Annotated in this window: 107 protein-coding genes, 1 tRNA gene and 1 other RNA gene (2 of these 109 running past the window's edge); 57 read left to right on the top strand and 52 right to left on the bottom strand. The window is 67.1% G+C overall.

Features of this window, described 5'->3' with window-relative positions:
• From choX to hisS, 4 genes are all read right to left on the bottom strand, one after another.
• Positions 1-699, bottom strand: the 5' portion of a protein-coding gene (gene choX, locus ACFQ4E_RS00785; RefSeq protein ID WP_386801010.1) for a choline ABC transporter substrate-binding protein. Its footprint begins 228 nt before the window's first position; 699 of the gene's 927 nt are visible here — the first part of the coding sequence; its start codon is at positions 697-699; the stop codon falls past the left edge of the window.
• 314 nt (positions 700-1,013) lie between these two features.
• The gene (hisG, locus tag ACFQ4E_RS00780) at positions 1,014-1,706 is read right to left on the bottom strand and encodes an ATP phosphoribosyltransferase (RefSeq protein ID WP_386801009.1); all 693 of its coding nucleotides are present in this window, start codon (positions 1,704-1,706) and stop codon (positions 1,014-1,016) included.
• A complete protein-coding gene (locus ACFQ4E_RS00775; RefSeq protein ID WP_386801008.1) occupies positions 1,703-2,779 on the bottom strand; it encodes an ATP phosphoribosyltransferase regulatory subunit in 1,077 nt (358 codons plus the stop codon). The genes hisG and ACFQ4E_RS00775 overlap by 4 nt, the downstream gene beginning before the upstream one ends.
• Positions 2,776-4,260, bottom strand: a complete 1,485-nt coding sequence (gene hisS / locus ACFQ4E_RS00770; protein WP_386801007.1) for a histidine--tRNA ligase — start codon at positions 4,258-4,260, stop codon at positions 2,776-2,778. The genes ACFQ4E_RS00775 and hisS overlap by 4 nt, the downstream gene beginning before the upstream one ends.
• 74 nt (positions 4,261-4,334) lie before the next feature.
• Between hisS and ACFQ4E_RS00765 the strand changes: the two genes are divergently transcribed.
• Complete coding sequence (locus tag ACFQ4E_RS00765; RefSeq protein ID WP_386801006.1) at positions 4,335-4,541, top strand: SlyX family protein; 207 nt, start codon at positions 4,335-4,337, stop codon at positions 4,539-4,541.
• A gap of 172 nt (positions 4,542-4,713) precedes the next feature.
• On the opposite strand, the gene dnaE is transcribed toward ACFQ4E_RS00765, so the two are convergent.
• Positions 4,714-8,211 (bottom strand): DNA polymerase III subunit alpha, encoded by a 3,498-nt coding sequence (gene dnaE / locus ACFQ4E_RS00760; RefSeq protein ID WP_386801005.1) that lies wholly within the window; start codon positions 8,209-8,211, stop codon positions 4,714-4,716.
• 129 nt (positions 8,212-8,340) lie between these two features.
• On the opposite strand from dnaE, the gene ACFQ4E_RS00755 reads away from it, so the two are divergent.
• From ACFQ4E_RS00755 to ACFQ4E_RS00710, 10 genes are all read left to right on the top strand, one after another.
• Positions 8,341-8,652, top strand: a complete 312-nt coding sequence (locus ACFQ4E_RS00755) for a hypothetical protein (RefSeq protein ID WP_386801004.1) — start codon at positions 8,341-8,343, stop codon at positions 8,650-8,652.
• A gap of 173 nt (positions 8,653-8,825) precedes the next feature.
• A complete protein-coding gene (locus tag ACFQ4E_RS00750) occupies positions 8,826-9,155 on the top strand; it encodes an ArsR/SmtB family transcription factor (RefSeq protein ID WP_386801003.1) in 330 nt (109 codons plus the stop codon).
• A complete protein-coding gene (locus ACFQ4E_RS00745; RefSeq protein WP_386801002.1) occupies positions 9,152-9,625 on the top strand; it encodes an SRPBCC family protein in 474 nt (157 codons plus the stop codon). The genes ACFQ4E_RS00750 and ACFQ4E_RS00745 overlap by 4 nt, the downstream gene beginning before the upstream one ends.
• Positions 9,626-9,883: 258 nt before the next feature.
• Positions 9,884-11,242 carry a xanthine dehydrogenase small subunit gene (locus ACFQ4E_RS00740; RefSeq protein ID WP_386801001.1) on the top strand — a complete coding sequence of 453 codons (1,359 nt, stop codon included), beginning with the start codon at positions 9,884-9,886 and terminating at the stop codon, positions 11,240-11,242.
• The gene (gene xdhB / locus ACFQ4E_RS00735) at positions 11,239-13,653 is read left to right on the top strand and encodes a xanthine dehydrogenase molybdopterin binding subunit (RefSeq protein ID WP_386801000.1); all 2,415 of its coding nucleotides are present in this window, start codon (positions 11,239-11,241) and stop codon (positions 13,651-13,653) included. Before ACFQ4E_RS00740 ends, xdhB begins: the two co-directional genes overlap by 4 nt.
• Positions 13,654-13,749: 96 nt before the next feature.
• Positions 13,750-14,691, top strand: coding sequence for a xanthine dehydrogenase accessory protein XdhC (gene xdhC / locus ACFQ4E_RS00730; RefSeq protein WP_386800999.1), 942 nt, complete (start codon positions 13,750-13,752; stop codon positions 14,689-14,691).
• Entirely contained in the window at positions 14,658-16,175 is a 1,518-nt protein-coding gene (locus ACFQ4E_RS00725; protein ID WP_386800998.1) for an ABC transporter ATP-binding protein, read from the top strand. The genes xdhC and ACFQ4E_RS00725 overlap by 34 nt, the downstream gene beginning before the upstream one ends.
• A gap of 90 nt (positions 16,176-16,265) precedes the next feature.
• On the top strand, positions 16,266-17,351 hold the full coding sequence (locus ACFQ4E_RS00720) for an ABC transporter permease (RefSeq protein WP_386800997.1): 1,086 nt from the start codon (positions 16,266-16,268) through the stop codon (positions 17,349-17,351).
• Entirely contained in the window at positions 17,351-18,274 is a 924-nt protein-coding gene (locus ACFQ4E_RS00715) for an ABC transporter permease (protein WP_386800996.1), read from the top strand. The genes ACFQ4E_RS00720 and ACFQ4E_RS00715 overlap by 1 nt, the downstream gene beginning before the upstream one ends.
• 67 nt (positions 18,275-18,341) lie before the next feature.
• Positions 18,342-19,418: a BMP family ABC transporter substrate-binding protein gene (locus ACFQ4E_RS00710; protein ID WP_386800995.1), complete on the top strand. Its 1,077-nt coding sequence runs from the start codon at positions 18,342-18,344 to the stop codon at positions 19,416-19,418.
• A 137-nt stretch (positions 19,419-19,555) separates the two neighbouring features.
• Here the strand turns inward: ACFQ4E_RS00710 and ACFQ4E_RS00705 are convergent, their stop codons facing one another.
• Entirely contained in the window at positions 19,556-20,227 is a 672-nt protein-coding gene (locus ACFQ4E_RS00705; RefSeq protein ID WP_386800994.1) for a vWA domain-containing protein, read from the bottom strand.
• A gap of 125 nt (positions 20,228-20,352) precedes the next feature.
• Complete coding sequence (locus ACFQ4E_RS00700; protein ID WP_386800993.1) at positions 20,353-21,075, bottom strand: vWA domain-containing protein; 723 nt, start codon at positions 21,073-21,075, stop codon at positions 20,353-20,355.
• Positions 21,076-21,176: 101 nt separating this feature from the next.
• On the opposite strand from ACFQ4E_RS00700, the gene ACFQ4E_RS00695 reads away from it, so the two are divergent.
• Positions 21,177-21,758: a VOC family protein gene (locus ACFQ4E_RS00695; protein ID WP_386800992.1), complete on the top strand. Its 582-nt coding sequence runs from the start codon at positions 21,177-21,179 to the stop codon at positions 21,756-21,758.
• A gap of 63 nt (positions 21,759-21,821) precedes the next feature.
• Positions 21,822-22,757 (top strand): aldo/keto reductase, encoded by a 936-nt coding sequence (locus ACFQ4E_RS00690; protein ID WP_386800991.1) that lies wholly within the window; start codon positions 21,822-21,824, stop codon positions 22,755-22,757.
• Here ACFQ4E_RS00690 and ACFQ4E_RS00685 read toward each other — a convergent pair.
• Genes ACFQ4E_RS00685 through ACFQ4E_RS00670 form a run of 4 tightly spaced genes read right to left on the bottom strand, consistent with a single transcriptional unit; the run spans position 22,750 to position 27,046 of the window.
• Positions 22,750-23,151 (bottom strand): PaaI family thioesterase, encoded by a 402-nt coding sequence (locus tag ACFQ4E_RS00685; protein ID WP_386800990.1) that lies wholly within the window; start codon positions 23,149-23,151, stop codon positions 22,750-22,752. The two genes, ACFQ4E_RS00690 and ACFQ4E_RS00685, sit on opposite strands and share 8 nt — an antisense overlap.
• A complete protein-coding gene (locus ACFQ4E_RS00680; RefSeq protein WP_386800989.1) occupies positions 23,151-24,170 on the bottom strand; it encodes a phosphotransferase family protein in 1,020 nt (339 codons plus the stop codon). Before ACFQ4E_RS00680 ends, ACFQ4E_RS00685 begins: the two co-directional genes overlap by 1 nt.
• Positions 24,167-25,399 carry an acyl-CoA dehydrogenase family protein gene (locus ACFQ4E_RS00675; RefSeq protein ID WP_386800988.1) on the bottom strand — a complete coding sequence of 411 codons (1,233 nt, stop codon included), beginning with the start codon at positions 25,397-25,399 and terminating at the stop codon, positions 24,167-24,169. Before ACFQ4E_RS00675 ends, ACFQ4E_RS00680 begins: the two co-directional genes overlap by 4 nt.
• A gap of 15 nt (positions 25,400-25,414) precedes the next feature.
• A complete protein-coding gene (locus tag ACFQ4E_RS00670) occupies positions 25,415-27,046 on the bottom strand; it encodes a long-chain fatty acid--CoA ligase (protein ID WP_386800987.1) in 1,632 nt (543 codons plus the stop codon).
• 101 nt (positions 27,047-27,147) lie between these two features.
• Here ACFQ4E_RS00670 and ACFQ4E_RS00665 point away from each other — a divergent pair, with 101 nt between their 5' ends.
• Positions 27,148-28,164, top strand: coding sequence for an NADP-dependent oxidoreductase (locus ACFQ4E_RS00665; RefSeq protein ID WP_386800986.1), 1,017 nt, complete (start codon positions 27,148-27,150; stop codon positions 28,162-28,164).
• A 117-nt stretch (positions 28,165-28,281) separates the two neighbouring features.
• Here the strand turns inward: ACFQ4E_RS00665 and ACFQ4E_RS00660 are convergent, their stop codons facing one another.
• A complete protein-coding gene (locus ACFQ4E_RS00660) occupies positions 28,282-29,010 on the bottom strand; it encodes an SDR family oxidoreductase (protein WP_386800985.1) in 729 nt (242 codons plus the stop codon).
• Positions 29,007-30,542, bottom strand: coding sequence for an ATP-dependent DNA helicase (locus ACFQ4E_RS00655; protein WP_386800984.1), 1,536 nt, complete (start codon positions 30,540-30,542; stop codon positions 29,007-29,009). Before ACFQ4E_RS00655 ends, ACFQ4E_RS00660 begins: the two co-directional genes overlap by 4 nt.
• Positions 30,543-30,728: 186 nt before the next feature.
• On the opposite strand from ACFQ4E_RS00655, the gene ACFQ4E_RS00650 reads away from it, so the two are divergent.
• Positions 30,729-31,070, top strand: a complete 342-nt coding sequence (locus tag ACFQ4E_RS00650; protein WP_386800983.1) for a hypothetical protein — start codon at positions 30,729-30,731, stop codon at positions 31,068-31,070.
• A gap of 74 nt (positions 31,071-31,144) precedes the next feature.
• On the opposite strand, the gene ACFQ4E_RS00645 is transcribed toward ACFQ4E_RS00650, so the two are convergent.
• Together ACFQ4E_RS00645 and ACFQ4E_RS00640 are read right to left on the bottom strand one after the other, a co-directional pair.
• Positions 31,145-31,221 (bottom strand) — tRNA-His (locus ACFQ4E_RS00645).
• A 54-nt stretch (positions 31,222-31,275) separates the two neighbouring features.
• The gene (locus tag ACFQ4E_RS00640; protein ID WP_386800982.1) at positions 31,276-31,755 is read right to left on the bottom strand and encodes a GNAT family N-acetyltransferase; all 480 of its coding nucleotides are present in this window, start codon (positions 31,753-31,755) and stop codon (positions 31,276-31,278) included.
• Positions 31,756-31,812: 57 nt separating this feature from the next.
• Here ACFQ4E_RS00640 and ACFQ4E_RS00635 point away from each other — a divergent pair, with 57 nt between their 5' ends.
• The gene (locus ACFQ4E_RS00635; protein ID WP_386800981.1) at positions 31,813-32,013 is read left to right on the top strand and encodes a DUF6324 family protein; all 201 of its coding nucleotides are present in this window, start codon (positions 31,813-31,815) and stop codon (positions 32,011-32,013) included.
• A 120-nt stretch (positions 32,014-32,133) separates the two neighbouring features.
• On the opposite strand, the gene ACFQ4E_RS00630 is transcribed toward ACFQ4E_RS00635, so the two are convergent.
• Positions 32,134-32,592 (bottom strand): MmcB family DNA repair protein, encoded by a 459-nt coding sequence (locus ACFQ4E_RS00630; RefSeq protein WP_386800980.1) that lies wholly within the window; start codon positions 32,590-32,592, stop codon positions 32,134-32,136.
• 117 nt (positions 32,593-32,709) lie between these two features.
• Between ACFQ4E_RS00630 and ACFQ4E_RS00625 the strand changes: the two genes are divergently transcribed.
• The 3 genes from ACFQ4E_RS00625 (at position 32,710) to ssrS (ending at position 34,958) form a co-directional block, all read left to right on the top strand.
• Positions 32,710-34,014, top strand: a complete 1,305-nt coding sequence (locus ACFQ4E_RS00625; RefSeq protein WP_386800979.1) for a hypothetical protein — start codon at positions 32,710-32,712, stop codon at positions 34,012-34,014.
• On the top strand, positions 34,011-34,748 hold the full coding sequence (locus ACFQ4E_RS00620) for a COG3904 family protein (protein WP_386800978.1): 738 nt from the start codon (positions 34,011-34,013) through the stop codon (positions 34,746-34,748). Before ACFQ4E_RS00625 ends, ACFQ4E_RS00620 begins: the two co-directional genes overlap by 4 nt.
• A gap of 53 nt (positions 34,749-34,801) precedes the next feature.
• Positions 34,802-34,958: non-coding RNA, 6S RNA (gene ssrS / locus ACFQ4E_RS20620), on the top strand.
• A gap of 43 nt (positions 34,959-35,001) precedes the next feature.
• Here ssrS and ACFQ4E_RS00615 read toward each other — a convergent pair.
• From ACFQ4E_RS00615 to ACFQ4E_RS00605, 3 genes are read right to left on the bottom strand one after another with little or no spacing between them, the layout of a single operon-like run.
• Positions 35,002-35,736, bottom strand: a complete 735-nt coding sequence (locus ACFQ4E_RS00615; RefSeq protein WP_386800977.1) for a lysophospholipid acyltransferase family protein — start codon at positions 35,734-35,736, stop codon at positions 35,002-35,004.
• Positions 35,736-36,638, bottom strand: coding sequence for a cell division protein FtsX (locus ACFQ4E_RS00610; protein WP_386800976.1), 903 nt, complete (start codon positions 36,636-36,638; stop codon positions 35,736-35,738). The genes ACFQ4E_RS00615 and ACFQ4E_RS00610 overlap by 1 nt, the downstream gene beginning before the upstream one ends.
• A complete protein-coding gene (locus ACFQ4E_RS00605) occupies positions 36,635-37,312 on the bottom strand; it encodes a cell division ATP-binding protein FtsE (protein ID WP_386800975.1) in 678 nt (225 codons plus the stop codon). The genes ACFQ4E_RS00610 and ACFQ4E_RS00605 overlap by 4 nt, the downstream gene beginning before the upstream one ends.
• Before the next feature lie 244 nt (positions 37,313-37,556).
• On the opposite strand from ACFQ4E_RS00605, the gene ACFQ4E_RS00600 reads away from it, so the two are divergent.
• The 5 genes from ACFQ4E_RS00600 to ACFQ4E_RS00580 all read left to right on the top strand — a co-directional run bounded on the left by ACFQ4E_RS00600 (position 37,557) and on the right by ACFQ4E_RS00580 (position 42,053).
• Positions 37,557-38,408, top strand: coding sequence for a zinc-ribbon domain-containing protein (locus ACFQ4E_RS00600; RefSeq protein ID WP_386800974.1), 852 nt, complete (start codon positions 37,557-37,559; stop codon positions 38,406-38,408).
• A gap of 71 nt (positions 38,409-38,479) precedes the next feature.
• Positions 38,480-38,818: an STAS domain-containing protein gene (locus ACFQ4E_RS00595; protein ID WP_386800973.1), complete on the top strand. Its 339-nt coding sequence runs from the start codon at positions 38,480-38,482 to the stop codon at positions 38,816-38,818.
• A gap of 10 nt (positions 38,819-38,828) precedes the next feature.
• On the top strand, positions 38,829-39,317 hold the full coding sequence (locus ACFQ4E_RS00590) for an ATP-binding protein (protein WP_386800972.1): 489 nt from the start codon (positions 38,829-38,831) through the stop codon (positions 39,315-39,317).
• 455 nt (positions 39,318-39,772) lie between these two features.
• A complete protein-coding gene (locus tag ACFQ4E_RS00585; protein ID WP_386800971.1) occupies positions 39,773-41,347 on the top strand; it encodes a gamma-glutamyltransferase family protein in 1,575 nt (524 codons plus the stop codon).
• Between the two features lie 37 nt (positions 41,348-41,384).
• On the top strand, positions 41,385-42,053 hold the full coding sequence (locus tag ACFQ4E_RS00580; RefSeq protein WP_386800970.1) for a DUF805 domain-containing protein: 669 nt from the start codon (positions 41,385-41,387) through the stop codon (positions 42,051-42,053).
• Here the strand turns inward: ACFQ4E_RS00580 and ACFQ4E_RS00575 are convergent.
• The 3 genes from ACFQ4E_RS00575 to ACFQ4E_RS00565 all read right to left on the bottom strand — a co-directional run bounded on the left by ACFQ4E_RS00575 (position 42,043) and on the right by ACFQ4E_RS00565 (position 44,740).
• Positions 42,043-43,413 carry a glutamate--cysteine ligase gene (locus tag ACFQ4E_RS00575; RefSeq protein WP_386800969.1) on the bottom strand — a complete coding sequence of 457 codons (1,371 nt, stop codon included), beginning with the start codon at positions 43,411-43,413 and terminating at the stop codon, positions 42,043-42,045. The genes ACFQ4E_RS00580 and ACFQ4E_RS00575 overlap by 11 nt on opposite strands.
• 62 nt (positions 43,414-43,475) lie before the next feature.
• Positions 43,476-44,006, bottom strand: a complete 531-nt coding sequence (locus ACFQ4E_RS00570; protein WP_386800968.1) for a hypothetical protein — start codon at positions 44,004-44,006, stop codon at positions 43,476-43,478.
• Positions 44,003-44,740, bottom strand: a complete 738-nt coding sequence (locus tag ACFQ4E_RS00565) for a 16S rRNA (uracil(1498)-N(3))-methyltransferase (RefSeq protein WP_386800967.1) — start codon at positions 44,738-44,740, stop codon at positions 44,003-44,005. Before ACFQ4E_RS00565 ends, ACFQ4E_RS00570 begins: the two co-directional genes overlap by 4 nt.
• 13 nt (positions 44,741-44,753) lie before the next feature.
• On the opposite strand from ACFQ4E_RS00565, the gene ubiA reads away from it, so the two are divergent.
• The 3 genes from ubiA to ACFQ4E_RS00550 are packed head-to-tail and all read left to right on the top strand — an operon-like array spanning position 44,754 to position 47,947.
• Positions 44,754-45,713, top strand: coding sequence for a 4-hydroxybenzoate octaprenyltransferase (gene ubiA / locus ACFQ4E_RS00560; RefSeq protein ID WP_386800966.1), 960 nt, complete (start codon positions 44,754-44,756; stop codon positions 45,711-45,713).
• 55 nt (positions 45,714-45,768) lie between these two features.
• A complete protein-coding gene (locus ACFQ4E_RS00555; protein ID WP_386800965.1) occupies positions 45,769-47,637 on the top strand; it encodes an OmpA family protein in 1,869 nt (622 codons plus the stop codon).
• Positions 47,630-47,947: a hypothetical protein gene (locus ACFQ4E_RS00550; RefSeq protein ID WP_386800964.1), complete on the top strand. Its 318-nt coding sequence runs from the start codon at positions 47,630-47,632 to the stop codon at positions 47,945-47,947. Before ACFQ4E_RS00555 ends, ACFQ4E_RS00550 begins: the two co-directional genes overlap by 8 nt.
• Positions 47,948-47,956: 9 nt before the next feature.
• Here ACFQ4E_RS00550 and ACFQ4E_RS00545 read toward each other — a convergent pair whose 3' ends face one another.
• Positions 47,957-48,253, bottom strand: coding sequence for an HNH endonuclease (locus ACFQ4E_RS00545; protein WP_386800963.1), 297 nt, complete (start codon positions 48,251-48,253; stop codon positions 47,957-47,959).
• A 77-nt stretch (positions 48,254-48,330) separates the two neighbouring features.
• Here ACFQ4E_RS00545 and ACFQ4E_RS00540 point away from each other — a divergent pair, with 77 nt between their 5' ends.
• On the top strand, positions 48,331-49,527 hold the full coding sequence (locus tag ACFQ4E_RS00540) for a TIGR03862 family flavoprotein (protein WP_386800962.1): 1,197 nt from the start codon (positions 48,331-48,333) through the stop codon (positions 49,525-49,527).
• Positions 49,528-49,531: 4 nt separating this feature from the next.
• Here the strand turns inward: ACFQ4E_RS00540 and ACFQ4E_RS00535 are convergent, their stop codons facing one another.
• From ACFQ4E_RS00535 to ACFQ4E_RS00510, 6 genes are all read right to left on the bottom strand, one after another.
• Positions 49,532-50,122, bottom strand: a complete 591-nt coding sequence (locus ACFQ4E_RS00535; protein WP_386800961.1) for a glutathione S-transferase family protein — start codon at positions 50,120-50,122, stop codon at positions 49,532-49,534.
• A gap of 16 nt (positions 50,123-50,138) precedes the next feature.
• The gene (holA, locus tag ACFQ4E_RS00530; RefSeq protein ID WP_386800960.1) at positions 50,139-51,164 is read right to left on the bottom strand and encodes a DNA polymerase III subunit delta; all 1,026 of its coding nucleotides are present in this window, start codon (positions 51,162-51,164) and stop codon (positions 50,139-50,141) included.
• Entirely contained in the window at positions 51,161-51,640 is a 480-nt protein-coding gene (gene lptE, locus ACFQ4E_RS00525; protein WP_386800959.1) for an LPS assembly lipoprotein LptE, read from the bottom strand. Before lptE ends, holA begins: the two co-directional genes overlap by 4 nt.
• Complete coding sequence (gene leuS / locus ACFQ4E_RS00520; RefSeq protein WP_386800958.1) at positions 51,627-54,206, bottom strand: leucine--tRNA ligase; 2,580 nt, start codon at positions 54,204-54,206, stop codon at positions 51,627-51,629. The genes lptE and leuS overlap by 14 nt, the downstream gene beginning before the upstream one ends.
• A 156-nt stretch (positions 54,207-54,362) precedes the next feature.
• Positions 54,363-54,806, bottom strand: a complete 444-nt coding sequence (locus ACFQ4E_RS00515; protein ID WP_386800957.1) for a MaoC family dehydratase — start codon at positions 54,804-54,806, stop codon at positions 54,363-54,365.
• Positions 54,807-54,925: 119 nt separating this feature from the next.
• Complete coding sequence (locus tag ACFQ4E_RS00510) at positions 54,926-55,795, bottom strand: TIGR01459 family HAD-type hydrolase (protein ID WP_386800956.1); 870 nt, start codon at positions 55,793-55,795, stop codon at positions 54,926-54,928.
• Positions 55,796-55,871: 76 nt separating this feature from the next.
• Here ACFQ4E_RS00510 and ACFQ4E_RS00505 point away from each other — a divergent pair, with 76 nt between their 5' ends.
• Entirely contained in the window at positions 55,872-56,558 is a 687-nt protein-coding gene (locus ACFQ4E_RS00505; RefSeq protein ID WP_386800955.1) for a hypothetical protein, read from the top strand.
• Here ACFQ4E_RS00505 and gph read toward each other — a convergent pair.
• The 6 genes from gph to ACFQ4E_RS00475 all read right to left on the bottom strand — a co-directional run bounded on the left by gph (position 56,539) and on the right by ACFQ4E_RS00475 (position 61,916).
• Entirely contained in the window at positions 56,539-57,192 is a 654-nt protein-coding gene (gph, locus tag ACFQ4E_RS00500; protein WP_386800954.1) for a phosphoglycolate phosphatase, read from the bottom strand. The two genes, ACFQ4E_RS00505 and gph, sit on opposite strands and share 20 nt — an antisense overlap.
• An 81-nt stretch (positions 57,193-57,273) precedes the next feature.
• On the bottom strand, positions 57,274-57,537 hold the full coding sequence (locus ACFQ4E_RS00495; protein WP_386800953.1) for a DUF1294 domain-containing protein: 264 nt from the start codon (positions 57,535-57,537) through the stop codon (positions 57,274-57,276).
• A 71-nt stretch (positions 57,538-57,608) separates the two neighbouring features.
• On the bottom strand, positions 57,609-58,529 hold the full coding sequence (locus ACFQ4E_RS00490) for a manganese-dependent inorganic pyrophosphatase (protein WP_386800952.1): 921 nt from the start codon (positions 58,527-58,529) through the stop codon (positions 57,609-57,611).
• 148 nt (positions 58,530-58,677) lie between these two features.
• A complete protein-coding gene (locus ACFQ4E_RS00485; RefSeq protein WP_386800951.1) occupies positions 58,678-59,331 on the bottom strand; it encodes a YggS family pyridoxal phosphate-dependent enzyme in 654 nt (217 codons plus the stop codon).
• Positions 59,322-60,797: a tetratricopeptide repeat-containing sulfotransferase family protein gene (locus ACFQ4E_RS00480; RefSeq protein ID WP_386800950.1), complete on the bottom strand. Its 1,476-nt coding sequence runs from the start codon at positions 60,795-60,797 to the stop codon at positions 59,322-59,324. Before ACFQ4E_RS00480 ends, ACFQ4E_RS00485 begins: the two co-directional genes overlap by 10 nt.
• A gap of 102 nt (positions 60,798-60,899) precedes the next feature.
• The gene (locus ACFQ4E_RS00475; RefSeq protein WP_386800949.1) at positions 60,900-61,916 is read right to left on the bottom strand and encodes a porin; all 1,017 of its coding nucleotides are present in this window, start codon (positions 61,914-61,916) and stop codon (positions 60,900-60,902) included.
• 312 nt (positions 61,917-62,228) lie between these two features.
• On the opposite strand from ACFQ4E_RS00475, the gene ACFQ4E_RS00470 reads away from it, so the two are divergent.
• Positions 62,229-62,732, top strand: coding sequence for a DUF3576 domain-containing protein (locus ACFQ4E_RS00470; protein ID WP_386801158.1), 504 nt, complete (start codon positions 62,229-62,231; stop codon positions 62,730-62,732).
• Positions 62,733-62,753: 21 nt separating this feature from the next.
• On the opposite strand, the gene ACFQ4E_RS00465 is transcribed toward ACFQ4E_RS00470, so the two are convergent.
• Positions 62,754-64,013, bottom strand: coding sequence for a glycosyltransferase (locus ACFQ4E_RS00465; protein WP_386800948.1), 1,260 nt, complete (start codon positions 64,011-64,013; stop codon positions 62,754-62,756).
• Positions 64,014-64,186: 173 nt separating this feature from the next.
• Here ACFQ4E_RS00465 and ACFQ4E_RS00460 point away from each other — a divergent pair, with 173 nt between their 5' ends.
• Genes ACFQ4E_RS00460 through ACFQ4E_RS00450 form a run of 3 tightly spaced genes read left to right on the top strand, consistent with a single transcriptional unit; the run spans position 64,187 to position 66,623 of the window.
• Positions 64,187-65,119: a bifunctional riboflavin kinase/FAD synthetase gene (locus ACFQ4E_RS00460; RefSeq protein WP_386800947.1), complete on the top strand. Its 933-nt coding sequence runs from the start codon at positions 64,187-64,189 to the stop codon at positions 65,117-65,119.
• Complete coding sequence (locus ACFQ4E_RS00455) at positions 65,116-65,586, top strand: YcgN family cysteine cluster protein (protein ID WP_386800946.1); 471 nt, start codon at positions 65,116-65,118, stop codon at positions 65,584-65,586. The genes ACFQ4E_RS00460 and ACFQ4E_RS00455 overlap by 4 nt, the downstream gene beginning before the upstream one ends.
• Positions 65,586-66,623, top strand: a complete 1,038-nt coding sequence (locus tag ACFQ4E_RS00450) for a threonine aldolase family protein (RefSeq protein ID WP_386800945.1) — start codon at positions 65,586-65,588, stop codon at positions 66,621-66,623. The genes ACFQ4E_RS00455 and ACFQ4E_RS00450 overlap by 1 nt, the downstream gene beginning before the upstream one ends.
• A gap of 52 nt (positions 66,624-66,675) precedes the next feature.
• Here the strand turns inward: ACFQ4E_RS00450 and hspQ are convergent, their stop codons facing one another.
• Positions 66,676-67,002, bottom strand: a complete 327-nt coding sequence (gene hspQ, locus ACFQ4E_RS00445) for a heat shock protein HspQ (RefSeq protein ID WP_386800944.1) — start codon at positions 67,000-67,002, stop codon at positions 66,676-66,678.
• Between the two features lie 234 nt (positions 67,003-67,236).
• Here hspQ and ACFQ4E_RS00440 point away from each other — a divergent pair, with 234 nt between their 5' ends.
• Positions 67,237-67,827 carry a transglycosylase SLT domain-containing protein gene (locus ACFQ4E_RS00440; RefSeq protein WP_386800943.1) on the top strand — a complete coding sequence of 197 codons (591 nt, stop codon included), beginning with the start codon at positions 67,237-67,239 and terminating at the stop codon, positions 67,825-67,827.
• A 21-nt stretch (positions 67,828-67,848) separates the two neighbouring features.
• Here the strand turns inward: ACFQ4E_RS00440 and ACFQ4E_RS00435 are convergent, their stop codons facing one another.
• The 5 genes from ACFQ4E_RS00435 to ACFQ4E_RS00415 form a co-directional block, all read right to left on the bottom strand.
• The gene (locus ACFQ4E_RS00435) at positions 67,849-68,451 is read right to left on the bottom strand and encodes a LolA family protein (protein WP_386800942.1); all 603 of its coding nucleotides are present in this window, start codon (positions 68,449-68,451) and stop codon (positions 67,849-67,851) included.
• A 104-nt stretch (positions 68,452-68,555) separates the two neighbouring features.
• Complete coding sequence (locus ACFQ4E_RS00430; protein WP_386800941.1) at positions 68,556-69,191, bottom strand: exopolysaccharide biosynthesis protein; 636 nt, start codon at positions 69,189-69,191, stop codon at positions 68,556-68,558.
• A gap of 123 nt (positions 69,192-69,314) precedes the next feature.
• Positions 69,315-72,239 (bottom strand): DNA translocase FtsK, encoded by a 2,925-nt coding sequence (locus ACFQ4E_RS00425; RefSeq protein WP_386800940.1) that lies wholly within the window; start codon positions 72,237-72,239, stop codon positions 69,315-69,317.
• 33 nt (positions 72,240-72,272) lie between these two features.
• Positions 72,273-73,451, bottom strand: coding sequence for an aminotransferase class I/II-fold pyridoxal phosphate-dependent enzyme (locus tag ACFQ4E_RS00420; protein ID WP_386801157.1), 1,179 nt, complete (start codon positions 73,449-73,451; stop codon positions 72,273-72,275).
• A gap of 162 nt (positions 73,452-73,613) precedes the next feature.
• Positions 73,614-74,948 (bottom strand): amidase, encoded by a 1,335-nt coding sequence (locus tag ACFQ4E_RS00415; RefSeq protein ID WP_386800939.1) that lies wholly within the window; start codon positions 74,946-74,948, stop codon positions 73,614-73,616.
• Between the two features lie 90 nt (positions 74,949-75,038).
• On the opposite strand from ACFQ4E_RS00415, the gene ACFQ4E_RS00410 reads away from it, so the two are divergent.
• Positions 75,039-76,253: a UbiH/UbiF/VisC/COQ6 family ubiquinone biosynthesis hydroxylase gene (locus ACFQ4E_RS00410; protein ID WP_386800938.1), complete on the top strand. Its 1,215-nt coding sequence runs from the start codon at positions 75,039-75,041 to the stop codon at positions 76,251-76,253.
• A 35-nt stretch (positions 76,254-76,288) separates the two neighbouring features.
• On the opposite strand, the gene ACFQ4E_RS00405 is transcribed toward ACFQ4E_RS00410, so the two are convergent.
• Positions 76,289-77,824: a DUF2125 domain-containing protein gene (locus ACFQ4E_RS00405; protein WP_386800937.1), complete on the bottom strand. Its 1,536-nt coding sequence runs from the start codon at positions 77,822-77,824 to the stop codon at positions 76,289-76,291.
• Positions 77,825-77,962: 138 nt separating this feature from the next.
• Here ACFQ4E_RS00405 and ACFQ4E_RS00400 point away from each other — a divergent pair, with 138 nt between their 5' ends.
• Both ACFQ4E_RS00400 and ACFQ4E_RS00395 read left to right on the top strand, forming a co-directional pair.
• Positions 77,963-78,715: an SDR family oxidoreductase gene (locus ACFQ4E_RS00400; RefSeq protein ID WP_386800936.1), complete on the top strand. Its 753-nt coding sequence runs from the start codon at positions 77,963-77,965 to the stop codon at positions 78,713-78,715.
• Positions 78,712-79,323: an enoyl-CoA hydratase/isomerase family protein gene (locus ACFQ4E_RS00395; RefSeq protein ID WP_386800935.1), complete on the top strand. Its 612-nt coding sequence runs from the start codon at positions 78,712-78,714 to the stop codon at positions 79,321-79,323. The genes ACFQ4E_RS00400 and ACFQ4E_RS00395 overlap by 4 nt, the downstream gene beginning before the upstream one ends.
• A 12-nt stretch (positions 79,324-79,335) precedes the next feature.
• Here the strand turns inward: ACFQ4E_RS00395 and ACFQ4E_RS00390 are convergent, their stop codons facing one another.
• Positions 79,336-80,205: a MurR/RpiR family transcriptional regulator gene (locus ACFQ4E_RS00390; RefSeq protein ID WP_386800934.1), complete on the bottom strand. Its 870-nt coding sequence runs from the start codon at positions 80,203-80,205 to the stop codon at positions 79,336-79,338.
• Positions 80,206-80,327: 122 nt separating this feature from the next.
• Between ACFQ4E_RS00390 and ACFQ4E_RS00385 the strand changes: the two genes are divergently transcribed.
• From ACFQ4E_RS00385 to ACFQ4E_RS00315, 15 genes are all read left to right on the top strand, one after another.
• Entirely contained in the window at positions 80,328-81,113 is a 786-nt protein-coding gene (locus ACFQ4E_RS00385; protein ID WP_386800933.1) for an N-formylglutamate amidohydrolase, read from the top strand.
• Entirely contained in the window at positions 81,106-81,654 is a 549-nt protein-coding gene (locus ACFQ4E_RS00380) for a TRAP transporter small permease subunit (RefSeq protein ID WP_386800932.1), read from the top strand. The genes ACFQ4E_RS00385 and ACFQ4E_RS00380 overlap by 8 nt, the downstream gene beginning before the upstream one ends.
• The gene (locus tag ACFQ4E_RS00375; protein ID WP_386800931.1) at positions 81,644-82,972 is read left to right on the top strand and encodes a TRAP transporter large permease; all 1,329 of its coding nucleotides are present in this window, start codon (positions 81,644-81,646) and stop codon (positions 82,970-82,972) included. Before ACFQ4E_RS00380 ends, ACFQ4E_RS00375 begins: the two co-directional genes overlap by 11 nt.
• Positions 82,973-83,026: 54 nt before the next feature.
• Complete coding sequence (locus ACFQ4E_RS00370) at positions 83,027-84,067, top strand: TRAP transporter substrate-binding protein (protein ID WP_386800930.1); 1,041 nt, start codon at positions 83,027-83,029, stop codon at positions 84,065-84,067.
• Between the two features lie 69 nt (positions 84,068-84,136).
• A complete protein-coding gene (locus ACFQ4E_RS00365; RefSeq protein ID WP_386800929.1) occupies positions 84,137-85,501 on the top strand; it encodes a glutamine synthetase family protein in 1,365 nt (454 codons plus the stop codon).
• A complete protein-coding gene (locus tag ACFQ4E_RS00360) occupies positions 85,498-85,872 on the top strand; it encodes a hypothetical protein (protein ID WP_386800928.1) in 375 nt (124 codons plus the stop codon). Before ACFQ4E_RS00365 ends, ACFQ4E_RS00360 begins: the two co-directional genes overlap by 4 nt.
• 16 nt (positions 85,873-85,888) lie before the next feature.
• The gene (locus ACFQ4E_RS00355; RefSeq protein ID WP_386800927.1) at positions 85,889-87,265 is read left to right on the top strand and encodes an aldehyde dehydrogenase family protein; all 1,377 of its coding nucleotides are present in this window, start codon (positions 85,889-85,891) and stop codon (positions 87,263-87,265) included.
• A 35-nt stretch (positions 87,266-87,300) separates the two neighbouring features.
• Positions 87,301-88,446, top strand: coding sequence for an iron-containing alcohol dehydrogenase (locus ACFQ4E_RS00350; protein WP_386800926.1), 1,146 nt, complete (start codon positions 87,301-87,303; stop codon positions 88,444-88,446).
• Between the two features lie 132 nt (positions 88,447-88,578).
• A complete protein-coding gene (locus tag ACFQ4E_RS00345; RefSeq protein ID WP_386800925.1) occupies positions 88,579-89,607 on the top strand; it encodes an HWE histidine kinase domain-containing protein in 1,029 nt (342 codons plus the stop codon).
• Between the two features lie 33 nt (positions 89,608-89,640).
• Entirely contained in the window at positions 89,641-90,009 is a 369-nt protein-coding gene (locus ACFQ4E_RS00340) for a response regulator (RefSeq protein ID WP_386800924.1), read from the top strand.
• 132 nt (positions 90,010-90,141) lie between these two features.
• Entirely contained in the window at positions 90,142-90,750 is a 609-nt protein-coding gene (gene rimP / locus ACFQ4E_RS00335; protein ID WP_386801156.1) for a ribosome maturation factor RimP, read from the top strand.
• Positions 90,751-90,755: 5 nt separating this feature from the next.
• Positions 90,756-92,375 carry a transcription termination factor NusA gene (gene nusA, locus ACFQ4E_RS00330; protein ID WP_386800923.1) on the top strand — a complete coding sequence of 540 codons (1,620 nt, stop codon included), beginning with the start codon at positions 90,756-90,758 and terminating at the stop codon, positions 92,373-92,375.
• A 1-nt stretch (position 92,376) separates the two neighbouring features.
• A complete protein-coding gene (locus ACFQ4E_RS00325) occupies positions 92,377-93,012 on the top strand; it encodes an RNA-binding protein (RefSeq protein ID WP_386800922.1) in 636 nt (211 codons plus the stop codon).
• Positions 93,013-93,021: 9 nt separating this feature from the next.
• Positions 93,022-95,532, top strand: coding sequence for a translation initiation factor IF-2 (infB, locus tag ACFQ4E_RS00320; RefSeq protein ID WP_386800921.1), 2,511 nt, complete (start codon positions 93,022-93,024; stop codon positions 95,530-95,532).
• A 242-nt stretch (positions 95,533-95,774) separates the two neighbouring features.
• Positions 95,775-96,812, top strand: coding sequence for a leishmanolysin-related zinc metalloendopeptidase (locus tag ACFQ4E_RS00315; RefSeq protein ID WP_386800920.1), 1,038 nt, complete (start codon positions 95,775-95,777; stop codon positions 96,810-96,812).
• Between the two features lie 66 nt (positions 96,813-96,878).
• Here the strand turns inward: ACFQ4E_RS00315 and ACFQ4E_RS00310 are convergent, their stop codons facing one another.
• From ACFQ4E_RS00310 to ACFQ4E_RS00295, 4 genes are all read right to left on the bottom strand, one after another.
• Positions 96,879-97,007, bottom strand: coding sequence for a hypothetical protein (locus tag ACFQ4E_RS00310; protein WP_386800919.1), 129 nt, complete (start codon positions 97,005-97,007; stop codon positions 96,879-96,881).
• Between the two features lie 142 nt (positions 97,008-97,149).
• Positions 97,150-97,548, bottom strand: a complete 399-nt coding sequence (mutT, locus tag ACFQ4E_RS00305; RefSeq protein WP_386800918.1) for an 8-oxo-dGTP diphosphatase MutT — start codon at positions 97,546-97,548, stop codon at positions 97,150-97,152.
• Positions 97,549-97,597: 49 nt separating this feature from the next.
• Positions 97,598-98,827 carry a bifunctional glutamate N-acetyltransferase/amino-acid acetyltransferase ArgJ gene (argJ, locus tag ACFQ4E_RS00300; RefSeq protein ID WP_386800917.1) on the bottom strand — a complete coding sequence of 410 codons (1,230 nt, stop codon included), beginning with the start codon at positions 98,825-98,827 and terminating at the stop codon, positions 97,598-97,600.
• Between the two features lies 1 nt (position 98,828).
• Positions 98,829-99,710 (bottom strand): peptidylprolyl isomerase, encoded by an 882-nt coding sequence (locus ACFQ4E_RS00295; protein WP_386800916.1) that lies wholly within the window; start codon positions 99,708-99,710, stop codon positions 98,829-98,831.
• A gap of 189 nt (positions 99,711-99,899) precedes the next feature.
• On the opposite strand from ACFQ4E_RS00295, the gene secA reads away from it, so the two are divergent.
• The 4 genes from secA to ACFQ4E_RS00275 all read left to right on the top strand — a co-directional run bounded on the left by secA (position 99,900) and on the right by ACFQ4E_RS00275 (position 105,888).
• A complete protein-coding gene (gene secA / locus ACFQ4E_RS00290) occupies positions 99,900-102,635 on the top strand; it encodes a preprotein translocase subunit SecA (protein ID WP_386800915.1) in 2,736 nt (911 codons plus the stop codon).
• Between the two features lie 57 nt (positions 102,636-102,692).
• A complete protein-coding gene (locus ACFQ4E_RS00285) occupies positions 102,693-103,070 on the top strand; it encodes a diacylglycerol kinase (protein WP_386800914.1) in 378 nt (125 codons plus the stop codon).
• A gap of 108 nt (positions 103,071-103,178) precedes the next feature.
• On the top strand, positions 103,179-104,309 hold the full coding sequence (locus tag ACFQ4E_RS00280) for a translocase (RefSeq protein WP_386800913.1): 1,131 nt from the start codon (positions 103,179-103,181) through the stop codon (positions 104,307-104,309).
• Between the two features lie 22 nt (positions 104,310-104,331).
• A complete protein-coding gene (locus ACFQ4E_RS00275; RefSeq protein WP_386800912.1) occupies positions 104,332-105,888 on the top strand; it encodes a substrate-binding domain-containing protein in 1,557 nt (518 codons plus the stop codon).
• A 275-nt stretch (positions 105,889-106,163) separates the two neighbouring features.
• Here ACFQ4E_RS00275 and radC read toward each other — a convergent pair whose 3' ends face one another.
• From radC to msrB, 3 genes are read right to left on the bottom strand one after another with little or no spacing between them, the layout of a single operon-like run.
• A complete protein-coding gene (radC, locus tag ACFQ4E_RS00270) occupies positions 106,164-106,910 on the bottom strand; it encodes a RadC family protein (RefSeq protein ID WP_386800911.1) in 747 nt (248 codons plus the stop codon).
• A gap of 51 nt (positions 106,911-106,961) precedes the next feature.
• The gene (msrA, locus tag ACFQ4E_RS00265) at positions 106,962-107,474 is read right to left on the bottom strand and encodes a peptide-methionine (S)-S-oxide reductase MsrA (RefSeq protein ID WP_386800910.1); all 513 of its coding nucleotides are present in this window, start codon (positions 107,472-107,474) and stop codon (positions 106,962-106,964) included.
• Positions 107,471-107,920 (bottom strand): peptide-methionine (R)-S-oxide reductase MsrB, encoded by a 450-nt coding sequence (gene msrB / locus ACFQ4E_RS00260; RefSeq protein ID WP_386800909.1) that lies wholly within the window; start codon positions 107,918-107,920, stop codon positions 107,471-107,473. Before msrB ends, msrA begins: the two co-directional genes overlap by 4 nt.
• A 401-nt stretch (positions 107,921-108,321) precedes the next feature.
• On the opposite strand from msrB, the gene ACFQ4E_RS00255 reads away from it, so the two are divergent.
• A complete protein-coding gene (locus ACFQ4E_RS00255; protein ID WP_386800908.1) occupies positions 108,322-108,726 on the top strand; it encodes a hypothetical protein in 405 nt (134 codons plus the stop codon).
• 63 nt (positions 108,727-108,789) lie between these two features.
• Here ACFQ4E_RS00255 and queG read toward each other — a convergent pair whose 3' ends face one another.
• Positions 108,790-109,015, bottom strand: the end of a protein-coding gene (gene queG, locus ACFQ4E_RS00250) for a tRNA epoxyqueuosine(34) reductase QueG (protein WP_386800907.1). 812 nt of this gene lie beyond the right edge of the window; the window shows 226 of its 1,038 coding nt (coding positions 813-1,038); its start codon lies off the right edge, out of view — the gene reads right to left on this strand; its stop codon occupies positions 108,790-108,792.

Genomic DNA, 109,015 nt, shown 5'->3' with positions numbered 1-109,015 from the left:
CCCGGCGCGGGTGTTGGTGTAGACCGTCGCGCCGCCGAAATCCGGACCGAACCAGTCGTCACCGCCCGAAAGATAGGTCAGCTCGTAATTGGCGTTCATCGGGTGCGGCTCCCAGGCGAGGAAGACGATGGGCTCCTCGCGCTCGGTGGCGCGGCCGACCTGTGCCAGCATCCCCTGCTCGGAGCTCTCGCGGATGTCGAACTCGCCCAGGCCGAAGGCGTCGGCCTCGATCATGTCGAGGATCAGGCGGTTGCCGTCATTGCCGGGCTCGATCCCGTAGATATAGCCCTCGAGCGCCTCGGAATTGGCCGCGATCGCCTCGAAACTGTCGATCCCCAGCGCGGCTCCGGCAGCATTGGTCGCCAGCGTGTATTTCGCGCCTTCGAGGTTGGCCCCGAGCGTCACGACAGTTCCGGCCTCGCGATAAGGCGCGATATCGCCTTCCATCGTGGGCATCCAATTGCCGAGGAAGACGTCGATATCGCCATCGGCCATGGAGGTATAGGTGACCGGCACCGACAGGACCTTGGTGTCGGTCTCGTAGCCCAGCGCCTCGAGAACGGCGGTGGTGGCGGCGGTGGTCGCGGTGATGTCGGTCCAGCCGACATCGGCAAAGGTCACACTGTCGCAACTGTCCTGCGCGCTGGCGGTGCCAGCGGCAAGGGTCAGTGCGATGGCGGAGGTGATGATGCGGTTCATGTCCGTCTCCCTTCGGATTGTCCGGATATTGTGATGCCGCGCATCATGGCGTTTTTGACTGGTGAATCAACCGCTCAAGAATTTTAGATAAAATTCTTGATCTTGGCCGATACTGCGCTGGGTCCAAGGCTCCCGGCAAACCGCCCTGCGCCGACGACGCAGGGCGCATCTCCGACACCCGGCACGGCCCAAGCCGCCGCGTCGCGCCCGGCCACCGGCTCCAGAATTTTAATTAAATTCTGGAGCTTGCCCGGCATCACGTCAACCAGACCCGCTCAATTCTATCTATTATCCCGCGGCCCCGCGCCCGCGCGTCAGAGCCCGAGCGTCTGAAGAAGCCCGCTCAGCGCCGCGCGCTCCTCATCGGTCTTCCGCGCCACCCGCGAGCGGAAGAGCGTCGCCTGGCTGCGCAGAACCGGCGCGTCCGAGAGGATCTTCAAATGGTTCGCCCGCAGCGTCTCGCCGGTCGAGGTGATGTCGGCGATCGCCTCCGCGGTCAGATTCTTCACCGTGCCTTCGGTCGCACCCTGGCTGTCCACCAGCTGGTAATCCGCCACCCCGCCCGCGCGCAGGTAATCGCGCACCAGCCGGTGATACTTGGTGGCGATCCGCATCCGGAACCCGTGCCGCGCCCGGAACGCCGCCGCCGCCGCGTCGAGATCGTCGAGCGTGTCCACATCCACCCAGGCCGCGGGAACCGCGACCACGAGGTCGGCATGGCCGAAGCCCAGTTCCGCCAGCGGCTCGACCTTCTGGTCCCATTGCACCAGCGTCTCCTGCACGAGATCCGTGCCGGTCACACCGAGATGGATGCGTCCCGCCGCAAGCTCGCGCGGTATCTCCCCCGCCGACAGCAGCACCAGCTCCACCCCCGGCGCGCCCTCGACCGAGCCCGCATATTCGCGCTCCGACCCGGCCCGCGCCAGCGTCACGCCGCGGCTGCCGAACCAGTCGAAGGTCTTCTCCATCAACCGCCCCTTCGAGGGCACCCCGAGCTTCACGCTCATGCCGTGACCTCCAGAAGCAGATCGGGCCGGATCACGCCGCCCACCGCCGGGATCGAGCCGCCACCGCCAAGCCGCGCGGTCAGCGCGTCATAGCGCCCGCCCGTGGCCACCGGCGGCAGGTCCGGCCGCGCCTCGGCGTAGAAACCAAAGACGAACCCGTCGTAATATTCCATCGAGGTCCGCCCGTAGGAGGCCTCGAAATCCAGCGTCTCGACATCGATCCCCTGCGCCGCCAAGGCCTCGATCCGCCGCTCGAACCGGTCGACCGCGACGCCGAGACCCGGCGTGTCCACCGCGAGATCGCGCAGATGCTCCAGGGCGAAGGGGCAGGTCTCCGAGACCGACAGAAGCGCGTCCAGCATCTCCACCTGGCCACGTCCGAGCTGCGGCCCCGAGGCGTCCTCGCGCAGCGCCGCGACCCGCGCCGCGATCTCGTCCTCCGAGCGCAGCCCCACCATCGGCGCCGCCCCGTGCATGGCCATCTGCCCGTCGATCAGCGCCTGCCTCTCGGGCGGCACCGGGCTCTTGCCCGAGAACCGGTCCAGGAGCTGTCGAAACCGACGCGGCCGCCAGATATGCCGCATCAGCGCCGCCCGCCGCGCCTCGGTGGTCTCGAGCCCGGCCACGGCGGCGGTCAGGATGCCGATATCTCCGGTCGCGGCGCGCAGGGGCACCTCCGACAGCGTCTCTGCGAAAAGCGCGAAGACCTCCGCATCCGCCGCCTCTGGGTTCTCGCGGTCGAAGACCTCGTAGCCCACCTGCAGATACTCGCTCGCCCGGCTCGGATCATCCTCCTGACGCCGGAAGACCTCGCCCGCATAGGTGTAGCGCGCGGGCTCGGCGCCCTCCTTCATGTGCATCTCGACCACGGGCACGGTGAAATCCGGCCGGAGCATCTGCTCGCCCCGCGCCGGGTCCTGCGTCACATAGGCCCGCGCCCGGATATCCTCGCCATAAAGATCGAGCAGCGTCTCGGCGGGCTGCAGGATGGCGCATTCGACCACCTCCGCACCCCGCGCCGTGAATCCCTCGCAGAGCGCCCGCGCGGTCTGCCGTGCTGCCCCGAGGCTCATTCCGCGCCGTCCAGCATCGCCCGAAGCCGCGCGACCATCTCGCCGCGCGGCACCTCGAACTGCGAGGGCCGCTCCTTCCACTCCTCGAGCGTCGCGTTCTCGGCGATCTTGGCGCCCAAGACGAGGTCCTTGACCTGCACCACGCCACGCTCGAACTCCTCGCTCCCGGCGATCACCGCGGCGGGCGAATTGCGCCGGTCGGCATATTTGAGCTGGTTGCCGAAATTCTTCGGATTGCCGAGATAGACCTCGGCCCGGAGGCCCGCCGCACGCAGCTCGGCCACCATCGCCTGGTAGTCCGCCATCCGGTCGCGATCCATCACCGTGACCACTACAGGCCCGACCGGGGTCGCACTGATCCGCCCCTTCTCGCGCAGCGCCGCCAGGAGCCGGTCGACCCCGATCGAGACCCCCGTCGCGGGCACCGCCTGCCCGGTGAAGCGCTTGACCAGATCGTCGTAGCGCCCGCCGCCTGCAACCGAACCGAACTGACGCGGACGGCCCTTCTCGTCGGTGATCTCGAAGGTCAACTCGGCCTCGAAGACCGGCCCGGTGTAATAGCCAAGCCCCCGCACGACAGACGGGTCGATCACGATCCGGTCCGGGCCATACCCGCCCGCCTCGAGAAGCCCGGCGATGGTCTCGAGCTCGGCGACACCCTCGGCACCGATCGCGCTCTCGCCGATGGCGGCGCGGAGGTTCGCCAGCGTCTCAGCGGCGCTCTCGCCGCGCGAGGTGAGAAACGCGATCACCGGCTCGGCCTGCGCCTCGGTCAGCCCCACGCCGTCGATATAGGCGCCCGAGGCATCGAGACGGCCCTTGCCCAGAAGCTCGCGCACGCCCGCCTCGCCGACCTTGTCGAACTTGTCGATGGTGCGCAGGACCGCATCGCGCTGAGCCTCGTCCGACAGGCCCATCGCCTCGAGCACGCCGTTCAGAACCTTCCGGTTGTTCACCCGGATCAGGTAATCGCCGCGCGGGATTCCGACCCGCTCCAGCGTGTCGGCGAGCATCGCGCAGATCTCGGCATCCGCCGCCACGGACGGCGCACCGACCGTGTCCGCATCACATTGGTAGAACTGCCGGAACCGCCCCGGCCCGGGCTTCTCGTTGCGCCAGACCGGACCCATCGCGTAGCGGCGATAGGGCGTCGGCAGATCGTTGCGGTGCTGGGCATAGACCCGCGCCAGCGGCGCGGTCAGATCGTAGCGCAATGCCAGCCAGTCGCCGCGGCCCTCGTCATCGGCCTCCTGCCAGGCGAAAACGCCTTCGTTCGGACGGTCGACATCGGGGAGGAACTTGCCCAGCGCCTCGACCGTCTCGACGGCTGAGCTTTCGAGCGCATCGAACCCGTAGGCGTGGTAGACCTCGGCGATCCGCGCCAGCATCTCGGTGCGCTGCGTGACCTCGGCCCCGAAATAGTCGCGGAACCCTTTCGGCGTCTCGGCCTTGGGACGGGGCTGTTTCTTCTGTTTCGCCATGGGATCTCGGCTCGCGCTGATTGCGCGCCTCCTGTAGCCTCCGACGCATCGAGGAGCAACAGGGGCACTGTGACATGAACGACCGGCTGGAACGGCTGGAGGCGCGGGTGGCCGAGCTTCTGCGCGAGGTCGAGGACCTCTCGGGCACCGTCTACACCCAGACCCGCGAGATCGAGCGGCTGACCCGCCATGTCGAGATGCTGCGCCTCCGCGAGGCCCAGCGCGAGGCCGAGGGCACCGGCGGAGTGGTCCTGGGCGACGAGCGGCCGCCGCATTACTGAGCGCGCGCTTGCGTCGCCGCCGGAGTGCGTATTTTCAAAAAGAAGAAGCCCAAAGAGCGCCCGGCCCTGCGCTTCTTCTTTTTCCAAATACGCGACACGACAGAGACGCCGGGCGACCGGCCGGGATGGCGCGCGGACCGCGCCTGTCCGGGGCCCAGCGCGGTCCGCGGGTCTAGAATTCCTGCACTTCGAGGATCCCGTCGAGGGATTTGAGCGCGCCCTTGATCTCGGGATTGACCGGGAACAGCTCGCCCGCGTCGATCTCCACCTCGCCGGGCAGGCTCGGATCGGCGAGGCAGAGCCGGATCGGCCCCTTCCCCGCCTTCGGCATCTGCTGCGCCGCGTTCGACAGGATCGAGGCGATGTTGGGCAGCGCCGCCTCGCTCTCGACCCAGATCTTCAGACCCGCGGTCCCCGCATCCGCGACCGCCGTCTCCACCGGCGCGACCGAGCGGCCCAGCAGCTTCAGCTGGTCGCTCTCCATCGTCGCCTCGACGGTGATCACCACCTTGGCGCCGGTCTCGAGATGCTCGCGGCTTTTCTCCAGCGTCTCGGAGAAGAGCGTCACCTCATAGGCGCCGGTCGGATCGGAGAGCTGGCAGAAGGCAAACCGGTTGCCGCGCGCCGATTTGCGCTCCTGCCGACCCGCGACCGAGCCCGCGAGCTTGGCGATCAGCGGCGCGCGTTCGGCCTTGGCCATCACCTCGTCGAGGGTCAGCACGCCCTTGCGCTTCAGCGCCGCCATGTAATCGTCGAGCGGGTGGCCGGAGAGGTAGAAGCCCACCGCCTTGAACTCCTCGGCCAGCCGCTCGGCGGGCATCCAGTCATTCACCGGCACCAGCCGCGGCTCGGGCAGGTCCTCGCCCGCCTCGCCGAAGAGCGACACCTGCGCCGAGGCTTTCTGCTCGTGGATCGCCGCGGAATAGGCGACGAGCGCATCGAGGCTCTCGAAGACCCGGCGGCGGTTGCCGTCGAGCACGTCGAAGCATCCCGCCCGCGCCATCATCTCGAGCGGGCGCTTGCCCACGCGCTTCAGATCGACCCGCCGCGCCATATCGAAGAGCGTCGCAAAGGGCTTCTCGCCGCGCCCCTCGACCACCAACCGCATCGCGTCGAGGCCGACATTCTTGAGCGCGCCCAGCGCATAGACCAGCGCGCCCTCCTGCACGTCGAAGGTTTCGAGCGAGCGGTTCACGCATGGCGCGACCCAGGGCAGCCCGAGCCCCTTCTTCACCTCTTCGAAATAGACCGCGAGCTTGTCGGTGAGGTGGATATCGCAGTTCATGACGCCCGCCATGAACTCGACCGGATGGTTCGCCTTGAGCCAGGCGGTCTGGTAGCTGACCACCGCGTAGGCGGCGGCGTGGGACTTGTTGAAGCCGTAATTGGCGAACTTCTCGAGAAGGTCGAAGACCTCGGTCGCCTTCTTCTTGTCGACGCCGTTCTCGGCCGCGCCGGTCTCGAACTTGGGGCGCTCGGCGTCCATCGCCTCCTTGATCTTCTTGCCCATCGCGCGGCGCAGCAGGTCGGCGCCGCCGAGGCTGTAGCCCGCCATGACCTGCGCGATCTGCATCACTTGTTCCTGGTAGACGATGATGCCCTGCGTCTCTTCAAGGATATGGTCGATCAGCGGATGCACGCTCTCGATCTCGCGGAGCCCGTTCTTGACCTCGCAATAGGTCGGGATGTTCTCCATCGGACCGGGCCGGTAGAGCGCCACGAGCGCGACGATATCCTCGATGCAGGTGGGCTTCATGCGCTTGAGCGCATCCATCATGCCCGAGCTTTCCACCTGGAACACCGCCACCGTCTTGGCGCGGGCGTAAAGCTTGTAGGTCGCTGTGTCGTCGAGCGGGATCAGGTTGATCTGGTTCTCCGCCCCCGGCGGCGGATCGTAGAGCACCGCCCCTTCGGCCGAGACATGCAGGTCGCGGCCCGATTTGTGGATCAGGTCGATGGCGTTCTGGATCACCGTCAGCGTCTTGAGGCCGAGGAAGTCGAACTTCACCAGCCCCGCCTGCTCGACCCATTTCATGTTGAACTGCGTCGCCGGCATGTCCGAGCGCGGATCCTGGTAAAGCGGCACCAGCGCGTCGAGCGGCCGGTCCCCGATCACCACCCCCGCCGCATGGGTCGAGGCGTTCCTGAGAAGCCCCTCGACCTGCTGGCCATAGGTCAGGAGCCGGTCCACCACCTCTTCGTTGCGCGCCTCTTCGCGGAGCCGCGGCTCGTCGGCCAGGGCCTTTTCGATGGAGACCGGCTTGACGCCCTCGACCGGGATCATCTTCGACAGCCGGTCCACTTGCCCGTAGGGCATCTGCAGCACCCGGCCCACGTCGCGCACCGCGGCCTTGGACAGGAGCGCACCGAAGGTGATGATCTGTCCGACCTTGTCGCGGCCGTACTTGCCTTGCACGTAGCGGATCACCTCTTCGCGGCGGTCCATGCAGAAGTCGATGTCGAAATCCGGCATCGAGACCCGTTCGGGGTTCAGGAACCGCTCGAACAGAAGCGAGTAGCGCAGGGGATCGAGATCGGTGATCGTTAGCGCGTAGGCGACGAGCGAGCCCGCGCCCGAGCCCCGCCCCGGCCCCACCGGGATGTCGTGATCCTTGGCCCATTTGATGAAGTCGGCGACGATCAGGAAGTAGCCCGGAAAGCCCATCCCCTCGATGATCCCCAACTCGAAATCGAGCCGCTTCTGGTAATCCTCGACACTGACCGCATGCGGGATCACCGCCAGCCGCGCCTGCAGGCCCTCGTTCGCCTGCCGCCTGAGTTCCTCGACCTCGTCATCGGCGAAGCGCGGCAGAATCGGGTCGCGCCGATAGGCCATGAAGGCGCAGCGGCGGGCGATCTCGACGGTGTTCTCCAGCGCCTCGGGCAGGTCAGCGAAAAGCGCCGCCATCTCCTGCGGGCTCTTCAGGTAATGCTGCGGCGTCAGCCGTCGGCGCGGATCCTGCTGGTCGACATAGGCGCCCTCGGAGATGCAGATCAGCGCGTCATGCGCCTCGTACATCTCGGTCTTCGGGAAATAGACGTCGTTCGTGGCGACGAGCGGCAGGCCCATCGTATAGGCCATCTCGATATGGCCGCGCTCGCTGAGCTTCTCGGCCTCGGGCAGGCCGCCCTCCTCGGGATGGCGCTGCAGCTCGACATAGAGCCGGTCGCCGAAGATCGCGTGCAGCCGCACCATCAGCGCCTCGGCGGCGCCGCGCGCGTTCTGCCGCAAGAGCCGCCCCACCGGCCCGTCCGGCCCGCCGGACAGGCAGATGACGCCCTCGGAATGCGCCTCCAGCTCGTCGAGCGTGACATGCGGAAGCTCGCCGTCGCCGCGCAGGTAGAGACAGGAGTTGAGCTTCATCAGGTGCTCGTAGCCGGTCTCGTTCTGGGCGAGCAGAACCACCGGCGCGGGCGGTTTCGGGCGCTCGCCCTGCACCGGTTCCGCATAGCGCAGATCCACCTGGCAGCCGATGATCGGCTGCACCCCCGCCCCGGCGGCCGTCACCGAGAATTCGAGCGCGGCGAAGAGGTTGTTGCTGTCGGTCACGGCGACGGCGGGCATGCCCATCGCCTCGCACATTCCTGGCAGTTTCTTCAGCCGCACCGCCCCTTCGAGCAGGGAATATTCGGTGTGGACGCGGAGATGAATGAATCGGGGATCGGCCATGACCACCACGATATGCTGGGGGCGGGTCCGGGAAAAGCCCCATCCCTGCCATTTCCACGGGAGGGCTTTACAGTAGTTTAGTAAATCACTTAGGAATTACAGAAATACCAAACAAAAGGAATCAGGTATATGCGACGGACAGCCCCCCTTCTCCTGGCGAGCCTCATTGCGACATCGGCCGCGGCGTCCGGCCCGGGCGAGCATCCCGAGGTCGAGCATGCCTATCTCGAAGGCGGCGTCATGACCTACGAGGTGTTCGAGAGCGCCGTCTCCCACGTGGATCTCGCCGGATGCCCCGCCGAGTTCGATCCCGACGCGGTCTTCTGCCGGATGGCCCTCAACAACGAGCGCGCGCAGGTCTTCGTCTTCTCCTTCGACGGCAACCAGCCGCTGCTCGCGGTCAAGGCCTACGACCTCGACTCCGATTTTCTGCCGTTCTGAGACCCTGGGGCAGCGCCGCGGGAGCGATCCGGCGGCGCGCCATCACCATCAGATATGTCGGCGGTATTCCGTCAAAATACCCGGCCGCATACGCCGATCCGCACACCTGTAAAAACTTACCCATCCGGCTAAGTTTTCTCGACAGCGCTCACTCCGCAACTTTACATAGCCACATGGCTAACCATCTCGACTCCTTCTTCGCTGCCCTCGCCGATCCGACCCGCCGCGCGGTGATCGAACGGCTCACCGACGGCCCCGCGCCCGTGTCCGAGCTTCACGAGCCGCATGACATGGCGCTGCCGAGCTTTCTCAAGCATATCGCCCGGCTCGAAGACGCCGGGCTGGTCAGCAGCGAAAAGCACGGACGCATCCGTACCGTCCGGATCGAAGCCGCCCCGCTCGCCGAGGCCGAAGATTGGCTCGCGCGACAACGCCGGGTCTGGGAAGGTCGCACAGACCGGCTTCAGGCCCTCGCAGAAGCGCTCGACAGGAGACCGCAATGACCGATTTCGACGACACCCTCGATCTCCGCCTCGAGCGCGTGATCGCCGCCAGCCCCGAGACGCTCTGGCGCTGCTGGACCGATCCCGAGCTGCTCAAGCAATGGTTCTGCCCGCGCCCCTGGAAGGTGTCTCATGTCGAGCTCGACCTGCGCCCCGGCGGCATCTTCCTGACGGCGATGGAAGGCCCCGAAGGCGAGCGCCCCGAGCCCGAGGCCGGCTGCGTCCTCGCCGTCGAACCCGCCCGCCTCTTCGCCTTCACCGACAGCCTCGGACCCGACTACAGGCCCCGCGCCTCGGGCTTCATGACCGCGGTCATCAGCTTCACGCCGGAGGGCACGGGTACGCGCTACGTCGCCCGCGTCCTCCACGCCACGGCAAAGGACCGGCAGGCGCATCTCGACATGGGGTTCGAACAGGGTTGGGGCACCGCGCTCGACCAGCTGGTAGAGCTTGCGACGGGGCTGGAGTAGGCGACGGCCTTTCTTGCCCATGGGCAATTGGGATTTCTGTACAAAACCGCCCCGAAAACCGCAAACCGCGTACAAATCCGCCCCCTCAAACGGCGGGTTCGTACAAAAATCCGGGTCCGCGCCCGATTTTTCCTTGCCAATCGCGAAAGCCAGCGCCTAGCCTCGGTGCCCGGGACATCAGGACGGCCCGCCGCCTTCTACGCCGCATCGAGGGCGCGCATCACCACGGGTTTTCGGTAACGCGGCCGAGCTTTTCACATGGAAATCTGCTTTCTTCTCAATGGAGAGAGTGTGTCCGTCGACGTGGATGACCCGACCGTCACCCTGCTCGACTGGCTGCGCGAAACCCGGCATCTGACCGGAACCAAGGAAGGCTGCAACGAAGGCGATTGCGGCGCCTGCACCGTCATGGTCACCGACGACCGCGGCGCCAAACCACTGAATTCCTGCATTCTTTTCCTGCCGCAACTGCACGGGAAAGCGGTCCGCACCGTCGAGGGCATCGCCGCGCCCGACGGCACGCTCCACCCCGTCCAGCACGCCATGATCGACCACCACGGCTCGCAATGCGGCTTCTGCACACCCGGCTTCATCGTCTCGATGGCCACCGCGCATCTGAACGGCGACACCCGTCATAACGACGCGCTCGCCGGAAATCTCTGTCGCTGCACCGGCTACGCGCCGATCATTCGCGCGGCCGAGGCTGCCTCCGCCGCGCCCCCGCCCGCGCATCTGAGCGACCCGCTTCCATCCGTCGGCGCGCTGGAGCACGCCCCGGAGACGGCGGATCAACTCGCTGAGATATATGCGGAAAATCCCGAGGCGACGCTCGTGGCCGGGGCGACCGATGTCGGGCTCTGGGTCACCAAGGGCTTCCGCGAGATCGCGCCCGCGATCTTCCTCCACCGCTGCCGCGACCTTCAGGACATCGCCGTCACCGACACCGAGATCCGCATCGGCGCGGGCGTCACCATGGACCGCGTCTACCGGCTCATGCAGGAGCATCACCCCTCCTATGCCGAGATGATCCGCCGCTACGGCTCGACCCAGGTCCGCGCCGCGGCCACCCTCGGCGGCAATATCGCCAACGGCTCGCCCATCGGTGACAACCCGCCCGCCCTGATCGCCCTCGGCGCCACGCTCCACCTGCGCAAACGCGCCGACCGCCGGTCCCTGCCGATCGAGGCGTTCTTTCTCGACTACGGCAAGCAGGATCGCGCGCCCGGCGAATTCGTCGAAGCCGTGACCCTGCCGCGCCAGCCCGACCAGCTGAAAGTCTTCAAACTTTCCAAACGCTTCGACCAGGACATCTCGGCCGTCTGCGGCGCGTTCAACCTAGAGATCGCAGACGGCACCGTGACCTCGGCCCGCATCGCCTTCGGCGGCATGGCTGGCATCCCGAAACGCGCCAGCACGGTCGAAGCCGCGCTGACGGGCCGCCCGGCGACGCAAGCCACGCTCGACGAGATCGCCGATGCGTGGGACGCCGATTTCCAGCCGATGTCGGACATGCGCGCCTCTGCCGCCTACCGCCTGAGCGCCGCACGCAACATGCTGGCCCGCGCGCTTCTGACGGAGACAGGCGCGCCCGCAAGCGTCTTGGAGGTGGCCCCATGACCGTCGCCAAGCCGATCCCGCACGATTCCGCGCGCCTGCATGTGACGGGTGAAGCGCTCTATACCGACGATATTCCGCTGCCTCCCGGCACAGTGCACCTGGCCTTCGGTCTCTCTGACATCGCCGCCGGAACGCTCGATGCGCTGGACCTGGCGGAGGTGCTGAGCGCGCCCGGAGTCGTCCTTGCGCTCACGGCCGAGGATCTCGAGCGCGACGCTGATTGCTCGCCCTCGGCGCATGACGAGCCGCTCCTCAGCACCGGCGAGATCCATTATCTCGGCCAGCCGCTCTTCCTGGTCGCGGCCACCAGCCACCGCGCCGCGCGCCGCGCCGCGCGCCTCGCCCACCCCAAGACCACCGCCCGCACCCCGATCCTCAGCGTCGACGACGCGCTCGCCGCGAACAGCCGTTTCGAGGACGGCCCCCGCATCTGGCAGAAAGGCGACCCCGCCACCGCGATTGCCGAGGCCGAGCACCGTATCGAGGGCGAGATCGAGATCGGCGGACAGGAGCATTTCTACCTCGAAGGCCAGGCCGCGCTCGCCCTGCCGCAAGAGGGCGGCGAGATGCTGATCCACTGCTCGACCCAGCATCCCAACGAGATCCAGCACAAGGTTGCCCATGCCCTGGGCCTGCCCATGCACGCCGTGCGGGTCGAGACGCGCCGCATGGGCGGTGGCTTCGGCGGCAAGGAGAGCCAGGGCAACGCGCTCGCCATCGCCTGCGCGCTCGTCGCCCGCCGCACCGGTCGCCCCGCCAAGATGCGCTACGACCGCGACGACGACATGGTCATCACCGGCAAGCGCCACGATTTCCGCATCCGCTACCGCGCCGGGTTCGACAGCACGGGACGGCTGCAGGGCGTCGAGTTCCTGCATCTCTGCCGCTGCGGCTGGGCGCAGGACCTGTCGCTGCCCGTCGCCGACCGCGCGATGCTCCATGCCGACAACGCCTATCACCTGCCGAATGTCCGGATCGAGAGCCACCGGCTGAAGACCAACACCCAGTCGGCCACCGCGTTTCGCGGCTTCGGCGGCCCCCAGGGCATGGTCGGGATCGAGCGCGTCATGGATCACGCTGCGCATGCCCTGGGACTCGATCCGCTCGAGCTGCGTCAGAGGAATTACTATACCGAAGCGACGGGCGGGCAAAGCGCGTCGTTCTCTGCGAGCGCCGCCACGACCCCCGAGACCACCCCGTCGGACGAGGTCGATCTCGCCTCCCGCGGCGCGGCCTCGAGCGTTCCGCCCGGCGCGCCACCCGCTGTCCCGGCCGACACCCAGACCACGCCCCATCACCAGCCGGTCGAGGATTTCGTCCTGCACGACCTCACGGCGCGCCTCCGCGACAGCGCCGGTTACGCCGACCGTCGCGACGCCGTCGCACGATGGAACGCCGACACCCCCCGCCTCAAGCGCGGCCTCGCGCTGACCCCGGTGAAGTTCGGCATCTCCTTCACCCTCACCCATCTCAACCAGGCGGGCGCGCTCGTGCATGTCTACCAGGACGGCTCGGTCCGCATGAACCACGGCGGCACGGAGATGGGACAAGGCCTCTTCCAGAAGGTGGCCCAGGTCGCCGCCGCCCGGTTCGGCCTCCCTCTCGAGGCGGTGAAGATCACCGCGACCGATACCGGCAAGGTGCCGAACACCTCCGCCACTGCGGCCTCCTCCGGCTCCGACCTGAACGGCATGGCCGTCGCCGCCGCCTGCGACGAGATCGCGGGCCGCATCGCCGCGCTTCTCGCCGAACGCCACCAGGCAGACCCGGCTCAGGTGCGCTTCGCCGACGGTCGCGTGCATGTCGGCGGCGAGAGCCTGAGCTTCAAAGAGGCGGTCACGCTCGCCTACGAGGCCCGCGTGTCGCTCTCGGCCACCGGATTCTACGCGACGCCCGAGCTCTCCTGGGACCGCATCCGCGGACGCGGGCGGCCGTTCTACTATTTCGCCTACGGCGCCGCGCTGACCGAAGTGGTCGTCGACGCCCTGAGCGGCGAATACCGCCTCCTGCGCACAGACATCCTGCACGATTGCGGCCGCTCGCTGAACCCGGCCCTCGACCTGGGCCAGATCGAGGGCGGATTCGTCCAGGGCGCGGGCTGGCTGACCACCGAAGAGCTCGTCTGGGACGACGAGGGACGGCTCCGGACCCACGCGCCCTCGACCTACAAGATCCCCGCCTGCAGCGACCGCCCCGAGGTCTTCAACGTGGCGCTCTATGACAACGAGAACCGCGAGGAGACCATCTTTCGCTCGAAAGCCGTCGGCGAGCCGCCCTTCATGCTGGGCATTTCGGCTTTCCTCGCGCTCTCCGACGCGATCTCCGCCTTCGGTCCGGGCTACCCCGCGCTCGACGCGCCCGCCACGCCCGAGCGCGTCCTCGCCGCCATCGAGAGGGTCCGCAATGCGTGACGACGCCCTCTCCACGCGCCCCTCTTTGCGCTTCTTCTTTTTCCAAATACGCATACTGTCCCAGCCGTCAGCGCTCCGCTCCGGAGCCACGCACCGATGAGCTTCGACCTCGCCGCCCTCGCCGCCGCCGTTGAGCGACACGGCACCGTCGCCCGCGTCGTCGTGGCCGCGACCCGCGGCTCCGTCCCGCGCGAGACCGGCGCCGCGATGCTGGTCTGGCCGGGCGGGCAATCCGGCACGATCGGGGGCGGACGCCTGGAATACGAAGCCGCGGCCCGGGCGCTGAGCCACCAGGGTCTGACCCATCATCCGCTGGGACCCGCCTTGGGCCAATGCTGCGGCGGTCATGTCACGCTTCTGACCGAGCACTGGACGGCCGGGCGTCTGGCCGAACTCGCAGGGACCGATATCGTCGCCCGCGGCCCCGAGCCGCGGCCGCTCTCGGTCGCGCGCCGTCTCGACGCAGCGCGCGCGCGCGGCGACCGCCCTGAACCGCAGCTTCTGGACGGCTGGATGGTGGAGCCGGTCACGCGGGCCACGGTGCCGGTCTGGATCTGGGGCGCCGGACATGTCGGACGCGCGCTCATAGACGTGCTCGCCCCGATCCCGGATCTGGACCTGACCTGGATCGACACCGCGCCCGAGCGGTTCCCGGATCCTCTGCCCTACCGCGTCAGCGCTTTGCCCGCCGCGGTGCCCGAGCGCGTCATGCCCCGCGCGCCGCAGAGCGCGCATCACCTCATCCTGACCTACAGCCACGCGACCGATCTGGCCCTCTGCCACGCGGCGCTGACCCACGGCTTCGCCAGCGCAGGGCTGATCGGGTCGGACACCAAATGGGCGCGGTTCCGCAAGCGCCTGGGCGATCTCGGGCATAGCGCCGCCGAAATCGACCGCATTCGCTGTCCGATCGGGCAAAAATCGCTCGGAAAGCACCCCCAGGCCATTGCCGTCGGCACCGCCGCGCGGCTTCTTGAAACCGTGACGACAGGAGCGCGCAACCCGTGGCCGACCCACTGCTCAGCCTCAGGGGCCTGACCAAGGCCTATCCCGGCGTGATCGCCAATGACGATGTCTCCTTCGACATCGGTATGGGCGAGATCCACGCGCTGCTCGGCGAGAACGGCGCCGGGAAATCGACGCTCGTCAAGATGATCTACGGGCTCGTCGCACCGGACAGCGGCACGATGACGCTTGCAGGCGAAGGCTTTGCGCCCAGCCAGCCCTCCGCGGCCCGCAGCGCCGGGGTGGCGATGGTGTTCCAGCATTTCTCGCTCTTCGACGCGCTTTCGGTCGCCGAGAACGTGGCCCTCGGAATGGAGACCCCGCCGCCCGCGCGCGAGTTGTCGCGCCGCATCCGCGAGGTCTCCGAGGCCTACGGCCTGCCGCTCGACCCGGCACGCCAGGCGGGCACGCTCTCGGCGGGCGAACGACAGCGGGTCGAGATCATCCGCTGCCTCCTGCAGGAGCCGCGCCTTCTGATCATGGACGAGCCGACCTCGGTGCTGACCCCGCAAGAGGTCGAGATCCTCTTCGAGACCCTGCGCAAGCTGAAATCCGAAGGCCGGTCGATCCTCTACATCTCCCACAAGCTCGAGGAGATCCGCGCGCTCTGCGACACCGCGACGATCCTGCGCCTCGGGAAAAAGGTGGCGACCTGCACGCCGCGCGAAGCGTCGGCGCGTGAATTGGCCGAGATGATGGTCGGCGCCAGTTTCGCCACGCCCGAAGCGCGCGCACACAAGACCGGCGAGGTGGCCCTGTCAGTCCGGAACCTGAGCCTCTCCGCACCCGGCGCCTTCGGCACGCCGCTCCGCGACGTCAGCTTCGAGATCCGCGAGGGCGAGGTCCTGGGCATCGGCGGCGTTGCCGGGAACGGGCAGGACGAGCTACTGGCGGTGCTCTCCGGCGAGCGCACGAGCGCTGCCGGGACGGTCACGCTCAAGGGCCGCGATGTCAGCCGCGAGAGCCCGGTTGCGCGGCGAGATGCAGGGCTGCTCACCGCGCCGGAAGAGCGGCTCGGACATGCCGCGGCGCCCAATATGAGCCTGATCGAGAACGCGGTCCTGACCGGCGCGCGGCGCGAGAAGCTGGTCAAGAACGGCTTTGTCGACTGGTCGGGGGCGAAGAGCTTCGCCGAGCGGGTCATCGAGCGCTTCGACGTGCGCACCCCCTCGCCCGGCACCGCGGCGCGGGCGCTGTCGGGCGGCAATCTGCAGAAATACGTGATCGGACGCGAGGTCCTGCAGCGACCCGAGGTTCTGGTGGTGAACCAGCCGACCTGGGGAGTCGACGCGGCGGCGGCGGCGGCGATCCGGCAAGCGCTTCTCGATCTCGCGGCCGAGGGGGCGGCGATCGTGGTCATCAGCCAGGATCTAGACGAACTCATGGAGATCTCCGACCGGTTCGGTGCGCTGAACGAAGGGCGCCTCTCCGACACGCGCCCTGTAGCGGACCTGTCGATCGAGAAGATCGGCCTGATGATGGGCGGCGCGCATGATATGGAGGTGGCCCATGCCTGATCGCGACACGCGCCCCAACCGCGCAGGCGTTTTCCGAACCGGAAAACGCGCGATTTCCGGTTCGGAAATCGTCTGCCGGAGCACAAGCTCATGATCCGGCTCGAAAAACGCCTGCAGCCCTCGCGCGGCTGGACACTTGCCACGCCGCTCGTCGCCGTCCTTCTGACCATGCTGACCGGCGGGCTGATGTTCGCGCTTCTCGGCACGCCGCCGCTCGAGGCCATCCGCACGATCTTCTGGGATCCGCTCTTCCACCCGCAATTCGCCGACTACTCCCGGCCGCAGCTCCTGGTGAAGGCCGGACCGCTGATCCTGATCGCCATCGGCCTCTCGCTCGGCTTCCGCGCAGGCATCTGGAATATCGGCGCCGAGGGCCAGTACATCATCGGCGCGATCTGCGGCGCCGGAGCCGGGCTGGCGCTCTATCCTTCGGACAGCGTCCTGATCTTCCCGCTCATGGTCGCAGCAGGCGCCCTCGGGGGCTGGGCCTGGGCAATGATCCCGGCGCTTCTGAAAACGCGCTTCGGAACCAACGAGATCCTCGTCTCGCTCATGCTCGTCTACGTCGCCGAGGCGATCCTCGCCTCGGTCTCGTCGGGCCTCCTGCGCAATCCCGAAGGCATGGGCTTCCCGGGCAGCCGCAATTTCCAGCAATGGGAGGCCGCCGCGAACCGGGAGCTGATCGCGGGCACCGGCATGCATTGGGGGGTCGTCGCCGCCTTCATCGCGGTGATCTTCGCCTATGTTCTTCTCACCCGGCACATCCAGGGCTTCAACATCCGGCTGACCGGAGAGGCACCGCGTGCGGCGCGCTTCGCCGGGGTGCGCCCCTCGGCCATCGTGATCTTCTGTCTCGGCACGGCGGGCGCGCTCGCGGGTCTCGCCGGGCTCTTCGAGGTCTCTGGTCCCGCCGGCCAGATCTCCATCGATTTCAACTCAGGCTACGGCTTCACCGCGATCATCGTCGCGTTCCTCGGCCGTCTCCACCCAGTGGGCATCCTGCTTGCCGGGCTCCTGATGGCGCTGACCTATATCGGCGGCGAGCTTGCGCAGCTGATGCTGGGCGTGCCGGGTGCGTCGATCCAGCTCTTCCAGGGGATGCTTCTGTTCTTCCTCCTGGCCACCGACGTCCTGATCAATTTCCGCATCCGACTGAGCCGGGGGGCCACTGCCTGATGGACCTGTCCTCGATCTCTCCGATCCTTCTCGTCGCCTCCATCATGGTCTCCGCGACGCCGATCCTCTTCGCCGCCATCGGCGAGATGGTGGTCGAGCGCGCGGGCGTCCTGAACCTGGGCGTCGAGGGCATGATGATCACCGGCGCGGTCGTGGGCTTCGCGGTCGCCGTCAATACCGGCTCGCCGGGCTTGGGCTTCCTGGCCGCGGCGCTAGCCTCGGCGGTGCTGTCGCTGAGCTTTGGCGTGCTCACGCAACTCCTGCTGTCGAACCAGGTCGCGACCGGCCTCGGGCTGACGCTCGTGGGGCTCGGGCTTTCGGCGCTGATCGGCAAACCCTACGAGGGGATGAAAAGCCCGACGCTGCCCAAGCTCGATCTCGGGCCGCTTTCGGACCTGCCGGTCCTGGGGCGCATGCTCTTTTCGCACGATATCATGGTCTACCTGTCGCTGGCGCTGACCGCCGCGGTCTGGGCGTTTCTGAAATACACCCGGCCCGGGCTCATCCTGCGCGCGGTGGGCGAGAACCACGAGGCCGCGCACGCGCTCGGCTACAAGGTCGTCCGCATCCGGCTCATGGCGATCTTCTTCGGCGGGGCCTGCGCCGGTCTTGGAGGGGCCTATCTTAGCCTCGTCCGGGTGCCGCAATGGACCGAGGGCATGACCGCGGGCGCGGGATGGATCGCGCTTGCCATCGTCGTCTTCGCCTCCTGGCGCGCGGGCCGCGTCGCGCTCGGCGCCTATCTCTTCGGCGGCGTCACGGTCCTGCAGCTCAACCTGCAAGCGGCAGGCGTGCCGGTTCCGGTCGCGCTGCTCTCGGCCTCGCCCTATCTTATGACCATCATCGTCCTCGTCATCATCTCGGCCCGTGGCCACCACGCGGCCCCCGCCTCGCTTGGACGGCCGTTCCACGCCAGCGGTTGATCCCCTTGCCATTCCCGGAAAACCCGGGTGAACCTCCGTCCAGAACACGAGTATCAGGGAGACTTACATGCTCAGACGCACTCTTTTGACCAGCGCCGCGATGGCGCTCGGCCTCGCCGGGACAGCCTTTGCCCAGGACAAGGTCAAGGCCGGCTTCATCTATGTCGGACCCGTCGGCGACGGCGGCTGGACCTACGAGCACGACCAGGGCCGCAAGGCGGTCGAGGAGGCGCTCGGCGACCAGGTCGAGACCGTCTTCCAGGAAAGCGTCCCCGAGGGCGCCGACGCCGAGCGCGCGATCACGCAGATGGCGCTGTCGGGCGCGGACATCATCTTCACGACGTCCTTCGGCTACATGGATCCGACCAATGCCGTCGCCGCGAAATTTCCCGACGTGAAGTTCGAGCACGCCACCGGCTTCAAGCGCGAGACGCCCAACGTCTCGACCTATTCCGCGCGCTTCTACGAGGGTCGCGCGATCCAGGGCCACATCGCGGGCAAGATGACCGAGACCAACAAGATCGGCTACATCGCGTCCTTCCCGATCCCCGAGGTCATCCGCGGCATCAACTCGGCCTATCTCCACGCCAAGAAGGTGAACCCGGATGTCGAGTTCTCGGTCGTCTGGGCCTATACGTGGTTCGATCCGGCGAAAGAGGCGGACGCCGCCCGCGCCCTGATCGAGAACGGCGCCGACGTGATCCTGCAGCACACCGATTCCACCGCGCCCCAGGCCGCGGCTCAGGAAGCGGGCAACGTGATCACCTTCGGCCAGGCCTCGGACATGGCCGAATACGCCCCGAAGCCGCGGGTCTCGTCGATCATCGACAACTGGGCGCCCTACTATATCGACCGCGTTCAGGCGGTGATCGACGGCACCTGGGAAAGCACCGACACCTGGGACGGCATCGGCCCGGGCATGGTCGGCATCGGCGAGATCTCGGACACCGTGCCCGAGGAGGTGAAGGCCGAGGCGCTGGCGCTCAAGGACCAGATCGCGGCGGGCGAATATCACCCGTTCACCGGACCGATCAACAAGCAGGACGGCTCGGTTTGGCTTGCCGAGGGCGAGACCGCCTCGGATGGCGACCTTCTGGGCATGGACTTCTATGTCGAGGGTCTGTCGGGCGAGATCCCCAACTGATCCTGTCTGCCTCGGCAGACACGGAAGGCCCCGCATCGCGTGCGGGGCCTTTTCCTTTCAGGACCGCCGAAACGGGCGCCGCGATTCACATGCAGACGCTGCCCGATCGGCACCACGCCTCACCTCTCGCGCCCCGGTCACTCCAGCGACGCGATCAACGGGCAGCTCAGCGTGCGGCTCAGCGCTTCGGTCAGCTCCTCGGCGGTGTCGACGCGCAGGTCGTATCCGCCGGTTTCCGCCGCGAGGCATCCCGGCGAGATCGACGCCTGCGGGACGCCGTGGCGCGATTCGAGGATGCGGAAGCCGATCACATGCACGATCGTGTCCCGCCCCTCGGCCCGAAGGGTCTCGGCCAGGTGACAGACCGCGCCGCCGCAAGTGTCCTCGCCATCGGTCAGGACGACCAGCGTCACCGGGTTCACCCGGTGCTCCAGAACCTCGGCGGCACTGCGGACCGCGTCGGCCAGCGGCGTCCCGCCCGAGGGCGACAGCCGTCCGATCTCGGCCAGGATCGAGCCTTGGGATTGCGGCATCGGCGCGACGCGGAGGCGCACCGTGTCGCAGCTCGTCTCCTGCCCCGCCCCGTAGGTCATGAGCCCCATCCGGCGGGCCTCGGGCAGGTCCGGCAGGACTTTCGCAAGCGCGGATTTGGCGTGATCGAGCCGCGTCGGCCCGGTGATCGGAATGTCCGCCGCCGCCATCGACCCCGAGGCATCGAGGACAAGCATGGCGTCTTCGTAGCACCCGGCCGAGGCGGGTGACGCAAGAAGCGCGGCGATGGTCAGTGACGTCAGTGCGGATCTCAGCATGGCATTGCCTCCATGGTGGTCCTCCCACGGATCAGCGTGCCATCTGCCCGTCAAAACACCGTCAGCGAAATGCTGCACTGCGGCAATTTGGGTGGGGATCGCGGCGCGGAGGCCGCAGGGGGCGCTTAATTCTTGGGCAAGGGCACCGGATCGACCCGCCCGATGATCTGGCATCCGAGCGTCATCCTGAGCGCCGCGACCAGATCCTGCGCCGTCTGGGCATCGACATAGTGCCCCCCCGTTCGATCCGCGAGGCAGCGCGCCGTCGAGACGGCCCGGGTATCGGCGCGCGGCTGGGTCCAGTCGAAATGCTCGGACAGGACCTTGAAGCCGATCACATGCACGGTCAGGTCGGCGCCGTCCCGGGCCAGCGCGTCGGCGAGCACGCAGGGCGCGCCCCCGCAGGTCTCGCGCCCGTCGGTGATCAGCACCACCGCGCCGGGCTGGGTGCGGTAGTCGAGCGCCTCGGCTGCGGCGGCCACCGCATCGGTCAGGGGTGTCGCGCCCGCGGGCCAGAGCGCCTCGACCGCGCCGATGATCGGGCCCGCCGCGTTCCAGACCGGGCGGAAGCGCAGATCGACGCTGTCGCAGGGCCCCGCGTTGCCGGGGCCGTAGACCACCAGGCCCAGCCGCCGGTTCGCCGCGATCCCGGGCAGCGCATCGCGCATCGCCTGCCGCGCCTCGAAGATGCGCGGCTCGCCCAACCGGTTGAAGCCCATCTCCGCCATCGACCCGGAGCCGTCGAACACCACCATCGCGTCCTCGGTGCAAAGCTCCGACGCCGCGGCCTGCGTCGTGAGACAGGCGGCGGTGATCCAGGACAGGAGAGACGTAAGACGGGATCGCATGCCGCCAGGATAGCCGTTTTCCCATCCAGTCCAAAACATTGGATGATCTTCCGCGGACCTGCGCTACTCTTTCCAGCACAGTGGAAGGAGAGGAGACGGTCATGCAGAAACTTCCGACACAGGGTGTGCATCACATCACGCTGACAGGGGCGGATCGCCAGACCTCGATCGACTTCTGGGAAGGCGTGCTCGGGATGCCGTTCATCTTCGATCAGCCGAACCTCGACAATCCCGACGAGGGGCATCTCTATTTCGATCCCGGCGACGGGCGGCTGATCACGATCTTCTCGAACGAGAAGCGCAAGCCGGTGCATGACCGCACTCCCACCGATCCGGGCTGCGTGCATCACATCGCATTCAACGTCTCCAAGGCGGTCTGGTCGCAGGCGGTCACGCGGCTCGACGAGCGCGGCATTCCGCATTCGGGGCCCAAGGATCGCGGCTTCATGGATTCGATCTACTTCAAGGACCCGCTCGGCTTCCTGATCGAGCTCGCGTGCTACCGGTTCGAGCCGCCCGAGGGGTTCCGCCATGCCGACGTGATGATCGAGGCGCATCGCATCCGCGTCGCCCGGGGCGATTACAATATCGCCGAGGTGCATCTCGCCGATGCCATCGAGCTTCTGATGAAGCGCGGCTATCAGACGCTCTCCGAGGATCGCGATCCGAAGAATCCGTATTGACCGCGCCGCGTCCGGCGGCGGTCGGATGAGATTTTGTCAGAGCAGGGACAGGGAGGACAGCGGATGACCGAGTTCACCACCCGCAGCGGCGCCGCGGTGCCCCGCTGGGCGTTTGGCACCATGCAGTTCGGCGACAAGGCGGATGTCGCGGCGAGCCGGGCCATGTACGAGGCCTGCCGCGAGGCCGGTATCCGCCATTTCGACACCGCCTGGGTCTATACCGAGGGCCGCTCGGAAGAGATCCTCGGCGATCTCGTGGGCGCGGATCGCGACGAGCTCTTCATCGCCACCAAGGTCGGCATGACCGGTGGCGCGGGACGCGACACCATCCGCAAGCAGCTCGACGAGAGCCTCGCGCGGTTGAAGATGCCCGCGGTCGATCTGCTCTACATCCATATTCACGACCCCGAGACGCCGATGGCCGAGACCGTCGCCGCCTTGGCCGAGGTCAAGACCGAGGGACGTGCCCGGCACCTTGCGCTCTCGAACTACGCCTCCTGGCAGGTCATGCAGATGCAGCATCTCGCGCGGGATGCCGGGACGCGGGTCGCCGCGCTGCAGCCGATGTACAATCTCGTCAAGCGCCAGGCCGAGGTCGAGCTTCTGCCGATGTGCCAGGATCAGGACATCCTGCCGGTCCCCTATTCGCCGCTCGCGGGCGGGCTTCTGACGGGGAAATACATGGAGGGCGGCACCGGGCGGCTGACCGAGTCGGACATGTACCGCAAGCGCTACGCCATCCAGGGCATGCACGAGGCCGCGAAGGCCCTGTCGTCTCTGGCCGCCGAGGCCGGCACGCACCCCGCGACGCTGGCGGCGGCCTGGGTCGCGCGGCATCCCTCGCGGCCCGCCCCGATCCTGTCGGCGCGTTCGGCCGAGCAGCTCGCGCCGTCGCTGGCGGCAATCGACTACCGTCTGGACGACGCGCTCTATGCGAAGCTCTCGGAGCTCTACCCCGCGCCGCCGCCCGCGACCGACCGGCTGGAAGAGGTCACGTGAGCTTTCGGTAGCGGAAGACGCCGGTCGCGGTGGCGATCATCTCGCCGGTATCGTCCTTGACCTCGGCGCGGGCGAAATAGGCCGAGCGCCCGCCGCCCGTCTTCCACCCTTCAGCGATCAGGCGCTGCCCCTTGGGGCGGGAGAGATACTGGACCGTCATCGACAGGGTCAGCGCCATCTGGCGCACCTCCGGATCGCCCGTCCAGCACCCCGCATAGCCCATTGCCGTATCGAGGAGCGTCGCATGGACACCGCCATGCAGCGTCTCGTGGCGATTGAAATGCACGTCGCGGATCAAAAGCTCGAACCGCGCGTAATCCTCGTGCCAGTCGACCATCTCGAAGCCGAGATACTTGCTGAAGGAATGCGCGGGCTCGCGAAACCGGTCGTCCATCATCTCTCCTCCGCGCTCCGCAGCCCGAGCGCCGCAAAGCGTGGCACCCAGGCGCCGAGCCGGAGGCCGCTTTCGGGGTTTGAGGCGTTTCCGTCGAGTGCCCGGCGCTTCACGCCCTCGAGAATGGCGCCCATCCGGAAGAACGCGAAGGCGACATAGTAGGACAGCCCGTCGATCGGGCCGATGCCGCGCGCCTCGCAATAAGTCGCGACGAAGGCCTCGTCGCTCGGCAGGCCAAGCTCGGACCGGTCGATCCCGGCCAGACCCCGCCCCTCTTCGCCCGGTGGCAGCTTCCATTGCATGAGCACCGCCGCGAGATCGGCATAGGGATGGCCGATCGTGGACAGTTCCCAGTCGAGCACCGCCGTGACGCGGCTGCCCTCGGAGGCGAAGAGCAGGTTGTCGATCCGGTAATCGCCGTGAACCAGCGTCCGCTGGCCGTCATCCTCGGGCAGGTTGGCGCGGAGCCATCCGATCAGCCGCTCCATGTCGGGAAGATCGACGGTCTTGGACGCCTCCCATTGCTGCGCCCAGCGGTCGAGCTGGCGGGCGTAGTAATTGCCCGGCGGCCCGTACTCCGCGAGACCCGTCGCCTCGAGATCGACCTCGTGGATCGCGGCGAGGGTAAGCGCCATCTCCGAGAGGATATCGGCGCGCTCTCCGGGCACCGCGTCCGGCATGGTCGGGTCGGGAAAGCTGCGGCCCGAGACGTGGTCCATGATGTAGAACATCGACCCGATCACGCTCTCGTCCTCGCAGAGCGCCAGCACCTTCGGCACCGGGACATCCGTGTCCCAGAGCGCCTTCTGGACGCGAAACTCGCGATCAACCGCATGGGCGCTTTTCAGAAGCTTGCCCGGCGGCTTGCGCCGGAGAACATAGGCGCCCGATGCAGCGTTCAGCCGGTAGGTCGGGTTCGATTGACCGGTCGCGAACTTCGTCGCCGAGAGCGGGCCGGAATATCCCGGCACATGCGCCGACATCCAGCGCCCGACCGCCTGCAACTCATCAGGTGTCATCCGTTGCCCCGGTATTTCTTCAGTTCGGCGCGGGCGACCTGTCGGCGGTGCACCGCGTCCGGCCCGTCGGCGAAGCGCAAGGTGCGGACATGGGTCCACATATGCGCAAGATCGGTGTCTTGGCTGATCCCCGCCGCGCCATGGAGCTGCATGGCCTCGTCGATGACCCGACCGGCCATCAAAGGCGCCACGACCTTGATCTTCGAGATCCAAGGCTGGGCGGCGCGTGTACCCTCGGTATCCATGACGTATGCGGCCTTGAGACAGAGGAGCCGCGCCATCTCGATCTCCATCCGCGCGTTGGCGATGATGTCGAAATTCGCTCCGAGCTCGGCCAGGGGCTTGCCGAAGGCTTCCCGCTCCAGACCGCGACGGCACATCATTTCAAGTGCCTTCTCGGCCTGACCGATCGCGCGCATGCAGTGGTGGATACGCCCCGGCCCGAGACGCCCCTGCGCGACCTCGAAGCCCCTGCCCTCGCCCAGAACCACGTTCCGCGCGGGAATGCGGACATCGGTGAAACGCAGATGCATGTGTCCGTGGGGCGCGTCGTCCTGCCCGAAGACCTGCATCGGGCGCAGGATCTCGACGCCGGGCATGTCCGCGTCCATGACGAACATCGTGTGCCGCGCGTGTTTCGACGCATCCGGATCGGTGCAGGCCATCAGGATGTAGAGTTTGCAGCGCGGGTCGCCGGCCCCGGAGATCCACCATTTCTCGCCGTTCAGGACATAGTCGTCGCCGTCCTTCCGCGCCTCGAACGCCAGTTGCGCGGCGTCGGACGAGGCGAGCCCCGGCTCAGTCATCACATAGGCCGACCGGATCTCTCCATCGAGCAAGGGCGCAAGCCAGCGCTCCTTCATCCAGTCGTCGCCGTAGCGCTCAAGAACCTCCATGTTGCCGGTGTCGGGGGCGTTGCAGTTGAAGACCTCGGCGGCGATGGCCACCTTGCCCATCTCCTCGGCCAGATAGGCATATTCCACGGTGGTCAGCCCGTAGCCGCGGTCGCTATCCGTGAGCCAGAAATTCCAGAGCCCGCGCTCGCGCGCCTTGGCCTTGAGCCCGTCGAGGATCTCGAGCTGGCGGTCGGTGTGGCGGAAGCGGTCGCCCGAGGGGTGGCGTCCGACCTCTGCGTGAAATTCCCGGTCGAGCGGCGCGATCTCGTCGCTCACCATGCGCCGCACGGCGTCGATCAGCGGGCGCACCCGCTCTGTCATTCCCAGATCCATCAAGTCTCCGTTCTGTCAGGCGTTGTCCGGCAGGGTGTAGTCGCCGAAGCGCTGGCGCAAGGTGAGTTTCGACACTTTGCCCGTGGCCGTCAGGGGCAGGTCGTCGACGATCTCCATCGCGTCCGGCAATTGCCATTTCGCATGGCTCTCGAGCAGCATCTCGCAGATCTCGTCGAACTCGGGCGGGGTGTCGCCCTTGGGGACGACGACGAGGAGCGGACGCTCCGTCCATTTCGGATGCGGCACCGAGATCACGGCGCAATTCGCCACCTTCGGATGCCCCATCACCACGTTCTCGAGGTCGATGGAGCTGATCCACTCGCCGCCCGACTTGATGAGGTCCTTGGCACGATCCTCGATCGTCACGAAGCCCAGAGGGTCGATCGAGGCCACGTCGCCGGTGCCGAACCAGCCGTCGGCATCGAGCGCCGCGTCCGTCGCTTCGGGGTTGTTGAAATAGCCGGACACCACGGTGTTGCCGCGCACGTAAAGCTCGCCCACGGCCTTTCCGTCATGCGGCAACCGCGCGCCGCTGTCGTCGACGATCTTCAGCTCCACACCGAACAGCCTCCGTCCCTGCTTGGACTTGAGGCGCATCTGCTCTTCGAAGGGCAGCTCCTTCATCGGCTGCGACAAGAGACCCTGGGTGCCGACGGGGCTCATCTCGGTCATGCCCCAGGCGTGGCACACCTCGACGCCGCTTTTCTCGAAGCCCTCGATCATCGATCGCGGTGCCGCCGAGCCGCCGACGACCACCTGCTTGAACCCTTCGGGATTGCGGCCCCGCGCGTCGATCTCGGCACGCAGGCCCAGCCAGACCGTGGGCACCCCCCAGGCCGAGGTCACGCCCTCGGCCTCCATCAGGTCGAAGAGCGACGCGCCATCCAGTTTCGCGCCCGGCATCACCATCGACGCCCCGGTCAGGGGCGCGGCATAGGGCAGACCCCAGGCATTGACGTGGAAGAGCGGCACCACCGGCAGGATGCGCCCGCCTTCGGTGAGCGATTTCGACAGCGCGATCGAAACGGTCATCGCGTGCAGGACCGTCGAGCGATGCGAGAAGAGCGCGCCCTTGGGGTTCCCGGTCGTGCCGGAGGTGTAGCAGAGCGCGGCGGCCGTCTCTTCGGGCAGGTCGGGCCAGTCGTAGCTGTCGGGCTGGCCGTCGAGCAGCTCTTCGTAGCAGAGAAGATCGAGCGCGCTTTCGGGCATATGGGCGCGGTCGGTCATCACGACGAGCTTCAGATCGCCGGGCAGGTTCTCGGCCAGCGCCTCGACCAGCGGCACGAAGGTCAGGTCGAGAAACAGAACCCGGTCCTCGGCATGGGTGATGATGTAGAGCATTTGCTCGGCCGACAGGCGGGGGTTGATCGTGTGGCACACCGCGCCGATCCCCGAGATCGCGTAATAGAGCTCGAAATGGCGATAGCCGTTCCAGGCCAGCGTCGCGACGCGGTCTCCGAAGCCGACACCGAGGCCCGCGAGCCCATGGGCAAGCTGGCCGACGCGGGCATAGGCCGCGGCGTAGGTTTCGCGGTGGATATCGCCCTCGGTGCGGACCGATACGATCTCGCCCCCGGGATGCGCCCCCGCGGCATAACGCAGAATCTCGATAATCGAGAGCGGCTGGATCATCATCTTGCCGTGCATCGGCTCCTCCCAAGCTTGCGATGTGCGACCTTGAGCCTACTCTGTGGGGCCAAGCGCCTATGGTGCAACCATCAATCAAGTTCCGAGCAAGGATTGACCCCATGTCTTCGACCTATCGCCGTATTGCCCTTGCCCGCCGCCCCTCCGGCGACCCTGTGCCCGAGGATTTCTCGCTCGAGAGCGGCCCGATGCCGGAGCCGGGCGAGGGCGAGGTGCTGATCGAGGTCACCCATCTGTCGCTCGATCCCTACATGCGCGGCCGGATGGATGACGCGAAAAGCTATGCCGAACCGGTTGCCATTGGCGGCACCATGACCGGCCAGGGCGTCGGGCGCGTTCTGCGCTCCCGGGCCGAAGACGTGCCCGAAGGCGCCCTGGCGACCGGCATCACCGGCTGGGCCAGTCACGCGGTCCTGCGCGGCAAGGATGTCCGGGTTCTCGACGAGGGCACGCCGCCGTCCTCGGTGTTGGGTGTCCTCGGGATGCCGGGTTTCACCGGGTGGCAGGGCCTGCGCGAATACGGACGCCCAAAGCGCGGCGAGACGCTGGTGGTGGCCGCCGCGACCGGTCCGGTGGGCTCGATGGTCGGGCAATTGGCGCGCGCGCAGGGGCTGAGGACAATCGCCATCGCGGGTGGCGAAGAGAAGTGCCGGATCGCGCGCGAGACCTTCGGCTTCGACGCCGCGATCGACCACCGAGCGCATGAGGATGCGGGAAGCCTGCGCGCCGCCATCGCCGACGCCGCCCCGGACGGGATCGACGTCTACTGGGAGAATGTCGGCGGGCGCGTGCTGGAGGCGGTTCTGCCGCTGATGAACACGCATGGACGCATCCCGCTGTGCGGCGCGGTCGCCTGGTACGGCGCCACGCCCGGCGACACCGATCACCTGCCGCGCGCCTGGCGGGCGATCCTGACCAAGCGGCTGTCGGTCAACGGTCTCATCATCTTCGACCATTGGCATCACTATCCCGAGTTCCTGAAAGAGGTCGGCCCGAAGGTCGCGGCCGGAGAGATCGCCTATATCGAGGACGTGGCCGAGGGGCTCGAGGCGGCGCCCGAGGCGTTCATCTCGATGCTGAAAGGCGGCAATACCGGCAAGCAGATCGTGGCGCTCTGAGCGGAGACCGCTCCAGATTTTTAACTAAAAATCTGGAGCCCCTCATCTGGAACCCAGCGCGGGCCGCGCCGGTCTCTCCCGCGCCTCGATGCACATTCTTAATTAAGAATGTGCGGCTCATCCGCGCCCGATATAGGGCATCGTCGTCGCCATCACGGTCATGAACTGGACATTGGCCTCGGGCGGCATGTCCGCCATCAGCCGCACCGCGTTCACCGCGTCCGCCACATCCATCGTCGGCGGCTCCGGCAGTCCTTTTTCGCGATTGGCGTCGATGATGCCCTGCAGAAGGTCGGTGCGCGCATTGCCGATATCGATCTGCCCGCAAGCGATGCCCAAGGCGCGCCCATCGAGGCTGAGCGTCCGCGTCAACCCGGTGACCGCGTGCTTGGTCGCGGTGTAGGACACCGATCCCTCGCGCGGCACATGGGCCGAGATCGAGCCGTTGTTGATGATCCGCCCGCCCTGCGGCGCCTGCCGCCGCATCCGGCCAAAGGCGGCGCGGGCGCAGAGAAACATGCCGGTCAGGTTGACCTCGACAACATGCCGCCACTCGGCCACGTCGATCTCGTCGATCGGGGCGGCGCTGCCGAAGAGCCCGGCATTGTTGAAAAGCACGTCGATGCGGCCCGCTTGGTCCACGAACCGGTCGAACGCCGCGTCGACCGCCTGCTCGTCGGTCACGTCGCCCGGCAGCACCACCGCGCGCTCATGACCCGCCGCCACCTCGGCCAGCGCCTCATCGCGCCGCGCCAGCAGGCCAACCGTCCAGCCGTCTTCCAGGAAACGGGTGGCGCAGGCGCGCCCGATCCCGGAGCTGGCCCCGGTGATGAGAATGGTCTTCATGCCTCCTCCTCCGCTTCCAGCGCCAAGGGCACGGCCGCGCCGCCGCGCGTCAGATCCGCGACCGACAAGGGCGCGGAGGGTTTCGACAGCCGGTTGCGCACCACCCAATGCAGCCGTCCGCTTGCCCGGGTGATCGCCACATAGGCCAGCCGTTTCCAGAGCGGCTGCCCCGCCTCGCTGCGTCCCATGCGCGCCGCCGCATAGAGATCCGGCGCGAAGACCTGCACCTCGTCCCATTGCGACCCTTGCGCCTTGTGGATCGTGACCGCCGCGCCATGCAGGAAGGTCGCTCCCATGCGCGCGGCGAAGGGGATGAAGGGCTCTTCCTCGTCCGGTTTCTCGATCTTCACGATCGAGGCCGCCGAGACCTGCGGCTCCATCGCGCCCATGACGTAAAGCCGCGAGAAGCCGGGCTTCCGCCCCGCCCCCAGATAGACGACCTGCGCGCCCTTGATCAGCCCGCGGGCCTCGAGGTCGAGCCGTTTCTTGCGGTGCTTGAGCGGCAATTCGATGCCGTCGCAGATCAGCGGCTCGCCTTCGAGAAGCTCGGTCTCGGGCGCGCCGTGCACCCGCCGGAAGGCGTTGATCAGGCGGATCCGCGTGGCGTTGCGCCAGACGAGCACCGGCGAGCGGGCCATCAGGTCGACCTCGACGCGCTGCCCCCAGATCACCCGGTCGTCGCGGCGCGCGGTGTCCTCGACCATGCGTTCGAACTCTTCGAAGCCGAGCCCCGGATCGGCCAACGCATGCGCGAGATCGAGGATCGGGTTGTCCGCCTCCTGCCGGTGGATGCGGCTCAGCTCCAGCTTCTGGCTGTCGGCGAGCCGGTCGAACACCATCGTGCCCGACTGGTTGACCGGGGCGAGCTGCGCGGGATCGCCGAAGAGAAGGAGGTTCGGGAAGATTTCGCGCAGATCCTCGTATTGCCGGTCGTCGAGCATCGAGGCTTCGTCCACGAAGCCGATATCGAGCGGCTCTTCGCGCCGCTTCCAGCCGGTGATGAAATCCGAGCCCCTGAGACCGGCCGCCGCCAGCGCGGCGGGCACCGATTTATGCCCCTGAAACGCGGTGAAGGCGCGGTCGAGAGCCTCGTCCGAGAGCCCCTCGATCTCGGGCTTCTCGCCCTGCCCGGTCAGCCACTCGGCGATCTTCTCGTATTCGGGGTCATAGACCGGCGTGTAGAGGATGCGGTGGATGGTCGTCGCGGGCACGCCGCGCATCCGCAGCACGCTCGCCGCCTTGTTCGTCGGCGCGAGGATCGCCAGCGTGCGCTTGTCGCGCCGCTTGCGGCTTTCATAATCGCCCGAGACGATCTCGACCCCCGCGGCATCGAGGGATTTGCAGAGCTCGGCCAGAAGCAGGGTCTTGCCGGAGCCGGCCTTGCCCATGACCGCCATGATCCGACCGCGCCCTTCCTTGGCGGGCAGGACCAGACCGTCCTCCAGATCGACCCCGGCCTCGCGCAGCATCTCGGCCACGCGATCATGCGCTTCGGCCTGGTCTTCGGAATATGTGACGGCGGGAAGGCTCATGCGCGCGACCCTATCCGCAGCCGTGATGCGCCGCCAGCGCGAAGCGTTCGGTCGACGATTGCATACATTTAACGCATTGAAATGACTGCATAACGGATATTCCGAAGCGGCGGTGGTCGTGGGCACGGAGGGGAGGCATGTTGCACTGCAGCATTAGACAAGACGCACAAGAACAGGACAGTGATCATGAAAGCCCTCCTCGCTTCCGCACTCACCCTCGCCGCATCGGTGGCCGCAGCCGACACCGTCACCCTGACCGAGCCGATGGCCGCAGCCTCCCTGCGCACCGGGCAGGTCGACATGGTGGTCTATTTCACCGAGGGTGACGCGGCCAAGACGGTCGTCGCCACCTATGTCACCGATGCCGAACCCGCCGCGCCCAAGCGCCTGATCCTGTCGCTGGCCGATGGCGATGCAACCCGCTTCGGCCTTCCGGGTCAGCACGGCCAGAGCTACAGCTTCGCCCGGACCGGCGATGTCGTCGAAATCGGCGGCACGCTGACCGCGACCGAGCTTGCGATGAACTGATCGCCGCGCACGCGACGCCAGTTTGCGCCCGTCGACCCTGTCGGCGGGCGTTTTCGTATGGGTCTGGGGAGAAATGGTACCGCCTCCCCGGCTCGAACGGGGGACCTCTAGATCCACAATCTAGCGCTCTAACCTACTGAGCTAAGGCGGCACGCCCGCGCGAGATAACGCCGCGGCTTTCGCATTGCAAGCCCCTTGCGCCGCCTCAAAGGCTCCGTTCCCAGTGCTGGACCACCATGCCCGCGCCGAAATGGTGAACCGGTTCCGACGAGACCAGGCGCCATCCGGCGCTCTGGTAGAGTCGACCTGCCGCGGTGTGGCTCTCATGGGTCCAAAGGAGCATGCGCGTGTAGCCCGCGCGCGACGCAAACGCCTCGGCCTGTCGGAGAAGGCGGTAGCCGAAGCCGCGCCCCCGCGCCGCGTCGGCCAGGTAGAAGAGCCGCAACTGCGCCGCGCCCGAGGCATGCTCGGCGACGAAGATCGTGCCGAGCCGCGTTCCCTCGTCCTCGAGAACGATGCCGGTCTCGCGCGGCTCGCGGCCACGGTCCAGAAAGCCCTGCGCCACCTCGCGCACCAGCGCGCCGAAACTGTCGTCGAACCCGTCGGATCGGGCATAGTGGACCTGGTGCTCGGCGACGAGCCAGTCCAGATCCTCGGGGGCAAAGGGGCGTTCGCGCGGGCTCATCGCTTGATTTCCCGGCATGGCGCAGCTACCTCCGGCGGCAGCGATCGAGGGAAGACTATGGGTATCAACGACGAACGCGATATCGAGGCGAACTTGCAAATCGGCCCGACCGACCAGGGCATGGTGCGTCTTTTCGTGGCCGCAGACGGGCTCGAGGTGCCGATGGATTTCTCACCCGAGGAAGCCGAGGAGATCGCCGAGGAGATCCGCGCCGCGGCCCAGGCGGCCCAGAAGATGGGCGCGCGCAAGAAGCGCTGAGACCGGCGGCGTTCGTCACGTGTGTGCGTCGAGGCGTCGCTCATCCCGGAGACCGTCTCAAAGGGCCATTCGTTTCGAGCGTGAGCTTGGCACGGCTTGGCGACCGGCGGAAGACGCCGCTTAGATCAGTGCCATCCCTGCGTCCGGGTCCCTCAGGGCCAGCAATCTGCGCGCCGCATGCGCCGCGAAGCGCCGCACCAGAGCATTGCGCCGCGCGCCCGAGAGCTTGTGTTCGGGTGCCATGCGCAGGATCTCGGCATCATAGGCGTCGCCGACGATGAGCCCCGTGCCTTCGGGCAGAAGATCGGTCGGAAACTCCTGGTCGACCGCCCAGAAATACCGGTCGCACCAGTCGAGATAGCCCTGCCACTTGCCGTCCGACATGAAGTCCGCGCGGCTAGATTTGCACTCGACCACCCAGATCTCGCCCTTGGGGCCGAGCGCCATGACGTCAACGCGCCGCCCGCGTTCCGGCACGAACTCCTCGATCACCGAGAATCCGTGTCCAAGCGCGAGATGACGGCATACGCCCCGCGCCAGAAGCTGGCCCGGCATCAGGAGTTGATCTTCGAGACTCATACCCCAAACATATGAACATTACGTGAACAAACGCAAGGATCACGTTTCCGGCAGCGCCGCTTCATTCCGCCTGCCGCCGCTTCTAATGTCTTCGCGACTCATCATTGGAGAGCCGGCATGACCGAAACACCTGCCCCGAACGAGGCCGGGCTGCGCAGCGCCCGCGAGCTCGAGACGCATGTCGGCTGGCTCGAAAGCATCACCGGCACGGCGCTCGGCGTCCTGTCGGTGGCCTCGGGCATCTACACGTATCTCGGCGTGTCCTCGCTTTTGGACGAGTCCGGCGCGCTCTCGGTCTTCGCCGCGATTGCCTATTCGGTCGCGGTGTCCGTCGGCATCTTCGTCTTCTGGTCCTACCTGATGCGCCTCATGCCCGCGGTCCGCACGCGGCAGGCGCGGATGGGTCTTCTCGGTGCGATGGGGCTCGGGTCGCTGGCCATCGTCGCGATGTCGTCCTGGCTGAACGCCGCCGCGCTCGCGGGCTCCGCCGCGGTCGAGCAGCATCTCGCGCGCACCGTGCAGGACTACCAGCAGAGCCTCGAACGCGCGCATGAGGTGACGCTCTCGGCGCAGGCGCTCGGGCGCGACGTGGCGCGCACGCGGCAGAGCTTCGAGGACCTCTCGGAACAGGAAGCCGCCGGGTCCTTGTCGGGTCTCGCCGGGCGGGGCGCCGTCTTCCGCGTGCTGAGACAGAAATCCGAGGAGCTCGCGGCGCTTGAACGCCTGATCGCCAGCCAGGACGTGCCGGTGGCCGAGGCCTTTGCCGAGGGCAATGCCATCCTGTCCCGCATGCGGGCCCTGACCGTCGAACGCGGTCCGGTCGAGGCTCGGTCGGTCGCCTTCTCCGAGGCCGCGGTCGAGCTGCAGGGCCGGATCACGCAGCTCCGCCAGCTTTCCGTCGCGCCGCTCGTGGACCGTGCGGCCGCCGATCTGGCCGCCTCGGTCGTGCTCCCGGAACTCGATGGTGCGACCGAGGCGACACGTTCGGACCAGGCGGCGACGATCACCTCGGTTCTGGACGTGCTCGCCGCCCGCGCCGCGACGCTGGAACGCGCCGCCGAAGAGGTGCTGGCGGAAGCGCCGGGGACCGAGGTGACCTACACGCCGATTTCCTCGGCCGATGCGGTGATCCTCTATGCGCGGAACTTCGTGCCGAGCTGGGCGGGCGCGATTGCCATCGACCTCCTGCCCGCCGTGCTCGTCCTGATCCTGATGGTCACGCAGGCCGCGATCCGGCAGGGGCGCGAAGGGCGGCGGGTCGAGGACAGCCTGACGCTGGCGGAGTTGCGGGCCGCGGTGACCGCGCTCCGCGAGGTCGAAGAGACCATGCCGCAGGCCGAACCCCAGGGAGAGCCTAAAATCGGTCCGCACCCGGCCGGCAAGGTCAAACCCTTCACCCCGCAAAGCGGCTCGGGCGCATGAGAGCGCCCGGCGTCTCGACGGCCCTGACCGCGGCGCTCGTGCTGCAGGTCGCGATCGGAGCGGCCCTGGTCGTGGGCGATCTGGGCAGCGCGGGGCTGTCGGTGCCGCGGCTCGGCCCCTCCGCCCCGGCGCTGACCCAACCGATCCTGCCCGGCGACCAGCGTCGGCGCTTCGATCCCGACGCGCCGCGCCCCTCGACCGGACCCGCGCGGGACGGACCGCCCCTGCCCTCGCGGCTGACGCTCACCCGCGAGACCGACGAGATATGGCGGCTGGCGGGCGAGATCACCGTGGGCGACGGCGAGCGGCTCTCCGAGGAACTCGCGCGCATGGAGCGCCTCCCCGAACGGCTGCGCCTCGACAGCCCCGGCGGGTCGGTGGCCGACGCGCTGGCGCTCGGCCGCTACCTGCGCTCGGAAGGGATCGCGACAGAGGTCGGCGCAGGAGCGATCTGCTTCTCCTCCTGCCCCTACCTCTTCGCGGGAGGCCTCGATCGGAGCGCGGAGGGGCAACTGGGGGTCCATCAGCATTATTTCGGCCAATCGACGATCCTCCCCGCCTTCATGGCGGTCGAGGAGATCCAGCGCGGTCAGTCCGAGGTAATGGGCTACCTGATCGAGATGGGGATCGACCCCGAGGTCATGCGCCACGCGCTCGCGACACCGCCGTCGGAGCTCTACATGCTGCTGCCGGATGAGTTGGAACGCTACGGCTTCGTCGCCGCCCCGGAATAATCCGCGCCCCGCCCCTTGCCGAACCGCGTGGCACGTCTTAGCTCCGGCTGAGGCGGGTTCTGCCCTTCTCGTGACATGGTTGCATTCCGGTGGCCTTAAGCAATTCCGAGGGAGTTGGCTCTGTCCGGGCCCTGGTCCGGTTACCTGACGCCCACCTGTATAAACAGGTCCTCGGGAATGAGATAACCCCACGGTTGGCGTGGTTCCCGCCACAGTTCCCCGCCTGACGCATCTGCGCCCAGGCGCGGGCCCCTCAGGGCTCCTTCTGGAAGCCCGCTTCCTCAACAAGCCTGTCCGATGCCGTCTCTATCTCGCTTTCGAGCCGCGCGAGGAACGTCTCGCGCCCAAGCCCGGCCGGGATGCGGGGGAGAAACTCGACCACCGCGGTACCCGGGGTCAGGTAGAGACCGCGGCGCGGCCAGAAGACACCGGCATTGGTCGCCACCGGAACGCAGTCCTGTCCGAGCTGCGCATAGAGCACGGCGGTGCCGACCTTGTAGGGCATCTCCTTGCCCGGAGCGACGCGGGTGCCTTGCGGGTAGATGACCAGCTGCCCGGGCTCGATGCGCCCGCGCTCGACATCCTGGATCATCTTCTGGATCGCCTTGCCGCGCTTGCCGCGATCCACGGGCACGCAGCCGATCCGCATCGTGTACTGACCGAAGATCGGGATCCACATGAGCTCGCGCTTCATGATGAACTTGCCCGCGGGGATCTCGCGGAAGATCATGACGATGTCGAGGAAGCTCTGGTGCTTGGCGGCGATCAGCACCTCGTCGGTCGGCGGGGTGCCGCGGCTCTCGGTCTTGATGCCCACAATCCATCCCAGAAGCCAGCAGCTGAAACGCGCGTAGAAGCGGCAGGCTGCATGCGCGCCTTTCGGCGAGGCGAGCGCCCAGGGGAAGAAGACCACGCCGGTGATCGGGATCATCGCGTAGATGATGATGAGATAGAGCAGCGACCGCAGCCACTGGATCGCGTAGCGCATCAGGCAAGTTCCTCCAGAACCCGTTTCGCGGCGAGACGCGTGGCCAGATAAGCCACCGCCGCCGCGAGAAGCGGCACCGCCAGCGGCCAGAGAACGTCCCAGCCCCGGAACCCGATCCCGGTCAGCACGCCGCCCGCATCCCCGGTATCGGGCATGAGCCAGACCGCCACAACCCCGGTGAGGGTGCCGAGCGCCGCGCCTCCGAGCGCCCGGCGGGTGAACCGCCGGGTGAACGCGCCCGCGATATAGGCGTCGGTGGCGCCGACAAGCCGCAGCACCGCGATGACCTGCGCATTGGCCGCAAGCGCCGCGCGCGCCGCCAGGGTCACCATCGCGGCGGTCACCGCGGCGATCAGCGCAAGCGCTGTCCAGCCGATGGCCCTCAGACCATCCGCCGCCGCCACGAGAGGCCGCCGCCAGCGGGAGTGGTCGTCGAGCACCGCACCCGGCACCTCGGCCTGAAGCCGCAGGCGCAGGCCCGCGCCGTCGTAGCCGTCGCCATCCTCGACCACCTCGATCAGTCTCGGGACCGGCAGGCGATCCAGCGGCAAATCCGGGCCGAACCACGGCTCGAGCAGCGTCTTCTGCTCGTCGAGATCAAGCGCGCGGGCGCTCGCGACGCCCGGCGTCACCGACAGGATGTCGAGCGCCGCGGCGACCTGGCGGTCCATCTCCTCGGCGGGGGCCGAGATCCGGAGCGTCGCGCTGCGCGCCAGCTCTGCGCTCCAGCGATCCGCGAGCCGCCCCGCCGCCAGCGAGAGCGCGAGCGAGAACACCGCGAGAAACGCCATGGCGGCGTTGGCGAAAAGTGTCAGCCAGACGGTAAAGCCGGTCGGCGGGACCACGCGATCCGCGCCGGGATCGCTTGTCAGGACCGAGAGGCGCTGGAGCACGGCCCTCACAGATCGGCCCCGGCCAATTGCACGCTGCGGTTCGAGATCCGCAGGACCCGCGCCTGAACCTGGCTCTTGGCGGCCCGGATCAGCGCCAGGTCATGCGTCGCGATCATCACCGTCTTTCCCATGCGGTTCAATTCTACCAGGAGCCGCAACAGCCGTTGCGACATCTCCCAGTCGACATTGCCGGTGGGCTCGTCCGCCAGGATCACGTCGGGCGACAGGATCACCGCCCGCGCCAGCGCCGCGCGCTGACGCTCCCCTCCCGACAATTCGGGCGGCAGGGCGCTTGCGCGTTCCGTCAGCCCGACCCAGGTCAGAAGCTCGGAGAGGTTCTCGAGCGCATCGGACGTGTCCTGCCCCGACACCGACAGCGGCAGCGCGACGTTCTCGGCGACATCGAGATGGTCGAGGAACTGGCAATCCTGGTGGACGACGCCGATCTGCCGGCGCATCGACGCGATCCCGTCGCGGTCGATCTCGTCGAGGTTCTGCCCGAAGAGTCTCACCAGCCCGCCCGTCGGGCGCAACGCGCCGTAGCAGAGCTTCAGAAGCGTGGTCTTTCCGGCCCCGGAGGGACCCGTCAGGAAGTGGAACGAGCCGCGCGGAAGCGTCAGGTCGATCTCGGAGAACAGGTCTCCGCCGCCATAACTATAGGCTACCTTTTCGAACTCGATCACGGCCCACACCTGCCCGGAGGGACCCAGCACGCCCCTGTTCACGATCGGCGCTGTTGTGCCCGAGCCGCGCGTTCGTTTCAATGCAGGCTCTCGCGGAATTGGACTTTTCCACAATGAATCTGCGCCCTATGCTCGATCCGGAACCGGCGCCGGGATGCAACAGGCGGCGCCGGACCGACGTGAAGGCCCGGTCAGCGGGCCCAGAACTGGGGCCCCGAAGGCGGGCGCGATCTGTGGGGAAGAGATGCGGCTGATCTGCCCGAATTGCACCGCGCAGTACGAGGTGCCCGTCGAGGTGATTCCCGAGGGCGGCCGCGACGTGCAATGCTCGAACTGCGGCCATACGTGGTTCCAGCCCCATCCAGACGACGACGCGCCGCTCGTGACCGAGGACACCGTCGCGGCGCCCGAGCCCAAGGATGAGGCCGGGGAGGACGACGAGATCGACCTCTTCGCCGATGACGAGTTCGAGGATGAGCCCGCCGAGGTTCAGACCGACCTGCCCGCCCAGCGCCGCCGCAGTCTCGACCCCGAATTGGCCGAGGTTCTGCGCGAAGAGGCCGAACGCGAGAGCCGCGCGCGCCGCTCCGAGGCCGAGGCTCTCGAAAGCCAGCCCGAGCTTGGCCTCATGCCGCCCGATTTCGACGAGGCCGAGCGGCGAAGCCGCCAGGCCCGGGAGCGGATGGCGCGCATCAAGGGTGAAGACGTCCCCGAGCCGAGGTCCGAGCCTCCCGCGCCCGCCGCCGAGGACAATGCCTCGCGGCGCGATCTCCTGCCGGATGTCGACCAGATCAACCAGACCCTCCGATCGGCGAACGAGCGCCCGGTCGAGACCGAAGAGGGCCGCGCGCCGGTGGTGCAGCGCCGCAAGAGCGGCGGGTTCGGCCGCGGGTTCCTGACGGTCCTTGTTCTGGCCGCGGCTCTGAGCGGGCTCTACGCGGCGGCGCCCAGCCTCACCGCCGCGGTTCCGGCGCTCGCCGACCCGCTGGCCGCCTATGTCGCGGCGATCGACGCGGCCCGGGTCTGGCTGGACGGGCAAGTGACGCAGCTTCTCGTCTCGATGGGGCAGATCGACCGCGCGCCACCGACCAACTGAGCCTGGTCACCTTCTGGTAAGGAATTGGATCTATCCTGATCCCGCCTTGAACTGCGCAAGGGGGAACCGGAATGGACCTCGACACCACCACACACGGGCAAACGCTGCTGATCACGGTCCGGAACGCCCGGATCGATTCGGCGTCGGCACTGGCGTTCAAGGACGGGATGCGCGCCGCGACCCAACAGGGACCGGAGCGGGTCCTCCTGGATCTCGGGGGGGTCGATTTCATCGATTCCAGCGGGCTCGGCGCGGTCGTCGCCTGTATGAAACAGCTCGATCCGGGACAACGTCTCGATCTCGTGGCGCTGACACCGACGGTCGCGAAGGTCTTCCAGCTGACCCGGATGAACACGCTCTTCGCGATACATCCCGACCTCGAAACGGCTTTGACTGCCAATGCCGCTTGAAGCGATCCAGATGTCCTCCTGCCCTTCGCGCACCACATCGCGCGGCAGAACGCGCCCGTTCCTCTGCCTGAGGCTCCCACCGGATGTCACCGAGGTCAGGAACGCGGTCCTCGCTGCCGAAGAGCGGCTCGGCCAGACCGATTGGCCCGCGCAGACATTGGGCCTTGTCGCCCTGGTGCTGGCGGAAGCGCTGAACAACGTGGTCGAGCATGCGCTCGCCGGACGCAGCGCCGGTCGCATTGACCTGTCGCTCTATTTCACCGACGCGCGGCTGCACTGCCGGATACGCGACGACGGCGCGCCGATGCCCGAGGGCGCGATTCCCGTCACCACCCGGCCCGACCTCACGCAAGAGACGCAGGACCTGCCCGAGGGCGGCTTCGGCTGGTTCCTGATCCGAGAACTCGCGGACGAGGTGGCGTACACGCGTCGCCGCGGCGAAAACCAGCTCGACATCCTGTTCGATCCTGCCCGGCTTACGGACCATATGTCGGACTGATCTGGTCAGCGGCGCAGCAAGCGGTCTCGCATTGTTCATGCGCTGCAAGCGACCGCTCAGGAAGAGAGGTCGGCGCGGGCATCCCCGAATCCGGTCTCTCAGGACTCGAGTTCCGACACGCGACGCATGAGTCCGCATCTCAGCAGCGAAAGCGCTTCCCCAGTGACGCATTGAGCCACGCCAGACCGAGCTACCGGGGACCAATCGTCACTCTTAATGCGAGCTTAAAGCGGAGCGGCCTGAAAAAGCCCATCGTCGTAATAAAGCCCAGATCGCGGCCAAATGCCGCCGGAAAGACCCGTCATACACGTTCTTGTAGCTGCATAAAGCTTCCCTCGGCACCGCGTCTAAACAGCCCCCACCCAGTACGCGGTGCCGAGGTTCCCCTCCCCCGGAATTTGACCTCGGCACACCAGCGCCTATCGTCGCTGCGACCAAGTCTCTCGGGGAACCTCATGCGCGATTTCCAGAAACCCGGCCGATCGGCTGTCTTCGCCACGAACGGCATGTGCGCGACGTCGCATCCGCTGGCGGCAAGCGTGGCCATCGACATTCTCAAAGCGGGCGGCAACGCCGTCGATGCCGCCATCGCGGGGGCGGTTCTCCTCGGGCTTTGCGAGCCGCAGATGACCGGGATCGGCGGGGATTGCTTCGCCCTCATCTCGCGGCCGGGCGAAGACATTGTCGCGCTGAACGGGTCCGGAAGGGCGCCCGCCTCTGCCTCCGCCGAGCGGCTGCGGGCGTCCGGTCACGACACCGTTCCGCTCTACAGCGCCGACGCGGTCACCATTCCCGGCGCCATCGACGCGTTCTGCACGCTGTCGGATCGCTGGGGAAAGCTCGGCCTCGCGGACAGCCTGGCACCCGCGATCCGCTACATGGACGAGGGCGTGCCGGTTGCGCCGCGCGTGGCCGCGGACTGGTCCGACCTGACCGAGATCCTTCAAGGCGACGGCAGACACCATTACCTGTCAAACGGGGCCGCCCCGAAGCTCGGCGACATCTTCCGCCTTCCCGGACAGGCCGAGGTGCTGCGCCGGATCGCGCGCGACGGTCGCGACGCGTTCTATTCCGGCGAGGTCGCCGAGGACATGATCGCCGCGCTCGCCGAGCTTGGCGGCGGTCACAGCGCCGAGGATTTAGCCGCGACCCGTTGCACCGACGGCCCGGCCATTTCCGGCACCTACGGCGGCAAAACGCTGTACGAGCATCCCCCCAATGGCCAGGGCGCCACGGCGATCCTGATGCTCAACATTCTCGCGCGGTTCGACTTGGGCGCGCTTGATCCCTGGGGCGCCGAGCGCGCGCATCTCGAGGTCGAGGCGTCGAAACTCGCCTATGACACCCGCAACCGCATCATCGCCGATCCGGACCATACCTCGCGGATCGAGCACATGCTGGCGCCGGAGACCGCCGACAGGCTGGCGGCCCTGATCGACCCGAATCGTGCCATGGCCGACCCCGCCGGAATTGCCGAGGCGGTGCATCGCGACACGATCTACATCACCGTGGTCGACCGCGACCGGCTGGCGGTATCGCTGATCTACTCGATCTTCCACGGCTTCGGCTCGGGCATCGCGTCGAAGAAATTCGGCATCCTGTTCCAGAATCGCGGCGCCGGGTTCTCTCTGGTCGACGGCCATCCGAACGAAATGGCCCCCGGCAAGCGCCCCATGCACACGATCATTCCGGCGATGCTGGGCGACGGCGATCAGGTCGAGATGCCGTTCGGCGTGATGGGCGGGGCCTATCAGCCGCACGGACATGCCCGCGTGGTGACGAATCTTCTGGACTACGGCCTCGATCCGCAGGCGGCGCTCGATGCACCACGGCTCTTCCCCGAGGCGGGCGAGCTGCGGCTCGAGCGCGGCTATTCGGAGGCGGTCGGCGCGGCATTGGCCGACAAGGGCCACAAGGTCGTGACGGCCCCGCAAGCCATCGGGGGCGCGCAGGCGATCCGCATCCATCCCTCCGGAGTTCTCGAAGGCGCGTCCGACCCGCGGAAGGATGGCTGCGCGCTCGGATACTAGGCGGCTTTGCGTCAAATCCGAGACAAAAGCAGCGTGAATGGCGTTTAGAAGCCGCGCATCAGCCCAAATTTGGCCGCGAGGGCTTAAGAAAGTGTTTCGAACACCCCAAGGGAGACGCTTCCAGATGTTCGGTCCGATTGCCTCGCTAGAATCCTATCTTTTCAACGCGGTAAACGTGACAGGCCGAATGAGCCGATCGGAATACTGGTGGTCCTTCCTGGAGCTTTTCGCGGTGACCCTCGGCGCGGTCGTCGCCGACGCCATCACGATTGCGGCGATCCTCGAGCGTGGCACCTGGCAGGACATCCAGATCACCGGCCTCTGGTCGCTCTACCTCGTCCCGCTGCAGCTCGCGCCGAATATCACCGCCATGATCCGTCGCCTTCACGACACCGGTCGCTCGGGCTTCTGGATGCTCGTGAGCTTCGTGCCCTTCGTCGGAATCATCTGGTTCTACGTGCTGCTCATGCTGCCGTCCGAGCCCGAAGACAACGGCTGGGGCCCTGTCCGCACGCCGCGAAAGCGCAACGCGAAGACCCGTGTCGTCAATGGCAAGAAGGTCGCGCATGATCCGCTCGCAGCCTATGCGCATCTGCTCCATATCGATGCGGAGCCGTCGCCGGAGGTGGTCGAGCGCCGGCGTGCGGAAATCAGCGAATACTACCAGTCGCGCATCCTGGGCGGCGGCGCGGCCGTCAGTAGCTGAACTCCGAGAAGATCTTCGACAACTCGCCGTTCCAGGCCCCGTTGTAGCGCTCCAACAGCTCGTCCGCAGGCACCTGGCCCGAGGCGACGCTGTCCTTGAGAGCGTTCAGGAAATGCGTCTCGTCCGGCAGGAGCCCCCCCGCGCCGGTGCGCGCCCGGGCGCGGAGGCCCGCTTCGGAGAGCGCGAGCACTTCCTTTGCCAGCGCGTGCATCTTGAGGCCACCGGCCTGCGCCGCGAGCCCGTCTACCGACGCGCGCACGCGCAGCGCCTCGCGGGTCTCGGCGCTCCAGTCCTTGACGAGATCCCAGGCCGCATCGAGTGCGCCCTGATCATACATCAGCCCGACCCAAAACGCCGGAAGCGCGCAGAGCCTGCGCCACGGGCCGCCATCGGCGCCGCGCATCTCGATGAACTTCTTGAGACGCGCCTCGGGGAAAATCGTAGTGAGGTGATCGGCCCAGTCGGACATGGTCGGCGTCTCGCCCGGCAGCGCAGGTAGCTGGCCCTTCAGGAAATCGCGGAAGGACTGTCCCAGCGCGTCGATATAACGGCCGTCGCGGTAGACGAAATACATCGGCACATCGAGCGCGTATTGCACCCAGGCCTCGAAGCCGAAATCCTCGTCGAAGACAAAGGGAATCATGCCGGTGCGCGCGGCATCGAGATCGCGCCAGACGCGGCTGCGCCAGCTTTTGTGTCCGTTGATCTCGCCCTCGAAGAACGGCGAATTGGCGAAAAGCGCGGTCGCGACCGGCTGCAGAGCCACGGCGACGCGCATCTTCTGCACCATGTCCGCCTCGCTCTCGAAGTCGAGATTGACCTGCACCGTGCAGGTGCGCCGCATCATAACCCGCCCCATCGTGCCCACCTTCTGCATGTAGGCATCCATGAGCTTGTAGCGGCCCTTGGGCATCAGCGGCATGTCGTCATGCTGCCAGATCGGCGCGGCACCGAGACCGATGAACCCGACATCTAAGGCATCGGCGATGTCGCGCACCTCGGCCAGATGCTGGTTCACCTCGTCGCAGGTCTGGTGGATCGTCTCGAGCGGCGCGCCGGAAAGCTCGAGCTGGCCGCCCGGCTCAAGCGAGATATTGGCGCCGTCCTTCTCGAGCCCGATCAGGTGACCGCCTTCCTCGACAGGCGACCAGCCATGCCGGTCGCGCAGGCCCTCGAGCACAGCCCGGATCGAGCGCTTGCCGTCATACGGCAGAGGCTCGAGCGTATCCTTGAGATAGCCGAATTTCTCGTGCTCGGTGCCGATGCGCCACTCGTCGCGCGGCTTGCAGCCCGCCGCGAGATATTCGGCCAACTGGCTTTCGTGCTCGATCGGCCCGCCGCCGGACTGAGGAATGGACATGGGCGCAGGCTCCCGATCTTCTTGGACACTCGATCAGTAACTGAGCGAGCCGGACGGGGCTGTCAATGCAGTCCAATGGCGGTAACGGGCGCGTGTCCCGGCCTGCGCCACAGCTCCACGCGCCCCGGGCGATCGTCTTCGAGCGCCCTGAGCAGGCGTTCGGTGCGCAATCCGGGCAGACGTGCGAAGGCGTCGAACAGGCGGTCCGCGCCTTCGGCCGAGACCGGGATGAAGAGATCGGGCTCGCCGCTCCGCTGCAGGATCCAATGCGCGGGTCGCCCGTTTCGGTCGAGCGCCAGCGCGCCGAGATCGTCGAGCGCCGCGACGCCGCCGGTCAATGGCCCGAAATAGCTGATCCGCGCCTCGGTGACGTCCACGATGCCGGGACCGTCCGAGCCGCGCCGAAACCGTGCCCGTTGCACGCCCGCGATCGACATGGCCGCCCCCGCGAGCGCGACCGCCCAGCCGATCCAGCCGAGAATTCCGCCGGTGCCCAAGGCCAGCCAAAGCCCCAGAGCCATGACGCCAAGGCCGATCCCGGCCTCCGCCCAGCGGCGCAGGGTCGCGCGCGCTTCCGGCCGGACGAAGCTCATCGCCAATCTCCGAACCGCGTCTGCCAGAGTGTCAGCGCCGCCACGGCAGCGGTATCGGCGCGCAGGATCCGCGGACCAAGCGCGGCGACATGGGCAGAGGCCATCTGCCTGAGGCGCTTGCGCTCACCTTCGGAAAACCCGCCTTCGGGACCGATCAGGATGGCCCAGGGACCGTCCCCGGTTGCATCCTCGAACCGACCGGACGCGGTCTGCGCATCGCCCTCCACCTCTGCCTCGTCGCAGAACATGATCCGCCGCGTGGCATCCCAATGGGAGAGGAGGCGGTCGAGCCGCGCCAATTCAGCGACCTCGGGCACCACCAGAGCGCCGCATTGCTCGGCGGCCTCGCGGGCATGGGCCTGCAGGCGGTCCTGCCGGATTCGCTCGGAATTGGTGAACTCGGTCTGCACCGGCACCAGGCGCGCGGCGCCCATCTCGACCGCCTTCTCGACGATGAAATCGGTCCGGGCTTTCTTGACCGGTGCGAAGAGAAGCCAGAGATCCGGCGGCCCCGCCTGTTCGCGCAAGCGCTCCACCGGCTCGAGGACACCGCCCTTCTTGCCCGCCTCCGAGACCCGGGCGCGCCACTCTCCGTCGACGCCGTTGAAGAGCGTCAGCTCGGCCCCCTCGCCGAGTCGCATCACAGAAAAGAGATAGTGCGCCTGCTCGCGGGTTAGCGGCAGCGGTTGTGATGGGGTGAGCGGGTGCTCTACAAACAGCCTGACTGTGGACATGGGACCGGACAGTATGACCAGCGACAGCCAAGCGCCAGAGGGCCAGATCGCCGATGCGGTGAGCGGCAACTGGGTCGACCGGCACGCCCCGGAACGCTTGAAGCCCTACCTGCGGCTTTCGCGACTCGACCGGCCGATCGGAACGTGGCTTCTGCTCCTGCCCTGCTGGTGGGGGCTGACGCTCGCGATCGTCAGCGATGGCGACCTGCGCCTCTTCGACCTGTGGATCTTCCTCGGTTGCGGGATCGGCGCGGTCCTGATGCGCGGCGCGGGCTGCACCTGGAACGACATCACCGACCGCGATATCGACGGCTCGGTCGCGCGAACGGCGCTGAGGCCCATCCCGTCGGGCGCGGTCACGGCGCGGCAGGCGCTCGCCTGGGGCGTAGCGCAATGCCTCGTCGCCTTCATGATTCTCCTGACCTTCAACACCGCGGCGATCGGGCTCGGCGTGCTCGCGCTTCTGCCGGTCACGGTCTATCCCTTCGCCAAGCGCTTCACCTGGTGGCCGCAGGTCTTCCTGGGCCTCGCGTTCAATTGGGGTGCGCTTCTGGCCTGGACCGCGCATACCGGTCGGCTCGAATGGCCCGCGGTGCTGCTCTATCTCGCGGGCATCGCCTGGACGCTCTTCTACGACACGATCTACGCCCACCAGGACCGCGAGGACGACGCGCTGATCGGGGTGAAATCGACCGCCCGCCTCTTCGCGGAGCGGACCCCGGCCTGGCTTGCGCGCTTCATGGTGGCCTCGGTCGCGCTGATGGGGCTCGCGGTCATCGGCGCCGTGCCCCGGGGCGAGATCATGGCCCTTGTCCTCTGCCTCGGCGGTCCCTGGGCGATGGGCTGGCACATGATGTGGCAGCTCCGCCGCCTCAAGCTCGACGACGGCGACCGGCTGTTGTCGCTCTTCCGTTCGAACCGAAATGCCGGCCTTCTGCCGGTGCTGTTTTTCGCCGCCGCCGCCTTGCTCTGATTGCAGCCGGGCGCGGGCCGTCCTATCAGGGACCACTTCCCGCGGAACCGAACCGATGCGTCTATCTTCACTGTCCATCCTCGCAGGAACTTTCCTTGCCGCTGCCGGTCTGAGCGTCGTCGCCGCGAGCGTCGTCGCCCGAATGGTCGAGGAAAGCTCGCTGCTGAGCGTCGCCAACGCCATGGAGCGCGAGGGGCTGGACTGGGTCGAGCTCGATGCCAACGGGCTGCAGGTCTTCGTGATCGGCACCGCGCCGACCGAGGCCGACCGCTTCCGCGCGATCTCGGTCGCGGGGCGGATCGTCGACGCCGCCCGGGTGATCGACGAGACCCAGACCCAGGAAGCCGAACGCATCCGTCCGCCCGAGTTCTCGATCGAGCTTCTGCGCAACGACAAGGGGCTGTCGCTGATCGGCCTCGTCCCCGCAGCCTTCGACCGCGAGCGCCTGCTCGAGGACCTGCGCAGCGAGATCGGCCAGGATGCCGAGATCTCCGACTTCCTCGAGACCGCGGATTTCCCCGAGCCCGAGCATTGGCAGGACAGCATCGACATGGCGCTGCGCGCGCTCGATGCGTTCGACCGCGCCAAGATCTCGGTTGCGGCGGGCGATGTGCTGGTCAAGGCGATGGCCGAAAGCGCCGCTGGGCGGCGCCAGATCGAACGCGACCTACAGGCCGCACGTCCCGACGCGGTGCGCCTCTCGCTCGATATTGCCGCACCGAGACCGGTGATCACGCCCTTCTCGCTGCGTTTCGTGCTCGACGAGGTCGGTCCGCATTTCGACGCCTGTGCCGCCGACAGCGAAAGCGCCCAGGCCCAGATCCGCGCCGCGGCGACCCGAGCCGGGGTCACCGGCACGCCCGGCTGCGTCATCGGCCTTGGCGTGCCCGCGCCAAGCTGGGGATCGGCTGCAGCGATGGCCATCGACGCTCTGACCGAAATCGGCGGCGGATCGGTCACCTTCTCGAACGCCGATGTCTCGTTCGTGGCGGCGGAAGGCACGCCGCCCGAGCTCTTCGACGAGGTCGTCGGAAAGCTGGAGAACGCGCTGCCCGCGCCGTTCCTGCTCGACGCCGTCCTGCCGCAGCCGCCCGAGGCTCCGACCGATCTCGGCCCGCCCGAGTTCACCGCCAGCCTCTCGCCCGAGGGGCTCGTCCAGCTGCGCGGCCGGATCGCCAGCGAGAAGGCGCGCGAGACCGCGGCGACCTACGCCCGCGCCCGCTTCGCCTCCGACAGCGTGACCATGGGCGCGCGGGTCGACGAGACCCTCAATGCCTCCTGGCAGGCGCGGGTTCTGGCCGGGATCGAGGCGCTTGCCCGTCTGAACTCCGGCGCCGTCACCGTGACGCCGGACGAGATCGCCGTCACTGGCAAGACCGGCAACACCGAGGCCTCCGCCGAGATCGCGACGCTCCTGTCCGATCAGCTTGGCAGCGACACCTACGACATCAACGTCGAATACGTCGAAAAGCTCGACCCCTCGCTCGGCATCCCGCCGCCCGAGGAATGCGTCAAGCAGATCCGCGAGATCGTCGGCGCGCGGAAAATCACCTTCGAGCCCGGCTCGGCCACGCTCGACCCCTCGGCCGACGAAATCCTCGACGGGATCGCCGAGCTTCTTAAGCTCTGCGGCGAGTTCCCGCTGGAAATCCAGGGCCACACGGACAGCCAGGGCCGGGAGATCATGAACCAGCAGCTCAGCCAGCAACGCGCCGAGTCGGTTCTGACCGCGCTGCGCGACCGCCGGGTCCTGACCGCCGCCTACCGCGCGCGCGGCTATGGCGAAGAGCGCCCCATCGCGTCCAACGAAAGCGAAGACGGCCGCGAACAGAACCGTCGTATTGAATTCAGACTTTACGAAGAGCAGAGCGCGGAGGCCGCAGCAGACGGCGACGCGGAGCAGGAAAGACCCGCCAATGAATAGAACCGAGTTCATTATCGCCACCGCGATCATTCTCTTCGTGGCTTTCTGCCTCGGCTGGCTTGCAAACTGGCTGGTCCACCGCTTCAGCCGGGTCAGCCAGACCGATGTCGACGAGCTCGAGCGGATGAGCCAGGAGCTGCACGAGGCCGAGGAGACGCGCGATCAGGCGATCACCTATCTCCAGCAGCGCGAGGCCGAGCTTACGAACCAGCTGGCCCAGGCCGAGGCCGAATTGTCGGCGGCAATGGAGGGCCTGCGCGAGGCGCGCCACGAGGCCGAGGAACTGCGCAGCCAACTGGGCCACGGCTAAGGGCCGCGCTCAGCGCTTGCGCCGCCCCCCGGCGCTGCGGCTGTGAAAGGCCGGAGGCCTTTTCGAGACCCATCGGACAAAAGCTGCAAGGCGCGGATGGGCGCGAAGTTTCTCGGGTGTATCGAACTCCCGCGCGAGCTCGGTCTCGGTCAACGTCGCGTGGATCTCGTTGTGACAGATCTGGTGCAACCGCACGACCGGGCCGCCCTTGCCACCGCGCAGCTTCGGCACGAGGTGATGAAGGCTCTGCTTGGCCTCGGGCGGGATCGGCCTGAGACAGAGCGGGCAGATCGGATCGTCGGGCATCGGGCGAATACGTCACGGTTGCGGTGGCAAAGGCGCTTGGCCTAGAGGATGGGGCTGCACTGGCAGGGATCAACCGGATGACCGATCGCCCCGAAAAGATCGACGCTCTCGTGATCGGCGGCGGCCCGGCCGGGCTGATGGCCGCCGAGGCGCTGATCGCTGGCGGCCGGACGGTGGTTTTGGCCGAGCAGAAGCCAAGCCTCGCGCGCAAGTTCCTGATGGCCGGGAAATCGGGACTGAACCTGACCAAGAACGAACCGCTCGATCAGGCGCTTCGGGCCTATGGTCCGGACACGCCGCTCGCCCCGATGCTCCGCGGTTTCGGACCCGACGAGGTCATGGCCTGGGCCGAAGACCTCGGACAGCCGCTCTTTACCGGCTCGTCCGGGCGGGTCTTTCCTGAGGCGATGAAGGCCTCTCCCCTGCTCCGCGCCTGGCTTGCGCGCCTGCGCGACGACGGGCTGGAGACGCGCGTCCGTTGGCGCTGGATCGGTTGGGACGAAAAGACTTTCGCCCTCGATACGCCGGAGGGCCCGCGCGCGGTGCAGCCCGATGTCACGGTCCTCGCCTGCGGCGGGGCGAGTTGGTCGCGGCTCGGATCGGACGGCGCCTGGACCAGACCGCTCTCGGATGCGGGCCTGTCTCTCGCGCCGTTCCAGCCGTCGAATGCCGGTCTCGTGGTGCGCTGGTCGGAGCATATGCGCCCGCATTTCGGCGCTGCGCTGAAAAACGCGGTGTTCTCGGCCGGAGGACATGCCAATCGCGGAGAGGCGGTCATTTCTTCCCGGGGGCTCGAGGGCGGAGGGCTCTATCCGCTGACGCCTCAACTGCGCGCGGGCGCCGCCCTGACCATCGACCTGCGGCCGGATCTGGACGAGGCCGAAATCGCCCGCCGCCTCGCCAGCCCGCGCGGCAAGCTGAGCCTCGCCAATCACCTGCGAAAGACGCTGGCGCTCGCCCCTGCGGAGCGCGCGCTTCTGAACGAGGTGCTGCGGCCCCTGCCCCACGACCCCGCGCTGCTCGCCGCGCGTCTCAAATCCGTGCCGGTTCCGCATGAGGGACCCAGACCGATGGACGAGGGGATCTCGACCGCCGGGGGTATTCCCTTCGCGGAGCTCGATGAAGGCCTGCAGCTCCGAAGCCGGCCGGGCGTCTTCGCCGCGGGCGAGATGCTCGACTGGGAAGCGCCGACCGGCGGCTATCTCCTGACCGCCTGCCTCGCGACCGGGCTCTGGGCCGGTCGGCACGCGGCGCAGCATCGCCCGGCAGGCTGAGACCTCAGTCGCGCGCCGCGGCGCGCTCGAAGGCCGGGCGCGACCGCAGATTTTTGGCGTAGTCCTTGAAGGCGCGCGGGGCCTCGGGGAACTTGGCCGTCATCGCCCAGCCGCCGCAATGGCAGAGGATGAGGTCCGGGATGGTCAGTGTCTCGCCCATCAGGAACGGCCCCTCGATCTCCTCACTGAGACCTTGCAGGTTGCAGGCGAACTCGGATTTGAGGCTCTCTTTGACCTCGGGGACGCGCATCTCCTCGGGCAGGATGAAACTGTGCCGCGCCGCGGTCCAGAGAAGCGCGTCGATCTCGTCGAGGATGCGGAACGTCAGAGCGTCCTGCTGCGCCCGCTCGGGACTGCCCGCCGGGAAGGTCAGGGCGCCGTGCTTGTCGGCGAGGTAGGTCAGGATCGCCGTCGAGTCGCGGAGCACGAACCCGTCCTCGACCAGGACCGGGATCTTGCCCTGCGGGTTGACGTCGCGGACCGTGTCCGACCGGGGTGCCGCCGGGGTATGGGTGTAATCGAGCCCCAGTTCCTCGAGCATCCAGAGCACGCGAAACGTGCGGCTCATGCGGGTTCCGATCACCGTAAGTGCCATCGATCTCTCCCTTTTTTCAGCGCCGCGCCAGCATGGCGAGGCGGATCATCATGCGCTCCACGAGCGCCATCGCGGGCGCGCGCTGCCCGGCCGAGCGAAGCTGCAGGTCAGTTTCGGTCAAAAGCTCCAGCGCCTGCTCGAGCTTCAGCATGCCCCAGCTCCGCGCCTGACGCAGCATCCGGTCGCGGCGCGGGCCGAAGACCGGCGGGCGCAGCCGCGCGATCCCCTGGTCGGGACCGCCGGGCGCCGAGGCCGCTGCGTGCAGCGCGCGGAAATGCCGGGTCGCCATGATCACCAGCGTCACCGCCGCCACGCCCTGCGCCTCGAGCCGCGCCATGACCGATCCGATCTCGGCGGTGCGGCCCTCGGCCACGACATGCAGGACGTCATCGAGCTCGGCCTCGATCGAGGCAGGCGCCATCAGGGCCACTTCCTCGGGTCCGAGGGGGCTGTCGTCACCGAGCTTGTAGAGCGCGATTTTCTCCAGCGTCTGACGGAAATCGCCGGGCCCGAGGCCGCGCGCAAGATCGGTGAGCGCCTCCATCGCGTCCCGGCTGGGATCGGCGAGTCCGGCGCGTTTCAGCTCGGCCTCGATCTCGGCGCGCCCCATCGGATCGTTGTAGAGGCCCGCCGCATAGGACTCGGGGTGACCCTCGAAGAGCTTGCGCAGCTTCGACGTCGCCTTGAGCGCGCCCGCCGTCACCACGATCTGCGCATCGCCCGGCCGCCACTCTTCGACCGCGACGCGCACCGGGTCGATGACCGTGTCGTTCGCATCCTCGACAAAGGCGACGCGCGGCCCCGGGAAGAACCCCTGCGCCTTGACCGCGTCGGTCAGCATCGTCGGATCCTTGCGCAGATCCGAGGCCAGCATCCGGGCAAGCCGCATCTCGGCCTCACCCTCGGGACCGATGAGCGCCAGGATCGCCTCCTGCCGCTTCAGCGCCACCCGCATCGCGTCCTCGCCGTAGATCAGCAGTCCCGCCTTGCCCGGATCGGGCTTGCGGAAATATCCGGGCGCGTCGCGGGCCGACAGCTTCATGGCGTGGCGAAGAGCAGAAGCTGATCGACGATCCGGTCGGCCAGCGCGACCATCAGGCGCTCCAGCGCATCGCGCTCGGCGGCGAGCGTCGCGACGTTGGAGCCGGTGGCGGAATAGCCGGTGAAGCTCTCGACCCTTCGGGTCAGCACGGTCTCGCCGGTGGCGATCTCTTCGAGCCGCCAGTCCACTTCGCCGAGGATGCGGTAGCGCGTGGTCGAGCCGGTCGAGGTCGTTCCGAGATCCTCTTCGTCGAGCGTGATCTCCGGGATCATGCGGTAGCGCGGCAGGCTGGCCCGACCGAAGCGTTCCTCGAGCCTGCGCTGGAGAAGATAGCCCGAGCGGCCCTCCGGTTCGGGAAAGGCGATGGCGCCCTGCAGCGCCTCGGCGCCGCCGCCCGGACCGTAGACCGGGCGGAAGCCGCAGGCTGGCAAGAGCACCAGCCCGGCCAGAAGCGTGCGGCGGTCACACCACGACATTGACGATCCGTCCGGGCACGACGATCACCTTCTTCGGGCTGCCGCCATCGAGCGCCTTGAGGACGGCGTGGTGGCTGAGCGCCAGTTCCTCGACCTCGGCCTTGCCCATGTCGCGCGGCACCTGGATCTCGGCGCGGCGCTTGCCGTTGACCTGGATCGGCAGCGTCACAGTGTCCTCGACCATCATCGCCTCGTCGGCCACCGGCCAGGGCGCGTTGGCGACGAGCCCCTCGCCGCCGAGCATCTGCCAGACCTCTTCGGCCAGGTGCGGCGTTATCGGCGCCATGAGCTGGGCCAGGACCTTGGCCGCCTCGCGCTTCGCGGCGGTGCCCGCGTCGGATTTCTGCAACACGCTGGTAAAGGCGTAGAGCTTGGCGATGGCGGCGTTGAAGCCGAAGCTCTCGACCCCGCCGGTCACATCGTGGATCGCCTTGTGCATCTCGCGCAGGAGCGCCTGATCGGCCTCGTCCGAGCCCGACGCATCGCTGTCGGCCACGTCGCGGGCGATGCGCCAGACGCGCGCCAGATGCCGGTTCGCGGCCTCGGCCCCGGCAGCGGTCCATTCGACATCCCGCTCGGGCGGGCTGTCCGAGAGCACGAACCAGCGCGCGGTATCCGCACCGTACTGGTCGATGATCGCGACCGGGTCGACCACGTTGTTCTTGGATTTCGACATCTTGGCCGAGGGGATCACCTCGACCTCCGCGCCGCTCTCCCGGAGAAACGCCTTGCCGTCGCGCAGCTCGACCTCCTCGGGGTAGTGGTAGACCGGACGGTCGTCGCCGCGCTTGGTCTGGTAGATCGCGTGGGTCACCATGCCTTGCGTGAAAAGCGCGTTGAACGGCTCCTTCGCGCTTTCGGGCAGGTGGCCGGTCATCACCATCGCGCGGGCGAAGAAGCGGGCATAGAGCAGGTGCAGGATCGCGTGCTCGATACCGCCGATATACTGGTCGACATTCATCCAGTATGTCGCGGCATCCATATCGGTCGGCGTCTCGGCGCGCGGCGCGGTGAAGCGGGCGAAATACCACGAGCTGTCCACGAACGTGTCCATCGTGTCCGTCTCGCGCTTGGCGGCCTTGCCGCACTCGGGGCACGGCACGTCGCGCCAGGTCGGATGGCGGTCGAGCGGGTTGCCCGGCACGTCGAAGCTGACATCGTCGGGCAGCTGAACCGGCAGGTTCTCTTTCTTCTCCGGAACGACGCCGCAGGCATCGCAATGCACGACCGGGATCGGGCAGCCCCAGTAGCGCTGACGGCTGAGGCCCCAGTCGCGCAGGCGGAACTTGGTGACGCCCTGCCCGACCGCGTTCTCCTCGCAGAAGGCGATGGCGGCCTCGACCGCCTCTTCGCCAGTCTGGGCCTCCTGACCCGCGAAGCCCTTGAGATAGCGCACGGTCTCCTGTTTCGGCGGCACGTAGGCCGGACCGCCCTCTTCGGGCAGGATGAAGGTGCCCTCTTCGCCCATCGCGGGCGCGAACACCGTGGCGACCGGAAGCTCGTATTTCCGGGCGAAATCGAGGTCGCGCTGGTCATGCGCCGGGCAGCCGAAGATCGCGCCGGTGCCGTAATCCATCAGGATGAAGTTCGCGATGTAGACCGGCAGCTCCCAGCTCGTGTCGAACGGGTGGCGCACGGTGATGCCGGTGTTGAGGCCGCGCTTCTCGGCCTTCTCCAGCTCTTCCTCCGAGGTGCCCATGCGGCGGCACTCTTCGCAGAAGGCCGCGACCTCGGGAGTGTCGCGCTCGAGCGCGCGGGCCAGAGGGTGGTCCGGCGAGATACCGACAAAGCTCGCGCCCATCAGCGTGTCGGGACGGGTCGTGTAGACCTCGATCCGGTCGAACCCGTCCGGCGCTCCGGCGGTCGAGAACGCGAACTGGAGGCCGCGCGAGCGGCCGATCCAGTTGGCCTGCATCAGCTTGACCTTGGCGGGCCAGTCATCGAGCCCGTCGAGCGCCTCGAGAAGCTCTTCGGAATGCTCGGAGATGCGGAAGAACCACTGGGTCAGCTCGCGCCGTTCGACCAGCGCGCCCGAGCGCCAGCCGCGCCCGTTCTCGACCTGCTCGTTGGCAAGAACGGTCATGTCGACCGGGTCCCAGTTGACCACCGCGTTCTTGCGATAGACGAGACCCTTTTCCAGGAAATCGAGGAACAGCGCCTGTTGCTGGCCGTAATATTCGGGATCGCAGGTCGCGAACATGCGGCTCCAGTCGAGCCCGAAGCCCAGAGGCTTCATCTGCGCGACCATGGTGTCGATGTTGGAATAGGTCCAATCCTTGGGGTGCCCGCCCGAGGCCATCGCGGCGTTCTCGGCAGGCATGCCGAAGGCGTCGAAGCCCATCGGGTGCAGCACGTTGTGCCCGGTCGCCAGCTTGTAGCGCGCGATCACGTCGCCCATCGTGTAGTTTCGCACATGACCGATATGGATCCGTCCCGAAGGATAGGGAAACATCTCAAGCACATAGTATTTCGGCTTGTCACCGTCGCGCGTGGCGCGGAAGGTCTTGGCCTCTTCCCAGGCGGATTGCCATTTCGGCTCGATCTCGGACGGGGTGTAACGCGACATGTCGGGTCCTGACGGTCGTTCAAACGGGGGTTGGGCCGGTGATATTGCCAGAGCCGCGCAGCGTCCAGCGATTTGGCCGCTCCGAGCGTGCCACCGGGCGGCGGACCACGAAAAAGGGCGCCCGAAGGCGCCCTGATCGACCGATGCCCTGCCCCGTCAATCGAAGCGGCGCGTGGGCGCGAGAACCATCGCCTCGCCCACGAGGACCTTCTTGCCATCGACGGCGCAGTGGCAGTCAAGCTTGACGCGGCGCTTCGCCAGGTCGATCTCGATCACCTTCACCTCGGCATAGACCAGGTCGCCGGGACGCACGGGTGCCAGGAACTTGAGCGTCTGCCCCATGTAGACCGTGCCGTGACCGGGCAACTGCTCGCCGATCACCGCCGAGATCAGACCCGCCGTGAGCATCCCGTGAGCGATGCGGCCCTCGAAGATCGTGTCTTGGGCGTACTCCTCGTCGAGGTGCACCGGGTTCCGGTCGGTCGAGACCTCGGCGAACTTCTCGATATCCTCGTCCGTGATCCGCTTCTCGAGCGAGCGGGTCATGCCCATCTCGATGTCCTCGATGCAGATCGTGCCCCTCGGCAGATTGTCGAACATGCTGGGCTCCATCGTATTTCCAGACCCGGTCGTTTCGCCCGGCAACAAATAGATGCCCAAGCCACTTCCTCAAGCAACTTTATTGCTTTGCGCCCGCAGAAACGCAAGGATAAAGAGGGTCAGCGCAAGTGACCTATCGAGAAGGTAGGAGCGATCTTTTCCTTTTCGATATAGGCTCTTAAGAGATCCTCGTCCGGCTGGTGCGACGTTTTGGTCTCTTCCGCGGCCAACCCGCCGGTCACGAAGAGGCTGTCGATATCCTCGCCCATCGCCCCGTCGATATCCGTGTGCGGCCCGTCGCCGATGGCGAGGATGGCATCTCCGTCGCCCCCACCGACCTCGGCCAGCCGCCGCCGTGCCAGGTCGTAGATCGGCGGGTGCGGCTTGCCGAAATAGAGCGTCTCGCCGCCCATCTCCTCGTAGAGCCGTGCCAGCGCGCCCGCGCACCATTCGCGGCTGTCTCCGCGATCCACGACGATGTCCGGATTTGCGCAGAGAAGCTTGAGGCCCTTCTGCTTGGCCAACAGGAACTCCGGCCGCATGACCGAGGGGTCGGCATGGGGATCGAAGGGGCCGCAGCAGACGATGCCCTCGGCCTCTTCCAGCGGCACGCGCGTGATCTCGACCGGGTCCGAGACGACCTTGAGCGGGTCGAAGAAGCTCTGGTCGTGATCCTCGCCGATGAACCAGACCTTCTGGCCGACCGCGCCGCGGAACATCGCGGCCCGCGCTGAATCGCCCGAGGTGGCGATGCTGTCCCAGGCATCCTCGGGGACGCCCATCTTGGCGATCTGGCGCTCGACCGAGGCCCGCGGGCGCGGCGCATTGGTCAGAAGCACGACCCGCTTGCCCGCGGAGCGAAAGGCCTGCAGCGCGGCGACCGCCTCGGGATGGGCGCGCACGCCGTTGTGCAGGCAGCCCCAGAGATCGACGAAGGCGGCATCGTACCGGTCCGAGATTTCCGAGAGCGCCGTGATGAGTGCCGTCATTTTGCCACCTTTCGCCACTAAATTATCCGCATCTTGATTCAATTCAGCGATGTATCGTCCGGAGAACCCGAGCGCCATGCAGTTCCTCGAAAGCTCCATCGTCGGCCTCAGAACGGCACGCCACGCCCTGACGCACCCGTCCCTCCCCACGCGGGTGAGCCTCTATCCGATGGTCCATGTCGGTGACCCCGCCTTCTATCAGCGTGTGCATGCCGAGGCGCTGAGCCATGACGTCGTTCTCTGCGAAGGTGTCAGCGGCCAGACCGCCCGCCGCCTGACCCGCGCCTATCGCTGGGCCAATGTCGGCCGACTGGGGCTGATGGTCCAGCCCGCGATCTCCGAGAGCTCCGGCACGCGCGTCGTCCGCGCCGATCTGGACAGCGAAGAGTTCGAGCGTCTCTGGGCCGATGCGCCGTTCCACACGCGCCTCGCCTTCACGCTCGGCAGTTCAGGCTACGGGCTCTGGATGAGCGTGGCCGGATCTCGGGCGCGGCTGGCCGAGCGGCTGGTCGTCGAGGATCTGGCCGACCGCGACGACATCTATGCCAGGGCCGATCCCGTCGCCGGACCGGCGCTCGATGTCCTCTTGTCGGCGCGCGACGCCCGGCTCTGCGCGAGATTCGACGATGTCCTCTCGGACGAGGACCAGAGCATCGCGGTCCTTTACGGCGCGGGCCACATGAGCGCGCTGATGCGCCACCTGATCGCACGGCGCGGGTTCAGGGTGAGGTCGAGCGACTGGCTCACCGTGTTCGAGCGCTGATCTCCGCCACGATCTCGGGCAGCCTGCCGAAATCGGAGAATTGCGCGGCGGGACGCAGGTCCTCGGGCGCGGATTTCCGGTAGCCTTTGGTGAAGAGCAGGAACGGCACGCCGAGCGCCTCGGCGGTCGCGGCATCCGTCTCGCTGTCGCCGACATAGAGGCCAAGACCGCCAAGCGCATCGAACACCGCCTTGAGTGGCGCCGGGTCGGGCTTGCGGACGCTCAGGCTGTCTCCGCCGATGACCGACGCGAAAAAAGGCGTCAGGCCGAAATGCTTGAGAACGCCGTGAGTCGGGCCGATGGGCTTGTTGGTGCAGAGACCCAGCGGGTGCCCGGCCTCGCGCAACCGGGCGAGGGTCTCGAGCACCTGCGGATAGGGCGCGGTCAGCGCGTGGTCAGTCTCGTACCCGGCCAGGAACGCGGCGAGCAGGTCACCTTCCTCGGCCTCGGGCAGGTCGCGCGCGCGGCGCATCCTGGCGACGAAGGTGGGCGCGCCCGCACCGATGAACGAGATCGTCTCGGCAAGAGTGAGCGGCGCCACCCCGCGGGTGTCGAGAACCGCGTTTGCAGCGGCGCGGATGTCAGGTGCGCTGTCGATCAGCGTGCCGTCGAGATCGAAGACCAAGGGTATCATGCGTCGCTCTTGCCACCCCGCGCGCCGCCCCGCAATCCGATACGGATTGCGCGCGTTTTCCGGTTCGGAAAACGGGTGCGCTCAGACCAGCCAAAGCGCCAGAAGGCCCGCCGCCCAGGCGAGCCCGATCCCATCGAGCCAGAGCCGGAACGGCTGCTTGCGGGTCTTGTGGCGGCAGGCCTGCTGGCCGATCTTCGCCCCCGGCCAGCCGCCCGCGGCGGCGAGTAGCAGAAGCGTGCTCTCGGGGATCCGAGGCCCGCTCTCTTCCGCCCGCGCCTTGTCCACCGCAAACGCACCGAGCGCCGCGACATTGACCGCCACACACCAGAGCGTCAGCCAGATCATCCGTACCCACCCCAGAAGAAAAGAGGCGCCCCCGCAGGGACGCCCCGAATATCGCGTCTGCGCGCATGCCCTCACATGGTCAGAACGGGGATGATCTGCTTCTTGCGGCTCATCACGCCCGGCAGCACCACGCTGTCGCCCTCGACCGTGGCATCGAAGCTCTTCTCGGCGATGGTCTTCACCCGGTCGTTCGGCACGAGAAGCGTCGCCTCCTCGTTCAGGATGTCGACGATGAAGAGAAGCACCTCGTCGGCACCGTCTTCCTGCGCCACGCCCGGCATGGCGCCCATCAGGCTCTCCTTGCGCGCGAGGATCTGCTTGGGGCTCGTCGTCTCGAGGACCGACACCCGCAGGCCAACGCCCTCGACCGTGTATTCCTTGGAGTCCATCCGCAGAAGCTCCGCATCGGAGAACTCCGAGACGTCGGATTTCGCCGCCAGCATCTCTTCGGTGTAGGCCTCGATATCGACGCCCAGGTCCTTGGCCAGGGCATGCGCGATGGCCTCGTCTTCCTGCGTCGTCGTGGGCGAACGGAAGCCCAGCGTGTCGGAGAGGATGCAGGAGAGCATCGCGCCCTTCACGCCTTCCGGCGCGCGGGCGATGTCCTTGCCCATCATCTTGTAGAGAATGGTCGAGGTGCAGGCGAGCGGCTCGACCCGGATCTCGATCGGCCCCTTGGTCTCGAGCCCGCCGACCAGCTTGTGGTGGTCGATGATGCCCTGGATGTCGGCCTTGTTGATCGAGGCCGGCAGTTCGGCGGGGTTGTTCGTGTCGACGATGACGACCGCATCCCCTTCGGCCACGTCCGAGATGATCTCGGGCGTGTCGAGCTTCCAGCGCTCGAGGACGAAGGCGGCTTCGGTATTGGGCTGGCCGAGAAGCTTGGCTTCGGCCGGCGTGCCGCGCACCTCGGAGAGGTACCAGGCCCAGGCGATGGGGCTGCCGGTGGAATCGGTATCGGGGCTCTTGTGGCCGAACACCTGGATGGTCATGCGGGTCTCCTTTGAGGCTCGGATCTCGTTTGCGGCGCGTTATAGGAGCGCGCCGTGCGGTTGTCAGCCCTCGGAAAACGCGGCACCGGGGCGCACCCGGCGCATGGCTGGCACCGCAGTCGTGGGTGTTCGCGACGCGACGCTGACCTCAGCCGTAGTCCCGCGCCCCGAAGAGGGCCGAGCCAACCCGCACATGGGTGGCCCCGAAGGACACCGCCTCTTCGAAATCGTCGGACATGCCCATCGACAGACCTTCGAGGCCGTTGCGCTCGGCGAGCTTCGCCAGAAGCGAGAAATGCAGGCTCGGCGCTTCGTCGACCGGCGGTATACACATGAGCCCCACCACGGGAAGATCGAGCGCACGGCATTCGGCGATGAAGCTGTCGGTCTCGTCGGGAACGATCCCCGCCTTCTGCTCTTCTTCGCCCGTGTTCACCTGGACGAACAGGTCGGGGCATGCGCCCTCTTCCTGCGCAATCCGTGCGATCGCGTTGGCGAGCTTCATGCGGTCGAGCGAATGGATCGCGTCGAACAGCGCCATCGCCCGCCGCGTCTTGTTCGACTGGAGAGGACCGACCAGGTGGACCTCCGTGCCGGGATAGCGCTCGCGGAACGCGGGCCACTTGTCCTCGGCTTCCTGCACCTTGTTCTCTCCGAAGAGCCGGTGCCCCTGCTCGAGCACGGCCTCGACCCGCTCATTGGGTTGCACCTTCGAGATCGCGATCAGCTTGACGCTTCCTTCGGCTCGACCGGCACTGGCCTCGGCGCGGCGCAGGCGCTCGGTGATCTCGCTCAATCCCATGATGTGTCTCCCCAGGCCTCGATGAAGGGTTGCAGCGCGGCCTCGTAGCGTCGCCATGCGGCGGCCCGACCGCCATGGATCGGCTGGCGGACCTGGGCGAGGCTCAGCGTCTTGACCTGGCCGCCGGACTGGTGCGGCGACAGGCAGGCCTCTTCCCAGGGCAGATCGCAGAAGGCGACGAGCCGCTCCGCCTCGGGCTCCGGGTCGGCGACCAGCGCCTCATACTGAACGCTCGTCGCGCGCGGGCCCAGACGGACGCTCCAATAGCGCGCCTGATCGCGGAAGAGGCGGATGGCCTCGGCGATATCGGCAAGATCGTTGCCGTAGCGATGGGTGCCGAGCGCGAAATGGTTCTTGTAGATCGACAGCGCCACGTCGCGTGGATCGCGATGCACGAAGACGACCCGCGCCTCGGGCATCGCCTTGGCGATGTAGCCGAGCACCAGATGGGTCTGAATCGACTTGTCGGTGACGACCCCGGCCTGTGCGCCCGTGTCGCGCCGCACCAGGCCGAGATACGCGCGGGCATAGTCGCGAAGCTGGGCGTCGGAAACCGATTTCAGCGGGATCAAGCGGTTGTTGGCGCTGAAGAATTTGGTCGCGAGCTTGAGAGCATGGCCCAATTCACCGCCGGCACTGACGGCGGAATGGGCGCCGAGAATCCGCTCGACCAGCGTGGTGCCGGAGCGTGGCATGCCGATGACGAAGACCGGCCTGATAGCGGCGTCCAGAGCGATCGGCGTGAGATCCGCGCCCTCCTGCGCCGCCCGGAACTGTCCCTGCTCGGCGACACGCGCGGCGGCATCATAGGGCGACAGCTTGCGCTGCAGCGCGTTCGCCCGATCCAGATGCGGGAAGACCTCGGCGTAGCGCTCCTGATCCTCGAGCGCCTTCGCCATGGCGAAATGCGCGTGGAACCGGGATTGGTCCGGCAGGTTCGGTCGCTTCAGGAGCGTCTCGAGCTGCGCCATCAGCGGATCGTCTGCCGTGAGACGCGTGGTCGCAAGCATGATCCGGTAGAGAGCACCTTCGTCCGGATGCCGCTTGATCAGGTCCCGGAAAAGCGCGTCTGCCGCATCGAACTCGCCGGAAAGCTGCAGGTACATGCCCTTGTCCACCCGGCGCTTGATCGAGCCAGGCTCCGCCGCGATCAGGCGGTCATGCGCCGCGAGCGCCGCGTCGCGTTCGCCGAGCGCCGCAAAGGCGTCAGCCGCGGCTTCGTTCAACGCGGGCTCGTCCGGCTTCAAGTCGAGAGCGCGGCGCAGATGCGCGGCGCGGGCCGCGCGGTCCCCGGCGTGATGGGCGATGCGCGACAGTTGGAAGTGAATCTCGGGAACGTCCGGCCGCTCGCGAAGGAGCTCCCGAAAGGCCGATTGGGCAGCCCCGACGCGCCCGGCCTGCAAAGCCGCCAGCGCCGCTGCGTAGCGGGACTTGAACGGCGGCATCTGCGGCTTCGGCGGGATCATGGACAAGCTCTGGCTGACTTGCCCCCTGTCTAGGTTCCGACCGCTCAAATGAAAAGAGCGGGCACAAGGCCCGCTCTTTCCATAACAAATGATCCGGTTGGATCAGAAGTTCATGCGGAGACCCATCGAGAAGCTGTCCGAGTCAGCTTCGCCAACGCCGTCCACATCTGCGTTCGAGTTGCCGTAGCCGGCCTGGAAGACGAGACCGCCGCCCAGATCGTATGCAGCTGCGAGGCCGTAGCCCGACGCTTCAGCGCCTTCCGCGTCCCACTTGCCGTAGTTGAAGCCGATGGCCAGAGCGTTCATCTCGTAGCCGATGCCGATGCCGACGTGATCGATCTCGTCGTCATCTGCGTCGGAGAAGTCAACCTGCGAGTAGGTGATGCCTGCCGAGAAGCCGGAAGCCATGGTGCCGGTGATGCCGAAGCCGGTCACGCTCCACTCGTCCTGCTTCTGGTGAGCGATACCTGCGTTGACGGTCGCGCCGCCGAACTCACCGCCGTAGGTGAAGCCAACGCCGATGACGGGCTCATCGCCTGCGCCGTCGCCGTCCTGCTCAGCCGACAGGTGGAAGCCGAAGGAGGATACGGTGTAGTCGAAGCGTGCGATCTGACCGTCTTCACGACCGTCGACACGGCTGGAGGCGGGAAGAGCAACACCCAGGCCGCCAAGCAGAGCAACTGCTTCGCCGCTCAGAGCGGAACCGTCGTTGAAGCCAGCGTGTGCGGTTTCGTCGTCAGCGATCGAGCCGCCTGCCAGAGCCATTTCCGGAACAGCTGCGTCATACGCGCCGTCGGTGTTGCCCATGGTCAGGGTTGCGCCGCCGAAGGAGACGAACATGGATGCGCCGCCGTCGTCTGCGTTGTTGTTGACTGCGCCACCGCCGGTGCCGACGCCATCTTCCATGTCGAGCGCTGCGCCGAAGGAGATGCCGGTGTCGGTTTCACCGGTCATGGTGAAGGTGACTTCGATGTCGGTGAAGAACTGGGTGTCGGTGTCGCCGAGATCCGACGAACCGCCGAAGATGCCCATTTCGGCCCAACCAGTCGTGGTGACCTCAGCCGATGCGAAGCCAGCAGTTGCAACGAGCGCGGTCGATGCAAGAAGAAGCTTTTTCATTGTTTCCCTCATGTGTTCGTAAGGCACGTACCAATCCGGATGCCCGGCCTTGATGAAGGCTCTATGCGCCCGAGGCCCCGCTCCATGCAACCCGCTGCTCTTGGGCGGCGCGGAACATTCACCCCGATGTCGCTTATTTGCCACAAAGCTCTGGGGGTGGTTACGGCGCCTCCCGACCCCTCGAAGCTAAGCGCTGGGGGCAAATCGAAACCTTGCGTAATTTGGCTTGGGAAACGCGGCTTGTCCGACGCCGCCGCTGCCGCTATGCAAAGTGCAGCAAAAGCAGAACGAATGCCGACGGAGCGGGACAGGATGCGCGATCCGAAATCGAACAAGACCATGGTCATCGCCGGGGTCATGCTCGCGACCGCTGTCACCCTCGGCGGTTGCAGCCGCTCAGGCCAACCAGCCGAGACGCGTCCCGCCCGGGAGGTGCTCGACCGCGAGATCTACGGAGACCGTGGCGCACCGGAATCGACGATCTGGGATATTTTCCGTGCTCGCGGCGATGCGGGCCAGGTCGGCGCGGTGAATCGCTACATCTGGAACGCCGCGCTGGAGACTCTGAGCTTCCTGCCCGTCGAGTCCGTCGATCCCTTCACGGGCGTCATCTCGCTCGGCTACGGCGTGCCCCCGGGCGGCGGTCGCGCCTATCGCGCGACGGTCTATGTCTCGGACCCTGCGCTCGACGCCCGCTCGCTGAACGTCGCGGTGATGACCCGCTCCGGACCCGCGAGCGTCGAGACCAATCGCGCAATCGAAGATGCGATCCTCACGCGCGCGCGGCAGTTGCGGCAGCGCGACAGCCGCTACTGAGGCCGTCGCCGCTCCAATTCCTCAATCCGCTGGCTGGCGCGGCGCAAGGGCGCCGAGCGTCTGGACCCATTCCATCTGGCGCGGCAGGCAGATTCGCCTGAGATCGTAGGTCTCGAGAATATGCGCGCGCGCCGCCCTGCCCAGCCGCGCGCGGGTCTCGGGATCGTCGAGGAGCGCATCGAGCCGCGCCGTAAGTGCCTCGGTGTCGAAGAAATCCACCAGCCAGCCGGTCTCGCCCTCGGTCAGCGCCTCCCGCACCGGCGCGGTGTCCGAGGCGAGGATCGCGCATTCCGCGCTCATCGCCTCGAGAAGCGACCAGCTCAGCACGAAGGGATAGGTCAGGTAGACATGCACCCGGCTGACCTGCATGAGCGACAGGAACCGCGGATAGGGCACGCGCCCGAGGAAATGCACCCGCGCCCAATCCGCATCGGAGATCCGGTCGCGCACCTCGTCGATGAAGATCTGCTTCCAGGTCTGTCCCTTGGGCGGGCGCGCGCCGTAGCTGGTTTCATCCCCTCCCAGCAGGACGATCTGCGCCTCGGGCCTGCGCCGGAGGATGTCGGGCAACGCGCGCATGAAGACGTGATAGCCGCGATAGGGCTCGAGATTGCGGTTGATGAAGGTCACGACCTCGTCGTCGCGGGTCAGGCTGCGGCCATCCGTGACCTCGAGCCGCGCATCGGGGTCGGGCTTCACGAGATCGGTGTCGATGCCATCGTGACTGACGGTGATCCGGTCGCGCCAGTGCTCGGGGAAAGTGTCGGCCTGGAAGCGGGTCGGCGACAGACCTGCGTCCATGACCTCTTCGTGCAGGCGGTTGTTGAGGTTTTTCAGACGGATACGCAGCCGGTCCAGCTCGGGCTGGGGGGCACGAAACTCCTTGTCGAAGGCCACGAACGGCTCGGATGTCAGGTGGTAGAGCTCGCAGTAAAGCCCCATCCGCGCGTTCGGCCAGATATCCTTGAGAAAGAGGCTCTCACCCCAGCCGTGATGGGCGAGGATGATGTCCGGCGTAAAGCCCCTGGCATCGAGCTCCCGCGCCGCGCGATGGCAGCTGGTGCCGCGCAGAAGCTTGGTCTCGAAATCGATCAGCCACGGATGGATGTCGGGCGTCGAGCGGCCCTCGATCTTGTAGGGCAGCACCCGCACGCCCTGCCAGCTTTGCGGCGTGTCGACCTTGGGCGTCAGGGCGACCACCTCATGGCCCGCCTGCGCGAGCGCCGGTGCGAGATGCTTGTACTGACCGGGGAAGTTTTGATGAATGCAGAGAATTTTCATGATGTCGCGTCCCGGGGCCGTGGGTCACGGGAATTGGTGGCATGTCGGTCGGGCTGCCGCCACCGTCAGGCGGAACTTCTGCCCCGCATTGTCGCATTCCTGCCCGCCACAGGCGCAGAGACAGGTCCGCGGCCTCTTGCGGCCCGCCCGGGGCGAAGCTACCCCTCTGCCCCATGTTGATCTACCGCGATCCGAGCACGATCCCCGACGAGGCCCGTGGTGCCAGCGCCGCGATTGGCAATTTCGACGGCGTGCATCTCGGGCACCAGGCGGTGATCGACACCGCGCGCCGGGCCGCCCCCGAGGCCAAGCTCGCCGTCCTGACCTTCGAGCCGCATCCGCGCAGCTTCTTCGCGCCCGACGCCCCGCCCTTCCGGCTGACCGGCCCGGAGGCGCGCGCCTCGCGGCTGGAAAAGCTCGGCATCGACATTCTCTTCGAGCTGCCCTTCAACGCCGCGCTTGCCGGGCTCAGCCCGCGGGCTTTCGCGGAAGAGATCGTGCGCGACGCGCTCGGTCTGTCGCATGTCGTGACGGGCGAAGATTTCTGCTTCGGCAAGGGCCGTGCCGGGACCTTCGACGATCTGGCGCGTCTGGGTGCCGAGCTTGGCTTCGGCGTCACCGCGGCCGAGATTTTCGAGACCGGCGGCACACGGGTGTCCTCGACCGCGATCAGGACCGCGCTCAGCGAAGGCCGTCCGCGCGATGCGGCGGCGCTTTTGGGACATTGGCACCGGATCGAGGGGCCGGTGCTGCATGGCGAAAAGCGCGGGCGCACGCTGGGATTTCCGACCGCCAACATGTCGATCGCCGGGCTGCACCCGCCGCGCTTCGGCGTCTACGCGGTCCTGGCCGAGGTCAAGGACGGCCCCCATGCGGGCCGCTATCACGGTGCGGCCTCGATCGGCGTCCGCCCGATGTTCGGCGAGAACGTCGCAAATCTCGAAACCTACCTCTTCGATTTCTCCGGCGATCTCTACGGCGCGCATCTGTCGGTCGCGTTGGTCGAATTCCTTCGCCCCGAAGAGCGCTTCGACGGGGTCGACGCGCTCATCGCGCAGATGGACAGCGATTGCGCAGAGGCCCGCGCGATTCTCGCCGCGGCATGAGCGATCCAATCTCCCGCAAGGGGCTCGCTCCGCGCTTCTGGGAACGCAAGCGCCTCGACGCGCTCTCGGACGCCGAATGGGAGGCGCTCTGCGACGGCTGCGGCAAGTGCTGCCTCAATAAGCTCGAGGACGAGGAGACCGGCGAGGTCGCGCTCACCCGCGTCGCCTGCCGTCTCTTCGACGACAGCACCTGCCGCTGCGCGCAGTATCCGATCCGTCACCAGTTCGTGCCGGAATGCATCCGGCTCACCCCCGACAGCATCGCCGATCACGCCTACTGGCTGCCCGAGACCTGCGCCTACAAGCTGCTCTGGGAGCGCAAACCGCTCTTCGACTGGCACCCGCTGATCTCCGGCACGCCCGAGAGCGTGCACGAGGCGGGCGTATCGATGCGCAACCGCACCGTCCCCGAGTTCGAGATCGACGAGGACGATTGGGAAGACCACATCATCGAGGAGCCCACCTGATGTTCTTCGCCTCCGACAATGGCGGCCCGGTGCCGCCCCAGGTGCTCGACGCGCTGGCCCGCGCCAACGAGGGCTACGCCTCGGCCTATGGTGCCGACGATATCACCCTGCGCGTAACCCAGAAGATCCGCACCCTCTTCGAAGCGCCCGAGGCCGCGGTTCACCTGGTCGCCACCGGCACCGCCGCCAACAGCCTGGCGCTAGCGACGCTCTGCCAGCCGTTCCAGACGGTGTTCTGCACCCCTGTCGCCCACATCCACGAGGACGAGTGCAACGCGCCGGAATTCTATACCGGCGGCGCGAAGCTGACGCTGGTGCCGGGCGGCGACCTCATGTCTCCCGAGGCGCTGGAGGAAGCGATCCTGTCCGAGGAGGTGCGCGGCGTCCATGGCCCGCAGCGCGGCCCGGTCTCGATCACGCAGGCGACCGAGAAAGGCTCGGTCTACAGTCTGGCCCAGATCGCCGCGCTCAGCGCAGTCGCGCATCGCTACGGTCTGCCGGTGCAGCTTGATGGCGCGCGCTTTGCCAATGCCTGCGCCGCGCTCGGCTGCACGCCGGCCGAGATGACCTGGAAATCCGGCGTCGATGTCGCGGTCTTCGGCGGCACCAAATGCGGGCTGATGGGGGTCGAGGCGGTGATCTTCTTCGATCCCGCCAAGTCCTGGGAGTTCGAGCTTCGGCGCAAGCGCGGCGGGCACCTCTTCTCGAAGCACCGCTATCTCGCCGCGCAGATTGAAGCCCTGATCGACGGCGATCTCTGGCGCGACCTGGCGCAGCGCGCCAATGCCCGCCGTGCGCGTCTCCAGGCAGGCCTCGAAACGGTTGCCGATATCCTGGGCACTCCGCAGGCGAACATCCTCTTTGCCCGCCTGCCCCGCGGAACGCACCGCCGCCTTCAGGAGGCGGGCGCGCGGTATTATCTCTGGGACGGGACGCTCGAGGGCCCGGACGACGCGCCGATCACCGCGCGATTCGTCTGCGACTGGTCGCTGCCCGAGGCCGAGATCGACCGCTTCATCGCGCTCCTGAACGACTGAGGGCGCCCGCCGGGGCGCCCCTTCCTGCATCGCGGATCCGACCCTTTCGGGGTCAGTTCATCTGGAAATGCAGCTCGTAGGATCCGTCGGTGAAATTGCCGAAAAGGTCCGCGATATCGGGGTGCTCGACCGGCTGGCCGGAATAGTCGGCCACAAGATTTTGTTCCGAAACGTACGCGACGTAGAAGCTCTGGTCGTTCTCCGCGAGCAGGTGGTAGAACGGCTGCTCCTTGGACGGACGGCTATCCTCGGGGATGGCGGTATACCATTCCTCGGTATTTGCGAACTCCGGATCCACGTCGAACACGACGCCCCGGAACGGATGTTTCCGGTGCCGAACGACCTGACCGAGGTGATATTTCGCGCGCTGAGTATGCATGGTCTTCGCTCCTAATGGCGAAACTGTGGCACTTCAATGGCCGTTTGTCCAACATTCGGCCATGATTCTGCCGGAAACTCACTGTGAACCAAGGTATTACAATCGGCCCCGCTGCCAATACGCCGGACCGCCGACATGGGCGCGAAACCGCGTTTGTGATTTCCCCTCGCCGCGCAGTTGAGCTAGTCTTTTCTGAAAAAGACGACCCGACAAAAAAACCCGAGCGAGAGGCCCATGAGCAGAACCCTTCGCGCGCTGGTGATCGTGCTTCTGGCGGCGTCCTGTGGCGGCGGCGGTTCCAAGACCGCGCCCCAGAACCTGGACAACGCCTGCGAACTCGTCCGAGAGCGCCCGCAATATTACCGCGCCTTCAAGGATGCCGAGCGCAAATGGGGCGTGCCCGTCCATGTGCAGATGGCCACGATCCACCAGGAGAGCAAGTTCGTCGGCGATGCGCGCACGCCCTTCACCTACGCGCTGGGGGTGATCCCGACCGGGCGGATGAGCTCGGCCTTCGGCTATTCCCAGGCCCTCGACGGCACCTGGGAAGAATACCAAGAGCAGCACGGCGGACGGCGCACCAAGCGCGACGACATCCGCCACGCCACCGATTTCATGGGCTGGTACATGCGCCAGACCCGCGACCAGCTCGGCATTCCGCTCTGGGACGCCCGCAACCAGTATCTGGCCTATCACGAGGGCCGGGGCGGCTATCGGAGCGGCAGCTACTATGCCAAGAGCTGGCTGATGCGGGTCGCCGACAAGGTGCAGGCGCGGTCGCAGATGTACCAGGCCCAGCTCGCGAACTGTCGCTACGCGCGCTGAGCCTGGCTCGCTGACCCTAGGTCAGTTGCGTTTGACCTTGGCGATCTCGGAGCGGATGTCGAAGAGGCTGGAGCCCAGCGACTTCTTCTGGAGCCCGCCCAAGACCACCGTCGTGGTCGCGCCATTGGAATCGTTCACGATCCACTGGCGCAGCTCGACGGGGTTGCCGGTGAACTTCATCTGGATGTTGCCGTATTCGGGATGGCTCGGATCCTGAGCCGTGACCACGGTCGCGGTGCCATCGAAGCTGTGACCGGTGACCATGCCCGCACGCGTCAGATCGACATTGGGCGCGAGGATGATCGACAGCGGCGTCTGGTTCAGCGGGTAGGTCTCTGGCGTGGCGCCCATCTTGCGGTCGAGCACGACCACCGTTCCGCTCCCCGCCATCACCAGCTGCTTCTCCGGCGGATTGTAGTCGAAGCGCATCTTTCCGGGACGGCTGATCGAGAGCGTTCCGGTCGAGATCGTGCCGTCATCGTTGATCTGGGTGAAGCTCCCCTGAGCGGTCTTCATCGCGTTCAGGTAAGAGGAGATCTGCCCGAGTGAGAGTTTCTCGGCAGCCGCAGGGAGGGCGGTCGCCAGGGTGACCAGGGCGGCGGTGAGAACGGAGGCAAGTCGCATCGAAAGTCCTTTGGAATTGGGACGACGTTTGGTTCGGATCAAGAGATGGGGCTTCGGGCCGGGATATGCGATAGCGCGGCCGGGATATGCGGTGGGCACGGGCATCAGGAGGAGTGCACCAGCATCCATCCGCCCGCGAGCGCGGCACCCGAGGCGAGAAAGGCCAGGACCATCAGGATGCCGTCCCGCGCGGTGATGGCGAGGCCGAAAAGAAGGATCGCCCCCATCGGGATCACGGCGCCGAAGGGCACGAGCTCGAGCGGGACGACAAGCGCGCAGAGCGCGAGGATGAAAAGGGCCGCCACACGACGGACCGGCTCTCCGGTCAGGCGCGAGAGGCGCTTTCCGAACCAACGATCCATGACATCCGCGACCGGCCGCATCTTCTCGATGCCGGTCCTGAGACGGTCCCCGGACACCTCCCGGCGCCGCAGGACCTGTGGCAGCCAGACATGCTTGCGTCCGATGAGAAGCTGGAGCGCGACGAGCGCGATGGCGACGGCGGCGAGGCTTGGGACGGTGGGAATCGCGCCGACCGGACTGATCACGATCAGCGCGATGGCTAGGAGCAACGGCCCGTAGCTGCGCGCCCCGATGGCGTCGAGCAGATCCGCCATCGAGACGCTGTCGCTGTCACCCTCTTCCGACTTTTCGCAAAGCCGGTCGATCAGGTCGGCGACATCGGTCCCGCCGGGATTGGCAAGCTCACTGGCGGTATCCGAGAGGGTCTGTGCATCCATGAAGCGCCAACGCCGGGCGCCGGAGGCGGTTCCGTCGGGCCGGTGCGCGGGCGTTTTCCGAACCGGAAAACGCGCGAAATCCGGTCTTTCGGATTTCGCCCCCGGCGCGGCCCGACGCGCGTATCAGGACGCCTCGGGCACCAGGATCTCGCGCTTGCCGACATGGTTCGCGGCCGAGACCACGCCCTGGTCCTCCATCTGCTCCACCAGCCGTGCAGCCTTGTTGTAGCCGATGGCCAGCTTGCGCTGGATGTAGGAGGTCGAGCATTTGCGGTCCTTGATCACGATCTGCACCGCCTGGTCGTAGAGCGCATCCTCGCCGTCGGTATTGCCGCCGGTGTTGAGCCCCAGAACCGCGTCGATCCCGTCGGCCTTGTCCTCGTCCGGCCCCTCGACGACGCCACCGACATAGTCGGGCGGGCCGAAGGCCTTGAGATGGTTGACCACCTCCTCGACCTCCTCGTCGGACACGAACGGACCATGGCAGCGGGTGATCTTGGCCCCGCCCGCCATGTAGAGCATGTCTCCCATGCCCAGAAGCTGCTCCGCCCCCATCTCGCCCAAGATCGTGCGGCTGTCGATCTTCGACGTCACCTGGAAGGAGATCCGCGTCGGGAAGTTGGCCTTGATTGTGCCGGTGATCACGTCGACCGACGGGCGCTGCGTGGCCATGATCAGGTGGATGCCCGAGGCGCGCGCCATCTGCGCCAGACGCTGGATGCAGGCCTCGATCTCCTTGCCCGCGACCATCATCAGGTCGGCCATCTCGTCGACGATCACGACGATATAGGGCATCTTCTTCGGCTCGAATTCTTCGGTCTCGAAGATCGGCTCGCCGGTCTCGTCGTCGAAGCCGGTCTGCACCGTGCGCGAGAACATCTCGCCCTTCTTCTGCGCATCCTCGACCCGGCCATTGTAGCCGTCGATGTTGCGCACACCCATCTTGGACATCTTGCGGTAGCGATCCTCCATCTCGCCCACCACCCATTTCAGCGCCACGACGGCCTTCTTTGGATCGGTCACCACCGGCGACAGGAGATGCGGGATGCCGTCATAGACGCTGAGTTCGAGCATCTTGGGATCGATCATCACCAGCCGCAGATCTGCGGGCGTCAGCTTGTAGAGAAGCGACAGGATCATCGTGTTGATCGCCACCGACTTGCCCGAGCCGGTCGTGCCCGCGATCAGGAGGTGCGGCATCTTGGCGAGGTTCGCGACCATCGGGTCGCCGCCGATATCCTTGCCGAGCGCCAGGGGCAGCTTGGCATTGCCGTCGCCATAGTCGCGGCTCGAGAGGATCTCGCGGAAGCCGACCATCTCGCGATTGTCGTTCGGAAGCTCGATACCGATCACAGAGCGTCCCGGAACCGTCGAGACACGCGCCGAGAGCGCCGACATCGAGCGCGCGATATCGTCGGCGAGACCGATCACGCGGGAGGCCTTGAGGCCGGGCGCGGGTTCCAGCTCGTACATGGTGACGACGGGGCCGGGACGGACCGAGACGATCTCGCCCTTCACGCCGTAATCGTCGAGCACGGATTCGAGCATGCGGGCGTTCTCTTCGAGCGCCTCGTCGGAGAGGTGATGGCGCTCGATCCGCTCGGGGTTCATCAGGAGCGAAAGCGGCGGCAGCTCGTAATCGACCTCGTTTTCCTCGAACTTGAGACGCGGCTGCGCCTCTTCCTGCGCCCGCTTGGACGGCGTGAGCTGCTTGCGCATGCCGGTCTGCACGACCCGCTTTTGGGGCGCGGTCGAGGGCGACGCTGAAGGCGCGGCCACCGGCGGCACGGCGGGCGTGCCGCGGCCCTCTTCCTCGGCCTCGAAGGCGGCCATCGGATCGTCGAGCTCGGGCTCGAACATCTCGACGGCGTCATCCTCGTCGTCCTCGATGTCCAGAACGGTCTCGGGCGCGGGCGGGATCGCCGAGCGGCCACGCGCGATCGCGGGCTGGACCTGAGGACCGGCGACCACCGGCTTGTCCGACGCGCGCAGCGGCGGTTCGGGCGGCAGGGCCGCCGGAGCCAGCGTCTTGACGATCAGCGGATCGGGACGGCGGCCGCGACCCTTGGTCAGAGGCGCTTCCTCGGCGATCCGGTGCTGCGGCGTCTGGCGCAGCTTCGCGCGCACCGCATCCGCGATCTTGGCCTGCACCCGGTCCTCGCCCGCTCCCGCCTCGGCGGGTGCCGCGCTGGCGGCATCGCCACGGCGCATCAGGGCAGGCATCCGGGCCAGCAATCCGCCCTTGGCCGGAGCGGCGGGCGCGTCCTCCTCGTCCTCGTCGATGACCGAGGCCTCGGCGCGGCGCACGCGGGGTTCGGCCCGAGGTGACGCGTAGACGACCTCGTCACCGCTCTCGGCACGGGCCGCCCGCATCGCCTGGGCGCTGCGCACCGCGCCCGAGGCGCCCTTGCCCAGCGCCGACATCAGCGTGGCATAGACCATGATCACGCCGACCAGCAGGAACTGCGCCGTCTGGCGCAGCTCGGCCTTGGTGAAGCCCAGCACATAGGCGCCTAGCGCAAGCACCCCGACACCCAGCGCGACCGTGGCCAGTTTCAAGGCGACACCGGCGGAAAACGGCAGGAAGGTCAGGACCGAGCCCATCATCATGTCGCCGAAGAGACCGCCCATGCCGAAGCTGTGGGTCCAGCCCGGGGCCGTCGCCTGACCGGCGGCATAGACCGACACCACCGCCACCCAGATCGGCGCGAAGACCACCCGCGTCACCGCGCGATCCGAGCCGCGATGCACCATCAGCCGCAGACCCCAGGCCACGGCGACCAGAGCGATCGCCCAGGCGCCTTTGCCGATGATCATGTAGAGCGGCGCCGCCAGCGCCGCGCCCGCGCGGCCCATCCAGTTCTGCACCGGGGCGTCCGTGGCCGAGATCCAGCTCGGATCCTCGGGCGTATAGCTCGCGATCATCGCCGCGCACATGGCGCCCAGCACGACCAGGACCAGCCCCCCGAGCTCGCGCCCGCGTCGCTCCAGCGCCGCCTGCATGTCGCTGTCGAAGAGAGGATCCCGCCCCCGTGCCTGATATGCCATGTTCCGCCTCGTTATCGGTCTTGTTTTAAGTCGTTACCCGTACAGACAGTCGCGGAGCCGTTTGAGCCCCTCTGCCATCTCGTCCTTCGGCGCCACCATGGCGACGCGAATATATCCCTTGCCGGGATTGTCCCCGTTCACGTCCCGCGACAGGTAGGCGCCCGGAAGCACCCGCACGCCGGTCTCGGTCCAGAGTTTCAGCGCCGCCGCCTCGCCATCCTCGACAGGCAGCCAGAGGAAGAACCCCGCTTCGGGCGGCGCGTAGCCCGGCACGCCACCGAGGATCCGGTCGGCGATCTCGTATTTCTCGCGGTAGAGCGCGCGGTTCGCCTCGACATGGGCCTCATCGGACCAGACGGCCTCGGCAACGCGCTGGAGCGGCAGGGGCAGCGGCGCCCCGGCATAGGCGCGGAGCTGGCGCAGCCGCGCGAGGCTCTCGGGGCCTCCGGCGACAAAGCCCGACCGGAGCCCCGGCAGGTTCGACCGCTTGGAGAGCGAGTGGAAGATCACCACCCGTTCGGGATCGGCGCCCATCTCTCGGGCGACCTCCAGCGCGCCCGGGGGCGGCGTGTCGCGGTAGATCTCGGAATAGCACTCGTCGGCGAGGATGCGGAAATCGTGCCGCTCGGCCAGGGCGATCAGCGTCTTCCAGTAGTCGCGCGAGGCGACCGCGCCCTGCGGATTGGCGGGCGAGCAGATATAGGCCAGCGCCGTCCGGTCCAGAAATTCCCCGGGCAGCGCGGTGTAATCCGGCAAGTGCCCGTTTTCCGGAGTGGCCGCGACGAAGACCGGCTCGGCGGCGACCGCCAGGGCGGCCACGGCGTAGACCTGGTAGAAGGGGTTCGGCGTCAGCACCACGGGCCGCTTTCCGCCCCGGGTCTCGGGGCAGAGGGCGACCGCGGCGTTGAACAACCCTTCGCGGGTGCCGTTCAGCGCCATGATTTGCGTCTCGGGATCGACCGTCACGCGATAGCGGCGCGCGATCCAGCCCGCGATGGCTTCGCGGAGCTCGGGCGTGCCCTCGTTCGGCGGGTATTTGGCGAACTCGTGGGCATGCGCGGCCAGGACCTCGGCCACCATTTCGGGCATGGGATGGCGGGGCTCGCCGATGGTCATGTGAATGACAGGGCCGCCCGGCGCATGCGCGTCGAGAAGCGCCCGCAGACGCGGGAACGCATAGGGCGGAAGATCCGAGAATCGCTCGGGAAACATCAGGTCGCTCAATTCTGCCTCGGGCGTGCGCGGGGCTGATCGCTCCCCACGTCATTGGCCGCAGGATACGGAACCCCGGGCCCAGCGTCCAGAAAAAGCCTTTGCCTTCGGGCGCCTGTGGCAGGAATACCGCGAGGACGCCCGCCGGTCGAGGCCGCGCCCCTACCCCGCGAGCGCCCGCTCGGCCGCGACCGCGAGGCGCAGGAGCGGCTCCTCGCCCATCGCGCGCCCCATCAGCGAGATGCCGCAGGACGGCACGCCGGTCGGCAAGGTCACGACAGACAGGCCCATGAGGTTGCCGACCCGCGTGTTGCGCAGGGTCAGGAGATTCTCGGTGACGTAGTAGTCATCCTCGGTCATCAGCCGCTCGACCTTGGGCGGCAGGTTGGGAACCGTCGGGCAGAGCACCGCGTCGAACTCCGCGACCCGCGCCGCCCAAGCGCGCCGCACGGCCTGGAGCCGCCGCCAGGCCGCGACGTAGTCGGCGCCGGTGAAGGCCTTGCCGCCCTCGAAGCGCTCGCGGATGCGGTCGAACATCACCTTTCCGCGCGCCGCGATGGTCTCGCCCCAGATGCCCCAGGCCTCGGCGGTATAGAGCACCCCCGCATCGCCCATCGGACCGGCGATCTCGGGGAACTCGAACTCGATCAGCTCGGCACCGGCGGCCTCGAGCCGCGACAGGGCGTCCTCGTAGCCCTTGGCCGGCGCGTCGCGCAGATCATCGAGCACGATGGTTTTCAGAACGCCGTAGCGGCGGCCCTTGAGGTCGCCCGCTCCGCGCAAGTCCAGAGCGCGCGTGCCCTCCAGCGCGGCCAGCATCGCGGCGCAATCGGCGACGGTCCGGCAGAGCGGTCCGACCGTGTCGAATTTCTCGGCCAAGGGCACCGCACCCGCGCAGGAGACGCGCCCCGCCGTGGTCTTCAGCCCCACAAGGTCGTTCCAGGCCGAGGGTACCCGGACCGAGCCGCCGGTGTCAGAGCCGACGGCCGCCGCCGCGAGACCAAAAGCCACCGACGCCGCCGCGCCCGAAGACGAGCCGCCCGGAACCGCGTCGGGATCGTTCACGCAGGGCGGCGTTCCCGTCACCGGGTTCAGGCCCAGCCCCGAGAAGGCCAGTTCGGACATATGCGTCTTGCCGAGGCAGACGAGCCCCATCGCGGTCGCGACCTTCAGCACCTCGGCATCGCGCTCCGGCACGCGGCCCTCGAGAAGCTTCGAGCCCGACTCGGTCGCGACGCCCGCGCTGTCGAAGAGATCCTTCCAACTGACCGGCACCCCGTCGAGCGGCGAGAGCCGCGCGCCCCGTGCCGCGCGGTCGCTGGCCGCTGCGGCCTCGGCGCGGGCGCGGTCGGGCGTCAGGCGGGCATAGATGCGGGTGCCCATCTCGTGGGCGTCGATCTTGGCAAGGAAGTCCTCGCAGAGCGCGACGGGATCGACCTCGCCCCTCTCGATGGCCTGACCGATCTCGGTTGCGGGCCGTTCCGTCCAATCCGCCATCTCGCACCCTTTCGTTCTCGTGATCCTGACGCGACGCTAGCGACGCGGCGTCCCATGGACAACGCCGCCAATCCGCTCATATTGCGCGCCATGTCCTCAGACACAGATATTGCCATCGTCGGTGGCGGCCTGAACGGCGCCACCCTCGCCCTCGCCCTTGCCCGGACCGGGCTCGATGTCACCGTGATCGACGCGCTGCCGCCCGAGACGCGCGACGATCCCGAGTTCGACGGCCGCTCCTACGCGCTGGCCCTGGCGTCGATCCGCCTTCTGCGCAATCTCGGCCTCTGGTCCGAGCTCGCCCCCAAGTCGCAGGAGATGGCGGGCATCCGCGTCACCGATGGGCGCGCGGGCGATGCGCGGGTGTTCCTGGGCCTCAGCTTCTCCTCCTCCGAGCTCGAGGAAGGCCCGATGGGCGCGATGCTCGAGGACCGATTTCTGCGGCACGCGCTGCTGTCGGCTCTGGCCGAGACCCGCGGGATCACGCATCGCGCGCCCGCCAAGGTGGTGGCGCAGGACCTGACGCCGCGCGGCCACCGGTTGACGCTTGGCGACGGCGAGACGCTGACGGCGCGGCTGGTGATCGGCGCGGATGGCCGGAATTCCGACACCGCCCAGCGTGCCGGGCTCTCGCGGACGGGTTGGCGCTACAAGCAGACCGCGCTCGTCTGCGCCATCGCGCATGAGCAGCCGCATGACGGGCTCGCGCATCAGCTCTTCCTGCCCTCGGGTCCGCTCGCGATCCTGCCGCTTCCGGGCAATCGCTCGTCGATCGTCTGGTCCGAGCGCAAGGGCTTGGCCGAAGAGATCAACGCCCTGCCCGAGACCGGGTATCTGCAGGTGCTGAAGCCGCGCTTCGGCGATTTCCTCGGGGAGATCTCGCTCGCGGGCAAGCGCTTTGCCTATCCGCTGGAGATGACGCTTGCGACCGCGCTGACCGCTCCGAGACTGGCGCTCGTGGGCGATGCCGCGCACGCGGTGCACCCGCTCGCGGGCCAGGGGCTGAACGCGGGGCTGCGCGACGTGGCCGCGCTCGCGCATGTCCTGTCCCATGCCCAGCGCCGGGGCGAGGACATCGCCTCTGAGCCGGTCTTGGAGCGTTATGCGCGCTGGCGGCGGTTCGACACTGCGAGCCTTGCCATCGCGACCGACCTCTTCAACAGGCTCTTCTCGAACGAGAGCGTCGCGCTCCGGGGTCTGCGCGATCTCGGCATGAGCCTCGTCAACCGCACGGCCCCGCTCCGGCGCAGTTTCATCCGCGAGGCCGCGGGCCTGACCGGCGACCTGCCGGACCTGATGCGCTAGGCGCAGCGGATCCGACAGAGGCCGGACACACCCGGTCAGCGGATGCGCTGACCGTTGGCCAGAACCTGGCCGTCCTCATTGACCTCGATCGTCGAGGTGAGGCTGTCCTCGCCCTCGCCCGGAACCGCGAACATCGACATCATCATCCGCGCGCCCATCGCCTCTTGTGCGCCGACGAAGCCCAGCGACACGAGCTTGTCGATCAGCGCGTTGGCCCCGGTGAGGCTCAGGCGGATCTCACCCTCGGGGCGCGGCATGCCGTCGAAGGTCTCCAGATCGCTGTTGTCGAAGGTGAACGCGCCCACGCCGTTCAGCTCGGCCCCGGCGGCCTTGAGCGTCAGCACCTCGAGGCGCATCTCGCCAAGCTCGGCGGGAACCTCGTCGCTTTCGGCCATCTCGGACATGTCCTCGGGGTTGAAGAAGCTGCCCTTGGGCTTGACCTCGCCCGCCAGATGGATCGCGAGCGTTGCAGGATCGCGCGGCAGCACCGCCTCGGGATCGAATATCGACCAGAGCATGTCGGACACGGTCAGATCGGCCAGAACCAGAGACATCTCGACCGGCTGCATCTCCTCGGAGACGGCGACGGGAATGCGGAACTTGGTCGACATCTCCGAGCCCGCGAAATTGATCGGGAACGGGAAATCCGGCGCGGTGAAGGCCACCGCGATATCCTCGCTCGCGACCTCGTAGAGAAGCGTCGTGCCGTCGAGCTGGAAGCTCAGCCGACCCGGCCCGCTGGTGGTCTCGCCCGATCCGTTGCCCTCCGGCCCGTTGACCGAGAAGGTCCCGGCGCTCGCATCCGATGCGATGGTCGCTGACACCGCGAACCCGGCCTCGATCATCGCCTGCATGTCCTCGGGATCGACATCGGCGGGCAGCGCGGTATCCGAGGTCATGCGGAAGCCCGTCGCGGTCCCGGCGAAGGCCACCTCTTCCTCGGTCTCGTCATCGGTGCCCTGAAGCTCGTAGGTCAGCCGTGCGGCGGTCAGCTCCTGCATCATCTGCCGCAGATCGCCGCCCTGCATCCGGCTGGTGCCCTCGATATCCTCGAGCGTCGCCGAGAAGGTCATGTCCTCGGCGCCCGCATCGTCCGGCGCGCCCTCGACGCTCAGAAGCGACACGCGCATGCTGTCGCCGTCATAGGTCCAGGTGACGTCGCCCGGCTCGCCGGAGATCACTGTCGAGAAGGCCGAGGTCGCCAGGTTGAGCGCGATGTTCATCGTGTCGCCCTCGTCCGGCACCGCCGTGACGTTGATGTCCTGGCTTTCGGGAATGACCATCGCCACCGTCCCGTCGCCCTGTTCGGTAAAGGTCATGACGGGTCCGGGCATCTCCATCGCGAAGCTGCCTTCGTCGATGTTCTGGCTGGCCACCAGATCGGTGACCACGACCGATCCGCTCTCTTCCGACACCTGCGCGTCCACCGAATAGCCGAAGCTCTGGAGATAGGTTTGAAGATCGCTCCAGGCCTCGTTTGCGGTCAGGGCGGCGGCCGGACCGCTGAGAGCCAGGAGCGCAGCCGGAGCGGTCAGCGCCAGAACGCGGCGCGCGGAGAGTGAAATGCCCATGCAAACAATCCTTCCATGGAAATAGGGTGTCCCGTCGCCGACAGAGTCGTGTCTTGCCGGTCCGGGGTCAAGGGGCTGGACCGACGGCGGAGGCCCCGGTAACACGAACGCGACCGCTTAACACGGAAAGGCTGCGCTATGTCCCTGTCCGGAAAGACCGTTCTGATCACCGGCGCGAGCCGCGGCATCGGCGAGGCCGCGGCCCGCGCCTTTGCCGAGGCCGGTGCCAATGTCGCGCTCACCGCCCGCGGCGCCGACGCCATCGCCACCCTCGCGGGCGAGATCGGCGAGCGCGCCATCGCCATTCCCTGCGACGTCTCCCGCTACTGGGAGGTGCAGCAGGCCGTCGCCCGCACTCAGGAAGCCTTTGGCGGGGCCATCGACGTCCTCGTGAACAATGCCGGGGTGATCGAGCCCGTCGCCTTCATGGCCGAGGCCGACCCCGAGGCCTGGGGCCAGGTGATCGACATCAACCTCAAGGGCGTCTTTCACGGCATCCGCGCGGTGCTGCCGGTCATGCTCGGCCAGGGCCACGGCACGATCCTGACCATCGGATCGGGCGCGGCGCATGGCCCGAACGAGGGCTGGTCGCATTACTGTGCCTCGAAGGCCGGAGCGTGGATGCTGACCCGGATGGCGCATCGCGAATACGGCGAGAAAGGCATCCGCGCGCTGTCGCTGTCGCCCGGAACGGTCGCGACGCAGATGCAGAAGGAGATCAAGGCCTCCGGCGTCAACCGCATCAGCCAGCTCGACTGGTCCGATCACATACCGCCCGAATGGGTTGCGCGCGCCCTGGTCTGGATGTGCGGCCCCGAGGCCGACCGCTTCAAGGGCGACGAGGTCTCGCTGCGCGACGAGGGCATCCGGTCCGAGCTGGGCCTGGCATGATCCGGGTTTCCGACGAGGACGGGCTGCGGCAGATCACCATTGACCGGCAGGACAAGGCCAATTCCCTGACCGAGGACATGCTGGCGCAGCTTTGCGAGGCGGTTGAGAGCGGCGGCGCGATGCCCGCGCTTCTCCTGACCGGCGCGGGATCGGTGTTTTCCGCCGGTGCCGACCTCGAAGCGGCGCGGGCGGGGCTTGCGCTCTCGCCGCTCTGGGAGCGGCTGTCGGGGGCCATCGCCGGGTTTCCGGGCATCTCCATCGCCGCGCTCAACGGCACCGTCGCGGGCGGCGCGATGGGGATGATCCTCGCCTGCGACCTGCGCCTTGCGGTGCCTGGCGCCAAGCTTTTCTACCCGGTGATGAAGCTGGGTTTCCTGCCCCAGCCCTCGGATCCGCCGCGCCTCTCGGCGCTGGTCGGTCCGGCGCGCGCGAAGATGATCCTGATGGCCGGTCAGAAGATCCCCGCCGACGAGGCCCGGACCTGGGGCCTGATCGACCGCATCGTCGAGCCCGCAAACCTGCTGCCGGAAGCGCGGACGCTTGCGGCCGACACCATCGCCGCCGTCCCGGCCCACGCACAGGCGATCAAGGCGATGCTGCGCCGCTGAACGCGCCGTCCGTCAGGAAAAGCTCCGGAAGACCCGGGTGGTCGAGAACATTCCCTCGAGCGCCTCGATCCGCTCGCGGCTCTCGTCCCAGCGGCGGGCCTGGACCGCGGCGATGAGCGCCTCGATCACCAGCATGACCGCCAGCGTCGAATCCCAGTTCGAGGGCGCCTCGACCCGCGCATTGACGACCTGCGCGGCAATCGACGCAATGGGCGAGCCCCATTGGTCGGTGAAGAGCACCACCTCGGCGCCGCGCTCGACCGCGAGCTGCGCGAGCTTCTGGAGGTCCTTCTCGTAGCGGCGGATATCGAAGAGGACGAGCACCGTGCCCGGCCCCATATCGAGGATGTATTGCGGCCAGACCGAGGGCGACGCGCTCAGCTCGACCACGCCGGGGCGGATGATCTGCAGGTGGTTCTGGAAATAGGTGGCGTTCGCCCGGGTAATCCGGCCGCCCGCGATGAAGACCGGCCGCGTGTCGTCGCCCAGCATCTCGGCGATGGCGTCGAACCGGTCGAGATCGAGCCGCTCCAGCGTTCCCGCGATATTCGCCGCGACGGCATCCGCGAAACGGTGCAGCACATGCCCCGCCTCCGCGCCCGAGCGCGCATCGCGTTTCAGCGACGGCTTCTTGATCTGATCCGCCATCTCGGCGCGGAGCGCGGCCTGCAGTTCGGGAAAGCCGTCGAAGCCCAGTTTGCGCGCCAGCCGCAGCACGGTCGGACCCGAGACCGCGGCCTGTTCGGCCAGCCGCGTCACGCTCTCGAGCCCGGCCATCGGGTAGTCACGCAAGAGCGCGTCGGCCACCTGTCGCTCGGCACCGGTCAGCCGGTCGGTCGCCGCGTGCAGAAGGTCTTTCACCAGCGCCGGGCCCGAGGTCATCGCCGCTCTCCTCTCGCGTCTGCGATCAGCCTTTGTTCACTTCATTACAGACTACGCGAGTTTGTTCTTCTGTCTACAGAAACATGTTGACAGCGCGGCGACCGCTGTCGTCTGCTCGCCCCATGAACGCAGAACCGGAACAGATTCTTTCTCCCGCAGACGGCCCGGCCTTCGAGCTTGAAGACGGCGCTCCGGACGCGCCTCTGGTCCTGATCTGCGAACATGCGAGCGCGCGGATCCCGGCGGCTCTCGGCGATCTCGGCCTGCTGCCGGAAGACCGCCTGAGCCACGCCGCCTGGGATCCCGGAGCGCGGAAGGTCGCGGCAGCCCTGGCCGAAGCCTTCCGCGCCCCGCTCCTCGCCGCGCGGTTCTCGCGGCTGGTCTACGATCTCAACCGCCCGCCCGAAGCGGCGAGCGCCATCCCCGCGAAATCCGAGCGGGTCGCCATTCCCGGCAATGCCGATCTGGCCGACGCCGCCCGCACCGCGCGGATAGACGCGCTCTACCACCCGTTCCACACCGAAGCCGAGCGCGTTCTCGCCGCGCGCGGGGACACGCCGCTCATCACCATCCACAGCTTCACGCCCGTCTTCGACGGCGCGCGCCGCGCGACCGAGTTGGGCTTTCTGCACGACGCGGATGACAGGCTCGCCCAGGCGCTTCTGACCGCTTCCAAGGTCGAAGGCGGGTTCCTCTCGGAACTGAACGCGCCTTATTCCGCGGCCGATGGCGTGACGCACACGCTCGAACGGCACGGAACGCGCGCGGGACGGAGCAACGCGATGATCGAGATCCGCAACGACCTGATCGCCGACGAGGCCGGGGTCCGGCGCGTGGCCGAGCATCTCGCCCGCGCGCTCGCGACCGTGCTCGCGGTCACGCCTGAGCGGACGCGCCACGATGCTTGACACCGCGATGCGCAAATACGTCCGCTGGGTGGACGCGTTCAACTACGGGCTCGGCCGGGTGATCATGTTCGGGATTTTCGTGCTGATGGGCATCCTGCTGATCTCGTCGATCAACAAGACCTTCTTCACGCCGACGCTCTGGACGCTGGAAATGGCGCAGTTCGTCATGGTCGGCTACTACATCCTTGGTGGGCCGTTCGCGATGCAGATGGGCGCCAATGTCCGCATGGACCTCCTCTATGGCGAGCTTACGCCGCGCAAGAAGGCCTGGACAGACAGCTTCACCGTCCTCTTCCTGATCGCCTATCTGGGCGTCCTCCTCTGGGGCGGGATCGACAGCACGATCTACAGCTTCCAGTATGGCGGCGAGCGGAGCCCGTCCGCCTGGAGACCCTATCTCTGGCCGATCAAGACGATCATGTGCGCGGGTATCTTCCTGATGTTGCTGCAGGCGATCTCGGAGCTCTTCAAGGACATCCTCTTCATCCGCACCGGCACGCCCGTGCGCCATCAGAACGAGGAGCAAGGCGATGCCCTATGAGCTGATCGCCCTTCTCATGTTCTCGACGATGATGGTGATGCTCTTCACCGGTCAGCGCGTCTTCGGCGCGATCGGCTTCGTCGCGGTGATGGCGGCGATCCTGCTCTGGGGCGACCGCGGCGGCTACGACATCGGGTTTTCCGCCGCGATCAAGGTTATGCGGTGGTATCCGCTCCTGACCCTGCCGATGTTCATCTTCATGGGCTACGTGCTGTCGGAATCGAAGATCGCCGACGATCTCTACCGCATGTTCCATGTCTGGATGGGCGGGCTTTCGGGCGGTCTCGCCATCGGGACCATCGGGCTGATGGTGCTGATCTCGGCGATGAATGGCCTCTCGGTCGCGGGCATGGCCATCGGCGCGACCATCGCGCTGCCGGAGCTTCTGAAACGCAATTACGACAAGCTCATGGTCACCGGGGTAATCCAGGCAGGAAGCTCGCTCGGGATCCTCGTGCCGCCCTCGGTCGTGCTGGTCCTTTACGCGATGATCGCGCGCCAGCCGGTGGGCCAGCTCTGGCTGGCGGGCGCCCTCCCGGGCCTGATGATGGCGGCGCTTTTCGTCCTCTACATCGTGATCCGCTGCAAGATCACGCCCTCGCTCGGACCCACCCTCTCGGAAGAGGAACGGGCCGAGATCACCTGGGCCGAGAAGCTCCGCCTCCTGCGCGCGGGCCTTCTGCCGGTGGTGATCTTCGCGGTGATGATGGTGCCCTTCGTGAACGGCTGGACGAGCCTCGTCGAAAGCTCGGCCATCGGCGCCATCGCGGCCTTCGTCGCCGCGGTGCTGAAGCGCCGGATGACCTGGACGGTGTTCGAGACGAGCGTCCGCCAGACCCTCGCCATCACCTGCATGTTCATGTGGATCATCCTGGCCGCGCTGGCCTTCGGGGCGGTGTTCGACGGACTGGGCGCGGTCAAGGCGATCGAGGATCTCTTCACCGAGAAATGGGGCCTGAACCCCTGGATCATTCTGATCCTGATGCAGCTGTCATTCCTGTTGATGGGCACCTTTCTCGACGATACGGCCATGCTGGTGATCGTCGCGCCGCTCTACGTCCCGCTCGTCGGTGCGCTCGGCTTCGATCTGGTGTGGTACGGTGTGCTCTACACCATCACCTGCCAGATCGCCTACATGACGCCGCCCTTCGGCTATAACCTATTTCTGATGCGGGCGATGGCCCCGCCCGAGATCACCATCCGCGACATCTACCGTTCGATCATCCCCTTCGTCGGAGTGATGATCCTGGCGCTGGCGCTGGTGATGATCTTTCCCCAGATCGCGCTCTGGCTGCCCAGCCAGGTCTACGGAAACTGATCCCGAAGAGCCGGGCAAACCGGCCTCAAATAACCCGACAAGGAGATTGATGAAATGACCCTGACCCGACGCAAGATGCTCAAAGGCGCGGCCCTCGCGGGCCCCGCGGCCCTCGCCGCCCCCTCCATCGCCCATGCGCAGGAGCCGATCCGCTGGCGCTTCCAGACCTATGCCGGCGCCGCGCTCGGCGAGCAGGTGACCAAGCCGATCATCGACTACATCAACGCCAACGCCAATGGCGAGCTCGAGGTCGAGCTGTTCTATGCCGACCAGATCGTGCCCACGGGCGAGCTCTTCCAGGCGCTGCAGCGCGGCACCATCGACGGCGTGCATTCGGACGACGACAGCATGGCCTCGCCCACGCCGCTGCGCGTCTTCGGCGGCTACTTCCCCTTCGCGACCAAGCACATCCTCGACGTGCCCGTGCTCTTCAACCAGTACGGTCTCGCCGATATCTGGCGCGACGAATACGCCAAGGTTGGCGTGCAGTGGCTCTCGGCCGCCGGTCAGGATCCGTGCAACTTCAACACCAAGAAGGAAATCACCTCGGTCTCCGATCTCGACGGGCTGAAGCTCTACACCTTCCCCACCGCGGGCCGGTTCCTCGCGCAGTTCGGCGTGGTGCCGGTGAACATCCCCTACGAAGACGCCGAGGTCGCAGTTCAGACCGGCGAGCTTGACGGCATGGCGTGGTCGGGCATCACCGAGGATTACACCGTCGGCTGGGCGGATGTGACCGACTACTTCCTGACCAACAACATCTCCGGCGCCTGGATCGGCTCGTTCTTCGTCAACCAGGAGCGCTGGGCCGAGCTGCCCGAGCACCTGAAATCGGTCGTCATGGCCGGGATCGAGGCCGGCCACACCTATCGCAACCAGTGGTACTGGGGCGGCGAGGCCCGCCTGCGCGCGACCGGCGACAAGCTCGAGCTGCGCTCGGTTCCCGCCGATGAGTGGATGCAGGTCGAAGAAGCGGCCAAGACCTTCTGGGACGAGATCGCCCAGGAAGGCGAAGTGCACCAGAAGATCGTGTCGATCTTCCGCGAGTACAACTCGGTCATCAACCAGGCCGGCGCGCCCTATACCAACGGCTGATCGCCCGCGACGACTTGACGGGCGGCCCCGCGACAGGGGCCGCCCTCCCCGCTTCAAAGGAGACCCCGCATGACCGCTCCCTTCTCGTTCGATACGCTTCAGGAGATGGCCGCCACCGGCGAGATCGACACCGTGCTCGTCGCTCTGGTCGACATGCAGGGCCGCCTCATGGGCAAGCGGTTCCATGTCTCGAACTTCCTCGACCATTCGGTCGAAGAGACCCATTGCTGCAATTACCTGCTCGCCACCGATCTCGTGATGTCGACGCCGGACGGCTACGCCTCGACAAGCTGGCGCACCGGTTACGGCGATTACGTGCTGCGACCCGACCTCTCGACGCTGCGCCTGGTGCCCTGGCTGGAAAAGACCGTGCTGGTCCTGGGCGACGTGCTCGACCACCACAGCCACGAGCCGGTCCCCCACTCGCCGCGGGAGATGCTCAAGCGCCAGATCGCCCGGCTCAAGGACATGGGGCTCGAGGCGATGATGGCGACCGAGCTCGAGTTCTTTCTGTTCGAGGGCGATTACCGCACGCTCCAGAAAGACGGCTATCGCAACCTCGTGCCGCTCAATGGCCATAACGAGGATTACAATCTCTTCCAGACCACCAAGGAAGAGCCGATCCTCCGCCCCCTGCGGAACGCACTCGTTGAGGCGGGCATCCCGGTGGAAAACACCAAGGGCGAGGCCGAGCTGGGGCAGCAGGAGCTGAATATCCGCTACGCCGACGCACTGGCATGCGCCGATCATCACACCATCGCCAAGCACGCCACCAAGGAAATCGCCTGGGCCAAGGGTTGCTCGGCCTCGTTCCTGCCGAAATGGGCAAACGACAAGGTCGGCTCGTCGAGCCATGTGCACATGTCGCTCTGGCAGGACGGCAGCCCCGCCTTCTACGACGAGGGCAGCGAGCTCGGCATGTCCGAGCTGATGCAGAACTTCATGGCGGGTCTCATCCGCTACGCGCCCGACATCACCTATTTCCTCGCGCCCTACGTGAACTCCTACAAGCGCTTCGCCAAGGGCACCTTCGCGCCGACCAAGACGGTCTGGTCCGTCGACAACCGCACCGCGGGCTTCCGCCTTTGCGGCGACGGGACCAAGGGCATCCGCGTCGAGTGCCGGATCGGCGGCTCGGACCTGAACCCCTATCTCGCGCAGGCAGCCCTTCTGGCCGCCGGGATCAAGGGGATCGAGGACGGTCTCGATCTCGATCCGCCGACCAAGGGCGATGTCTACGAGGACGACACCGTCACCGAGATCCCCCGCACGCTCCGCGCAGCCACCCAGACGCTGCATGACAGCGCCATGCTGCGCGCGGCGATGGGCGATGCGGTGATCGACCACTACACCCGCGCCGCCGAGTGGGAGCAGGAAGAATTCGACCGCGTCGTCACCGACTGGGAAATCGCGCGCGGTTTCGAGCGGGCATGAGCGTCCTGAACGTCACCCCGATGATCGCGGTCGCGGATATCGACGCCACCTCCGGTGTCCTGTGCGACTGCCTCGGCTCCGAACAGAGCTTCCGGGTGGAGGGCTACGCCTACATGCGCCACGCCGCGGGCGGCATCCGCGTGATCGAGGCTCCCGAGGAGGCCGATATGGACGACCCGGCGCGGCAGGTGATCGTCTCTATCGATACCGACGACGTCGACGCGTATGTCGTCCGCCCTCGCGCCGCCCTCGAGGACCTGCCCGAGGGACGGATGTGCCCGCCTTTCGACCAGCCTTACCAACAGCGCGAATTCCTCGCCATCCACGGGCCCGTCCTGTTCATGGCGGACCAGGACGTCCGGCCGCGCTGAACGCCAAGAGAGCCCCATGACCAACACACTGAAATGCATCTCTCCCATCGACGGATCGGTCTATCTCGAACGCCCCGTCCTGTCGCTCGACGAGGCCCGCGCCGCCTGTGACCGGGCCTCGGCCGCGCAAGAGGACTGGGCCGCGCGCTCCATCGCCGAACGCGCCGATCTGGTGCGCGCCGCCGTCGCCGAGGTCGGCAAGCATACCGACCGCATGGCCGAGGAGCTCGCCCATCAGATGGGACGCCCGGTCCGCTACGGCGGCGAGTTCGGCGGCTTTAACGAGCGTGCCAGCTACATGGCCGAGATCGCCGAGGAGGCGCTCGCGCCGATCGTCATCGAGGACAGCGCCACCGCCACCCGCCAGATCAAGCGCGTGCCGCGCGGCGTGGTCCTTGTGGTCGCCCCCTGGAACTACCCCTACATGACCGCGATCAACACGGTCGCGCCCGCGCTCATCGCCGGAAACACCGTGGTCCTGAAGCACGCCACCCAGACATTGCGCGTCGGCGAACGGCTGGCCGAGGCCTTCCATGCCGCGGGTGTGCCCAAGGACGTCTTCCAGAACGTCTTCCTCGACCACGACACCACCAGCGCGCTGATCTCCGAGCGTCGCTTCGGCTTCGTGAACTTCACCGGCTCGGTCGGGGGCGGGCGCGCGATGGAGCACGCCGCCGCGGGCACCTTCACCCCGGTGGCGACCGAGCTTGGCGGCAAGGATCCGGGCTATGTCCGCGCCGATGCCGATCTCGATGCCGCGGTGAACGGGCTGATGGACGGCGCGATGTTCAACGCGGGCCAGTGCTGCTGCGGGATCGAGCGCATCTATGTCCATGAAAGCCTCTACGACGCCTATGTCGAAAAGGCCGTGGCCTGGGTGAAGGCGCTGAAGCTCGGCAACCCTCTCGACACCGAGACCACGATCGGCCCGATGGCCAATGTCCGCTTCGCCGCGGAGGTTCGCGCCCAGATCGACGAGGCCATCGCCGACGGCGCCACCGCGCTGATCGAGCCCTTCCCGCAGGATGACGGCGGCGCCTATCTGACGCCGCAGATCCTCACCGGCGTCACCCATGACATGCGCGTCATGCGCGACGAAAGCTTCGGCCCCGTGGTCGGCATCATGCCGGTCAAGGACGACGACGAAGCGGTGGCGCTGATGAACAATTGCCAGTTCGGCCTGACCGCCGCGATCTTCACCGCCGATGCCGAGGCCGCCGAGCGGATCGGCGACCGGCTGGAGACCGGCACGGTCTTCATGAACCGCTGCGACTACCTCGACCCGGCGCTCTGCTGGACCGGTTGCAAGGACACCGGCCAGGGCGCGGGCCTCTCGGTTCTGGGCTACCACGCCCTGACCCGTCCGAAATCCTACCACCTCAAGAAAGCCTGACGGGCTTCGGGCCCCGGCTCCCAAGGACACGCATCATGGAACTCAAAGGCACCTGGTCCTATCCCACCGCCATCCGCTTCGGTGCAGGCCGCATCGCCGAGATCGGCGCTGCCTGCGCCGCGGCGGGCATGAAAAAGCCGCTGCTCGTCACCGACAAGGGCCTCGCGTCCCTGCCGATCACGGCGCGCACACTCGACCTGATGGAAGAGGCGGGACTTGGCCGCGCGCTCTTCTCCGAGGTCGATGCCAACCCGACCGAGCTGAACCTCGAGGCGGGCCTCAAGGTCTATCGCGATGGCGGCCATGACGGGGTGATCGCCTTCGGCGGCGGCTCGGGGCTCGATCTGGGCAAGATGGTCGCCTTCATGGCAGGCCAGTCCCGCCCGGTCTGGGAGTTCGAGGATATCGGCGACTGGTGGACCCGCGCCGATCCCGCGGGCATCGCCCCCATCGTCGCCGTGCCCACCACGGCCGGCACCGGGTCCGAGGTCGGGCGCGCCAGCGTCCTGACCAATTCCGAGACCCATGTGAAGAAGATCATCTTCCATCCCAAAGTCCTGCCCGCGGTCACGATCTGCGACCCCGAACTGACCGTCGGCATGCCCAAGGCGATCACCGCGGGCACCGGTCTCGACGCCTTCGCCCATTGCGTCGAGGCGTTCTCGAGCCCGCATTACCACCCGATGAGCCAGGGCATCGCGCTCGAAGGCATGCGGCTTGTGAAAGAGAACCTGCCCATCGCCTATGCCGAGCCCGAGAACCTGACGGCGCGCGCGCATATGATGTCGGCGGCGATGATGGGGGCGACGGCCTTCCAGAAAGGTCTCGGCGCGATCCATGCCATGTCCCATCCCATCGGCGCGGTCTTCAACACCCATCACGGCACCACCAACGCCGTCTGCATGCCCGCCGTGCTGGCCTTCAACGCCTCCGCGATCAAGGACCGCTTCGACATGGCAGCGGCCTATCTGGGGATCGAGGGCGGGTTCGCGGGCTTCCAGCACTACGTGCAGGATCTGAACGACAGCCTCGCCATCCCCCGGACGCTGACCGAGCTCGGCGCCGACGCAAGTCGGATGGACGATCTCGTGGCCATGGCGCTCGAGGATCCCTCCTGCGGCGGCAACCCCATCGCGCTCGACGCCGCCGGATTGCGCGGGCTCTTCGAGGCCGCGTTCTAGTCACCGCGCCTGCGCCCGCCTCCCCGAGGCGGGCCTCCCTCACCTATGCTTATGGGCCGCCCGACCTGCTTGTCGCCATGCGAGCGGGTAGCTACAGATACGCAAACCCGCGATATCGAAACTGGACATGGTGTGACGAAAACCGACTGGCGCGACCGCAAGGGTCTCGACGGCCCCATGGCTTACGCCGTGGCGTTCGCGCTCGCCGTGATCGCGGTCGTCCTGAGCGTTCTGCTGGTCCCGAGGATCGGCGACGCGGTGCCCTTCGCGCTGTTTCCGCCCTTCCTGATCCTGATCGGTCTGCTCTGCGGTCCGCTGCCCTCCACACTCGCCTTTGGCGGGATCATGATCGCGGGCTGGGCGCTGCTTTTGCCCGAGTCCGGGAACCTGGAGAGGCAGATCCTGCAGACCGGGTTCGCCGTTCTGTCGGGCGGCAGCATTCTCATCCTGACGCTGGCGCTGCGCAGCTCGGTCCTTGGTGCGCAGAGCGCACGCCGGCTGGCGCAATCGCTCGAGCGAGAGGCCGAAACGCAGCGGGCTCTGGCACAGACGAAGGCCGAGGAGCTCGAGCTTCTCAGCCGCGAGCTAACCCATAGAAACGCCAATCTTTTCGGTGTGATAAGCTCCATCGTCTCGATCTCCGGCCGCGGCAAGACCGACGTCCCGCAGGTCGTCTCGGACATTCGCTCCCGGATCCGCGCGCTGTCCCAGGCGCATCTCGTCGCCACCTCGCCGACCCCCGGGGTCGACGGTCTTCTGAACGCCGTCGTGTCGACCGTTCTCGCCCCCTACCGGCACGAGAACGGCATCGAGCGGGTGAGCGTGTCGGGACCGGATGTCGAACTCGACCATCAGGCGAGGACCTCGCTCGGGCTGATCCTGCATGAGCTGGCCACCAACGCGCTCAAATACGGTGCCCTTGCCGCTCCGGACGGCACCGTGTCGGTCACCTGGGATGCCGCGTCGAACGTGACGCTCACCTGGCATGAAACCGGCGGTGCACCCCCCACCGCGACGTCCCGGGAATCGGGTCAGGGATCGCTCGTGATCGACGCTTCGGTGGCCCAGCTTGGCGGCGAAATCCGACGCGACTGGGCCCCCGAAGGATTGCGCGTCACTCTCGTCTTTCCCAACGGATCACGTTACCTTCCTCGCAGATAGGTAATTCAAAGACCGATCCACGGCGGTGTTACAATGAATGAATGTTTGCGTGGTCGACGGGTTCTCGTACTCGAGGACGAAGCCATGATTGCGCTCGATCTCCGGCTGACGCTGGAGGATCACGGCGCGGTTGTGATCGGCCCGGCCGACAGCCTCGAGGACGGGCTGCGCCTGGTCCAGGAAAACCGCATTGACGCCGCGATCCTCGATGCCGATCTCGGCGAGGTGGATTCGCTGCCCCTGGCCCAGCACCTGCGCGCCAACGGCGTGCCCTTCGTGTTCCACACCGGCTGCAACCGGCCCGAGTTTTCCAGCGAGTTCGCCGGCGCTCCGGTCCATCTGAAGCCTGCCCTGCCCGACAGCCTGGCGGCGGATCTGGCGGCGCTTCTGTCGGAGAGCTAGGGCCGATCCCAAAGAGCCCTTGCAGACTCGGGCCGTCCTCCGTATATCCACCTCAACAGCGGCGCCTCGGGGTCCACACCCGAAGCTCCACCGAACACGTGAACGGGCCGCGCGCCCGTTTTTTTGTGCCTGATCGCCAGGCTCCGCAATTCGACCGAACAGGACAGAATGACCGACCTGATCGCCAAAACCGCCATGGACCGGCGCATCGCCGAGATCGTCCGCCCCGTCATCGAGGACATGGGCTTCGAGCTTGTGCGCGTCCGCCTGCAGGGGGGCAACACGCCGCTTCTGCAGATCATGGCCGAACGCCCAGAGGGCGGCATCGAAGTCGACGAGTGCGCCGAGATCTCGACCGCGCTCTCGGCCACGCTCGATGTCGAGGATCCAATCCTCGACGCCTACACGCTCGAGGTTTCGAGCCCCGGCATCGACCGCCCGCTGACCCGGCTCAAGGATTTCGACACCTACGAGGGGTACGAGGCCAAGCTCGAGACGCAGGAGCTGATCGACGGCCGCAAGCGCTTCCGCGGCATGCTCGCGGGCATCGAAGGCTCCGAGGTTCTGATCAATATCGACGAGGGCACCGTCGGCCTCCAGTTCGACTGGCTGGCCGACGCGAAGCTCGTCCTGACCGACGAGCTGATCCGCGAGATGCTCAAGGCCCGCAAGGCGCAGTCGCTGAACGAAGACAATTTCGACACCATCGAGGCCGAGGACAGCGGCCAGGACGAGGAGTAAGAGAGATGGCAATCACCTCTGCCAACCAGTTGGAACTTCTGCAGACGGCCGAGGCCGTCGCACGCGAGAAGATGATCGACCCGTCGCTCGTCGTCGAGGCGATGGAGGAGAGCCTCGCCCGCGCCGCCAAGTCCCGCTACGGCTCCGAGATGGACATCCGCGTCAAGATCGACCGCAAGACTGGTCGCGCGACCTTCACCCGCGTCCGCACCGTGGTCGAGGATGAAGAGCTCGAGAACTACCAGGCCGAGCTGACCGTCGAGCAGGCCAAGCAATACATGGCCGATCCCAAGGTCGGCGACACCTTCGTCGAAGAGGTCCCGCCGGTCGAGATGGGCCGGATCGCCGCGCAATCGGCCAAGCAGGTGATCCTGCAAAAGGTCCGCGAAGCCGAGCGTGATCGTCAGTACGAAGAGTTCAAGGACCGCGCCGGCACCATCATCAATGGCGTCGTCAAGCGCGAGGAATACGGCAACGTCATCGTCGATATCGGCCGTGGCGAAGGCATCCTGCGTCGCAACGACAAGATCGGCCGCGAAGCCTATCGCCCGAACGACCGCATCCGCTGCTACATCAAGGATGTGCGCCGCGAGGTCCGCGGCCCGCAGATCTTCCTCAGCCGCACCGCGCCCGAGTTCATGGCCGAGCTCTTCAAGATGGAAGTGCCCGAGATCTACGACGGCATCATCGAGATCAAGGCCGTCGCCCGCGACCCGGGCTCGCGCGCCAAGATCGCCGTCATCTCCTATGACAACTCGATCGACCCCGTCGGCGCCTGCGTCGGCATGCGCGGCAGCCGCGTTCAGGCGGTCGTCAACGAGCTTCAGGGCGAGAAGATCGACATCATCCCGTGGAACGAGGACGTCCCCACCTTCCTCGTGAACGCGCTGCAGCCCGCCGAGGTCTCCAAGGTGGTTCTCGACGAAGATGCCGAGCGCATCGAGGTCGTCGTTCCCGACGAGCAGCTGTCGCTCGCCATCGGCCGTCGCGGCCAGAACGTGCGTCTGGCCAGCCAGCTCACCGGTCTCGATATCGACATCCTGACCGAGGAAGAGGAATCCAAGCGTCGCCAGGCCGAGTTCGAGGAGCGCACCAAGCTCTTCGTCGACACGCTCGATCTCGACGAGTTCTTCGCCCAGCTCCTGGTCTCGGAAGGCTTCACCAACCTCGAAGAGGTCGCCTATGTCGAGCTCGACGAGCTGACCGTTATCGACGGTGTGGACGAGGACACCGCGCAGGAACTGCAGGCCCGCGCCCGCGACGTGCTCGATGCACAGGCGGCTGCCGCGCTCGAGAACGCCCGCGAGCTCGGCGCCGAGCAGAGCCTCATTGATTTCGAGGGCCTCACTCCCCAGATGGTAGAGGCACTGGCGAAGGATGGCGTGAAGACGCTGGAAGACTTCGCCACCTGCGCCGACTGGGAACTGGCCGGCGGCTGGACCACGGTGGATGGTCAGCGGGTCAAGGACGACGGCATTCTCGAACCCTTCGACGTGAGCCTCGAAGAGGCGCAGACGATGGTCATGACCGCGCGCGTCCTTCTCGGCTGGGTCGATCCGACCGAGCTCGAAGCCGCATCGGACGACGAGGACGGCGACGACGAGGACGAAGAGGCGCAGGCCTGACGTGAGCCGCGGCGGCGCCCAGAAGGCGCGGGACGAGGGTCCCGAGCGCAAATGCATCGCCACCGGCGAGGTGCAGCCTGCAAGCGGGCTGATCCGCTTCGTCGTGGCGCCTGACGGCGCGCTTGCCCCCGATCTCGCGGGCAAGCTTCCGGGGCGCGGCATCTGGGTGTCGGCGACCCGCACAGCGATTGACCGGGCGGAGAGCAAGAAGCTCTTCGCCCGCGCCGCCCGCCAACCGGTCGAGGCCCCCGAGGGCCTCGCCGACCATCTGGAACGCATGCTGGCGCGGCGCGTTGTGGATCTTATCAGTCTCGCGCGCAAATCCGGGGACGCGGTCGCCGGGTACGAAAAGGTCAAGGACATGCTCGCCAAGGAACAGGCGACCGTCCTGATCCAGGCAGAAGACGGCTCCGCCCGTGGCAAGTCGAAGCTGTCGACCCCGCATTACGGCCGCTATATCGGCTGGCTCACCGCGGATGAACTGGGCCAGGCCTTTGGCCGGGAAACCGTGATCCACGCGGCTCTAGGTGCTGGTGGACTCGCGAAACGTGTTGTAGAGGAAGCCCAGCGTCTGAAGGGCTTCCGCATCGGAACCGCCGATGCAGGAGACGGTGGCAGGGGCCGCCGGAAAGGATAAGAGAGCTTCATGAGCGATAACGACGGCAAAAAGACTTTGGGTGTGCGCGGCGGTCCCCGGTCGGGGCAAGTGAAGCAGAGCTTCAGCCACGGACGGACCAAGAATGTCGTAGTCGAGACCAAGCGCAAGCGGGTCGTGGTGCCGAAGCCCGGCGCCGCGGCAGGCTCTGGCGCATCCGCCGGGGGCGGGAGCGGCAAGTCCGATCCCAAGCTGCAGGCCGCGGCCGCCAGCGCAAAGCGGCCCGCGGGCATTTCCGATGCCGAGATGGAGCGCCGCCTGAAGGCGCTGCAGGCCGCCAAGGCACGCGAGGCCGACGAGGCCGCTCAGCGTGAGGCCGAGGAAAAGGCCCGCGCCGAAGAGCGTGATCGCCTGCGCGCCGAGAAGGAACAGAAAGAGCGCGAGCAGCGCGAAGCCGAGGAAAAGGCTCGCGCCAAGGCCGAGGAAGAAGAGCGCGCCCGCAAGGCCGCCGAAGAGGCGAAGAACGCCCCGGCGCAGCCCGAGCCCGCTGCCGACTCCGCCGCCGCCAAGCCCGCCGTGAAGAAAACCGATACCGGCCCGCGCAAATCCGAGCGCGAGCGCGAAGAGCGTGGCCGCTCGGTCAAGACACGCGACGACGGCAACCGCCGCTCCGGCAAGCTGACCCTGAACCAGGCCCTTTCGGGCGAAGGCGGGCGTCAGAAGTCCATGGCCGCGATGAAGCGCAAGCAGGAGCGCGCCCGCCAGAAGGCGATGGGCGGCCCCGTGCAGCGTGAAAAGGTCATGCGCGACGTGCAACTGCCCGAGGCGATCACCGTCGCCGAGCTTGCCAACCGCATGGCCGAGCGCGTGGGCGACGTCATCAAGTCGCTGATGAACAACGGCGTCATGGCGACCCAGAACCAGTCCATCGATGCCGATACCGCGGAACTCATCATCGAAGAGTTCGGCCACCGCGTGACCCGCGTCTCCGACGCCGACGTCGAGCAGGTGATCGAGCAGACCGAGGACAAGCCCGAGGATCTGCAGCCGCGTCCGCCGGTCATCACGATCATGGGCCATGTCGACCACGGCAAGACCTCGCTGCTCGACGCGATCCGCAAGACCAAGGTCGTCGCGGGCGAAGCCGGCGGCATCACCCAGCATATCGGCGCCTACCAGGTGACGACCGAAGGTGGCACGACCCTGTCGTTCCTCGACACGCCCGGCCACGCGGCCTTCACCTCGATGCGCTCTCGCGGCGCGCAGGTGACGGATATCGTCGTGCTGGTGGTGGCCGCGGATGACGCCGTGATGCCGCAGACCGTCGAGGCGATCGCCCACGCGAAGGCCGCCAAGGTCCCGATGATCGTGGCGATCAACAAGATCGACAAGCCCGAAGCGAACCCGACCAAGGTGCGCACCGACCTTCTCCAGCATGAGGTGGTCGTCGAGCAGATGTCCGGCGACGTGCAGGATGTCGAGGTCTCCGCCCAGACGGGTCAGGGTCTGGACGAGCTTCTGGAAGCCATCGCGCTGCAGGCCGAGATCCTCGAACTCAAGGCGAACCCGAACCGTCCCGCCCAGGGCGCGGTGATCGAAGCCAAGCTCGACGTGGGCCGCGGTCCGGTCGCCACCGTCCTGGTCCAGAACGGCACGCTGAAGCAGGGCGACATCTTCGTCGTCGGCGAGCAGTACGGCAAGGTCCGCGCCATGGAGAACGACCAGGGCAAGCGGGTCAAGGAAGCCGGTCCGTCCGTTCCGGTCGAGGTTCTGGGCATCAACGGCACGCCCGAGGCAGGTGACGTTCTGAACGTCGTCGAGACCGAGGCGCAGGCCCGCGAGATCGCCGAGTACCGCCAGCAGGCGGCCAAGGACAAGCGCGCCGCAGCCGGTGCCGCAACCACGCTCGAGCAGCTGATGCAGAAGGCCAAGGACGACGAGAACGTCTCCGAACTGCCGATCCTGGTCAAAGCCGACGTGCAGGGCTCCGCCGAAGCCATCGTTCAGGCGATGGAAAAGATCGGCAACGACGAGGTCCGCGTCCGCGTTCTGCATTACGGCGTCGGTGCGATCACCGAAACCGATGTGGGTCTGGCCGAGGCCTCCGGCGCTCCGATCATGGGCTTCAACGTCCGGGCCAACGCTCCGGCGCGGAACTCCGCGAACCAGAAGGGCGTCGAGATCCGCTACTACAGCGTGATCTACGACCTCGTGGACGACGTGAAAGCGGCGGCTTCGGGCCTTCTGTCGAACGAGGTTCGCGAGAACTTCATCGGCTACGCCCAGATCAAGGAGGTCTTCAAGGTCTCCAATGTCGGCAAGGTCGCGGGCTGCCTCGTCACCGAAGGCGTCGCGCGCCGCTCCGCCGGTGTGCGCCTCCTGCGCGACGACGTGGTGATCCACGAAGGCACGCTGAAGACGCTCAAGCGCTTCAAGGACGAGGTCTCCGAGGTTCAGTCCGGTCAGGAATGCGGCATGGCCTTCGAGAATTACGACGACGTTCGCCCCGGCGACGTCATCGAGATCTTCGAGCGCGAAGAGGTCGAGCGCACGCTCGCCTGACCTTAGGCGCAGTCGGACATTTAAAACGGGCGGACCTCAGGGTCCGCCCGTTTTCGTTTCGCCAGAGCATTTCGAAATGTGCTGAGATGCGGGCAGACCTGCCCGAGGGAGGCGGATGCGAGAAACGATCCGGGGGCGTATCTTCCGTTCGTCGCGCGTTTGTCGCCAGTTTTCAGGAAAATTTGCGCGATCCGCCGCGGGCTCGCATGGTCTGACTTCATTCTTCCGCGGAGACCCTTTCCATGATGCCTTTCCAGCCCCTCGATCTCTCCCTCGGCACGGCTCTCACGCCCGCACCCGCCGCTCCCCCATCTCCTTCAGACGCCAGCGACCTTCCCGATCTTCTGTCTTGGGCCGGAGAAGACAGCTTCGTCTTCACGGGTCCCGCGGCTGACGGCCTCGAGCGCGCCGCCGAGAACGCCATCAGCGCCCCGATCCTCACCGACACCCAGGGCATCGCCTTCGAGGGATCGCTCGGCGAGCTTCTCGGTCGTCTGGACGGGCTCGCCTCGGCGAAACCCGGCACCGATGGCGGGGGCGGCGGCGGCAAGGGAGGTGGCGGCGGCGGAGGCGGCGGCAAGCCGGGCTCCGGCACCGATAGCGGGCTTCTCACCTCCTACACCGCGGGCGGCGACACCAAGACCAGCTACAATATCGATCTGGGCTTTTCCGGCGAAGGCTGGACGACGGAGCTGCAAACGCTCTTCACCGACGCGGCCGATTTCATCTGCTCGATCATCATCGGCGAGCTCAGCGACGAGCGCGTGCCGATGGCCGGACGGGTGGACGATCTCTATATCGACGCCGAGATGACCGCGATCGACGGGGCGGGCAACGTGCTGGGACAGACCGGCGTGGTCGCCTACCGGACCCATGACCAGCTTCCGGCCTATTCCTTCATGCAGTTCGACACCGCCGACGCGCAGACCTATCTCGACAGCGGTCTCTTCGGAGACATCGTCCTGCACGAGATGCTGCATGCCGTCGGGATCGGCGGGCAGTGGGACAATCTGAACCTGGTCTCCGAGGACGGGCTCTATTTCACCGGGGCGCTCGCCAATGCCGAATATGCCGCGGCCGGTGGCACCGGGCTCATCCCCATCGAGCAGGATTACGGGCCGGGAACCGCCGGTGTCCACTGGGACGAGGAGACCTTCGGAAACGAGCTGATGACGGGCCTCATAGACGCGTCGAACACGCTCTCGGCGATGACCATCGCCTCGCTGGCAGACATGGGCTACGAGACGACCTACGTCGCCGACACGCCGCTGGTGGGTTGAGCGCAGGTCAGACGCCACGCCGACAGGAGGGCCGACCGGCCCTCCGCTTTGCGCCGCATTCGCGGCTCAGATGGCGACCGGGAGCCCGGTGAAGAGGCGTTGCCCTACGCGGACGACGAGGCGTCCGTCGGGCAAGGTTTTTTCAAGAATTCCTTGAACGGACACGCAGCTGCCCATGATGATCGTGCGAAGCATTCTGAATCCCCCAATCCAGCTCTGCGCTAAAAAATAGAGCAAGGCGGTAGAGAAATCCACGCGACAGAGGTCGCAATGTTATGAAATTTTAAGGAAACACTAGGTATTGTAAGTTTCTTTCGTTCGCGCGGCGATATCTGGGTCAAAGCCAATCGCGCAGGATCGGAATCAACGGGATATCGGCGGGCGGCATCTCGTATTTCGCCAGATCGCGCGCCTTGACCCAGGCGAGCGACTGGCCTTCGCGGCTTTGCGGCGTGCCCTCCCATTTGCGGCAGGCGAAGAGCGGCATCAGGAGATGGAACTCGTCATAGCTGTGGCTGGCAAAGGTCAGGGGCGCGAGGCAGGAGGCCCAGGTGTCGATGCCCAGCTCTTCCTGAAGCTCCCGGATCAGCGCCGCTTCGGGCGACTCGCCAGCCTCGACCTTGCCGCCGGGAAACTCCCAGAGACCGGCCATCGACTTGCCCTCGGGCCGCTGCGCCAGCAGCACGCGCCCGTCGACATCGATCAGCGCCACGGCCGAAACGAGGACGATCTTCACGCGCGTTCCCCGCGCATGAAAAGACCGACGCCGGGCACGTTCTTCCGGATCAAGACCGGTAATCCGCGTTGATCGAGATGTAGCCGTGGGTCAGATCGCAGGTCCAGGCGGTGTATTGACCGTCGCCGAGACCCAGATCGACCGAGATGGTGATCTCGGCCTTCTTCATCTCCGACGCGCCCTGCTCCTCGCGGTAGTCGGGCGAAACCCACCCCTTTTCGGCGACGAGCACGTCACCGAAGCGGATGGTCAGGAGATCGCGATCCGCGGCGGCTCCGGACTTGCCGATGGCCATGACGACGCGGCCCCAGTTCGGGTCCTCGCCCGCGATGGCGGTCTTCACGAGCGGCGAGTTGGCGATCGACATCGCATGCACCCGCGCGTCCGCGTCACTCTCGGCGCCGGTGACCTCGACGGTGACGAACTTGGTCGCGCCCTCGCCGTCCCGGACGACCTGATGCGCGAGATCGCGGAAGACACGCTCCAAGGCCTGGGCAAAGGCCTCGTTGTTGCGGTCCACGGCGACGCCCGACGCCCCGGTCGCGCCCATCAGGAGCGTGTCCGAGGTCGAGGTGTCGCTGTCCACGGTGATCGCGTTGAAGGTCCGGTCGGTGATCTCGGAGACCAGCGCCTGCAGGTCGGCCCGGTCGATCTTGGCATCGGTGAAGACGTAGACGAGCATCGTGGCCATGTCGGGCGCGATCATGCCCGAGCCCTTGGCGATGCCCGCGATCCGCACCTCGCCGCCCTCGAGCGCAACGGTTTCGCAGGCGCCCTTGGGGAAGGTGTCGGTGGTCATGATGGCACGCGCGGCCTCGGCAATGCCGCCCTCGTCGAGCGCGGCGACAAGGTCGTCGACCTTCGCGATGATGCGGTCATGCGGCAGCCGCTCGCCGATCACGCCGGTCGAAGAGGTGAAGACCCGCGTCTCCGGAAGGTCCATCGCCCGCCCCACCGCCTGGCAGAGCGCCCCGACCGACTCGTCGCCCGCCCGCCCCGTGAAAGCGTTGGAGTTACCCGAATTCACGAGGATCGCCGCACCGTCGCCGGTCTCGCCGCCGATCTTGGCCTGGCAGTCGAGCACGTTGGCCGAGCGGGTCTTGGACCGGGTGAAGACCCCGGTCATGACCGAGCCGGGCGCCAGATGCGCGAGCATCACGTCCGTCCGGCCCGCATAGCGCACGCCCGCCGCCGTGGCGGCGAAGCGCAGGCCCTTGATCACCGGCAGATCGGGAAACGCCTCGGGCGCCAGCGGTGAGACCTGGGTGATCTTGGCCATGTCAGTTCTCGATAAGATCGGTGCGCGACAGCACCGAGGTGTCGACATCGGCGGTATCGGTGCGTGTCACCTCGGCGCCGTCCACGAGTTCCTTGATCTTCTCCTCGACGCCCTGGCGTTCGAGCTGCGCGACGATCTGGTCACGCACCTGATCGAGCGGCGGCGCCTGGCGGTCGCGAGTCTCATTCAGACGGATGACGTGCCAGCCGAACTGGGTCTGGACCGGCTCCGAGACCTGGCCGGCCTCGAGCGCCATCACGGCCTTCTCGAAGGGCTCGACCATCTGGCCCTGGCCGAACCAGCCAAGCTGGCCGCCCTGCGGACCGGACGGTCCGGTCGAGCGCTCCTTGGCGAGCGTGTCGAAATCGGCGCCGCCATCGAGCTCTTCCTTGATCGCGAGCGCGTCTTCCTCGGTTTCCACGAGAATGTGCTGCGCGTTGTACTCCTCGCCCATCTCCTGGCCCGCAAAGGCCTCTTCATAGGCTTTCTGGACATCCTCTTCGGTCCAAAGCTGTTCCGAGAGCTTGGCCAGCGCTTCCGAGGCGATCAGCGCGCGGCGCTCGTTCTTGAGCGCAATCCGCACCCGCTCGGTCTCTTCCGCCATGTCGGTCTGGCTCAGGACTTCCTGCTGGATGAGCTGGTCGAGGATGCCGTCCCAGAGCACCGTATCGGGCAGCTGCTGATACTGCTCGGGCAGGCCGGAGCGGATCATGAGCATCTCTCCGAGCGTGATGTCCTGACCGTTGACCGTGGCCACGACCTGGCCGAGGTCGGCCTCCGGAGCGGCGTCGGGGGTGGCGGTGTCGGACGCCGTTTCCTGCGCCGTGACCGGACCGGCCATGAGGGCCGCCATGAGCGCGGCGCCGATGGTAAACCTGTGCATCGAGGACTCTCCCTTCGTCTCTCTGTCGCAGCGACCCAAGGGGGCGACGTTGACACGCCACCAGCCTGTCCTTACATCGCCTGCGTGGCGCTGCACGGCCGCTCTCTTTCCGTTTGTCTATGGGCTCGGACCGGGACGGGCAAGCGGATGCCGCACACGGGTTTGTCAAAGGCAAGAAGAGAGCAGTCCATGCTTGGGATCGGTACCCTCACGCGCAAGGTGTTCGGCACCCCGAACGACCGCAAGGTCAAGTCGGTGCGCCCGCTGGTCGAGCGGATCAATGCGCTCGAAGAAGAGACCCGCGCCCTCTCGGACGAAGAACTGGTCCAGAAGACCGAGCAGATGAAGGCGCGCCATTCCAATGGCGAGAGCCTCGACGATCTTCTGCCCGAAGCCTTCGCGACCTGCCGCGAGGCCGCGCATCGGGCACTGGGTCTGCGCGCCTTCGACGTCCAGCTCATGGGCGGCATCTTCATGCACCAGGGCAACATCGCCGAGATGAAGACCGGCGAAGGCAAGACGCTGGTCGCGACCTTCCCCGCCTATCTCAACGCGCTCTCGGGCAAGGGCGTCCACATCGTCACCGTGAACGACTACCTCGCCCGCCGCGACGCCGACTGGATGGGCAAGGTCTATGCCGCGCTCGGCCTGACCACCGGCGTGGTCTACCCGCGCCAGCCCGAGGACGAGAAGCGCGCCGCCTACCAGGCCGACATCACCTACGCGACCAACAACGAGCTGGGCTTCGACTACCTGCGCGACAACATGAAGTCCGAGCTGAGCCAGATGTATCAGCGCGGGCACAATTTCGCGATCGTGGACGAGGTCGACTCGATCCTGATCGACGAGGCGCGGACGCCGCTCATCATCTCGGGCCCCTCCGACGACCGCTCCGAGCTCTACATCGCCATCGACCGGATCATCCCGAGCCTGTCGGACGACCATTTCACCATCGACGAGAAGACCCGGAACGTCACCTTCACCGACGAGGGCAACGAGTTCCTCGAAGACCGGTTGAAGCTCGCAGGCCTGCTCGAGGACGAGCGCACGCTCTACGACCCCGAGTCGACCACCGTCGTCCACCACGTCAACCAGGCGCTGCGGGCGCATAAGCTTTTCCAGAAGGACAAGGACTACATCGTCCGCGACAACGAGGTCGTGCTGATCGACGAGTTCACCGGCCGTATGATGCTGGGCCGCCGCCTGTCCGAAGGCCTGCACCAGGCCATCGAGGCCAAGGAGCAGTGCAAGATCCAGCCCGAGAACGTGACGCTGGCGCAGGTGACCTTCCAGAACTACTTCCGGCTCTATTCCAAGCTCGCGGGCATGACCGGCACGGCGTCTACCGAAGCCGAGGAATTCGCCGAGATCTACGGGCTGGGCGTGGTCGAGGTTCCGACCAACAAGCCGATTGCCCGGATCGACGAGGACGACAAGGTCTACCGCACGGGGCGCGAGAAATACGACGCCATCGTCGCCGAGATCAAGGTTGCGCATGAAAAGCGCCAGCCGGTTCTCGTGGGCACGACCTCCATTGAGAAATCCGAGATGCTCTCGGAGCTTCTCAAGAAAGAGGGCCTTCCCCATAACGTCCTGAACGCGCGCCAGCACGAGATGGAAGCGCAGATCGTCGGCGATGCCGGCAAGCTCGGCGCCATCACCATTGCCACGAACATGGCCGGACGCGGCACCGACATCAAACTCGGCGGCAATGTCGAGATGAAGGTGATCGAGGCGCTCGATGCCGACCCGAACGGCAACCCCGACGAGATCCGCCGCCGGATCGAGGCCGAGCATGCCGACGAGGAGCAGGCCGTGATGGACGCGGGCGGGCTGTTCGTGCTCGCAACCGAGCGGCATGAAAGCCGCCGCATCGACAACCAGCTGCGCGGCCGCTCTGGCCGTCAGGGCGACCCGGGCCGGTCGTCCTTCTTCCTCTCGCTCGAAGACGACCTGATGCGCATCTTCGGCTCGGAGCGGCTCGACAACGTGCTGGGCAAGCTCGGCATGCAGGAAGGCGAGGCGATCGTGCACCCGTGGGTGAACAAGTCGCTCGAGCGCGCGCAGGCCAAGGTCGAGGGCCGCAACTTCGACATCCGCAAGCAGCTCCTGAAGTTCGACGACGTCATGAACGACCAGCGCAAGGTGATCTTCGCCCAGCGCCGCGAGATCATGGAGGCCGAGGATCTGTCCGAGACCACCGAGGACATGCGCGACCAGGTGATCGACGACCTCGTGGACGGCTACTGCCCGCCCAAGAGCTACGCCGATCAGTGGGACACGCAGGGTCTCTATGCCGGGGTTCTCGAAAAGCTCGGCCTCGACGCTCCGGTCCTGGCCTGGGCCGACGAGGATGGCGTCGACCAGGACGTGATCCGCGACCGCCTGACCGAACTTGCCGACAAGCAGATGGCCGACAAGGCCGAGGCGTTCGGACCGGACACGATGCGCCAGATCGAGAAGCAGCTCATCCTGCAGACCATCGACGGCAAGTGGCGCGAGCATCTTCTGACGCTAGAGCATCTCCGCTCGGTGGTGGGGTTCCGGGGTTATGCGCAGCGCGATCCGCTGAACGAGTACAAGACCGAGGCCTTCCAGCTGTTCGAAGGCATGCTCGAAAGCCTGCGCGCCGACGTGACCTCGAAGCTCGGCCAGATCCGGCCGATGACCGAGGAAGAGCGCCGCCAGATGGCCGAGCAGATGATGCGCCAGCAACAGCGGAGCGAGGTTGCCGCCGCGCAGGCGCCTGCCGGTGCGACGAATCCCGAACAGGAGGCTGTCGGCCCCGCGGTCGCCCCGCAGGAACCGCTGGTCGAGGGCTTCGACGAGACCAACCCCGACACCTGGGGCAATCCCGGCCGCAACGATCCCTGCCCCTGCGGCTCCGGCAACAAGTTCAAGCACTGCCACGGCCGTCTCGCCTGAGCGCGGCCGGGGCGGAACTGCCGGGGCTTCCCCGGTCCGATGCTCCGAGGCACTGACATGCGCACCGATCGTTCTCCGCAAACCGATGACGGCTGGCGTCTCCTGCGCGCGCTCCGCACCGCGTCCGTGGGCGCCCGGTACATCTGGACCGCCGAGGCCGCCTTCCGACAGGAGGCGGTGATCTTCGCGCTGTCCATCCCGCTCGCCTTCTGGATCGCCGAGCCGGTTCTCGCGCTTGTCCTGATCGGCTCAGGCGTGATGGTGCTGATCGCCGAGGTGCTCAATACCGCGATCGAGGTCACGATCGACCGCATCTCGCTCGAGCGCCATCCGCTCTCCGGCGCAGCCAAGGATCTGGGGGCCCTGGCGGTCTGCCTCTCGCTCGGATTCGCGGCCCTCTCCTGGGCCGTCGCATTGGGGAAAGCGATCCTCTAGCGCGCCATGTCCTTTGGCGAATAGCCACAGGATGCCCCCTCCATCGCCGCAAACGTGCCGGGTTTATCGGCGATTCTCCGCTCATCCTGATATGGGTCCGAGGCCAAGATGCTCCGTTCAAAATCCATTCGCTACGTCTCCGGCACGCTCTTCTGCGCGTTGGCAATCGGCTATGTCATGCAGTTCGGCTTCTCTTTGCCGACCGAACAGGCCGCGCGCGGCCCGTTGCCCGTCAGCGATGTGCACGACACCTCGGCGATGCTGGTCGCCACGACCGGCGCGCTTCCGGTGGCGCTTCTGCCCGGCCGCGACAGCGCCATGACGTCGGATCTCTGTGCGCTCGGCATGCCCGTCGACCCGGCGGCGCCGCGCCTGCCCGACGCGTCGGTCTCGGCCGATCTGCCCGCGCCTCTGCCGCCCGCGCCCACCGATCTGCCCAGCGCGCCGGACCTGCGTCTGGCCGCTCTCGACGGCGGCACCGATTTCCCAAGCCCGATCCCCGCGATCCCGCAGGCCGCTCCGGCCCCGGCTCCGGGCGAAACCGCAGTCCCGCAACAAGACTGCTCCACCGGCCTCACTGCCGACACCGGCGCCGCCGCCATGGTCACCCTCAAGATCGACGCCGCCTGCCACGCGTCCGAGGCGTTCACACTGCACCATAACGGTCTGATGATCGACGGTCGCACAGATGCCACCGGCAGCGCCCAGCTCGACATCCCTGCGATCTCGACCAAGGCTGTCTTTGTGCTGTCCTTCGCCGATGGCGACGGTGCCGTCGCCCAGACCGAGGTCTCCTCGCTCGATTTCTACGACCGGATCGCGTTGCAATGGGAGGGGCCCGCAGGCCTGCAGCTTCACGCGCTCGAATACGGCGCTGCCCCCTTCTCCGACGGTCACATCTGGCAGGAAACGCCCGGAACGCTCGCCGCCGCCAGCCGCGGCGAAGGCGGGTTCCTCGTGACCCTCGGCCCCGATCACACCGCGCCCGCGCGCCGGGTTCAGGTCTATTCCTTCCCCGCAGGCACCGCCGCCCGCGCGGGGCATGTCGCCGTCTCGGTCGAGGCCGAAGTGACCGCCGCCAATTGCGACAGCGATCTCGAAGCGCAGGTGCTCGATCTGCGCGGAGGGGGCCGTCCAACCATGCGCGAGTTAACCGTGGCAATGCCGGGCTGCGACGCGGCAGGCGATATTCTGGTGTTGAAAAACCTGCTGGAAGACCTGACAGTCGCGGCCCGGTAAACGGGTTCGGGCGACACCATCCATGAGCTTTCTGCGTGCGGCGATCCTCGCCGCGCTTTTCGTGATCGGCGCGGCGCAAGCGGACGCTCAGGACGTGACGCTGCGCTCGCGCGATGGCGCGATCTCGCTTGCCGGAACGATGCTCGGCTTCGACGGGGAATATTACCGACTGCTGTCGCAATATGGCGAATTGACCGTCGACGCCTCCGGCGTGACCTGCGCGGGACCGGGCTGTCCGTCGCTCACCGATTTCGTCGCCGAGCTGCGCATCTCCGGGGCCGCCGATCTCGGCCGCGTGCTGCTCCCGGCGCTCCTCGAGAGCTTCGCCGCCGAGCAACGCCTGGAAACCCGGCGCGACGAGATCGACAGCGAGCATCTGGCCTATCACCTCGTCGATCCCGAGGGAGACCGGGTTCTGGCGCGCATCTCCTTCCGTTTGACGACCAGCGACGAAGGCTTCGCCGACCTTCTGGCCGACGAGGCCGATATCGCGCTGACCCGTCGCGCGATCCGCCCAAGCGAGACCTCCTTTGCCCGATCCGCGGGCCTCGGGGATCTGACGGCCACCAACCGGAGCCTCGTTCTGGCCTTCGACGCCCTGGTGCCCCTGGTCGCGCCCGAAAACCCGCTGTCGTCGATCTCCCTTACCGACCTGGCGGATATTCTTTCGGGAGACCTGACCGAGTGGACCGAGCTCGGCGGTCCGGATGCAGGCATCGAGGTGAACCTGGCCGCTCCGGGTTCCGGCCTGACCCAAAGTGCCAGCGACCGGTTGCTCGGCGCCGGAACGCCGCCCAGTCCAGCGCGTCTCCGCCATCATTCCGACGCCGAGAGCCTGGCGATGGCCGTCGCGGACAGCCCCCTGGCCATCGGCCTTGGCGGCCAAAGCGCAGCGACACCTGCGCGCGCGCTCAGCTTGACCGGATCATGCGGCTTCACGCTGTCGGCCACCCGACAATCGGTTAAGACCGAAGATTATCCTCTGACCGCGCCGATCTATCTCTACCTCCCGGCGCGGAGACTTCCCAAGATCGCCCGCGACTTTCTCCGTTACGCGGCCTCCGACGCCGCCCAGCCCGTGATCCGTCGCGCCGGGTTCGTCGATCAGACCCCCGAGGCAGTGCCCTTGGCCGACGAAGGCGCGCGTCTCGCCAACGCTATTCTGAGTGCCTCATCACCGGAGGACTGGGCTCTTCTGCAACGCCTCGCGGCGCTGCGCCGGATCGCTTGGCGCCTGACCCCGACCTTCCGATTCGAGCCCGGTGCGACACGGCTCGACGCCCCATCGCGCGATCAGATCACCCGCCTTGCCCGTCGACTCGAGGAGGGCCTCTACGACGGGCGGACGATCCTCTTCGTCGGGTTTTCCGACGGGATCGGCGATGTGGCCGCCAATCGCGCCATTGCCGACGAGCGCGCCCGCGCCGTGCTGGCCGAAGTTCTCGCTGCCGCCGAAACCGCCGACCTGCAACAAGTCACCCTGGCCACCGAGGCCTTCGGCGAGGCGCTTCCAATCGCCTGCGACGATACGGAGTGGGGGCGGCAAGCAAACCGTCGTGTCGAGATCTGGATAAGGTAGAACTGGCGCCAGGCTTGGTCTGTGACGGCAGCAGATCAAGCGGCCAACCGGGACAAGGCCGAGGCTCTCAGCACAGATGCGCGCCAAATTGGCTGGAAACCCAAGATTTTTAATTAAAAATCTTGGCGCCTTTCTCCCGCAAAAATGATCCATCCCCCCAGAACAGATGATCCAGGGCACCGCGCTCAGGATCTGAGCCCGCCGTCTGTTCCCGCACCAGCCTCGTCAGGCCGAGCGTCGCGTTCGCGCAGAACGCGCTCAGATGCGCCCCGGCGTCAAAGCAACCCCTCGCTCCGAAAGCTCAGCTCCCGCCCGCGTCCGATCACCAGGTGGTCGTGGAGGACGATCCCGAGCGCCTCGGACGCGCGTGCGACCTCTTCCGTCATGGCGATATCGGCCTCGGACGGCGTCGGGTCACCGGAGGGATGGTTGTGCACGAGGATCAGCGCCGACGCGTTGAGCGCCAAGGCGCGCTTGACCACCTCTCGCGGATAGACGGGCACATGGTCGACCGTGCCGTCCGCCTGGGCCTCGTCGGCGATCAGCACGTTCTTGCGGTCGAGGTAGAGCACGCGGAACCCTTCGGTCTCGCGATGCGCCAGCGCCGTGTGGCAGTAATCCAAAAGCGCATCCCAGCTCGAGATGACCTCGCGCTGCATCACCCGCGCGCGGGCCAGCCGTTCTGCCGCAGCGACGACGAGCTTCAACTCGCAGATCACCGCCGGTCCGACACCGCCAACCTCGGCAAGCCGCTCCGCAGGCGCCGACACCGCCGCACCGAAGGATCCGAACCGCTCGATCAGCGACCGCGCCAACGGCTTCACGTCGCGCCGCGGGATGGCGCGGAACAGCACCAGTTCCAGAAGCTCGTACTCGGCGACCGCGCCCGCGCCGCCCCCCATGAACCGCTCGCGCAATCGCGCGCGGTGATCGCGCAGGTAGGACGGCGCGGAAGCGCTGCCCACGACCTCGTCGAAGCAGAACAGGCTTGGTGCAGAATCGGAGAAGGCCCGGGATGTCATGTCCCGAACCTTCACGTAAACTGATGAATCTGCGCTTAACGCGCGGCCTACCTATTCTGCCGCGTCGCGCCGTGGCAGCACCCAATCCGCACGCGGGAAATGGCAGGTGTAACCGTTCGGAAACCGCTCCAGGTAGTCCTGATGCTCGGGCTCGGCCTCCCAGAACGCGCCGACCGGTTCGACCTCGGTCACCACCTTGCCAGGCCAGAGACCGGAGGCCTCCACATCGGCGATGGTCTCGAGCGCACAGGCCTTCTGCGCCTCATCGACATAGTAGATCGCCGAGCGATAGCTCATCCCCATGTCGTTGCCCTGCCGATTGCGGGTCGTGGGATCGTGGATCTGGAAGAAATACTCGAGGATACGCCGATAGGAGATCACGTCCGGATCGAAGAGAATCTCGATCCCCTCTGCATGGGTGCCGTGGTTGCGATAGGTCGCGTTTTCGACATCGCCGCCCGTATAGCCGACCCGCGTCGCGGAGACGCCCGGAAGCTTGCGGATCAGGTCCTGCATCCCCCAGAAGCAGCCACCGGCCAGCACTGCGCGTTCTTGGTTGCTCATGTCACGTCCTCCACCTGGTCCAGATAGGCGCCATAGCCTTCCGCCTCCATATCCGCTTTCGGGATGAAGCGCAGCGACGCCGAATTGATGCAATATCTCAGGCCACCGCGATCGGCCGGCCCGTCCGGAAACACATGCCCGAGATGCGAGTCGCCATGGGCAGAGCGCACCTCCGTGCGGATCATCCCGTGCGAAGTATCGCGCAGCTCGCTGACATGGGCAGGCTCGATCGGCTTGGTAAAGCTCGGCCAGCCACATCCCGACTCGTACTTGTCTCCGGAGGCGAAGAGCGGCTCGCCCGAGACGATGTCGACATAGATGCCGACCTCCTTGTTGTGCAGATATTCCCCGGTTCCCGGCCGCTCGGTGCCGTTTTCCTGCGTCACCCGGTACTGCTCCGGCGACAAGGCGTCGATCGCTTCGGGGCGCTTTTCGTATTGGGCCATCGGGTCCCCCTCACTCGTCTCAGTTCAGCTCGTATAGATAAGGTTCGGATGTCGATATACATCCCCGCTCTCCTCGGCGTGAGGAATGGCGCGCGGCGTGAAACACTCCAGCCGGATAGGCGCGTCGAAGAGCCTCCATCACACTCGTCCGATTTCGCACCTCCAAGGCGCCAGCAGACAGACCAGAGCCAAGCACCACAGCACCCTGCCGAGTTCCCGGGGCCCTTTGCCGCAGAGCGGCTTCCCGCTCCGCCGCAGCGCGGAAAAACGCGGCATCGCGCCGAGTTCCGCCAGCCGCCGCGCCCGGTGGACCCGCAGGACATGTGTCGGGTTCCTTCCCCACAGCGCGGATCGACATGTTCCGGTCCCCCGCTGCCCGCCCCAAACCCGATGAGGACCTGATGACCTTTCTGACCCGCAGCACCGCACTCGCCGCCGTTTTGGCTACCCTCTCCGCCCCGGCCTTTGCCGCAGGCGACACAAGCTCGACGGCCGAGGTCGCGACCGATGTGCAGATCAACGAAGACGGCGCCAAGGTGATGGACGGCACGGTCGCGATAGACCGGTCCAATGCCGAGGGCGACACCGACGCTCAGATGGACGACAGCGCGGCGGAGGACGGCGCGACGACGACCGAGATCGAGACCGATGTCGAGATCAACGGGGACGGTGAGAAACTCATGGACGGGACGGTGGCCGTCGACCAATCGCCCACCGCAGACGCGGAAAACTGCGATGACACGACCACCGGGTCCTGCGACACGATGGCCGAAGGCGGCGCCGAGAAAAACACAGCGTCCAACTGATCCGGCGCAATCACCAAGAACCGCCCCCGCGCAGCACGCGCCCGGGGGCGTTTTTGCGTGGCGCTACACTGCAGTGAGCCGCGCCACCGCCCAACGGGCAGCATCGGCGACCACGGCCTCCTCGTCGGCGCACAGCCCTTGCGCCACCGGGATCAACCGCGCCATCCCGGAATTGCCGATCGCGTAGAGCACGTTCCGGACGAAGCGCCCCCGCCCGATCCGCTTGATGGGCGAGCCGGAAAACCGGGCTCGGAACTCGGCATCGTCCAGCTGCGCCAGAGCCTCGAGA

Source organism: Litorisediminicola beolgyonensis, from assembly GCF_042679605.1.
GTDB classification, from domain to species: Bacteria; Pseudomonadota; Alphaproteobacteria; order Rhodobacterales; family Rhodobacteraceae; genus Litorisediminicola; species Litorisediminicola beolgyonensis.
Note: the sequence above shows the minus strand (reverse complement) of the source record. Positions and strands in the feature narration are given on the sequence as shown.

Excerpts from the sequence above, each read along its gene's own strand:
- ACFQ4E_RS00415 (WP_386800939.1), bottom strand. The coding sequence starts at position 74,948 with ATGGCGGATTGGACGGAACGGCCCGCAACCGAGATCGGTCAGGCCATC.
- ACFQ4E_RS00360 (WP_386800928.1), top strand. The coding sequence starts at position 85,498 with ATGAGCGTCCTGAACGTCACCCCGATGATCGCGGTCGCGGATATCGAC.
- ACFQ4E_RS00365 (WP_386800929.1), top strand. The coding sequence starts at position 84,137 with ATGACCGCTCCCTTCTCGTTCGATACGCTTCAGGAGATGGCCGCCACC.
- radC (WP_386800911.1), bottom strand. The coding sequence starts at position 106,910 with ATGACATCCCGGGCCTTCTCCGATTCTGCACCAAGCCTGTTCTGCTTC.
- ACFQ4E_RS00420 (WP_386801157.1), bottom strand. The coding sequence starts at position 73,451 with ATGTTTCCCGAGCGATTCTCGGATCTTCCGCCCTATGCGTTCCCGCGT.
- ACFQ4E_RS00355 (WP_386800927.1), top strand. The coding sequence starts at position 85,889 with ATGACCAACACACTGAAATGCATCTCTCCCATCGACGGATCGGTCTAT.
- leuS (WP_386800958.1), bottom strand. The coding sequence starts at position 54,206 with ATGTCGCGTTACACCCCGTCCGAGATCGAGCCGAAATGGCAATCCGCC.
- ACFQ4E_RS00750 (WP_386801003.1), top strand. The coding sequence starts at position 8,826 with ATGGCTAACCATCTCGACTCCTTCTTCGCTGCCCTCGCCGATCCGACC.
- ACFQ4E_RS00255 (WP_386800908.1), top strand. The coding sequence starts at position 108,322 with ATGACCTTTCTGACCCGCAGCACCGCACTCGCCGCCGTTTTGGCTACC.
- ACFQ4E_RS00690 (WP_386800991.1), top strand. The coding sequence starts at position 21,822 with ATGACCGAGTTCACCACCCGCAGCGGCGCCGCGGTGCCCCGCTGGGCG.
- ACFQ4E_RS00460 (WP_386800947.1), top strand. The coding sequence starts at position 64,187 with ATGTTGATCTACCGCGATCCGAGCACGATCCCCGACGAGGCCCGTGGT.
- ACFQ4E_RS00395 (WP_386800935.1), top strand. The coding sequence starts at position 78,712 with ATGATCCGGGTTTCCGACGAGGACGGGCTGCGGCAGATCACCATTGAC.
- ACFQ4E_RS00495 (WP_386800953.1), bottom strand. The coding sequence starts at position 57,537 with ATGATCTGGCTGACGCTCTGGTGTGTGGCGGTCAATGTCGCGGCGCTC.
- ACFQ4E_RS00545 (WP_386800963.1), bottom strand. The coding sequence starts at position 48,253 with ATGCCCGACGATCCGATCTGCCCGCTCTGTCTCAGGCCGATCCCGCCC.
- ACFQ4E_RS00650 (WP_386800983.1), top strand. The coding sequence starts at position 30,729 with ATGAAAGCCCTCCTCGCTTCCGCACTCACCCTCGCCGCATCGGTGGCC.
- ACFQ4E_RS00450 (WP_386800945.1), top strand. The coding sequence starts at position 65,586 with ATGTTCTTCGCCTCCGACAATGGCGGCCCGGTGCCGCCCCAGGTGCTC.
- ACFQ4E_RS00565 (WP_386800967.1), bottom strand. The coding sequence starts at position 44,740 with ATGTCCACAGTCAGGCTGTTTGTAGAGCACCCGCTCACCCCATCACAA.
- secA (WP_386800915.1), top strand. The coding sequence starts at position 99,900 with ATGCTTGGGATCGGTACCCTCACGCGCAAGGTGTTCGGCACCCCGAAC.
- ACFQ4E_RS00280 (WP_386800913.1), top strand. The coding sequence starts at position 103,179 with ATGCTCCGTTCAAAATCCATTCGCTACGTCTCCGGCACGCTCTTCTGC.
- ACFQ4E_RS00630 (WP_386800980.1), bottom strand. The coding sequence starts at position 32,592 with ATGAGTCTCGAAGATCAACTCCTGATGCCGGGCCAGCTTCTGGCGCGG.
- ACFQ4E_RS00595 (WP_386800973.1), top strand. The coding sequence starts at position 38,480 with ATGGACCTCGACACCACCACACACGGGCAAACGCTGCTGATCACGGTC.
- ACFQ4E_RS00410 (WP_386800938.1), top strand. The coding sequence starts at position 75,039 with ATGTCCTCAGACACAGATATTGCCATCGTCGGTGGCGGCCTGAACGGC.
- ACFQ4E_RS00350 (WP_386800926.1), top strand. The coding sequence starts at position 87,301 with ATGGAACTCAAAGGCACCTGGTCCTATCCCACCGCCATCCGCTTCGGT.
- ACFQ4E_RS00480 (WP_386800950.1), bottom strand. The coding sequence starts at position 60,797 with ATGATCCCGCCGAAGCCGCAGATGCCGCCGTTCAAGTCCCGCTACGCA.
- ACFQ4E_RS00585 (WP_386800971.1), top strand. The coding sequence starts at position 39,773 with ATGCGCGATTTCCAGAAACCCGGCCGATCGGCTGTCTTCGCCACGAAC.
- ACFQ4E_RS00515 (WP_386800957.1), bottom strand. The coding sequence starts at position 54,806 with ATGTTCGACAATCTGCCGAGGGGCACGATCTGCATCGAGGACATCGAG.
- ACFQ4E_RS00775 (WP_386801008.1), bottom strand. The coding sequence starts at position 2,779 with ATGAGCCTCGGGGCAGCACGGCAGACCGCGCGGGCGCTCTGCGAGGGA.
- argJ (WP_386800917.1), bottom strand. The coding sequence starts at position 98,827 with ATGGCCAAGATCACCCAGGTCTCACCGCTGGCGCCCGAGGCGTTTCCC.
- lptE (WP_386800959.1), bottom strand. The coding sequence starts at position 51,640 with ATGTCGTGGTGTGACCGCCGCACGCTTCTGGCCGGGCTGGTGCTCTTG.
- dnaE (WP_386801005.1), bottom strand. The coding sequence starts at position 8,211 with ATGGCCGATCCCCGATTCATTCATCTCCGCGTCCACACCGAATATTCC.
- ACFQ4E_RS00455 (WP_386800946.1), top strand. The coding sequence starts at position 65,116 with ATGAGCGATCCAATCTCCCGCAAGGGGCTCGCTCCGCGCTTCTGGGAA.
- ACFQ4E_RS00430 (WP_386800941.1), bottom strand. The coding sequence starts at position 69,191 with ATGGATGCACAGACCCTCTCGGATACCGCCAGTGAGCTTGCCAATCCC.
- holA (WP_386800960.1), bottom strand. The coding sequence starts at position 51,164 with ATGAAGCTGTCGGCCCGCGACGCGCCCGGATATTTCCGCAAGCCCGAT.
- ACFQ4E_RS00380 (WP_386800932.1), top strand. The coding sequence starts at position 81,106 with ATGCTTGACACCGCGATGCGCAAATACGTCCGCTGGGTGGACGCGTTC.
- ACFQ4E_RS00370 (WP_386800930.1), top strand. The coding sequence starts at position 83,027 with ATGACCCTGACCCGACGCAAGATGCTCAAAGGCGCGGCCCTCGCGGGC.
- ACFQ4E_RS00400 (WP_386800936.1), top strand. The coding sequence starts at position 77,963 with ATGTCCCTGTCCGGAAAGACCGTTCTGATCACCGGCGCGAGCCGCGGC.
- hisS (WP_386801007.1), bottom strand. The coding sequence starts at position 4,260 with ATGGCGAAACAGAAGAAACAGCCCCGTCCCAAGGCCGAGACGCCGAAA.
- ACFQ4E_RS00680 (WP_386800989.1), bottom strand. The coding sequence starts at position 24,170 with ATGACACCTGATGAGTTGCAGGCGGTCGGGCGCTGGATGTCGGCGCAT.
- ACFQ4E_RS00485 (WP_386800951.1), bottom strand. The coding sequence starts at position 59,331 with ATGGGATTGAGCGAGATCACCGAGCGCCTGCGCCGCGCCGAGGCCAGT.
- ACFQ4E_RS00465 (WP_386800948.1), bottom strand. The coding sequence starts at position 64,013 with ATGAAAATTCTCTGCATTCATCAAAACTTCCCCGGTCAGTACAAGCAT.
- ACFQ4E_RS00405 (WP_386800937.1), bottom strand. The coding sequence starts at position 77,824 with ATGGGCATTTCACTCTCCGCGCGCCGCGTTCTGGCGCTGACCGCTCCG.
- ACFQ4E_RS00385 (WP_386800933.1), top strand. The coding sequence starts at position 80,328 with ATGAACGCAGAACCGGAACAGATTCTTTCTCCCGCAGACGGCCCGGCC.
- ACFQ4E_RS00310 (WP_386800919.1), bottom strand. The coding sequence starts at position 97,007 with ATGCTTCGCACGATCATCATGGGCAGCTGCGTGTCCGTTCAAGGAATT.
- ACFQ4E_RS00475 (WP_386800949.1), bottom strand. The coding sequence starts at position 61,916 with ATGAAAAAGCTTCTTCTTGCATCGACCGCGCTCGTTGCAACTGCTGGC.
- ACFQ4E_RS00340 (WP_386800924.1), top strand. The coding sequence starts at position 89,641 with ATGAATGAATGTTTGCGTGGTCGACGGGTTCTCGTACTCGAGGACGAA.
- ACFQ4E_RS00625 (WP_386800979.1), top strand. The coding sequence starts at position 32,710 with ATGACCGAAACACCTGCCCCGAACGAGGCCGGGCTGCGCAGCGCCCGC.
- msrA (WP_386800910.1), bottom strand. The coding sequence starts at position 107,474 with ATGAGCAACCAAGAACGCGCAGTGCTGGCCGGTGGCTGCTTCTGGGGG.
- ACFQ4E_RS00675 (WP_386800988.1), bottom strand. The coding sequence starts at position 25,399 with ATGGATCTGGGAATGACAGAGCGGGTGCGCCCGCTGATCGACGCCGTG.
- ACFQ4E_RS00745 (WP_386801002.1), top strand. The coding sequence starts at position 9,152 with ATGACCGATTTCGACGACACCCTCGATCTCCGCCTCGAGCGCGTGATC.
- ACFQ4E_RS00635 (WP_386800981.1), top strand. The coding sequence starts at position 31,813 with ATGGGTATCAACGACGAACGCGATATCGAGGCGAACTTGCAAATCGGC.
- hspQ (WP_386800944.1), bottom strand. The coding sequence starts at position 67,002 with ATGCATACTCAGCGCGCGAAATATCACCTCGGTCAGGTCGTTCGGCAC.
- ACFQ4E_RS00720 (WP_386800997.1), top strand. The coding sequence starts at position 16,266 with ATGATCCGGCTCGAAAAACGCCTGCAGCCCTCGCGCGGCTGGACACTT.
- ACFQ4E_RS00655 (WP_386800984.1), bottom strand. The coding sequence starts at position 30,542 with ATGAGCCTTCCCGCCGTCACATATTCCGAAGACCAGGCCGAAGCGCAT.
- ACFQ4E_RS00600 (WP_386800974.1), top strand. The coding sequence starts at position 37,557 with ATGCGGCTGATCTGCCCGAATTGCACCGCGCAGTACGAGGTGCCCGTC.
- ACFQ4E_RS00620 (WP_386800978.1), top strand. The coding sequence starts at position 34,011 with ATGAGAGCGCCCGGCGTCTCGACGGCCCTGACCGCGGCGCTCGTGCTG.
- ACFQ4E_RS00740 (WP_386801001.1), top strand. The coding sequence starts at position 9,884 with ATGGAAATCTGCTTTCTTCTCAATGGAGAGAGTGTGTCCGTCGACGTG.
- ACFQ4E_RS00425 (WP_386800940.1), bottom strand. The coding sequence starts at position 72,239 with ATGGCATATCAGGCACGGGGGCGGGATCCTCTCTTCGACAGCGACATG.
- xdhB (WP_386801000.1), top strand. The coding sequence starts at position 11,239 with ATGACCGTCGCCAAGCCGATCCCGCACGATTCCGCGCGCCTGCATGTG.
- ACFQ4E_RS00490 (WP_386800952.1), bottom strand. The coding sequence starts at position 58,529 with ATGACCATCCAGGTGTTCGGCCACAAGAGCCCCGATACCGATTCCACC.
- ACFQ4E_RS00285 (WP_386800914.1), top strand. The coding sequence starts at position 102,693 with ATGCGCACCGATCGTTCTCCGCAAACCGATGACGGCTGGCGTCTCCTG.
- ACFQ4E_RS00510 (WP_386800956.1), bottom strand. The coding sequence starts at position 55,795 with ATGACGGCACTCATCACGGCGCTCTCGGAAATCTCGGACCGGTACGAT.
- ACFQ4E_RS00660 (WP_386800985.1), bottom strand. The coding sequence starts at position 29,010 with ATGAAGACCATTCTCATCACCGGGGCCAGCTCCGGGATCGGGCGCGCC.
- ACFQ4E_RS00640 (WP_386800982.1), bottom strand. The coding sequence starts at position 31,755 with ATGAGCCCGCGCGAACGCCCCTTTGCCCCCGAGGATCTGGACTGGCTC.
- ACFQ4E_RS00615 (WP_386800977.1), bottom strand. The coding sequence starts at position 35,736 with ATGCGCTACGCGATCCAGTGGCTGCGGTCGCTGCTCTATCTCATCATC.
- ACFQ4E_RS00470 (WP_386801158.1), top strand. The coding sequence starts at position 62,229 with ATGCGCGATCCGAAATCGAACAAGACCATGGTCATCGCCGGGGTCATG.
- ACFQ4E_RS00550 (WP_386800964.1), top strand. The coding sequence starts at position 47,630 with ATGAATAGAACCGAGTTCATTATCGCCACCGCGATCATTCTCTTCGTG.
- ACFQ4E_RS00765 (WP_386801006.1), top strand. The coding sequence starts at position 4,335 with ATGAACGACCGGCTGGAACGGCTGGAGGCGCGGGTGGCCGAGCTTCTG.
- ACFQ4E_RS00315 (WP_386800920.1), top strand. The coding sequence starts at position 95,775 with ATGATGCCTTTCCAGCCCCTCGATCTCTCCCTCGGCACGGCTCTCACG.
- ACFQ4E_RS00685 (WP_386800990.1), bottom strand. The coding sequence starts at position 23,151 with ATGGACGACCGGTTTCGCGAGCCCGCGCATTCCTTCAGCAAGTATCTC.
- ACFQ4E_RS00695 (WP_386800992.1), top strand. The coding sequence starts at position 21,177 with ATGCAGAAACTTCCGACACAGGGTGTGCATCACATCACGCTGACAGGG.
- nusA (WP_386800923.1), top strand. The coding sequence starts at position 90,756 with ATGGCAATCACCTCTGCCAACCAGTTGGAACTTCTGCAGACGGCCGAG.
- infB (WP_386800921.1), top strand. The coding sequence starts at position 93,022 with ATGAGCGATAACGACGGCAAAAAGACTTTGGGTGTGCGCGGCGGTCCC.
- ACFQ4E_RS00705 (WP_386800994.1), bottom strand. The coding sequence starts at position 20,227 with ATGCTGAGATCCGCACTGACGTCACTGACCATCGCCGCGCTTCTTGCG.
- ACFQ4E_RS00375 (WP_386800931.1), top strand. The coding sequence starts at position 81,644 with ATGCCCTATGAGCTGATCGCCCTTCTCATGTTCTCGACGATGATGGTG.
- ACFQ4E_RS00295 (WP_386800916.1), bottom strand. The coding sequence starts at position 99,710 with ATGCACAGGTTTACCATCGGCGCCGCGCTCATGGCGGCCCTCATGGCC.
- ACFQ4E_RS00670 (WP_386800987.1), bottom strand. The coding sequence starts at position 27,046 with ATGCACGGCAAGATGATGATCCAGCCGCTCTCGATTATCGAGATTCTG.
- ACFQ4E_RS00755 (WP_386801004.1), top strand. The coding sequence starts at position 8,341 with ATGCGACGGACAGCCCCCCTTCTCCTGGCGAGCCTCATTGCGACATCG.
- ACFQ4E_RS00575 (WP_386800969.1), bottom strand. The coding sequence starts at position 43,413 with ATGTCCATTCCTCAGTCCGGCGGCGGGCCGATCGAGCACGAAAGCCAG.
- gph (WP_386800954.1), bottom strand. The coding sequence starts at position 57,192 with ATGATACCCTTGGTCTTCGATCTCGACGGCACGCTGATCGACAGCGCA.
- ACFQ4E_RS00505 (WP_386800955.1), top strand. The coding sequence starts at position 55,872 with ATGCAGTTCCTCGAAAGCTCCATCGTCGGCCTCAGAACGGCACGCCAC.
- ACFQ4E_RS00440 (WP_386800943.1), top strand. The coding sequence starts at position 67,237 with ATGAGCAGAACCCTTCGCGCGCTGGTGATCGTGCTTCTGGCGGCGTCC.
- ACFQ4E_RS00580 (WP_386800970.1), top strand. The coding sequence starts at position 41,385 with ATGGCGTTTAGAAGCCGCGCATCAGCCCAAATTTGGCCGCGAGGGCTT.
- hisG (WP_386801009.1), bottom strand. The coding sequence starts at position 1,706 with ATGAGCGTGAAGCTCGGGGTGCCCTCGAAGGGGCGGTTGATGGAGAAG.
- ACFQ4E_RS00535 (WP_386800961.1), bottom strand. The coding sequence starts at position 50,122 with ATGGCACTTACGGTGATCGGAACCCGCATGAGCCGCACGTTTCGCGTG.
- ACFQ4E_RS00390 (WP_386800934.1), bottom strand. The coding sequence starts at position 80,205 with ATGACCTCGGGCCCGGCGCTGGTGAAAGACCTTCTGCACGCGGCGACC.
- ACFQ4E_RS00275 (WP_386800912.1), top strand. The coding sequence starts at position 104,332 with ATGAGCTTTCTGCGTGCGGCGATCCTCGCCGCGCTTTTCGTGATCGGC.
- ACFQ4E_RS00590 (WP_386800972.1), top strand. The coding sequence starts at position 38,829 with ATGTCCTCCTGCCCTTCGCGCACCACATCGCGCGGCAGAACGCGCCCG.
- ACFQ4E_RS00715 (WP_386800996.1), top strand. The coding sequence starts at position 17,351 with ATGGACCTGTCCTCGATCTCTCCGATCCTTCTCGTCGCCTCCATCATG.
- ACFQ4E_RS00700 (WP_386800993.1), bottom strand. The coding sequence starts at position 21,075 with ATGCGATCCCGTCTTACGTCTCTCCTGTCCTGGATCACCGCCGCCTGT.
- ACFQ4E_RS00435 (WP_386800942.1), bottom strand. The coding sequence starts at position 68,451 with ATGCGACTTGCCTCCGTTCTCACCGCCGCCCTGGTCACCCTGGCGACC.
- ACFQ4E_RS00570 (WP_386800968.1), bottom strand. The coding sequence starts at position 44,006 with ATGAGCTTCGTCCGGCCGGAAGCGCGCGCGACCCTGCGCCGCTGGGCG.
- msrB (WP_386800909.1), bottom strand. The coding sequence starts at position 107,920 with ATGGCCCAATACGAAAAGCGCCCCGAAGCGATCGACGCCTTGTCGCCG.
- ACFQ4E_RS00555 (WP_386800965.1), top strand. The coding sequence starts at position 45,769 with ATGCGTCTATCTTCACTGTCCATCCTCGCAGGAACTTTCCTTGCCGCT.
- ACFQ4E_RS00540 (WP_386800962.1), top strand. The coding sequence starts at position 48,331 with ATGACCGATCGCCCCGAAAAGATCGACGCTCTCGTGATCGGCGGCGGC.
- xdhC (WP_386800999.1), top strand. The coding sequence starts at position 13,750 with ATGAGCTTCGACCTCGCCGCCCTCGCCGCCGCCGTTGAGCGACACGGC.
- ubiA (WP_386800966.1), top strand. The coding sequence starts at position 44,754 with ATGACCAGCGACAGCCAAGCGCCAGAGGGCCAGATCGCCGATGCGGTG.
- ACFQ4E_RS00665 (WP_386800986.1), top strand. The coding sequence starts at position 27,148 with ATGTCTTCGACCTATCGCCGTATTGCCCTTGCCCGCCGCCCCTCCGGC.
- ACFQ4E_RS00710 (WP_386800995.1), top strand. The coding sequence starts at position 18,342 with ATGCTCAGACGCACTCTTTTGACCAGCGCCGCGATGGCGCTCGGCCTC.